The organism is Vibrio frigidus, from assembly GCF_042465995.1.
Classification (GTDB): Bacteria; Pseudomonadota; Gammaproteobacteria; order Enterobacterales; family Vibrionaceae; genus Vibrio.
In genome coordinates this window covers 57672-173014 of the sequence record NZ_JBCDMC010000002.1, presented here as the reverse complement: position 1 = coordinate 173014, position 115343 = coordinate 57672, and the positions used below count along the sequence as shown (strand labels likewise).

The 115343-nt window shown below is 40.5% G+C and carries 108 protein-coding genes, 1 other RNA gene and 4 pseudogenes (2 of these 113 cut by a window edge); 69 read left to right on the top strand and 44 right to left on the bottom strand.

The window, feature by feature from the left end; all coding sequences use genetic code 11:
- Window positions 1-133, top strand: partial view of an Lrp/AsnC family transcriptional regulator gene (locus AACW90_RS04260; protein WP_390231312.1) — the final stretch only. Its footprint begins 326 nt before the window's first position; the window shows 133 of its 459 coding nt (coding positions 327-459); its start codon lies beyond the left edge, outside the window; the stop codon is at window positions 131-133.
- An 85-nt stretch (window positions 134-218) separates the two neighbouring features.
- On the opposite strand, the gene AACW90_RS04255 is transcribed toward AACW90_RS04260, so the two are convergent.
- Both AACW90_RS04255 and tesB read right to left on the bottom strand, forming a co-directional pair.
- Window positions 219-1511: an L-cysteine desulfidase family protein gene (locus AACW90_RS04255; RefSeq protein ID WP_390231309.1), complete on the bottom strand. Its 1293-nt coding sequence runs from the start codon at window positions 1509-1511 to the stop codon at window positions 219-221.
- 233 nt (window positions 1512-1744) lie between these two features.
- Entirely contained in the window at window positions 1745-2605 is an 861-nt protein-coding gene (gene tesB, locus AACW90_RS04250) for an acyl-CoA thioesterase II (RefSeq protein ID WP_390231306.1), read from the bottom strand.
- Between the two features lie 101 nt (window positions 2606-2706).
- Between tesB and AACW90_RS04245 the strand changes: the two genes are divergently transcribed.
- Window positions 2707-3138: a YbaY family lipoprotein gene (locus tag AACW90_RS04245; RefSeq protein ID WP_390231304.1), complete on the top strand. Its 432-nt coding sequence runs from the start codon at window positions 2707-2709 to the stop codon at window positions 3136-3138.
- A gap of 28 nt (window positions 3139-3166) precedes the next feature.
- Here the strand turns inward: AACW90_RS04245 and AACW90_RS04240 are convergent, their stop codons facing one another.
- Window positions 3167-3469 (bottom strand): MGMT family protein, encoded by a 303-nt coding sequence (locus tag AACW90_RS04240; protein ID WP_390231301.1) that lies wholly within the window; start codon window positions 3467-3469, stop codon window positions 3167-3169.
- Between the two features lie 39 nt (window positions 3470-3508).
- Here AACW90_RS04240 and AACW90_RS04235 point away from each other — a divergent pair, with 39 nt between their 5' ends.
- Together AACW90_RS04235 and ffs are read left to right on the top strand one after the other, a co-directional pair.
- Window positions 3509-4102: an HAD family hydrolase gene (locus AACW90_RS04235; RefSeq protein ID WP_390231298.1), complete on the top strand. Its 594-nt coding sequence runs from the start codon at window positions 3509-3511 to the stop codon at window positions 4100-4102.
- 154 nt (window positions 4103-4256) lie between these two features.
- Window positions 4257-4353, top strand: an RNA gene (ffs, locus tag AACW90_RS04230) — signal recognition particle sRNA small type.
- 60 nt (window positions 4354-4413) lie between these two features.
- On the opposite strand, the pseudogene AACW90_RS04225 reads toward ffs, so the two are convergent.
- The 4 genes and pseudogenes from AACW90_RS04225 to AACW90_RS04210 all read right to left on the bottom strand — a co-directional run bounded on the left by AACW90_RS04225 (window position 4414) and on the right by AACW90_RS04210 (window position 7362).
- A pseudogene (locus AACW90_RS04225) lies at window positions 4414-5083 on the bottom strand (transposase).
- A 71-nt stretch (window positions 5084-5154) separates the two neighbouring features.
- On the bottom strand, window positions 5155-6099 hold the full coding sequence (locus AACW90_RS04220) for a LysR family transcriptional regulator (protein WP_390231295.1): 945 nt from the start codon (window positions 6097-6099) through the stop codon (window positions 5155-5157).
- 163 nt (window positions 6100-6262) lie between these two features.
- Window positions 6263-6493: a hypothetical protein gene (locus tag AACW90_RS04215; RefSeq protein WP_390231292.1), complete on the bottom strand. Its 231-nt coding sequence runs from the start codon at window positions 6491-6493 to the stop codon at window positions 6263-6265.
- A gap of 11 nt (window positions 6494-6504) precedes the next feature.
- On the bottom strand, window positions 6505-7362 hold the full coding sequence (locus AACW90_RS04210; protein ID WP_390231289.1) for an SMP-30/gluconolactonase/LRE family protein: 858 nt from the start codon (window positions 7360-7362) through the stop codon (window positions 6505-6507).
- 236 nt (window positions 7363-7598) lie between these two features.
- Between AACW90_RS04210 and AACW90_RS04205 the strand changes: the two genes are divergently transcribed.
- The gene (locus AACW90_RS04205; RefSeq protein ID WP_390231286.1) at window positions 7599-8579 is read left to right on the top strand and encodes an alpha/beta fold hydrolase; all 981 of its coding nucleotides are present in this window, start codon (window positions 7599-7601) and stop codon (window positions 8577-8579) included.
- A gap of 18 nt (window positions 8580-8597) precedes the next feature.
- Window positions 8598-9257, top strand: coding sequence for a nitroreductase family protein (locus tag AACW90_RS04200; RefSeq protein ID WP_390231283.1), 660 nt, complete (start codon window positions 8598-8600; stop codon window positions 9255-9257).
- Window positions 9258-9504: 247 nt separating this feature from the next.
- On the opposite strand, the gene AACW90_RS04195 is transcribed toward AACW90_RS04200, so the two are convergent.
- A complete protein-coding gene (locus AACW90_RS04195) occupies window positions 9505-10422 on the bottom strand; it encodes a LysR family transcriptional regulator (RefSeq protein WP_390231280.1) in 918 nt (305 codons plus the stop codon).
- Between the two features lie 117 nt (window positions 10423-10539).
- On the opposite strand from AACW90_RS04195, the gene AACW90_RS04190 reads away from it, so the two are divergent.
- From AACW90_RS04190 to AACW90_RS04180, 3 genes are read left to right on the top strand one after another with little or no spacing between them, the layout of a single operon-like run.
- Window positions 10540-11481 carry an NADP-dependent oxidoreductase gene (locus AACW90_RS04190; RefSeq protein ID WP_390231277.1) on the top strand — a complete coding sequence of 314 codons (942 nt, stop codon included), beginning with the start codon at window positions 10540-10542 and terminating at the stop codon, window positions 11479-11481.
- 53 nt (window positions 11482-11534) lie between these two features.
- Window positions 11535-12161 carry a putative quinol monooxygenase gene (locus tag AACW90_RS04185; RefSeq protein WP_390231274.1) on the top strand — a complete coding sequence of 209 codons (627 nt, stop codon included), beginning with the start codon at window positions 11535-11537 and terminating at the stop codon, window positions 12159-12161.
- Between the two features lie 12 nt (window positions 12162-12173).
- The gene (locus tag AACW90_RS04180; RefSeq protein ID WP_390231271.1) at window positions 12174-12485 is read left to right on the top strand and encodes a DUF1330 domain-containing protein; all 312 of its coding nucleotides are present in this window, start codon (window positions 12174-12176) and stop codon (window positions 12483-12485) included.
- Window positions 12486-12895: 410 nt separating this feature from the next.
- On the opposite strand, the gene AACW90_RS04175 is transcribed toward AACW90_RS04180, so the two are convergent.
- The 3 genes from AACW90_RS04175 to AACW90_RS04165 form a co-directional block, all read right to left on the bottom strand.
- Window positions 12896-14518, bottom strand: a complete 1623-nt coding sequence (locus tag AACW90_RS04175) for a BCCT family transporter (protein ID WP_390231268.1) — start codon at window positions 14516-14518, stop codon at window positions 12896-12898.
- A 68-nt stretch (window positions 14519-14586) separates the two neighbouring features.
- Complete coding sequence (locus tag AACW90_RS04170) at window positions 14587-15711, bottom strand: mandelate racemase/muconate lactonizing enzyme family protein (RefSeq protein WP_390231265.1); 1125 nt, start codon at window positions 15709-15711, stop codon at window positions 14587-14589.
- Between the two features lie 9 nt (window positions 15712-15720).
- The gene (locus AACW90_RS04165) at window positions 15721-17076 is read right to left on the bottom strand and encodes an FAD-dependent oxidoreductase (protein WP_390231262.1); all 1356 of its coding nucleotides are present in this window, start codon (window positions 17074-17076) and stop codon (window positions 15721-15723) included.
- Between the two features lie 137 nt (window positions 17077-17213).
- Between AACW90_RS04165 and AACW90_RS04160 the strand changes: the two genes are divergently transcribed.
- Together AACW90_RS04160 and AACW90_RS04155 are read left to right on the top strand one after the other, a co-directional pair.
- Window positions 17214-17873, top strand: coding sequence for a GntR family transcriptional regulator (locus AACW90_RS04160; protein ID WP_390231260.1), 660 nt, complete (start codon window positions 17214-17216; stop codon window positions 17871-17873).
- Between the two features lie 29 nt (window positions 17874-17902).
- A pseudogene (locus AACW90_RS04155) lies at window positions 17903-18446 on the top strand (tyrosine-type recombinase/integrase).
- A 236-nt stretch (window positions 18447-18682) separates the two neighbouring features.
- On the opposite strand, the gene AACW90_RS04150 reads toward AACW90_RS04155, so the two are convergent.
- Window positions 18683-19555, bottom strand: a complete 873-nt coding sequence (locus AACW90_RS04150) for a LysR family transcriptional regulator (protein WP_390231257.1) — start codon at window positions 19553-19555, stop codon at window positions 18683-18685.
- Window positions 19556-19662: 107 nt separating this feature from the next.
- Here AACW90_RS04150 and AACW90_RS04145 point away from each other — a divergent pair, with 107 nt between their 5' ends.
- The 8 genes from AACW90_RS04145 to AACW90_RS04110 all read left to right on the top strand — a co-directional run bounded on the left by AACW90_RS04145 (window position 19663) and on the right by AACW90_RS04110 (window position 27104).
- Window positions 19663-20109 (top strand): YciI family protein, encoded by a 447-nt coding sequence (locus tag AACW90_RS04145; RefSeq protein WP_390231254.1) that lies wholly within the window; start codon window positions 19663-19665, stop codon window positions 20107-20109.
- Window positions 20110-20120: 11 nt separating this feature from the next.
- Window positions 20121-20549 (top strand): DoxX family protein, encoded by a 429-nt coding sequence (locus AACW90_RS04140; RefSeq protein WP_390231251.1) that lies wholly within the window; start codon window positions 20121-20123, stop codon window positions 20547-20549.
- Between the two features lie 120 nt (window positions 20550-20669).
- Entirely contained in the window at window positions 20670-21734 is a 1065-nt protein-coding gene (locus AACW90_RS04135) for an MBL fold metallo-hydrolase (protein ID WP_390231248.1), read from the top strand.
- Between the two features lie 118 nt (window positions 21735-21852).
- A complete protein-coding gene (locus AACW90_RS04130) occupies window positions 21853-22824 on the top strand; it encodes a hypothetical protein (RefSeq protein WP_390231245.1) in 972 nt (323 codons plus the stop codon).
- A gap of 32 nt (window positions 22825-22856) precedes the next feature.
- Entirely contained in the window at window positions 22857-23516 is a 660-nt protein-coding gene (locus AACW90_RS04125) for a nitroreductase family protein (RefSeq protein WP_390231242.1), read from the top strand.
- A 94-nt stretch (window positions 23517-23610) separates the two neighbouring features.
- Window positions 23611-23916: a DUF3861 domain-containing protein gene (locus AACW90_RS04120; protein ID WP_390231239.1), complete on the top strand. Its 306-nt coding sequence runs from the start codon at window positions 23611-23613 to the stop codon at window positions 23914-23916.
- 38 nt (window positions 23917-23954) lie between these two features.
- A complete protein-coding gene (locus tag AACW90_RS04115) occupies window positions 23955-24722 on the top strand; it encodes a glutathione S-transferase family protein (RefSeq protein WP_390231236.1) in 768 nt (255 codons plus the stop codon).
- Window positions 24723-25208: 486 nt separating this feature from the next.
- Window positions 25209-27104, top strand: coding sequence for a methyl-accepting chemotaxis protein (locus AACW90_RS04110; protein ID WP_390231233.1), 1896 nt, complete (start codon window positions 25209-25211; stop codon window positions 27102-27104).
- A 318-nt stretch (window positions 27105-27422) separates the two neighbouring features.
- On the opposite strand, the pseudogene AACW90_RS04105 reads toward AACW90_RS04110, so the two are convergent.
- From AACW90_RS04105 to AACW90_RS04085, 5 genes and pseudogenes are all read right to left on the bottom strand, one after another.
- Window positions 27423-27716 (bottom strand): annotated as a pseudogene (locus AACW90_RS04105) (group II intron reverse transcriptase/maturase); the annotation flags it as partial.
- A gap of 21 nt (window positions 27717-27737) precedes the next feature.
- Window positions 27738-29249: a CoA-acylating methylmalonate-semialdehyde dehydrogenase gene (locus AACW90_RS04100; protein ID WP_390231229.1), complete on the bottom strand. Its 1512-nt coding sequence runs from the start codon at window positions 29247-29249 to the stop codon at window positions 27738-27740.
- Between the two features lie 134 nt (window positions 29250-29383).
- Complete coding sequence (locus AACW90_RS04095) at window positions 29384-30214, bottom strand: phosphatidylinositol-specific phospholipase C domain-containing protein (RefSeq protein ID WP_390231226.1); 831 nt, start codon at window positions 30212-30214, stop codon at window positions 29384-29386.
- Window positions 30215-30392: 178 nt separating this feature from the next.
- Window positions 30393-31781, bottom strand: coding sequence for an MFS transporter (locus AACW90_RS04090; RefSeq protein ID WP_390231223.1), 1389 nt, complete (start codon window positions 31779-31781; stop codon window positions 30393-30395).
- Between the two features lie 102 nt (window positions 31782-31883).
- Window positions 31884-32687 (bottom strand): inositol monophosphatase family protein, encoded by an 804-nt coding sequence (locus AACW90_RS04085; protein ID WP_390231220.1) that lies wholly within the window; start codon window positions 32685-32687, stop codon window positions 31884-31886.
- A 265-nt stretch (window positions 32688-32952) separates the two neighbouring features.
- Between AACW90_RS04085 and AACW90_RS04080 the strand changes: the two genes are divergently transcribed.
- A complete protein-coding gene (locus tag AACW90_RS04080; RefSeq protein WP_390231217.1) occupies window positions 32953-33777 on the top strand; it encodes a MurR/RpiR family transcriptional regulator in 825 nt (274 codons plus the stop codon).
- A gap of 87 nt (window positions 33778-33864) precedes the next feature.
- Here AACW90_RS04080 and AACW90_RS04075 read toward each other — a convergent pair whose 3' ends face one another.
- Entirely contained in the window at window positions 33865-35043 is a 1179-nt protein-coding gene (locus AACW90_RS04075) for an iron-containing alcohol dehydrogenase (RefSeq protein ID WP_390231214.1), read from the bottom strand.
- 400 nt (window positions 35044-35443) lie between these two features.
- Between AACW90_RS04075 and AACW90_RS04070 the strand changes: the two genes are divergently transcribed.
- The 7 genes and pseudogenes from AACW90_RS04070 to AACW90_RS04040 all read left to right on the top strand — a co-directional run.
- Window positions 35444-36772, top strand: a complete 1329-nt coding sequence (locus AACW90_RS04070; RefSeq protein ID WP_390231210.1) for a GntP family permease — start codon at window positions 35444-35446, stop codon at window positions 36770-36772.
- Between the two features lie 151 nt (window positions 36773-36923).
- Window positions 36924-38828: a bifunctional 5-dehydro-2-deoxygluconokinase/5-dehydro-2-deoxyphosphogluconate aldolase gene (locus AACW90_RS04065; protein WP_502226689.1), complete on the top strand. Its 1905-nt coding sequence runs from the start codon at window positions 36924-36926 to the stop codon at window positions 38826-38828.
- 21 nt (window positions 38829-38849) lie between these two features.
- Window positions 38850-39740: a myo-inosose-2 dehydratase gene (gene iolE / locus AACW90_RS04060; RefSeq protein WP_390231204.1), complete on the top strand. Its 891-nt coding sequence runs from the start codon at window positions 38850-38852 to the stop codon at window positions 39738-39740.
- Window positions 39741-39842: 102 nt separating this feature from the next.
- Complete coding sequence (gene iolD, locus AACW90_RS04055; RefSeq protein ID WP_390231201.1) at window positions 39843-41777, top strand: 3D-(3,5/4)-trihydroxycyclohexane-1,2-dione acylhydrolase (decyclizing); 1935 nt, start codon at window positions 39843-39845, stop codon at window positions 41775-41777.
- Between the two features lie 173 nt (window positions 41778-41950).
- Window positions 41951-42778 carry a 5-deoxy-glucuronate isomerase gene (iolB, locus tag AACW90_RS04050; RefSeq protein ID WP_390231198.1) on the top strand — a complete coding sequence of 276 codons (828 nt, stop codon included), beginning with the start codon at window positions 41951-41953 and terminating at the stop codon, window positions 42776-42778.
- Window positions 42779-42814: 36 nt separating this feature from the next.
- Window positions 42815-43801, top strand: a complete 987-nt coding sequence (iolG, locus tag AACW90_RS04045) for an inositol 2-dehydrogenase (protein ID WP_390231195.1) — start codon at window positions 42815-42817, stop codon at window positions 43799-43801.
- A 334-nt stretch (window positions 43802-44135) separates the two neighbouring features.
- Window positions 44136-44344, top strand: a pseudogene (locus AACW90_RS04040) (transposase); the annotation flags it as partial.
- A gap of 363 nt (window positions 44345-44707) precedes the next feature.
- Here AACW90_RS04040 and AACW90_RS04035 read toward each other — a convergent pair.
- Window positions 44708-45619, bottom strand: a complete 912-nt coding sequence (locus AACW90_RS04035) for a damage-control phosphatase ARMT1 family protein (protein WP_390231192.1) — start codon at window positions 45617-45619, stop codon at window positions 44708-44710.
- 461 nt (window positions 45620-46080) lie between these two features.
- Between AACW90_RS04035 and modD the strand changes: the two genes are divergently transcribed.
- The 9 genes from modD to AACW90_RS03990 all read left to right on the top strand — a co-directional run bounded on the left by modD (window position 46081) and on the right by AACW90_RS03990 (window position 56079).
- Entirely contained in the window at window positions 46081-46944 is an 864-nt protein-coding gene (gene modD / locus AACW90_RS04030) for a ModD protein (RefSeq protein ID WP_390231189.1), read from the top strand.
- 129 nt (window positions 46945-47073) lie between these two features.
- Window positions 47074-47469, top strand: a complete 396-nt coding sequence (locus AACW90_RS04025) for a VOC family protein (protein WP_390231186.1) — start codon at window positions 47074-47076, stop codon at window positions 47467-47469.
- 329 nt (window positions 47470-47798) lie between these two features.
- A complete protein-coding gene (locus AACW90_RS04020; protein ID WP_390232056.1) occupies window positions 47799-47966 on the top strand; it encodes a LysR substrate-binding domain-containing protein in 168 nt (55 codons plus the stop codon).
- Window positions 47967-48275: 309 nt separating this feature from the next.
- Window positions 48276-50402, top strand: coding sequence for a transcriptional regulator NosR (gene nosR / locus AACW90_RS04015; protein WP_390231183.1), 2127 nt, complete (start codon window positions 48276-48278; stop codon window positions 50400-50402).
- Window positions 50403-50490: 88 nt separating this feature from the next.
- Entirely contained in the window at window positions 50491-52398 is a 1908-nt protein-coding gene (gene nosZ, locus AACW90_RS04010; protein ID WP_390231180.1) for a TAT-dependent nitrous-oxide reductase, read from the top strand.
- A gap of 103 nt (window positions 52399-52501) precedes the next feature.
- Complete coding sequence (locus AACW90_RS04005) at window positions 52502-53833, top strand: nitrous oxide reductase family maturation protein NosD (RefSeq protein ID WP_390231177.1); 1332 nt, start codon at window positions 52502-52504, stop codon at window positions 53831-53833.
- Window positions 53830-54759: an ABC transporter ATP-binding protein gene (locus AACW90_RS04000; protein ID WP_390231174.1), complete on the top strand. Its 930-nt coding sequence runs from the start codon at window positions 53830-53832 to the stop codon at window positions 54757-54759. Before AACW90_RS04005 ends, AACW90_RS04000 begins: the two co-directional genes overlap by 4 nt.
- Window positions 54756-55574, top strand: coding sequence for an ABC transporter permease (locus tag AACW90_RS03995; protein WP_390231171.1), 819 nt, complete (start codon window positions 54756-54758; stop codon window positions 55572-55574). The genes AACW90_RS04000 and AACW90_RS03995 overlap by 4 nt, the downstream gene beginning before the upstream one ends.
- A gap of 10 nt (window positions 55575-55584) precedes the next feature.
- The gene (locus AACW90_RS03990) at window positions 55585-56079 is read left to right on the top strand and encodes a nitrous oxide reductase accessory protein NosL (RefSeq protein ID WP_390231168.1); all 495 of its coding nucleotides are present in this window, start codon (window positions 55585-55587) and stop codon (window positions 56077-56079) included.
- Between the two features lie 93 nt (window positions 56080-56172).
- Here AACW90_RS03990 and dcuC read toward each other — a convergent pair whose 3' ends face one another.
- A complete protein-coding gene (gene dcuC, locus AACW90_RS03985; protein WP_390231165.1) occupies window positions 56173-57543 on the bottom strand; it encodes an anaerobic C4-dicarboxylate transporter DcuC in 1371 nt (456 codons plus the stop codon).
- 1022 nt (window positions 57544-58565) lie between these two features.
- Here dcuC and AACW90_RS03980 point away from each other — a divergent pair.
- Complete coding sequence (locus tag AACW90_RS03980; RefSeq protein WP_390231162.1) at window positions 58566-60143, top strand: BCCT family transporter; 1578 nt, start codon at window positions 58566-58568, stop codon at window positions 60141-60143.
- 71 nt (window positions 60144-60214) lie between these two features.
- On the opposite strand, the gene AACW90_RS03975 is transcribed toward AACW90_RS03980, so the two are convergent.
- Together AACW90_RS03975 and AACW90_RS03970 are read right to left on the bottom strand one after the other, a co-directional pair.
- On the bottom strand, window positions 60215-60931 hold the full coding sequence (locus AACW90_RS03975) for a 3'-5' exonuclease (protein WP_390231159.1): 717 nt from the start codon (window positions 60929-60931) through the stop codon (window positions 60215-60217).
- Window positions 60932-60934: 3 nt separating this feature from the next.
- Window positions 60935-62818, bottom strand: coding sequence for a DUF294 nucleotidyltransferase-like domain-containing protein (locus AACW90_RS03970; protein WP_390231156.1), 1884 nt, complete (start codon window positions 62816-62818; stop codon window positions 60935-60937).
- Between the two features lie 112 nt (window positions 62819-62930).
- Between AACW90_RS03970 and AACW90_RS03965 the strand changes: the two genes are divergently transcribed.
- A complete protein-coding gene (locus tag AACW90_RS03965) occupies window positions 62931-63173 on the top strand; it encodes a GNAT family protein (RefSeq protein ID WP_390231153.1) in 243 nt (80 codons plus the stop codon).
- A 294-nt stretch (window positions 63174-63467) separates the two neighbouring features.
- Window positions 63468-65438, top strand: coding sequence for a methyl-accepting chemotaxis protein (locus AACW90_RS03960; protein WP_390231150.1), 1971 nt, complete (start codon window positions 63468-63470; stop codon window positions 65436-65438).
- Window positions 65439-65754: 316 nt separating this feature from the next.
- On the opposite strand, the gene AACW90_RS03955 is transcribed toward AACW90_RS03960, so the two are convergent.
- Window positions 65755-66717, bottom strand: coding sequence for a transposase (locus AACW90_RS03955; protein WP_390231147.1), 963 nt, complete (start codon window positions 66715-66717; stop codon window positions 65755-65757).
- Window positions 66718-67025: 308 nt separating this feature from the next.
- Between AACW90_RS03955 and AACW90_RS03950 the strand changes: the two genes are divergently transcribed.
- From AACW90_RS03950 to AACW90_RS03935, 4 genes are all read left to right on the top strand, one after another.
- Entirely contained in the window at window positions 67026-68669 is a 1644-nt protein-coding gene (locus AACW90_RS03950) for a phosphoethanolamine transferase (protein ID WP_390231144.1), read from the top strand.
- A 166-nt stretch (window positions 68670-68835) separates the two neighbouring features.
- On the top strand, window positions 68836-69201 hold the full coding sequence (locus tag AACW90_RS03945; RefSeq protein ID WP_390231141.1) for a diacylglycerol kinase: 366 nt from the start codon (window positions 68836-68838) through the stop codon (window positions 69199-69201).
- A gap of 282 nt (window positions 69202-69483) precedes the next feature.
- Window positions 69484-70293: a substrate-binding periplasmic protein gene (locus tag AACW90_RS03940; RefSeq protein ID WP_390231138.1), complete on the top strand. Its 810-nt coding sequence runs from the start codon at window positions 69484-69486 to the stop codon at window positions 70291-70293.
- A 244-nt stretch (window positions 70294-70537) separates the two neighbouring features.
- Window positions 70538-71185, top strand: coding sequence for a hypothetical protein (locus AACW90_RS03935; RefSeq protein WP_390231135.1), 648 nt, complete (start codon window positions 70538-70540; stop codon window positions 71183-71185).
- A gap of 48 nt (window positions 71186-71233) precedes the next feature.
- Here AACW90_RS03935 and AACW90_RS03930 read toward each other — a convergent pair whose 3' ends face one another.
- Window positions 71234-71677 carry a GNAT family N-acetyltransferase gene (locus AACW90_RS03930; RefSeq protein ID WP_390231133.1) on the bottom strand — a complete coding sequence of 148 codons (444 nt, stop codon included), beginning with the start codon at window positions 71675-71677 and terminating at the stop codon, window positions 71234-71236.
- 162 nt (window positions 71678-71839) lie between these two features.
- Window positions 71840-72880 carry a hypothetical protein gene (locus AACW90_RS03925; protein WP_390231130.1) on the bottom strand — a complete coding sequence of 347 codons (1041 nt, stop codon included), beginning with the start codon at window positions 72878-72880 and terminating at the stop codon, window positions 71840-71842.
- Window positions 72881-73320: 440 nt separating this feature from the next.
- On the opposite strand from AACW90_RS03925, the gene AACW90_RS03920 reads away from it, so the two are divergent.
- The 9 genes from AACW90_RS03920 to AACW90_RS03880 all read left to right on the top strand — a co-directional run bounded on the left by AACW90_RS03920 (window position 73321) and on the right by AACW90_RS03880 (window position 85053).
- Entirely contained in the window at window positions 73321-73893 is a 573-nt protein-coding gene (locus tag AACW90_RS03920) for a hypothetical protein (protein ID WP_390231127.1), read from the top strand.
- Window positions 73894-73969: 76 nt separating this feature from the next.
- Window positions 73970-74557, top strand: coding sequence for a hypothetical protein (locus AACW90_RS03915; RefSeq protein WP_390231124.1), 588 nt, complete (start codon window positions 73970-73972; stop codon window positions 74555-74557).
- The gene (locus AACW90_RS03910) at window positions 74554-77331 is read left to right on the top strand and encodes a TcfC E-set like domain-containing protein (RefSeq protein WP_390231121.1); all 2778 of its coding nucleotides are present in this window, start codon (window positions 74554-74556) and stop codon (window positions 77329-77331) included. Before AACW90_RS03915 ends, AACW90_RS03910 begins: the two co-directional genes overlap by 4 nt.
- 20 nt (window positions 77332-77351) lie before the next feature.
- The gene (locus tag AACW90_RS03905) at window positions 77352-78062 is read left to right on the top strand and encodes a hypothetical protein (protein ID WP_390231118.1); all 711 of its coding nucleotides are present in this window, start codon (window positions 77352-77354) and stop codon (window positions 78060-78062) included.
- A 49-nt stretch (window positions 78063-78111) separates the two neighbouring features.
- Window positions 78112-79209 carry a hypothetical protein gene (locus AACW90_RS03900; RefSeq protein WP_390231115.1) on the top strand — a complete coding sequence of 366 codons (1098 nt, stop codon included), beginning with the start codon at window positions 78112-78114 and terminating at the stop codon, window positions 79207-79209.
- Window position 79210: 1 nt separating this feature from the next.
- Window positions 79211-80080: an outer membrane beta-barrel protein gene (locus tag AACW90_RS03895; RefSeq protein WP_390231112.1), complete on the top strand. Its 870-nt coding sequence runs from the start codon at window positions 79211-79213 to the stop codon at window positions 80078-80080.
- 717 nt (window positions 80081-80797) lie between these two features.
- Window positions 80798-81661 (top strand): protease HtpX, encoded by an 864-nt coding sequence (htpX, locus tag AACW90_RS03890; RefSeq protein ID WP_275134237.1) that lies wholly within the window; start codon window positions 80798-80800, stop codon window positions 81659-81661.
- Between the two features lie 177 nt (window positions 81662-81838).
- Window positions 81839-82870, top strand: coding sequence for a GGDEF domain-containing protein (locus AACW90_RS03885; protein ID WP_390231109.1), 1032 nt, complete (start codon window positions 81839-81841; stop codon window positions 82868-82870).
- Window positions 82871-83088: 218 nt separating this feature from the next.
- On the top strand, window positions 83089-85053 hold the full coding sequence (locus AACW90_RS03880; protein WP_390231106.1) for a GGDEF domain-containing protein: 1965 nt from the start codon (window positions 83089-83091) through the stop codon (window positions 85051-85053).
- Window positions 85054-85152: 99 nt separating this feature from the next.
- On the opposite strand, the gene AACW90_RS03875 is transcribed toward AACW90_RS03880, so the two are convergent.
- The gene (locus AACW90_RS03875; RefSeq protein ID WP_390231103.1) at window positions 85153-86121 is read right to left on the bottom strand and encodes a LysR family transcriptional regulator; all 969 of its coding nucleotides are present in this window, start codon (window positions 86119-86121) and stop codon (window positions 85153-85155) included.
- A 171-nt stretch (window positions 86122-86292) separates the two neighbouring features.
- On the opposite strand from AACW90_RS03875, the gene AACW90_RS03870 reads away from it, so the two are divergent.
- Window positions 86293-87246, top strand: a complete 954-nt coding sequence (locus AACW90_RS03870) for a universal stress protein (RefSeq protein ID WP_390231100.1) — start codon at window positions 86293-86295, stop codon at window positions 87244-87246.
- A 14-nt stretch (window positions 87247-87260) separates the two neighbouring features.
- Entirely contained in the window at window positions 87261-87704 is a 444-nt protein-coding gene (locus tag AACW90_RS03865) for a phosphate-starvation-inducible PsiE family protein (protein WP_390231097.1), read from the top strand.
- Window positions 87705-87922: 218 nt separating this feature from the next.
- On the opposite strand, the gene AACW90_RS03860 is transcribed toward AACW90_RS03865, so the two are convergent.
- A complete protein-coding gene (locus AACW90_RS03860) occupies window positions 87923-88342 on the bottom strand; it encodes a VOC family protein (protein ID WP_390231094.1) in 420 nt (139 codons plus the stop codon).
- Window positions 88343-88791: 449 nt separating this feature from the next.
- Here AACW90_RS03860 and AACW90_RS03855 point away from each other — a divergent pair, with 449 nt between their 5' ends.
- Window positions 88792-89274 carry a YbaK/EbsC family protein gene (locus AACW90_RS03855; RefSeq protein WP_390231091.1) on the top strand — a complete coding sequence of 161 codons (483 nt, stop codon included), beginning with the start codon at window positions 88792-88794 and terminating at the stop codon, window positions 89272-89274.
- A gap of 31 nt (window positions 89275-89305) precedes the next feature.
- Here AACW90_RS03855 and AACW90_RS03850 read toward each other — a convergent pair whose 3' ends face one another.
- On the bottom strand, window positions 89306-89818 hold the full coding sequence (locus AACW90_RS03850) for a GNAT family N-acetyltransferase (RefSeq protein WP_390231088.1): 513 nt from the start codon (window positions 89816-89818) through the stop codon (window positions 89306-89308).
- 283 nt (window positions 89819-90101) lie between these two features.
- On the opposite strand from AACW90_RS03850, the gene AACW90_RS03845 reads away from it, so the two are divergent.
- The gene (locus AACW90_RS03845) at window positions 90102-91100 is read left to right on the top strand and encodes a succinylglutamate desuccinylase/aspartoacylase family protein (protein WP_390231085.1); all 999 of its coding nucleotides are present in this window, start codon (window positions 90102-90104) and stop codon (window positions 91098-91100) included.
- 73 nt (window positions 91101-91173) lie between these two features.
- On the opposite strand, the gene AACW90_RS03840 is transcribed toward AACW90_RS03845, so the two are convergent.
- Both AACW90_RS03840 and AACW90_RS03835 read right to left on the bottom strand, forming a co-directional pair.
- The gene (locus tag AACW90_RS03840; RefSeq protein WP_390231082.1) at window positions 91174-91854 is read right to left on the bottom strand and encodes a hypothetical protein; all 681 of its coding nucleotides are present in this window, start codon (window positions 91852-91854) and stop codon (window positions 91174-91176) included.
- Window positions 91855-91956: 102 nt separating this feature from the next.
- Complete coding sequence (locus tag AACW90_RS03835) at window positions 91957-92283, bottom strand: hypothetical protein (protein ID WP_390231079.1); 327 nt, start codon at window positions 92281-92283, stop codon at window positions 91957-91959.
- A gap of 261 nt (window positions 92284-92544) precedes the next feature.
- Here AACW90_RS03835 and AACW90_RS03830 point away from each other — a divergent pair, with 261 nt between their 5' ends.
- The 3 genes from AACW90_RS03830 (at window position 92545) to AACW90_RS03820 (ending at window position 95562) form a co-directional block, all read left to right on the top strand.
- Window positions 92545-93435 (top strand): DMT family transporter, encoded by an 891-nt coding sequence (locus AACW90_RS03830; RefSeq protein WP_390231076.1) that lies wholly within the window; start codon window positions 92545-92547, stop codon window positions 93433-93435.
- Window positions 93436-93670: 235 nt separating this feature from the next.
- Window positions 93671-94042, top strand: coding sequence for a hypothetical protein (locus AACW90_RS03825; RefSeq protein WP_195703768.1), 372 nt, complete (start codon window positions 93671-93673; stop codon window positions 94040-94042).
- 269 nt (window positions 94043-94311) lie between these two features.
- Complete coding sequence (locus AACW90_RS03820) at window positions 94312-95562, top strand: DEAD/DEAH box helicase (RefSeq protein WP_390231073.1); 1251 nt, start codon at window positions 94312-94314, stop codon at window positions 95560-95562.
- 139 nt (window positions 95563-95701) lie between these two features.
- Here the strand turns inward: AACW90_RS03820 and AACW90_RS03815 are convergent, their stop codons facing one another.
- From AACW90_RS03815 to AACW90_RS03800, 4 genes are all read right to left on the bottom strand, one after another.
- Window positions 95702-96019: an AzlD domain-containing protein gene (locus AACW90_RS03815; protein ID WP_390232053.1), complete on the bottom strand. Its 318-nt coding sequence runs from the start codon at window positions 96017-96019 to the stop codon at window positions 95702-95704.
- Complete coding sequence (locus AACW90_RS03810; RefSeq protein ID WP_390231070.1) at window positions 96019-96759, bottom strand: AzlC family ABC transporter permease; 741 nt, start codon at window positions 96757-96759, stop codon at window positions 96019-96021. Before AACW90_RS03810 ends, AACW90_RS03815 begins: the two co-directional genes overlap by 1 nt.
- 70 nt (window positions 96760-96829) lie before the next feature.
- Window positions 96830-97663, bottom strand: coding sequence for an AraC family transcriptional regulator (locus AACW90_RS03805; RefSeq protein ID WP_390231067.1), 834 nt, complete (start codon window positions 97661-97663; stop codon window positions 96830-96832).
- A 148-nt stretch (window positions 97664-97811) separates the two neighbouring features.
- The gene (locus AACW90_RS03800; protein WP_390231065.1) at window positions 97812-98726 is read right to left on the bottom strand and encodes a LysR family transcriptional regulator; all 915 of its coding nucleotides are present in this window, start codon (window positions 98724-98726) and stop codon (window positions 97812-97814) included.
- 150 nt (window positions 98727-98876) lie between these two features.
- Here AACW90_RS03800 and AACW90_RS03795 point away from each other — a divergent pair, with 150 nt between their 5' ends.
- The gene (locus AACW90_RS03795; RefSeq protein ID WP_390231062.1) at window positions 98877-99320 is read left to right on the top strand and encodes a DoxX family protein; all 444 of its coding nucleotides are present in this window, start codon (window positions 98877-98879) and stop codon (window positions 99318-99320) included.
- Window positions 99321-99346: 26 nt separating this feature from the next.
- Window positions 99347-100042, top strand: a complete 696-nt coding sequence (locus AACW90_RS03790) for a pirin family protein (RefSeq protein WP_390231059.1) — start codon at window positions 99347-99349, stop codon at window positions 100040-100042.
- Window positions 100043-100253: 211 nt separating this feature from the next.
- Here AACW90_RS03790 and AACW90_RS03785 read toward each other — a convergent pair whose 3' ends face one another.
- Window positions 100254-100703 (bottom strand): EF-hand domain-containing protein, encoded by a 450-nt coding sequence (locus AACW90_RS03785; RefSeq protein ID WP_390231056.1) that lies wholly within the window; start codon window positions 100701-100703, stop codon window positions 100254-100256.
- A gap of 415 nt (window positions 100704-101118) precedes the next feature.
- Here AACW90_RS03785 and AACW90_RS03780 point away from each other — a divergent pair, with 415 nt between their 5' ends.
- Window positions 101119-101316: a hypothetical protein gene (locus AACW90_RS03780; RefSeq protein WP_390231053.1), complete on the top strand. Its 198-nt coding sequence runs from the start codon at window positions 101119-101121 to the stop codon at window positions 101314-101316.
- Window positions 101317-101328: 12 nt separating this feature from the next.
- The gene (locus AACW90_RS03775) at window positions 101329-101712 is read left to right on the top strand and encodes a VOC family protein (RefSeq protein ID WP_390231050.1); all 384 of its coding nucleotides are present in this window, start codon (window positions 101329-101331) and stop codon (window positions 101710-101712) included.
- Here the strand turns inward: AACW90_RS03775 and AACW90_RS03770 are convergent.
- The gene (locus AACW90_RS03770) at window positions 101709-102479 is read right to left on the bottom strand and encodes a helix-turn-helix domain-containing protein (RefSeq protein WP_390231047.1); all 771 of its coding nucleotides are present in this window, start codon (window positions 102477-102479) and stop codon (window positions 101709-101711) included. The two genes, AACW90_RS03775 and AACW90_RS03770, sit on opposite strands and share 4 nt — an antisense overlap.
- Before the next feature lie 79 nt (window positions 102480-102558).
- A complete protein-coding gene (locus AACW90_RS03765) occupies window positions 102559-104160 on the bottom strand; it encodes a methyl-accepting chemotaxis protein (RefSeq protein ID WP_390231044.1) in 1602 nt (533 codons plus the stop codon).
- A gap of 563 nt (window positions 104161-104723) precedes the next feature.
- Here AACW90_RS03765 and AACW90_RS03760 point away from each other — a divergent pair.
- Entirely contained in the window at window positions 104724-106376 is a 1653-nt protein-coding gene (locus tag AACW90_RS03760; RefSeq protein ID WP_390231041.1) for an EAL domain-containing protein, read from the top strand.
- Window positions 106377-106534: 158 nt separating this feature from the next.
- Here AACW90_RS03760 and AACW90_RS03755 read toward each other — a convergent pair whose 3' ends face one another.
- The 3 genes from AACW90_RS03755 to AACW90_RS03745 form a co-directional block, all read right to left on the bottom strand.
- Window positions 106535-107926 carry an SLC13 family permease gene (locus AACW90_RS03755; protein ID WP_390231038.1) on the bottom strand — a complete coding sequence of 464 codons (1392 nt, stop codon included), beginning with the start codon at window positions 107924-107926 and terminating at the stop codon, window positions 106535-106537.
- 254 nt (window positions 107927-108180) lie between these two features.
- Window positions 108181-108579 (bottom strand): GFA family protein, encoded by a 399-nt coding sequence (locus tag AACW90_RS03750; RefSeq protein ID WP_390232050.1) that lies wholly within the window; start codon window positions 108577-108579, stop codon window positions 108181-108183.
- A 202-nt stretch (window positions 108580-108781) separates the two neighbouring features.
- Window positions 108782-109654 carry a dimethylarginine dimethylaminohydrolase family protein gene (locus AACW90_RS03745; RefSeq protein WP_390231035.1) on the bottom strand — a complete coding sequence of 291 codons (873 nt, stop codon included), beginning with the start codon at window positions 109652-109654 and terminating at the stop codon, window positions 108782-108784.
- Window positions 109655-109763: 109 nt separating this feature from the next.
- On the opposite strand from AACW90_RS03745, the gene AACW90_RS03740 reads away from it, so the two are divergent.
- From AACW90_RS03740 to AACW90_RS03720, 5 genes are all read left to right on the top strand, one after another.
- Window positions 109764-110555 carry an ABC transporter ATP-binding protein gene (locus AACW90_RS03740; protein ID WP_390231032.1) on the top strand — a complete coding sequence of 264 codons (792 nt, stop codon included), beginning with the start codon at window positions 109764-109766 and terminating at the stop codon, window positions 110553-110555.
- Between the two features lie 42 nt (window positions 110556-110597).
- Window positions 110598-111371: a transporter substrate-binding domain-containing protein gene (locus tag AACW90_RS03735; RefSeq protein WP_390231029.1), complete on the top strand. Its 774-nt coding sequence runs from the start codon at window positions 110598-110600 to the stop codon at window positions 111369-111371.
- A 30-nt stretch (window positions 111372-111401) separates the two neighbouring features.
- The gene (locus tag AACW90_RS03730; protein WP_390231026.1) at window positions 111402-112127 is read left to right on the top strand and encodes an ABC transporter permease; all 726 of its coding nucleotides are present in this window, start codon (window positions 111402-111404) and stop codon (window positions 112125-112127) included.
- Entirely contained in the window at window positions 112120-112887 is a 768-nt protein-coding gene (locus AACW90_RS03725) for an ABC transporter permease subunit (protein WP_390231022.1), read from the top strand. Before AACW90_RS03730 ends, AACW90_RS03725 begins: the two co-directional genes overlap by 8 nt.
- A 109-nt stretch (window positions 112888-112996) precedes the next feature.
- A complete protein-coding gene (locus AACW90_RS03720) occupies window positions 112997-113644 on the top strand; it encodes a TetR/AcrR family transcriptional regulator (RefSeq protein WP_390231019.1) in 648 nt (215 codons plus the stop codon).
- Between the two features lie 12 nt (window positions 113645-113656).
- On the opposite strand, the gene rsmS is transcribed toward AACW90_RS03720, so the two are convergent.
- The 4 genes in view from rsmS to dinG are tightly spaced (at most 45 nt apart) and all read right to left on the bottom strand, a layout consistent with a single transcriptional unit that may run on beyond the window.
- The gene (gene rsmS / locus AACW90_RS03715; protein ID WP_390231016.1) at window positions 113657-113836 is read right to left on the bottom strand and encodes a pleiotropic regulatory protein RsmS; all 180 of its coding nucleotides are present in this window, start codon (window positions 113834-113836) and stop codon (window positions 113657-113659) included.
- Window positions 113833-114384 carry a primosomal replication protein PriC gene (gene priC, locus AACW90_RS03710; protein WP_390231013.1) on the bottom strand — a complete coding sequence of 184 codons (552 nt, stop codon included), beginning with the start codon at window positions 114382-114384 and terminating at the stop codon, window positions 113833-113835. The genes rsmS and priC overlap by 4 nt, the downstream gene beginning before the upstream one ends.
- 40 nt (window positions 114385-114424) lie before the next feature.
- Window positions 114425-115204 (bottom strand): sulfite exporter TauE/SafE family protein, encoded by a 780-nt coding sequence (locus AACW90_RS03705; protein WP_195703736.1) that lies wholly within the window; start codon window positions 115202-115204, stop codon window positions 114425-114427.
- 45 nt (window positions 115205-115249) lie between these two features.
- A protein-coding gene (dinG, locus tag AACW90_RS03700) for an ATP-dependent DNA helicase DinG (RefSeq protein WP_390231009.1) crosses the window boundary here: on the bottom strand, window positions 115250-115343 show its 3' end. The gene runs 1979 nt beyond the window's last position; only the last 94 of its 2073 coding nucleotides appear in the window; the start codon falls outside the window, past its right edge — the gene reads right to left on this strand; the stop codon is at window positions 115250-115252.

Here is a 115343-nt window from a genome sequence, read left to right as displayed (position 1 = left end):
AGTGCAAGTGGAAGATATGAAGTGTTTCGACCTTTTTTATAAAAGAATGGTTAACAGCGTAGAAGGCATTTCTAATGTGACATCCACTTTTGCAATGGAGCCATTAAAGTACACAACGGCGTTACCGCTTTAATCAAACGTCGTTAATGATTAACAACTACGAATAAGTGCTCACCCGTTGTTAGGGGAGCACATCTACCGATACGAATTGAGAATGACTATTTGTTGACCATAATATCTAAGATCTGCACGTCGGTTTGTTTCATCGAGCCATTAACGAGCGCGGACAGATTGCGAATAGTGTCATCAACGTCGTCTGCGACAATACCTTCATTTTGAGTGACTCGAACACCATCAATCGCCATCAGAGCCGCTTTTACCGCTGCACCAGCAGAAGAGGAAACCTTCATTGCGCAACCGGGTTTTGCTCCATCGCAAATCATGCCGGAGATATCGCCAATCATGTTGGAAATAGCGTAGCTAATCTGCCTAAAATCACCGCCTAACAACCACGTCATACCCGAGACAGAACCCATTCCGGCGGTGGTTGTAGAGCATAATGCTGAGAGCTTGTCTTGGTGGCTTTTGATATAGATAGCCATAAGGCTAGCAAGCATCAGAGCTCTAATACTCGCTTCTCTATCCACTTTGAGAAACTGTGCGGTGACCAATACCGGCATGGTTGCCGCAATCCCTTGGTTTCCTGAACCTGAATTACTCATTGCAGGTAACATAGCACCATCCATTCTCGCGTCTGCAGCGGAAGAAGTACGCGTTAATACTTCAGTTAATAAGCCACCCGACAACAAGCCGCGATCAACGTTACGTTGAAACGTTGCTCCAATTTGTAACCCGTAATCGTTAGCAAGTCCTTCTACGGAAAGCTTATCGTTGAGTTGTCCTGCTGCTTCTATGAATTCAATATCGCTTAGGGGCGCATGGATCGCGTAATCAAAAATGTCTTGCGCGTTTGCATCTTGGAAGGGATTAATGAGGCCTTGATGAGACTGCTCATGATCGATGTTCAATGCTGGAACATAGATAGCGATCCCGTTCTCTTCAATAGATACTACGTTAGTGTGTCCATCGGCGATGGTTACCGATACGGTTTTTTCTCCATCAAACACACTGACTTTTGAATAAAGGACATTGGTTACATCAGCCACACCAACGTGTACGCAATCGTTATCAATCAATGCTTTCGCTTTTTCGACATCAACTTGAGTGATATTTTTAAGCACTTCGAGTCCCGCATTCGGATCTCCGGCAATTGCGCCGACAGCGGCGGCAATGGATAGACCAACCATACCGGTTCCCGGAACGCCCACGCCCATGCCATTTTTCATGAGATTAGGAGAAACAAACGCTGAGATGTTCCGAGGTTGACCAGAGAGTTTCTCCATGGCGATAGAAGCGGCTAGTGCAATGGCAACAGGCTCCGTGCAACCAAGGGCCGGAACAACTTCTTTTTTGACTGTCTCTGTAAATTGATTCCAAAGGTGTCTTTTCATCTGATTCTCACTCACTATTTGGCTTGTTGTTTTTATAGAGTAAGAATAAGCTTTTTATCGGGGAATTATTTTTCTTTATTGCTTCAAAAGTCGTCACAATAGAGTATTTTTTTCTCCTTTTATAGGCGAAAGAGAGAATAAATAACGACGGGTGCATGGTTGAGAGGAAAAGAGCACTCGCGAGTATCGTCGCGAATGCTTGTGTTTATCAATGTACTTATCTTCAATTCAAATTATTTGGTAAATCTCATGACACCTTCTTGAATCGCGGATGCGACCAGGTGACCTTGTTGGTTGTATATTTCACCGCGAACGAGTCCACGAGCGTTGCTTGCGGTCGGGCTTTCAATAGAGAAAAGCAGCCACTCGTCCATCTTAAAAGGTCGATGAAACCACATGGAATGGTCAATCGTCGCCACCTGAAAGTTGGGTGTCATCAATGTGGTCTTGTGAGGGTGCATGGCAGTAACAAGAAAGCCCCAGTCGGAAGCATACGCAAGAAGGTACTGATGAATGAGTTGATCATCTGGCACACTGCCGTTGGCCTTTATCCATAGATACTGTTTGGGTTCGGCCTTAACAGGTTTTAGCGGATTAATCACCGTCACGGGGCGAACCTCGATAGGCTTTTCCCCACAGAAAATTTGCTTGATTTTTTCTGGTAGAAAATCGGCAATCTGATTGGCAAGCTCTGTTTCTGACACGAAATTTTCTGGACCGGGTATATCAGGCATGCTGTTTTGGTGTTCGAATCCCTCTGCATCGCCATGATAAGAAGCGGTTAGATAAAAAATCGGACGGCCATTCTGTATCGCCTTTACACGTCTAGTGCTTAAGCTTTTTCCGTCCCGTAGATTTTCTACGTCATAGATAATTGGTTTATCGGGATTGCCGGGCAAAAGAAAGTAGCTATGAAAGGAGTGTACCTTTCGATCATTTGCCACTGTATACCGTGCAGCTGATAGAGCCTGACCGATGACCTGTCCCCCGTATACCTGCGGTAAGCCTAAGTTTTCGCTTTGGCCTCTGAATAATTCATTTTCTAATTGTTCTAACTGCAAAAGTTCTAACAGCTCGTTGAGAGGCTTACTCATATCATCTCCGTCATTGTTTTGTTAATTATATGCGATTAACAGGATTTTATTTTAGGTTATTCTTATACTTGCTAGCAAGTAGCTAACTATAAAGAGGCTTTATGAAAAAGACACTAATTTTGGTTTTATCAATAGTAATGGGTTTTATGCTGGTGGGTTGTGAGTCGACGAAACAAGCGCCGGAACAAAAAGAAGTCATGATGGAATCAATCAAAGGCAATATCAGCTACCGACAAAGAGTGGCATTGCCACCGAATGCAGTGGTGACTGTGACATTGGAAGATGTGTCCTTAATGGATGTCGCAGCAAAAAAACTGGCTCAGCAAATATTTACCACCGATGGAACTCAAGTCCCATTTGATTTTGAATTGAGCTATGACGCGAATAAGATTGAAGTCAAACATAGGTATAGCGTTCGAGCAACGATACATGTAAATGACACTTTGCGGTTCACTACGGATACCGCATACCAAGTCATTACCGATGAGTCTCAAACCAAACAGGTAGACTTGAATTTGGTTGCGGTTCGCTAATCGTTACTGGTTCATATTCAGTGGCAGCTTAGAGCTGCCACTTATACGTTTTAAGGCTAACCCTACCCAATTCACTCACTTGCACACCATCTTTTTCAAGATGTTCTTTCTGCCTCGCAAAACTGTCACCTTTTAATGATATTTTACCTGCGCTGTTGATTACTCTAAACCAAGGTAGCGTTGAGCCTTTCGGTAGGTTCGAAAGTGCTTTACCAACATGTCGAGCGTAACCGGGGTAACCCGCCATTTTTGCAATTTCACCATAGGTCGAGACCTTCCCTGATGGGATTTGGTGAATGACAACAAAGATTTGTGCTAGAAATTGATCCATACTGATACAGTTTTATCTTATACGGTGAATAGGTGTTCTATGTTTGAAGTCATTCTATTTGATTTAGGAAGAGTTGTCGTTGGTTTAGGTGATTCGCCGATACCTAGGTGTTGGTTGAAAGCTGAAAATACGATGCCAATCGAGACATGGTTTATCTCCGAATTTGGTCAACAATTCGAAAAAGGGCAGATATCCGCTGTCGAGTTTACGACCCAGTTTAAACAGCAATTCGAATTAGATCAGAGTATTGAAGAGATCATGGAGGCTTTTACTGCATGGCCAACGGGTATATTTCCAAGTATGCCTCAGACGCTAACCAAATTACGGGGTCGTTACCATCTTGCGGTGTTAAGTAATACCAATGAACTGCATTTCCCAAGATTGATTGAAGAGTTTGGTATAGCAGAGTATTTCGATACTATTTTTGTCTCTCACCACATGTACAAAGCCAAGCCAGAACGGGCGGCCTTTGAGCATGTGCTTGATGTGTTAGAAGTTGCCCCTAATAAAGTCCTTTTTTTGGATGATAACCGACAAAATATAGAGGCGGCCGCATCTTTAGGGATTATCAGTGTGCAAGTTTGTGGTGAAGAACAAGTGATTCAAGCGCTTAAAGACAAAGGTGCGCTGTAAAATAGCCATGTAAGAGGTCTGGATGAGCAATAAATAGCCACTTAATCAACAAAGGCTAAAATTACGAAACAGATGACTTGCAATGCAATTATAGATAGCCGATAATCCTTCGCACTCGCTAGTCACCGTACTAACGAAACAGAATCTATGGAGGCCCTGGTCCTCCCGCAACAATACCTTGTTTAATTGGTCAGATCCGGAAGGAAGCAGCCAGGGCGAGTGACTTGTGTGCCGGGATGTGGCTGGGGCTTCCACCCATCTTGTTGTCGCTGAAACCATATCGTGTCCAAAAAAAACCATAACCTGTCCTTTTAAAAGTCATAAAGTGTCCTAAGCTTTATTTGCGATTTTTTTTGTTCAGAGTTAATTGGGCTTAAATACCCAAAAGCACTGTGCCTTCTCGTTCGATTATAATCAACCTCAATGTATTCGAAGACCGCTTGACGCATAGCATCTGCTGTAAAATCCTGAGCAAGTAAGTTCGGAGCAACTCGCATTTTATGGTTGCTGTCCGTTGTGCATTGAAATTTGCGTGTCGTTCTTGTCTACGCAAACTGTCTTTATGGCGATGATTGACCCAATAATAAGACCCACTTCGGGAAACCAAGAATACCTTGGCTATGCGATAAATACTAAATTCCAGCATGTTCTCTAGCATAAATCCGTAGCAATTTACTTTAGATTTTTCGTGATGTAGGTGGCTGTGGGTTCAAGCACTCAATGTACCCCCTTTTTTTCGATATCTAGCTCTTCAGCTTGTTCGGCTAGTCGCCGTTTAAGTTTAGCTACTTCAACGGCGAGATCTTTTTCTTTTTGACTAGAACTGGTGTCTTTTGTCGCCGCTTTACGCCAACCATAGATTTGAGATTCAGGTAGTGAGAGCAGCTTAGCGGTGGCAGCTTCACCTACTTTCTCTGCTCGCTTCAGAGCTTCGGCTTTAAATTGAGGGGAATAGAGAATACGTTTCTTTTTATTTGTCATGTTTCACCTCGTTAGTGATTGTACTCACTTAACGCGGTGTCCAAAACTACTGGTTTAGATCACATTTATAGCTACTTATACATAGACGAGTAATCGTCAACATAGTTCTCCCAAACGGGCGGAGTACCAATCACTTCTTGCACCGTTTCGATAAACTTTTTAATCAGTGGAGTCTGATTTCTATGAGGGTAGACGGCATGGAGTGATCCAAAGCCGTCAGGGAACCGATAATGTTGCAGGATAGGAACCAGATTAAGCTCTTTTATATTTGATTTCAGTATTGCAAGATCCGCGACCGAATACCCCAGTCCAGCCTGTGTGGCACTTATGAGGGAATCTACGTTGTTTGCTTTAAATCGCCCATTAATACTGTATTTTTCTGTTTTGCTTTCCCTTGGGGCGAACATCTCCAGTTTATCGAAGGTAAAGGAGCCATTGGAGTAGGTGATTGCAGGTAAGGAAACAAGCTCCTTGAGCGTCTGAGGAGCTCCATGCTCTTTAATAAACTCTGGAGAGGCAAGAATGACCAGCTTAGTTGAGGCAAGCTTCTTTGCTACGTTCGTCGAGTCTTTAGGGGAATCCAGCCGAAAAGCGATATCAAACTTTTCTCCGACGATATCCGTTAACCGATCATCCAGCGAAAGCTCAATATAGGTTTTTGGATATTTTCTCATAAAAAGATTGATCGCTTTCTGAAGATAGAGATTTCCGAAAGAAACATAACTGGTTATCCGTAACAGACCTCTGGGCTCCGTGTGAAATGAAGCGGCTAAACGCTGAGTTTTACTTATTTCACTTCTTACCACTTTAGCTTGCTCTAAAATCTCTCGCCCTGCATCGGTCAAAGATAAAGATCGTGTCGTTCGGTTTAGTAACCTGACGCCTAATGTATCTTCCAGTACTTTGAACTGCTTAGTGACTACTGCGCGATCCATGTGCCTGAGCTCGGCTGCTTTAGCAAAAGAACCCTGATAAACAATATCCAGAAATAAGTCGAGTCGAGTAGCGATATCCATAAATTTTCCAATAGGCAAACAAAAAATGCATCAGAGTTTAGATTCTAATGCATTTTATTCATCGGTTTAAAATAAAACTTCTTATTCTTTTTGTTTAGCAATAAAGCGTTGTAGTGCCTCGTGTGCTTCTTCCGTCACCACTATACGATCAAATGCAAACTGGTCATTTTTCAATATTGAGTTCATTCAAGGTTATTTGTGACACCTCATTACGAGGCAGTTTATTGATACGCAGTATAAGGATGCCTTTTTCTCTGGTAACAATAATATTCTTGAACTTTGTACTAGAGCTTTCTCCTGGCTGTGACTGAGCCAATACAGAACCATTGGTTAATGTTGCTGCTGCGCCCACAGCGGTAGCTACAGTTACTTTTAATACATCACGTCTTCTCATATTTAACCCGCTCAGTCATTAATGATCTTATAAGAAGCAACTTTGCCCTTGAACAAAAACGGAATAAACAAGGTGTCCGTACTATCATCAACACTAATATCCGCAGCACTGATATCTACTGTGCCTAACAGTGTACGTTCTTTATCTGTAATCTGATAAATCTCACCCGCAGGGAAATGGCTGATAACCAGTGTACCATTTAACTCTGTCACACCATCCAAACCACCAAGTCGATAACTGGAACTGATGATCTGTAAGGATTTATCAGCGATATTTATTTTGTATACTGACCCATACTCATCAGGTTTAAACTGCTGTGCCAGTTTACTTGCTAGATTGGCCGCGATCAGTGTATCACCTTGTGCGAGCAAGCCGTTTGGATGAGGAAGGTTATTATCTTCCAGCCAGACGACTAACTCATCGTCAACAATGGTGTAGATTTTCCCAGCAGCAATGTCGCCTACAAATACCTGCCCTTTATCGCTAACGGTCAGGTCATTAAGCATGATAGCGTCAGTTGCTTTTAAACTTTTTATTATATTTCCGCTTTCTACGTCAATGATATGCACCTGAGTTCCATCTACGACATAAAGATTATTTTTAAACATTCCCATACCTGTTGGCATGCCTAATCCATCAACCCACTTCAACTTTTCGATATCCCCGTTTTTGGATAACTTACTGATAAAGCCCGTCTCCTGACCATTGACATTCGAAACGTATAGCCATTGATGCTCGGGGGAGACGTAGACTGATTCTGGCTGTGAAAAGGCGGTTTGCTCCCATTGCGCGACTAATGAGGCTGCTTGAGCTGTATTAGCTAACAGTAGAGAAAGTCCGATAAAAGCAGATGAAATTGCTGAGCGCATGTTTTAACTCCGTAAATGAGTAGATATTAAGCCGGATATGGCCGGTTTATGGGCATTATCGCGTAGGCAGGTACATTGAAATAGAGAGATATTTTCAATTTACTATTGATTAATAAGAATCAATGAGCTTGTATTTTGCTGATAAGATGCAGTATATGGTTTTATTGTCAATAAAACTCTGTTTCCACCTAATGTACTGGGGAGCCTGATAGTAATGACTCAATCTGGAGAAAAGTATGTCTATAGAAGCATTGAAAAAAATCATTGCCGCTGAAGGAGTGCAGCCAATATTTTACAAAGTGAACCCTGATCCCATATTAAATAACGCTGATATGACGAACACAAAACAGCGTCCATTTGTGGTAAATAAAGAAGAATACCCATTTAAGAGCCATTGGTATGAACGTGATGGTGTCTCTATGCACTACGTAGACGAAGGTGAAGGCATTCCTATTATCCTGACTCACGGTAACCCTGACTGGTCTTTCCTGAACAGAAACATTATCAAAGATTTGTCTAAAGACGCTCGAGTTATTGCATATGACCTGCCTGGTTTTGGTTTTTCTGACACACCTCCTGACTTTAGCTTTACACCTCAGGAACATTCTGAATGGATTGAATCACTTATTTTCGACCATCTAAAGTTAGATAAGTTTATTCTGGTTGTTCAGGACTGGGGCGGACCAACCGGGTTAAATGTGGCAACTAACCATCCTGAGAATATCTTGGGTGTGGTTATTTCGAATACCTGGGCCTGGAAAGTGGATGGCGGTATTGAAACATTCTCTATGCTCTTCAGAACACCAGAAATGGAACAACGGGTGCTTGACGAAAATTTTTTTGTTGCCAACCTTATGCTGGCAAATATCAACGAGAAGTCACGGAATAACAAAGCAGTTATCGACGCTTATACAATGGCCTTCCCGACCCCTGAATCCAGAATAGGAACTGCAATTTTCCCTCAACAGATTACTTTGGTATCTGAATGGTTAGGAGATATTGAGAGTAGATTACACAGGCTGGCAGAAAAACCAGTTGAGTTTATTTTTGGTGAGAAAGACTTTAATCATGGAACACCTAAGGCGATAGCAAAATGGCGTTCTCACTTCCCTAAAGCGAATGTACAACTTGTACCCGATGCGAGCCATTTTGTACAAGAGGACAGCCCTGAAAGGTTTGGCTTCGCGCTTAGACAAATTCTTAAAAAAATCAGTTAATAGAAAAAAGGGACACCAGTGACTCACCCAATCATTCAAGATTTAAATAATCGTTATACAACAAAGAAGTATGATCCAAGTGAACGTATTTCAGAAAAAAACATAGAGATAATCAAGGAGGCTATTCGCCTGACGGCTTCGTCTATCAACTCGCAGCCCTGGAAGTTTGTGCTAATTAAGAGTGATGAGGCAAAAAACCGCTTGGATGAAACATTTGCAAACAAGTATCAACCAAATCGTCCTCATTCAAAAGAGGCGTCACATGTAATTCTCTTTGCCCACAATCCGAATTATCAAAAAGAAAACTACAAAAAAATACTGGACATCAATGTAGAGCTGGGTCGTTTAAACGAAGAAAAATATGAAGCCACGCTGAGCGGAGCTTTCCACTTTGCTGACCTTCACAGAGATGAAAATGGCTCTAATGAAAACTGGACAAGGGCACAGGTTTATATCGCATTAGGGAATGCCTTACATGTCTTAGCACGATTAGGTATTGATTCTACACCGATGGAAGGCATTGATTCTAAGTTGGTCGGTGAAGCCTTTACTGATGAGTTGGATGGTTATATTTGTGATGTTGCACTGGCGATGGGTTATCACTCTGTTCGTGAAGATTACAATTACGGCCTACCCAAGTCACGTTTGCGAATGGAAGAGGTTTTCACAGTAGTATAGGCAACTGACAGTCACATCTTTCTTTATTGTTCAGATTGTAGAAACAACATGCTGAGTGTAGTGGATGAGTGATTTAGGCCACCAGTTAAGAGCTTTTGCAATACCCTAGATAATCCGATAAATGCTAATTTAGAAAATACCCTGACACGGAATTGTTCAACTCTGAGTCAGCGAGATCTGCGCTGGCTCATTTGCATTTTAATGAGCCTCAGAAAATAGTCATGGTGTGCTCTAGATAAGAGCCAAATTACATTAGTAAATCCTCGTATCTCACTTTATTGGTATCTATGACTTTTTTTTCAATAAAGTCTAAAAATACCTTAACTCTAGCGGGTAAGATTCTGCCAGGTGGCCGTACAGCCCAAATTTTTGTGTCATTCAAAAGCTTATAATCAGGAAGGATTTGAACCACTCGGCCAGATTTTAACGAAGGTCCTGCATGCCAGTAGGAAGCCATACCAATCCCCATACCAGATTCCACCAGATCACTGATCGCATCCCCCAAGTTTAAGGAAATTGGATTTGCTACAGATACCTTTTGTACTTTCCCCTCTGCACTCATAAACGCCCAATCTACAGCGTGACCTAAGGGTAAGCATCGATGCTTAAGCAAATCTTCAGGGCTTTCAGGCACGCCATATTTTTCAATATAGTTTGGTGAAGCAACTAGTGCAATTGGATTATCAGCCAAGCGCCTCGCTAACAGGTTACTTGAAGATAAGTTACCTATACGAAAGGCTAAGTCGTAACCATGCTCGATCAAATCCTCGGTTTTGTCGTTAAAGTCAATTTCCAACTCAAGGTTAGGATACAACTCTAGTAACTCAGGGATAAAGGGAACAATGTAGTGGCGACCATATGAAGCTGATACAGCCACCTTTAATCGACCTTGAACATTGCTTTCAGCACCTTTGAAGACATTTGCCACTTCTTCAACATCGTCAACAATACGTCTTGCATGAGGTAAAAACATTTCACCATCATGAGTCAATGTGATGGTTCTTGTTGAACGATGGAACAGTTTTACGCCCAGCTCAGCTTCTAATTGCTGAATTCTTTGACTGGCATTAGTCGTTGAAAGTCCAAATTCTTCGCCAGCACGTCCAATTTTTCCTATTTCTACAACCCGTAAGTATAACGCTAAGGTTTTCAGATCAAAATTCACTTAATTCGCCTTTCTGTTAGTCCCAAATTTAAGGATAGTCTTTCCCTAATTCGCTAGATGATACCAAATAATGGCACATATATAATCGTTTACGAGTTCACCAATGGAGACCAACCAATGAAAGCAATTATTACTTACCATGCAGGCGGTATTGAAAACCTACAGTTGCACGATGTAGAAAAGCCAACAATTAGAGACAATGAGGTACTAGTAGAAACTCGAGCCATCAGCATTAACCCTGCAGATACCAAAGTGAAGTATGCAGAAGAAGCGTTACTTGATTTGTATGGCGAAGAGCGTCCAATCATCTTGGGGTGGGACATTGCGGGCACAGTAATTGAATCCGGTGCAAACGTCACTAATTTCAAAGTTGGCGATAACGTATTTGGCATGGTGAACTTCCCGGGAGATGGTAAAGCGTATGCAGAGTATGTTGCCTCTCCAGAATCACACCTCGCATTAATGCCTGAAGGCGTTAATTTTATCGATGCAGCAGCAACCACACTTGCAGCCATGACGGCCTATCAGGCATTAAACGGTCGGGTAAGCCAAGGTGATAAAGTTCTTATTCATGCTGGATCTGGCGGCGTGGGTCACTTTGCCGTTCAGATGGCTAAACAAATGGGCGCTTTTGTTTATTCGACAAGTTCGGTTCGAAATAAAAAATTTGTGATGTCGCTTGGTGCAGATGAGCACATTGATTATCGTGAGCAAGACTTTGAAAAAGTACTTCATGACATTGATTTAGCTTTTGACACAGTGAGTCCAGAAAATGCAGAAAAATCACTACAAGTGCTGCGTTCTGGTGGTCAACTCGTTTCAATTACGATTCGAGAACCTTCAGATAGTATGCAAAAAACTGCGTTTGAATCAAATTTAGTGATTACTCCGCTTCTTGTTCAATCTAACGGTGAAGATGCCTCAAAGGTTGCTGAAATGCTCGCTAACGACTCGATAAAACCGCACGTATCGCAAATTTTTGAGTTTAAAGATTTAGCTCAGGCGCACACCGCTGTCGAAACTGGCAGAACCGTTGGTAAAGTTATTGTAACGGTTTAGTTTTCGTATAACTCATTGAAGTTAAAATTAAAAACCGAATAGGGTGTAAAACCATGATCAATCAAATTGTAAAGTTCACAGTAAAGCCTGATCACAAAGACGAATTTCAACATGCGCTATTGGAGAACCAACTGGCAAGTAGCCAGGAAGCTGGCAATGTGGAGATGCGAGTCTATGTTGATAACCAAGATGCCAATCTGTTTTTTGCCTACGACCGTTGGGTAGATCAAGAGGCTTTGGATTCACACTTACAACAGTCACACACTCAAAAACTCATCAAATTAACAGAAACTGCTTTGGTTGAGCCTGTGATGGTTTTGAACCTTGGTGAAACAGCCCCTGCCCCTGTTGCACTAAAACAAGCAGATAAAGATGATGAGGAATTTAATATTTTTTTCATTTTCAAACTAGAAACGGAGCACCGTGAAGCGCTAATCGCTCAGTTCGAGGAACATATACAACACACTCGTACCGAGGCAGGTAATTTGTTGTTTGATTTGTTCACCGTTAATGGCAGTAATGACACATTAGCCGTGTACGAACACTGGAGAAAAGAATCGGATGTTTGGGATATTCACTTTAATCAACCTTACTCAAAAGTGACTGGGGCGTTGATGGAGAGAGCCGTGGTGGGTGATATGAACCAGTACATGAACTTTGTTACTCAAATAGCAGGCTGATTGGAGACGATAATGACGGTTTATTATGTGGTTAATTATGATATTGCGGATGAAGAACTGTATGCTCAATACAATCCGGGTTTAAATCATGTCACTGCCAACACTGTTGCAAAGCATGGTGGTGAGATTTTAGTTGCGACAAATGAAGATCAAACACTGTCTGGTCGATGCTTACAAATGAAAGTGATCATTCAGTTCCCAAGTCGAGAAGCGGCATTAGCGTGGGATAATGACATTGAATATCGGGATGCAAAGCTCATACGTATTGCTGCCACTACCAATATAGATTGCTACATTGTAGACAAATTGGTTGTTCCGTCTTAACTCCAAAAATCTTATTCAGATGTTGGTAGTGAAAGGCGTAGCGGATGAGTGAAATTGATCGTTATTTTGTAGGTGATTCGAATACTTTGTAGCTGCAAAGGTTATTCGAGTCATCTTGGTTCTCTTGGTTTCTTAACAAGCTTTTGTCCACAACCGAGCTACATGTAGAAATAGTTAAAATAGCTATCCTTTTAATATTGTTTAGATTTAGGAGTGCGCCCTTTTGGCGCGTTCCTATTTATCCAAGACATCAGTAGGACCACTGTGGCTCCATAGATATGCGATGCCCAACTGACATGGGGTTGGCATATTGGATAGTAAATATGTTTTTTTGCCCAAAATGGAAAAGCCAAAGCTGCATAGAAGGTATTATGAAACTTTGGCTCTTAACCTTGCTGCCGGTATCCGGTTTAGTTAGTTGTAGCTACTACTGGTAGCTCTTCACAGTCAACCTCTGGGATAATATCAGCAGCTGAAGTATCGGTTAATCTATGCATCGCTTTAATTTCCGATGCAGTAAGATGACCGTAATCTTCACGCATGTATTTGAATGTCTTAAATAACATGTAACTTACTAATACAAGTAACGGAGCAGCAAAAATCAATATCGCTGACTGCATTGAGCCAACTGGTGCATTTACAATAATAAATACCGCTGGAATCGCAATAATCACTAGACACCAAAAGATTTTTAACAGTCTTGCTGGGTTTTTATCTTTATCCAGTACACGTTGAGTTTGGCAAGCAACTGTAAATACAGAGCCGTCCAAAGTTGTTACCAACAACAAGAAAGTGGATATAATAAACACGACCAGAAGTAGAGAAGAGAAGGGCAAAGTGTTAAGAGCTTCTACGATAGACTGGCTTGCTTGACCATCAGATACCATCTGGCTGATGTCTACCTTCTTGTCAATTTGGGTTTTCATCATGAACGAACCAACAATCGAGAACAGAATAGTTGTGCCCACAGTACCACCGCCTACCATACAAACAATCACTTCACGCAGCGTACGACCTTTCGATACTTTAGTAATAAAGATACACATCAAAGGGATAAAGATCATCCAGTATGCCCAAAAGTAAGCAGTCCAGTTCTGCGGAAACTTATCTTGATTGATAGCATCAGTGTACAAGCTCATGTGGATGAAGTTAGATGCCCACATACTGATTGAGGTACTGGTGTTTTCTAGAATAAACATCGTTGGTCCAAAGACCAGAATGTAAAGAATCAGCGCAATCAGGAAATAGGTACCAGAGCTTGAGATGTTTTTCATGCCTTTTTCTATACCAACAAACGAGCTAACGATAAGAAGTGCAGCTACAATCCCTAGCATACCAAGCTTTAGTGCTAGATTATCTTGCAAACCGGTTAGCTGAGCAAAAGCAGCAGACACTATAGGAACGCCCAGAGCCAATACAATGATAAGACCGAATACCAGCGCAATAGGGTAAGTGATGTCAATAACACGACCAACAACTTTACCTACGGTGTCGTTTTTGATCATGCTTTGAACGATTTCACTGATCTTTAGCGATGGATTTTTACGTACATAGTACGAATACATGATCGGCACAGCACTGATAGCATAAAGCGCCCAAGCGGTAATGCCCCAATGGTGCAGAGAGTAAGTCACAGCCCACTCATGTGCTAGCACTGAGCCAGCTTCAATAGCAAACGGTGGTGTCTTAATATAATAAGACCACTCCAGAAAGGCCCAGTATACGGTACCTGAACCAACACCGGCTAATGCCATCATGGTGATGTAGGAGAAATTGGAATACTCGGGTTTCCCGTCGCCCATACGAATATTACCGTATTTACTGGACACTAGATAAACAGAGATGATTACCATTGCAAAACCAAACCATAAGATTGGTGTCCCAAGGTTATATGCGACCATGGTAAAAATATTACCAGCAATGGCGATAGCCCGCTCAGTATCAGTTAAAAAGAACACAGACAGCGCACTTATTAATATCAAAGAAATTAATATCGTAGTGCGGTCAAAATTACCTATATTACTATTTTCCATAAAGGACTCCTTTGCACTCCCGCTATAAAAATACGCAGGAGTGACAATTTCATATCAATATTATTTGATTATTCAAATACATAATGAGCAATTGATGCTTCTTTTACGATTTCCCAATCCATCTCCACACCAAGTCCATTGCCTTCTGGTGCGTGAACAAAGCCGTCTTTATCTGTACGGATTTGAGTATTGGAACCTAACTCAAAGCTCTCATAGGGATAGAATTGCTCGAAGAATTTGCAATTGTAGTGTGCTAGTGCCACATGTAGATTTGCTGCCTGAGTAATGGTGTATCCCATACTCTGTATTTCCAGGTTTTTGGAATGTCCTTCAGCAATAGCAAAGCATTTGTTTAGTTGAGTTATGCCACCGCAAACAGTCGCATCTTGTCGAACATCTGACCAAAAACCATTGCCTAAAGCATAAGTTACTTCTTGTAGTGTCAGTAAGCAGTTGCCATGACTGGAAATTTCTAAGTCGGTCTTGTCAACTAAGCGTTGGTATGTTTTGTAGTCGTAGTCGGAGACTGGGGCTTCAAGCCACTCCCAATCATAACTTTCCATTAGTTTGGCCATTTTCATGGCTTCTGCTGGAGTGTAGAAGGTTGCTGTATCCAACATAAAGCGCATATCCGTATCGCCGTATCGTTCTTGAATAGCGTTTACCAAAGCAACATCTTTTTTGAAAACACAGTAACAATGTAACTTTATAGCGGTGAAACCTTGTTCAATACAGTTTTCTACATACGGAAAATACTCTTCAACGGTGTCAAACATTGGTGAAGAAGCGTAAGAGCGCATTTTGCTGCGAGCACCACCAAGTAGCATATAAAGAGGCATGTTTGCTTTCTTTGCTTTAATATCCCAGGCAGCGATATCAATTGGTGATTTAGCTGGTAGCCCACCCCAAGAACAGCGTGCGCCTAACCATGCACTCAGCTCTTCAGTCATTAGCGGGTTTTTGCCAATTAAACCAGGAACAATAGTTCTCATTGCTTCTATTATGCATCGGTCAAAATCATTTTCTGTATAACTGATTGTTGCGCCAACACCTTCGGTTCCATCTTCAGTAATGATGCGAACAATATTATTGGTATAAAGTAAGGGCTCTTGGTTATCTGCCCATGGAATCGGTGGAGCGTCGCGATCAGCAACTGCATAAAGCTCTATTCGTTTAATCTTTGTATCTTTCATAATTTCTCCTTACAACGCACTACCATTTTCTTTCATGATAATGCCAATTTCTTCGCCGTTTAAATCTCGGATTCGTTTCTGTTCGTTGAGTGCTTTTACTACGGCCACTCCAGCCGCGTGTCCATACTCAAAACATTGCGCGGTAACTCTTGCGGATGCTAATGCTTCGTGTTCAGCACTTAAGCAGCGCCCGGCGACAATGATGTTTTCACCTACAATGGGAACGAGTGTGTTGAATGGCACATCGTAGTAATCATCAAGTAACCAATGCAGCTTAGGTTTAGTTCCTGAATGAAGTTCGATTGGCCATGGTGTTCGACAAATACTGTCAGAGCGTTTACGACAATTAATTACATCGTCGTTAGTGAGTGTTTCGACACCAACAATGGAACGAGTTTGGCGAATACCAACTTCAACACCAGTATCAACAACAAAAGCATCTTCACATCCAGGTACAAAGTTCTTGAGGAATTTGGTATAGCTACGTACTTGTCGACGACCAAATATTTCAGCCTCAGTAAAATCTGCTGGGTCGATAACGTTTAATACGCGTCCATCTTGTCCCGCTAAGCGAGTAGCATTGACCATTAATTCATTGGGTCTTGTTGTAGGGAAAATCCAAATTTTATGGCGGGGAAGGTCATATTCGTCGGATTGGTTAGCAGATAAGATTTTATCTGTAACCTTTGGTGGACAGATGGTGTCATTCCCGTAGTAGTCTAGATATTTCTCAATATCAATGCCACCTATGCGGAAAAACATGGTCGGATTTTGAATTTTACCTTCATCGCCAAAGTAATAATCCATACCAGCGCGAGCAATAAGAGCTGCATCACCAGATGCATCAACGATCATTTTTGCCATGATGACACTTTGACCTGCGTTAGATTCAATAACGACACCTTTAAAGGTATCGCCATCCATGATGACGCCAATTACGGCTGTATGGAAAAGAGGCGTTACTCCAGCTTCTTCAAGCATATCGTCTGCAACTTCTCTCCAAATCAAAGGATCGTGGGTGACCGTATAGGTTTTGCCATAGATTTGCGGACCAGTTACACCACCTTTTATTCTTAGCGATTTACGGAATTTTTCCGTAAATCCAAAGACTACTTGTTCGGGTAAGGCTTTACGATTATCTGTTGCTTTATACATACCGCAGATAGTCCCTGATAAACCTGCTACGGCAGCACCCCCACAAAAACCGTATTTCTCAATCATCCACGTAGATTTGCCTGATTGACCAGCGGTTACAGCAGCGGCTACGCCTGCTGCTCCACCGCCTATGACTAATACTTCAATGGAAGCAAGCACAGGGAGGTCTGGTTGTTCTTCAAATCTCTGAACAATTTTCCAATCTTTCATGAAAACCTCTTTGATAGACTATTGGTGTGTTACTGATATATCAGTGGTATTTCTTAAATTTACTCTGAATTTATTTATGGTACAATATTGATATCTTAATTCGTGAGTTCGCTCACTAAATCATTAGTCAGGTATATATGATAAAAATGAATGATAATCAGATTAATAAAACGGACATGGCATATAACGAATTGGAAAGGATGATTATTTTCCGAGAATTAGAACCGGGAAGTATGGTGAGTGAGAAGCAATTAGCTGAAAGTTTGGAGTTAGGAAGAACACCAGTGAGAGAGGCGTTGCAACGGCTCTCATATGAAAGAATGGTAGAGATACATGCCAGACGTGGTATTCAGGTTCCACTTATATCTATAGAAAGCCAACTTAAAATTTTAGAAGTTCGTCGAGATATTGAAGCGCTATGTGTTAAGTACGCATCCTCTAGAGCGTCGGTAGATGAAAAACAAGAAATGCAAGAATTAGCATCGGCGTTAGAAGTATGTGCTGAGAATGGTGATGAGTTAGAGTATTCAATACTTCTAAAAAAAATTCATAAAGTGTTGGTTAAAGCAGCTCAAAATGAGTATTTGCAGTTAGCTATGGCTCCATTGCAAGGGCTTTCTCGTCGTTTTTGGTTTGCTTTTAAAAATGACACCTCTGACCTTAAACAGGCGTCTTCTTTACATTCCAACGTACTTCGTGCCGTTTGCCATACAGATTCAGAAGAAGCTGTTGCGGCATCGTATCGATTAAACGACTACCTCACTGACGTAGCTTACCGCAGCATTAAATCAAGATAGTCGATAGGGTTCTAACTCATCCACATTGAATTTTCATTTGGCGGATCAGAACCAGACTAGAGACTGAAAATAGTTTGATGCAACTTGCGCTACTTATCTTAGCTATTGATAGCAAACTTAGATCGAGTGACTTGCTCTCGCTCAGGCTTTGCAATGTATCTTCGCAAGACAGAATATTTAACCGTGTTAAGCATATCCAGCGAAAAACAAACATTGAAGTTCAATTTGAAATAACGTCAAGAACTCAACAAGGTCTAATGAAATGAATTTAATTGCTTCGCTAAACGCCAACGATTTTCTTTTCCCAAGCCAAAGACGGAAGCAGCACAACCAATTAGCTATTCGCACTATCGATACCTAGTCAGAAAATGGGCATCAAACCTTGGGTTGGATCCTAATCTATATGGTACTCATTCGATGAGGTGAACCAAATCTACATTAGTCTATGCAAAAACGAAAAACATTCGAGCGGTGCGGCTTTTATTGGGACATACAAAGGTAGGTAATACAATCCACTATCTTGGTGTTGAATTAGAAGACGCATTGTTACTTTCAGAAGGTACTGATTGTTAGTCGAACGAAACCTCCAATTTTTGTACAGAATCGACATATCTAACCGACAAACGCTACCTGCATTGTTATACAGTTTCAAAGAAAGATATAAGTCGCTTCTGACCCATAGCAATTCAGCCTGGTTTTTGCCCTTAACGTATTAGGCTGTTCAAATTTCGGTAGGTTACAGTCACTCCAATGTCGTTAATGAACTTTGAATATCCAAGACAGTAAATCGACGAAATTTCTTTTCAAATTCATTGCAGCTGAATAGAGTCCCATAACTCCTGTGTAACAGGTCCTAATTTGGTCTGTTGTTTTCTGACAACGTGTACTCTGGGGTCTTCCTGCATTGAAAAGTTTTCTATTTTCAACGGAATTAAACGACCGTCCTGAAGTTCTTCAGTGACTAAATGTTCAGGGAGCTGTCCCCAACCCAATCCCGCCAGAATTACTTCCTTTTTGCTAAACAGGTTATTGACATCCCACCTACGTCCAGTACGCAGAACGTCATCGGATCGGTCGAGTTCATGGTGATGATCATTTTTCACAACTATCTGATTGTCGCTTCTCAATTGCTCTATAGAGCATTTATTAAAAGTAGAAAGTTTAAGTTTTTGACTGGTTACTATAAGCATTTTGATATCGTAAAGATAAGCGCTTTCCAGAGTAGGTTCAGTCCCTTCCAAGGGTGTTATTGCTATATCAGCATCTCCGGACTTCAGTTCTTCCAAAACGCGCCCCAAAGTATTAATCGAAAGGTTAATACGGGTCTGGGGGTACTTATCCGACAGGGCTTTTATGATGTCTAGTATTCTCGGAAGAGGGCAAAGAGCACTAACCACAATACTTAGTTCTGGCTCTACTCCCAAAGATAATTCTTTGGCCATTTCCTCGAACTGATCAAACTGAGCAATAACCTCAAGTGCTTTCCTGTAAAGAACCTTTCCTTCCGATGATAATTCCGGACGGTAAGAATTACGAGAAAAGAGTTGAATTTCCAGCTCTTCTTCCAACCCTTTTATGGCCTTACTGATGGCGGCTTGGCTTTTGTATACACGCTCTGCCGCTCGACTGAAAGTTCCAGTTTCAACTACGGCGATCAGTATTCTTAATTGTTCTCTTGTCATAATCAACACCATAACTAATGGTTATGGTGTTGTACAATTTATTTTCATTTTTTTTTCTTTCTTCGCGTCTTTATAATTCGTTCAGATAACAAAGTAAGGAGTAAAGAGTGAAAAAACTAACAACATGGCTTTGCCTGATCATTTCTATAGTAGTGGTAGGAACCGCTTCAGCCAACCCTTTTACAAGAGAACAAAGAGAGCGCATCGCTGACTTTCTTGCGATGGATCTTTACGTCTATGAGACCACACTTGTTGGTACTCAAGAAGAGTTCATAAATACAGTAAGTGACCACCTGAACTATCAGGTAATGCTTGAAGAGAAAGGCATTATGTTTGGTGCTGGCCCTATTGCTGAAGAAAGCGAAAAAGAGCACCCCACATCAGGCATGATCATCATCCGAGCAAAATCATTTGAAGAAGCTAAAGCAATTGCTGACGCTGACCCTTTCCACGCTCGTGGTGTAAGAGCATATAAACTGCGCAAATGGACACTAAACGAAGGCAGTTTTGATTTTTCAGTAAAAATCTCTGACCAGACAGTGGAAATTAAGTAAAGGTTTTAGTTATGAAAAAAATATTGCAGTTAATCACAAAACCTAACGAGCTTCAGTACCATGAGCTATTACTGAGGCTTTACATGGGTGCGGTTATGACATGGCACGGTCAGGGAAAGTTGTTTAACCTCGACGGCACAGCTATGTTCTTCAGCAAAATTGGAGTGGAACCTGCCTACCCAATGGCAGTAATAGCATCTCTTGGCGAAACACTTGGTGGTATCGCCGTTCTGCTGGGCTGCTTCACCCGTCTTGGAGCATTTGCAAACTGTATCTCACTGACAGTTGCTTTTGTTCTACTTGGATGGCCAAACGGATTCGATGTTCGCGTAGGCGGCTACGAGTATCAAGGAGCACTACTTGTAGCTTATATATTCATCCTGGTGAATGGTGCCGGAAAATACTCTGTAGACAAGCTTATCTATAGTAAAGCTCAATAATTCAGTGCTATCTATCTCAATATTTGGGAGCCCTAAGATATTAAGATAGATAGTTAATCAGCACTAAAATACTAAGCTATTTTAGTTAGTTAACTTTAATCAACAAGAAGATTAATTATTATGTTTAAAGGCATTCTATATTCAATACTATTAGTACTTTCTGCATCAGGTGCTGCTTATGCCGCTGATACGTATAATGCAGAAAAAGATTTTGACGTAGAAAAAGTAAAAGCTAAATATACTGACGTAAACTACGTTTACACTTCAATTCCAGAACGTGGTTATAACTACTATAAAGTTGCGAACAATGCTTACTATATTCACAATGAATTTGACAGCATGGTATTCTTCATTACCGATGTTGGTGTCGTAGTATACGACGCGCGTCCGGAACTGACTCCTTTCGTATTAGACCTGATTCCACGACTTACGGATAAGAAAATTACACATGTAATCTACTCTCACCACCACCGTGATCATGCTGAAGGTATGCATCTTTTCCTTAAATCTGATTTGCTTGCAAAAAATGTAAAAATCATTGCACAAAAAGAAACTGAAGAGTTCTTAAAAATCGCTCACGAAGACTTACCGGCAGAGAGAGCGGCTCTTCGTCCAATGCCTAATGTTGTTTGGGATGATGATTATATTCTTGAGACTGGTGGACTACGTCTCGAGTTTAAAAACTACAGCAGAAACTGGCACTCACATGATGACAGCGTAGTGTATGCACCGAAACAAAACATCTTGTTTGCTATCGATACATTCCATGCTAAATCTGCGCCTTGGATTCATTTTGGTGAAGCTACCGATCCAATGATGACCTGGAAGTTGCCACAAATCCTATTGAACGATTACCCTAACGCTGAGTTTATCATCACGGGTCACGAGAAAATTGTCGCGACACATGCTGATTTAGAACAGTACCGTGATCTTATTAAAGATATGCAAGACATCATGCATGGTGTTATGGAGTCTGAAGCATTCCACGCAACGATGAAAGAAGCTCATCGACGTTACAAGGACGGCTCTGAATGGTGGAACTACCGTGAAGGTATCGATTTGGCTGCAGACATGGCCGCTCAGAAATTTATTGAGCGTTGGGCCCCAAAAGTACGTAATGCGAGTCTGAATGCGGAAGAGAACTTTAAGATGATGTTTATGCAGTTTGCGATTCTGAACCCTTAATCGTACAAGCTCCCTAAATACTATACAAAGCTAACGACTTACAGTGCAGAGCGATAAACATTGTTTAGCACTGTTTTCAACCATAAGCCATCATCTACAGATCAGACAGTCTTAACGTATGAAAAAACTACTTTTTATCAGCTTTACTGTTGTTGCACAGCTCGGTTGTGCTGAGATAAAAACTACGGTCAATTGTGAAGACAATTTTTATAGTCAGATAGAGTCATTGGACGATGCCAGGGCATACATCGTCCAATTTCCAGAGAGAAAATATAAGAAACAATTACTAGAAAGAACATTCCCTCTTGTTTCTAAGGTTTCCTACCAGTACACCAAATCCAAGCGCTATCAATTGCGTCAGCAAGACTTTATCTACAATGACAAAGGGAAGCTTCTTATCCAGAGAGACTCTCTAGGTTTTGGTGAAACTTACACCTATCGCCTTAAATATAATAGTGACCGTCAATTGGTAAAGAAAACCACAATAAATAACACCAGCCTGCAGAATACTGTTACTTACGAATACAATAACAATGGTCAAAAAATAAAGGAATTGGACGAATACACGAATGGTGGCGAGAGTGAGCGTTTTTTAGAATATAGTGAAAATGGGCTGTTATTAGCCCATTACATTGATAAAAACAATGAGAAAATAGAAAGCTATACATACAGCTATGACACACATGGAAACAAACAATTCAGTAATAACATATCAAGAACTGGTGTAACCGGCACTCACAAAGGCCGGAGTTTGTATACATATAACAGCCAAAATAACATGACTGAAGAATCATTTTCCGGTGGGTACTTTGTAGACGGTAAGTTGAAAAATACAAACAATGGAACCCGTGAGTTCGTATATGATGCCCGCAACAACCTTATAGAAGAGAACTATGAATACGAAAGCACTTCCTTAGATAACAATGGAAGCTCATATTACCTAGCATCTACAACGGTCTACATCAGAGACAACAGCGGGCTGTTGCTAGAAGAACGACACATGAAAACGCTAAAAAAGAACACAGAGAAACAATTAGATAGAACATTGAAGTATCAGTATATCTACATTCAGCTGCAAGAAATCCTTTAATCATTCATCTGTTTCTAAACCGGAGAACCAAAATGACTCATCCAATTATTCAGGATCTTAACCGTCGCTATTCAACCAAGAAGTACGATGCAACCAAGACAATCTCGGCTGAGGATATAGCTGTGATCAAAGAAGCGCTGCACCTGTCAGCTTCCTCTGTTAATTCACAGCCATGGAAGTTTATCGTGATCGAAAGCGATGAGGCTAAACAGCGCTTGCATGATACTTTCGCAAATAAGTTCCAGAACAATCAGCAGCATGCTAAAGCAGCTTCACACTCTATTTTATTTGCTTACAACCCTCGCTTCGATAAAGAAGCTTACAAAAAGGTCGTCGATGCAGAAGTAACCTCAGGCCACCTTCCTGAAGCCATGTATGACGAGATGCTAAAAAAGGGTATGTATTTTGCTGAAATAACAGCGGACCAGAATGGCGTCAATGCTCAATGGACAAAAGCACAGACTTATCTGGCTCTGGGAAACGGGCTCCATACACTTGCCCGGTTGGGGATTGATTCTACCCCGATGGAAGGTGTGGATTCTGAAATGATTGGTGAAATATTTAAAGCAGAGTTGGACGGATATGTGTGTGAAACTGTACTTGCTCTTGGTTATCACCAACAAGGTAGTGACTTTAATTACGGCCTCCCTAAAGCACGATTACCATTAAACGAAGTAGTTATCACTCTGTAAATCTAGCGCAAAATATAGGTAATAAAATCAACCACAGAGAGTGTAGTTTATTTTGTTAATTTGATTCAATGAGATATCAAGAGCGGAGCTAACGATGAAATCACCACTTAAGAAAGGCAACGTTTATCGCGTAACGGTTGAAGATGCAGGTTCAGCCAATGGAGAAACCCTAAGAACACTGCAGTTTGAAGTAGAAGACCGCGAGGACATGTTCACTATTGTTGAAAATCTTAAGCGAGGTAGTGGACTAGATGAACAGGATGCAACTAAAGTGGGTGTTGCATTGCGGCTTCTTGGCCCAGTTATGATGCAGAACAGAAAACACCCTCTACTGACTGATTTTATGCCTCACTTCAAAGACTTTATGGTGAACCTGAAGAAAACCATGAAAGGCAATTAGTCGACATTTTCTTAAACTAACACCTGAGAGGCATAAATATGGGAATTATCAAATCAACTAATAAGAGTGTTGAGAGCTTTAAAGGGTTGCACCTTTACCATGCAAACATGTCCAATTGCGCAATGCGTGTCCGTATAGCTCTAGAAGAAAAAGGTCTAGACTGGGCAAGCCACCTGTTAAATCTGATGAAGGGTGAAAACCTGACTGACGAGTATTTCGGTATTAACCCTAATGGCGTTGTCCCGACGTTGGTTGATGACGGTGTTGTTATTATCGATTCCGCAGATATTATTGACTATCTTGATAAAAAATATTCGCCGGGTTCACTACGCCCTGATTCAAAGCAAGATGAACAACAAATGTATTTCTGGATGTATTTAGCCAGAGATAACCACCTTTCAATAAAAACCTACATGTATGGCAACCTAGGTCAACCGAGCGGCAAAATGAAAAAAACGCCCGAGCAGATGTCGGACTACCGTAAAAAACAAACCTATGACCTTGCCCTGCTTGAGTTCCATGAACGCTTTAACTCCAATGAAGGTTTTACTGAGGAAGATTTGGCTAACGCAACAAAAATTATCGATGATTGCTTCAAGAAAATGGATGACCGTCTGAAAGACAATGACTGGTTGGCAGGCGATAGTTTCTCTCTGGCAGATATTACCTGGGTTCCTCAATTGGTAATTCTTAAAGCAGCTAAGTACCCATTTGAAAACTATCCGAACCTAGACAAATGGAAAAATGCCATTATTCAGCGCCCAAGCTTTAAACAAGGCGTTATTACCTGGCTGCCGGAAAGGTGATCTACACCATCAATATTGGACACCAAGTTAAGTGACTTTCCATACCTTGTAGGGTTTTCTCCGCTTATGTGAGTCAGTACATATAACCGGAGAGAGCCTCTGTAGTTATTCATAAATTTCTAATTTAGGAAAGGCGTTAGCAAACTTTTGTCCGGAAACGTTACAATTGGCACTTTGTAACTCACAAATGTCTCATTGTTTGCTAGCAACACTGTCGGCTAATATATTTCGTTTGAACTTTGCCTAAAGTTCTTAATACCTGCTTAAAAAATTCTCGTGTTCAGGAATGGACTAAGAATAGTTGTTGCTCCAAACTCGGAATACGCTTGACACTTTTGAATGAAATCGACTTTCCATAATAAAACATACAAAATAACAATAAATATGATCCATTAACATCATAAAATTGTATTTTTGTGTTGTTTTATGTATAAAACATGCCAACAAACTCATAATTTAAAATAATCCAGTTGTTAGGTAATAAAAATGACAAACCAACATTCTTTTTCGCTTCGAATGAAACTATTTGCACTATTAACGATTAGCGCCCTATTGGTAGGTGGTGTTGTAACTAGTTTGAGTTACACCAAAATCAATCAGATATCCAAGGAAAGCAGCTTAGACAAGCTGATTAACAGTAACAGAGAGATCACTTCTTCAGTTGATGCTTATGCAAAATCGACCAAATCATCTCTGAATTTTGCTGCCAAAGTATATGATGAAAATGCAACCTATCCAGAACAGGGACATTTTCTCACTGACCTGAAAACCAGTACCAATTCATTGATTTCTTATGCAGCTATCATGGACAAAGGTATCTCCCATATAACAGGAAGGTTGATACCCTTGTCCGAGTTAGATATTACAACGCGAGAGTGGTATCAGTGTGTGATGAGTACGGGCAAGTTCTGTATTACCACACCCTACAAGTCTATTGATGGAGATATGGTTATTGCTTGGGCGGAGCCTATTAAGCGTAATGGCCAGATTGTCGGCATGATGAACCTAAATAAGGCGATGAATGATCTCTCCGAATTGGTTATCAGTTCAATCCAGAACGGCGTATACCAAACATTCGCATTTCGAAAAGACGGCTTTATCATAGGTAGTACTAATAAGGACAATGTAGGAAAAAACATTATTGAACTTACTGGTAATTCTGCAATTAATTATCAATCTCAGCTTGATAGGATTGTTTTACAAGATGGATTCTATAAATACTTGACCTTTTCTGAAGAAGCCGAACTCTATATTAACGTTCAGGTGTCAGAAGCCTATATTCAAAAAGCTGCACAGAGTGCATCCATTACTTCAGTTATAGCGGCAGTGATAGTAATAGTACTCACTCTCGCATTTGCAAGCATTTTCCTGAGAAGGGCTCTTGGCATTCCTCTAGAACAAATGACAAAAGTAGCCCAGAGTATTGCGTCTGGAAATTTGAACAATAATATTAATCTTGGAAAATACAAGAATGATGAAATTGGGACTTTGGCTCGTTCATTTTTCTACATGCAGGCGTCATTAAGCGAAACCGTAAATCTACTCAATAATTCCGCGGGTGAATTGGAAAGTGCATCTGGCTTAGTTGTTGGCGCATCTCAACAGAACTCAACGAGCATGCAAAATCAACAGGCGGAACTTTCTGCGTTGGTTGCATCTATGGAACAGATGCAGGCTAGTGTAAACGAGATTGCTCAAAGTGCGGCAGATACTCAGGCAGTGACTCAGGTAGCAACTGAAGTATCGCAGCAGTCGTATACATTGGTAGAACAAACCATCAACTCGATTCGTTCGGTTGAGTCAGAAAATGAAAGCATTAAGTCTAAGATCGAAGCGTTAAAAGAGGATAGTGCAAAAATAAGTACCATTCTGGATGTTATTGTTGGGATCTCCCAACAAACGAACCTGTTGGCTCTGAATGCTGCGATTGAAGCAGCAAGAGCAGGAGAGCATGGTCGTGGTTTTGCTGTTGTAGCAGACGAAGTAAGAAACCTAGCTCAAAAAACTCAGATATCATCTGAGGAGATAAATTCTATGATCAAGACGATTCAGGAACGGAGTGACGACCTCACCAACGCAATTGAAGGAAGTGCAGATAGTATCAGTCAAGCTGTTGAAATTTCCGGTCAGGTAGGCAAGTCGATAGATCAGGTTAACAATTCGATTCAGGATACTTTTAAGATGAATGCACAGATCGCAAGCGCTGCAGAGGAGCAGAGTATTGTTACTCGTGAGTTAAATAACAATATTGCCGTTATCAATGATTCTTCTATGGCAGTTACCAGTGAATCTGTCCAAACAGTAGAAACGGTCTCTACGCTGAATGATATCACGCTAAAACTTACCGACTTAACCAAACGCTTTAACATGAGCGCTTCATGAATCAATGAGTTTTTTAGTATGAGAAGTTTCATAACTGTAGCAATTGGGTATCAGGTTTTTTCTGCTCTTTGATGCTCTTCCAAAATCACCATATTTGGAATTGTATATTGTCATTCCGACCGCCGTTAAGAAACGGAGGTTGTTGCGTTTTACAATACTTGTATTAATTCATCAATAGTTAATTTAGAGAAGGCACTGACACATTTGTGTAGGGTGGACGACACTTGTTGCCAAGTGCCGTCGCCCTAAGAACCCTGCGTGCAACTTTCACTGCCTAGGCTCAAGCCTCCCCAAAGGTATCGTTTGAAACCCAGCAACTTATAAAGTAGTGAGAGTAGGCTGATTCCAAGAGTTGTGTGCCTGTCTATTCGATTTTCTCCTAGCCAAGTATTCTTGGTATTGAGGATCGAATGGGTTAGCCGCACATCGAATTTTTACATGTCTCTCAATTGGCACTTTGGCTATTTGGAAGAGATTGAACTGGCAATCCATATCCATGATCTTCTGCCAACCGTGAAATTGTCATTGGCCTTTTCGGTTGATGAAGTATTTTAGGGCGATCAAAGTTTTTGATTTTGTTGGGTGACGCTTTTTAACCCAATGCCATAACGTTAATAAATATTAACAGGAAGTTTAATCCATTGTCGGCATTACAAACGAGCTCTCATGATGCTCAAGTCGGACACTTGCAGGCCAGCGGCTGGTCACTGTCTTCATTCGTGTATAGAAACGAACTCCATCATTGCCGTGGACGTTCAAAGGACCAAATACCGAGCGCTTCCAGCCACCAAAGCTATGAAATGCCATTGGCACTGGAATCGGTACATTAATACCAACCATACCGACTAGTACATCTTCGCTGAACTGTCGTGCTGTTTCACCATCGCGGGTAAATATAGCCGTGCCGTTACCGTATTCATGGCTATTAATCAGATCAAGACCGCTCTGATAGTCATGTACCCGAACTACCGACAGTACTGGGCCAAAAATTTCGTTTTGATAGATTGTCATTTCTGGTGATACATTATCGAACAACGTCGGACCAACAAAAAAACCTTCCAAGTGGTCAGGAACAGCCAAATTCCTACCGTCTACCAGCAAGGTTGCCCCTTGTTCAACACCTGAAGTAATATAATCGCAGATCTTTCCTTTATGGAGAGCCGAAATAACTGGGCCCATATCGTTTTCTGGGCCTTCGACAATTCCCGGACCAACTTTCATTTTTTTAATACGTTTGGCCAATCTTTCAATCAGCTTATTAGCAGTTTCGTCACCGACCGCAACTACCACGGACAGCGCCATGCAACGCTCACCAGCAGCTCCAAAGGCTGCACCCATGATGGCATTCGCCGCCATGTCTAAATCTGCATCTGGCATCAAAATACAGTGGTTCTTTGCTCCACCCAGCGCTTGACAGCGCTTGCCATGCGCAGAGGCTGTAGAGTAGATATACTCAGCGATTGGTGTTGAACCAACAAAACTGACTGCCTGTACACGGGGATCGGTCAATAGTACATCTACCGCTTCTTTATCGCCGTTAACGACGTTGAATACACCATCAGGTAGACCCGCTTCCTTCAATAATTTCGCTAACTCTAAAGCTAAAGAAGGATCTTTCTCTGATGGCTTTAATATAAACGTGTTTCCTGTTGCCAATGAAATTGGAAACATCCACATTGGAACCATTGCCGGAAAATTAAATGGAGTAATGCCAACACAAACGCCTAGAGGCTGCATGAGCGAATGGCTATCAACACCGGAACCAACATTAGCTGAATTCTCGCCTTTTTGCAGGTGAGGAATACCACAAGCAAATTCAACCACTTCTAAGCCGCGAGTCACTTCACCAACAGCATCCGAATACACTTTGCCATGCTCGTTAGAAATAATACGCGCTAATCTATCCATATTCTGTTCAAGTAAGGCTTTAAATTTAAACATAATACGAGCACGTTTTAGAGGGGATGTTTTGGCCCATGCAGGAAAAGCAGTATCTGCCACAGTAACGGCTTCAGTAGTATTTTGAGCAGAACTAAGCGATACCTGACGGATTTGTTGGCCTGTCGCGGGATTATAAATCGGCGCGAAACGTTTGCTGTTATTTTCGCTAATCTGGCCATGAATAAAATTATAAATTGTTTCCATTTTTTTCTCCAAGATGAGGTAATAAAAATTTAAGACATTATCAAGTCCTTGCCGATACCGTAAAAATTTTGTTGTAAAAAAACATAAGCCATAGCTAGTTAAGCGACTAGTTTTGGCTTAGGAAGAATTACTGTTTATGTGAATTTATTTGAATCGATTGTTTTAGCAGTGACGCTATCATAGACAAAATCATATATAAGAATACCTACTCCTGAGTTATCGTTAATTTGTTGTAATCTACCTTCAATAATAGAGTTAATTACATCAGCATAACCAACAGGGTTGCCAATATGACCATTTGTGCAGCTGACATGATTCAATATCAATTTTTTATTATGATAGGTAGTTGGCGGTAATAAATTTTCGATATCTTTTATTTTATTTTTTACTTTTGGGCCGTCCCAATTATCTTGAAGTATGATGTCATCATTTTCATGCCAATTATAAGCCCAGCGCTCACCGTCAATAGTAGAAATATGTAATGAAGGGTCACTGCTATCGATAACAATGATTTTACCTCTAGTTTCTCCAACGCACGGCCATTCAGATACATTGGTATCGCTTATTTTTGGTATGTATATTTTTCCTAAATAATCAATAATAAATTCTTGGATTATTACTTTGTACTGGTCGAAATCATTTTTATTTTCATTGGCATTTTGAAGGCGAATGATAATAAATTCGGAGGGGTATTTTTCTAAAAATTGTACTAACTCGTCAAACATAGTTTTTGCTGTGATTTCACTTATCCATTCACGATGAGCAGCCACTAAATTACGGGTTATTCTAAAATCAAAAAAACGAACTCCAATGTCTAATTGTTCTTTAAGAGATAAACTTTGTGTTTTGTAGTATATATCATCACACATCGAAGTCATTGTATCATGGCTTCCTGGTATACATATTTCAGTGATAGATCTATCATCGTTGATATTTTTCAACCAATTGGATGTTTTGCTATTCATAATGAGTGCGCTCTAAGTATAACTTTATATAAGTTATGATGGAGTCCTAGTTACAAATTAATCATTATTAAAATGGTCAATTTTCTATTTATAAATTGATGGAACAGTAGGCAGCCGTCGTATATTCAGCTATACAAAATTCGAATAATTTCTGGTAGCCTACTTTTTATCATGGGTATTATACTTCTTCAGCTAATACAGGAGTACAATCGTTATCTTTCTTATTGTTCTGAGAAACTAAGAACGAGGAAAGCATGGCAGAAATTGCGGTCAATATTGCTAAACCAATGAAGACCTGACCAATAACAGCAGTTGGTGTTAATAATTCACGAATGACTTCACCTGCTGCATTTACTTCAGGACTAAGAATAATACTACCTAGTATTAGTGGTGCTAATAAAGCAGGTAGATAACCAATAGTAATCGCTAATGACATTGCCGCACTTCTATTTTTCTTGCTGATACCGGCTTCACCAATAGGAGCATAGTAAACACCACGGATCATAAAGCAGCAAGCTGAAGCACATAGCATTAACACCATAATCATGTTTTGCGCGAAAGGAGCTACGATGTCTGTTGGTACATTACCCGGAACAAATTCCGTAATAGATGCTGGGTTTGAATAAAAGATGAAAGCAATGGCTAGTAGAATCATTGACAAAATGCATGACATAAACCGCATAAAGTGAGATGTAGATTTAAAGACTAACGTCACGAGTACACCTGATAACAAAGGCAGCATGCGCAGGGCAATAACAAGTGATGCGAACACGGCGGCAACTGATGCAGAAGTTCCGTAGCTAGCTTGTAAGAATCTGGCGAAATATGTTCCTGCGGCAATAAAAGTGCCATAAATACAAAAAACATTCAAACCAGTAATCCAAACAACAGGATACTTCGCAACTTTAGCTATACCAGCAATGGCTTCTTTAGCTGAGCTAGTAGTATCGTCATCATCTTTTACTGTATCAGTTTTAGAAACGGCAAAGAAAATTAGAATTACTGTGCTAAAAATGATGGCTGATGATACAAACATCATGTTCTGACTACTTACTTCGTAATGAACGAGTGCCGCCCAAACTAAGCTCAAAAGAAATGCTAGGACACCACGACCGAACTCAAACATTCCAAATGCAACACCTTGATGTTCTTCAGTTGTAGATATACTCACAGCTTTAAAGTTAGCTGGTTTAAACAATACTTCACTTAATAACAACATAAAGAAGAAGCAACCCAATAAAATAGGCATACTTAGACCCGGAGAATTGATTGCAATAAACAAAGAAATACAGCCAACTCCGGTTGTGGTAAGTAGCATAATATTACGTACTTTGAAGCGATCACCAATCCAGCCTAATCCGACAGTACCTAGTAAGATAACTAAGCCCTGCATTGAATATAGTTGACCAGCTTCTGCATCAGTGATACCCATTGAAACAGGGAACCCTAATGGTAATGAGTTACGAAGATCCCAAAATGCATACAATAATTGAGCATTAATCGTAACAAACAATAATGGAATAAAAGTATGGAGTGAGAATCCAAACTTATTTAGAAATTTAGTCATTATCTTTCCTTAAGTATATAAATAATAATATCAAATATTAAATATCAAATATTTAATATTTAATATTAGCAATTTCAAATCATAGACGTTTTTACGGCACTATTAATCAATAGGGTTAAATATGAAACCTTTTAATTCATCATAGATACCTAAACTAGATGTAAGGACATAGTTTCCCTTCATCATCCAGTCAGGATTTGATTTATAATTGTTGGTTACGCCTCCAGCTTCTTTAATAAGCAACAAACCTGCTAGGCAGTCCCATGAATTTAAATGAGGCTCGTAATAACCGATTAGTTTTCCTGCGGCTACATGCGCAAGCATCAATGCCGCAGAGCCGTTACGATAAAACATTCCTCCTGCTTGTAATAGGTCATCTAAGAAAGGAATAATCTTTTCTGATGGCATTCTGGTTGAAATTCCTACACCAAATAATCCCTCGTTAAGTGAATTCGCTGGATTGACGATGATTCTTGTTTCATTTAAATAAGACCCACAGCCTGACATTGTATGAAATAATTCATCATGTACAGGATCGTAAACGACACCAATTTGAGTCTTTTTTTGTTCATCAAGAAGTGCGATGGATACGCACCATGAAGGTAAGCCAAAAATAAATGCGCTAGTACCATCAATTGGGTCAACAACCCAGGTGTAATTAGAGTTATCTCCAGACATTCCTGATTCTTCACCAAAAATAGTGTCTTGAGAATAATGGATATTAATTTCTTTACGAATGAAATCTTCTGTAGTTCGATCAGCTACAGTTACGAGGTCTTGCCCGTCATCATTCTTTTTTTCAATCTTAAGTTGTTCTCTATTCTCAAAGTAGTCAAGCGCAAGTTTTCCCGCTTGTTTTGCCACCTCTTTGATAAAAATGTATCTATTAGTAGTTAAGTTATCCATTTCAAGCCTTAAAGTAGAATTTATGTTCCATAATATATCCAAATAAAAACAAACATTTTGTGATCAGTTTCAAAACATAAGATATATAGTGAAATTTGGGTTACAAAACTGCAATATCTATGAAGTTTTTACTTGTTTTATGCCTTTTTTTGGAATGAATATACTGAAATTGATTTTGACTTGAAATTTACCAACTAATAACTACACTAATACTGCGAGAAAATGTACACTATTTGTTATCAAAAATTATTAATAAGAGGATGTTATGCCGGTCGCAAATAATTTAATTGAATTGCAAGATCAAATTCGAACCAGATACGACGAATTAAGTAAACGCTTACAAGAAGTGGCAAGTTATATTATTGAGAACCCAAATAGTGTTGCTTTTGATACTGTCGCAATTATTGCAGAAAAGGCTGATGTTCCTCCCTCCACGTTAATACGCTTTGCTAATGCATTCGACTTCAGTGGTTTCAATGATATGAAGCAAATTTTTCGTAAAAATATGGTTGAAGAGACGACTAATTATACAGATAGAGTACGTCTGTTCGAAGAACTGGAGGGCGAAGAACCATCATTAGAACGACCTGTCGATATCCTTCAAGAATTTGCGCATGTAAATAGCAAAGCATTAAGTTACCTTGCTGCGCAAGTTCCAACCGAAGACCTCGAAAAAGCTGTCAACTTACTGAGCAATGCAGAAAATATTTACGTAATTGGTATGCATAGATCTTTTAGTGCTGCATCATATTTTCATTATGCCTTATTGCATCTGAGTAGGCGCGCTTATTTAATTGATGGGTTGGGCGGTTTACACAAAGAGCAATTGAGTGTTGTTGGCCCAAAAGATGTGGTGATCACAATTAGTTTTTCACCTTACTCGAAAGATACCATTATGTTGAATGAGTTAGTGTCAAAGGCTGGCGTTAATAATATTGTAATTACAGATAGTCAACTTAGCCCATTGGCAAAATTCAATGATGTATTGTTTGTGGTAAAAGAAGCTGAATTAGCCGGATTTCGTTCACAGGCCGCTTTGCATTGTTTAATTCAGACACTGATTGTTTCACTTGCCTTTAAACAAAAATAAGCAATTTCTTGCAGATTGAAAAGCATAAAAATTGAATTAATAAAACGATTTTTATGCTTTAATTCTGCTTTACTTATGTAGTCATAATCAATTAAATGAGTATTTACCTAACCAAACGTTCTTATATAGATTAATAATGGCATCTTTGTTCGGCACACGCGGATTATTGTTAGGGGAACCAGAAGCGATTGCCTGTTCTGCCATTACTGGCAACAATTCAAAGAACGTATCTGAATTTATACCATATTGCTCCAGACTTGGAACCTCTAAGTCTATATTTAATAATCGAAGCTCTGCAATCAGTTTGTTACAAGCTATGTCATTGCTATCTTGAATACGAGATATGCCCATCGCCCTCGCGCAGTCAGCATAACGAGCTTTTTCGCTTACAACAGAAAACTCAGTAATTACAGGCAGAAGCATCGCATTAGATAATCCATGTGGAACATGGAAAAATGCGCCAATTGGACGACTCATACCATGAACTAGTGCTACTGATGCATTTGAAAATGCAATCCCTGCCAATGTTGAGCCTAACATTATAGCTGCACGGCCATCTTCATCTTTAGGGTTTCTGTAGACTTTACGTAAATTTGGTGCAATCAACTTCATTGCGGCCAGTGCTTGAATATCACTAAAAGCGTTAGCTTTTGTGCTTACGTAGGATTCGATAGCATGGGTTAGTGCATCCAAACCGGAATCGGCTGTTATTCTAGAAGGTAGAGATAATGTTAGATTGTAATCAATTATTGCCGTACTAGGCATAAACCCATCGCCAGACAACAACATTTTTTCATCGCTTGCATCATCTGTAATGATAGTAAAACGAGTTACTTCAGAGCCAGTCCCTGCCGTTGTAGGAATGGCAATAATTGGCAATCCTTTTTCTGTCACATTGCGTGGAAATTTATAGTCACGAATTTCGCCACCGAATTTACCAACAATAGCGATAGCTTTAGCACTATCAATTGGACTACCCCCACCAACCGCTATGATGCAATCAAAATCTCCATCTTGAACAATGGTAACTCCAGCAGTAATTGAACTTGCTGTAGGCTCTGTAACTGTGTCAGAAAAAACGGCAGACTGATAATTTTCCCCTAACAAGATTTCGTTAATTTTTTCAATATACCCCAAACTAACCATTACTTTGTCTGTAATAATTAATGGCTTAGAAACATTAAGTGTTTTCATTGTTTCGGCTACTTTTTTAATGGAATCTTTACCGACATGCATGATTCTAGGCAAGATTATTTTGGTGCTCATTGTTGTACTCCTGATGCTGTCTTTTGTGAAATAAACATTTCAAGATGGTACAATATTGAAATTAAAAATCAAACGTTAAATCAACATTTTCTACATTCCTTCTATACGTTAACGACGTCATGTTATTTTGTAATAGCTATAGATATTCAAAATACAATAAAAATCATAACCTTAGTTTATTAATTCACTCTCTTAGCTTTTTTTGAGCTTGGTATGCTTTTTTTTAAAAAAAAGTTTAAATTTTCTTCTAATTTAGTGAAATAAATGTTTCAATAAGAAGCAAGTATTGAATGAAAGTTTTCTATTGAGGCGCTAACATTCTTATATTTTAACATTAATAAATTTGGAGTTACTCGTGTATTTAGGGATTTTTGGAATATTACTATCATTGGTAATGTTGATGTATCTTGCATATAAAGGCATGTCGGTTATTTGGCTTGCACCTATATTGGCTTTGGTGGCAGCTGTGTTTTCCGTCGGCACACCTTTAATGGCTAGCTTTACGGAAGTGTTTATGACTAGCGCGGCGAATTATGTAAAATTATATTTTCCTGCATTTTTGCTTGGTGCAATTTTTGGCAAAGTCATGGATGCATCAGGTGCAGCAAAATGCATTGCTGAAGTTATAACAAAAAAAATAGGAGCCACGAATTCGATACTAGCAGTTGTACTTGCAGTTTCGGTATTAACGTATGGCGGTGTGTCTATGTTTGTCGTTGTGTTCGCCGTGTATCCTATCGCCGCAGATATTTTTAGACGAAACGATGTACCAAAACGATTAATTCCGGGGTCAATTGCATTGGGTTCGTTTACGTACACGATGACGGCGTTACCTGGCTCACCTCAAATCCAAAACACCATTGCGATGCCTTTTTTCGGTACTACAGCTTATGCAGCTCCAATTCTAGGCATTATTGCTTCCTTAGTAATGTTTGGATTGGGAATGATATGGCTAAAGCGTCGTGAATCAATAGCAAAAGCAAATGGTGAAGGTTATGGCGTTCATTTAGAAACAAAAGATGACTCAACTGAAGCCGCTACTCCTCCCGTAATATTGTCGTTTATACCGATTGTAATCGTATTAACACTAAACTTCTTAATCGTGACATTTTACTACCCTAATGTTGATACAAACTATCTCTCAGAATACGGCGTAACTCTATCTAAAGTAAACGGTATGTGGAGCCTTATAATTGCATTAACTACAGCAATAGTTGCAGCGATTGCAATGTTTCACCGGTATATGCCTAGCGTTAAAGAAGTCATAAATCAAGGTAGTGCTGATTCCATCATTCCAATTATGAACACGGCGGCGGCGGTAGGTTTTGGCAACGTGATTAAATCATTAGCGGCCTTTGCAGTGGTTAAAGAATTGATATTAGCCATCCCCGGTACGCCTCTATTGTCATTTGCATTATCAACAAGCCTACTTGCTGGTATTACAGGTTCAGCATCGGGAGGTCTAAGCATAGCGCTTGATGCTCTAGGTCAAACATACATTCAGCAAGCATCCGAACTTGGCATTAGTTTGGAAGTACTGCACCGCATTGCATCTATTGCGTGTGGAGGACTTGATTCTTTGCCACATAACGGCGCGGTTATCACCTTACTGGCTATCTGTGGCATGACTCATCGTGATTCTTATAAAGACATTTTTGTCTGTACGTTAGCCATCCCAGTTGTAGCAACAGGCGTAACTTTGATTTTCGCTATTATGGGTGTCGTCTAAAAAGGCAGCCAAATCATTCAGATAAGGCTGTAGAAATCCAAAAGTTTTAGGTTGATCACTATATGGAACACTTATTTTAAATATCTTTATAATAAAATGAACGTTTCGTTTAAACTGTTTTTTGAAATAAATAATTATGAGAGGTTTTGAAGTGGAGAATACAAAAGTTTTAGATTTGATCTGTATGGGCCGCCTTGCTGTTGACCTGTACGGTCAACAAATCGGTTCACGTCTCGAAGATATGGGGTCTTTCAATAAATACCTTGGAGGCTCTTCAGGCAATGTGGCCTATGGTACGGCGGTTCAAGGATTAAAGTCGTCTATGCTTGCGCGCGTCGGCGACGAACATATGGGGCGCTTTCTACAAGAGGAACTAGAAAGCGTTGGTTGTGATACAAGTAACATAATTAAAGACAGCGAACGTCTTACTGCTTTGGTTATTTTAGGTATCAAAGACGAGGACACATTCCCGCTTATTTTTTATCGTGATAATTGTGCTGATATGGCAATTACAAAAGATGATTTTACAGAAGAATATATTGCATCTGCTCGTTGTTTGGCCATTACGGGCACGCATCTGTCAAATCCAAAAACTCGTGAAGCCGTCTTAACCGCATTGAAATATGCACGTAGAAACGGCGTAAAAACCGCGCTTGATATCGATTATCGTCCTGTCCTTTGGGGATTAACTTCTTTAGGAGATGGCGAAACACGATTTGTTGAATCAGCCAAAGTAACCGAAGAGCTTCAAGAAGTACTTGGGTTGTTTGATGTCATTGTTGGCACAGAAGAAGAATTTCATATTTCTGGTGGTTCAACCGATACAATCGAAGCTCTAAAGAACGTAAGAAAGATTTCGGATGCGGAATTCGTTTGTAAACGCGGTCCATTAGGTTGTTCAGTGTTTACAGGTGATATTCCAGAAGATCTGGATGACGGAATTACAATCAAAGGTGTTCGAGTAGAAGTGCTTAACGTATTAGGTGCTGGTGATGCGTTTATGTCAGGCTTATTGCGTGGTTACTTGAGCGGTGAAGGTTGGGAAAAAGCTTGTGCATATGCTAATGCTTGCGGTGCTCTTGTTGTTTCGCGTCATGGTTGTGCGCCAGCGATGCCAACTAAGGCAGAACTAGATAATTATTTGACTCGCTCTGAAGATGTCCCTCGCCCTGATTTAGATGAAGAGCTCAATCATCTGCACCGCGTAACAACTCGAAAAACTGAGTGGAAAGAGCTGTGTGTAATGGCATTTGATCACAGAATTCAGTTTGTAGAAATGGCGCGCGAAGTTAATGCGGATATAAGCCGTATTAAGCTTCTGAAGAAACTTATATTGCAAGCTAGTCGTGAAGTAGAGCAAGAAGCTGAACTCCAAGGAAAATCAGGGCTTCTTTGCGATAGTACATTTGGTCAAGATGTACTAAACGAAATAACCGGAAATGGTTGGTGGATTGCACGTCCTGTCGAACTTCCGGGTTCTCGTCCTTTAGAGCTAGAGCATGGCAATATTGGCTCACAACTCATCAAATGGCCTTTGGAGCACATTGTTAAGTGCCTTGTGTTCTTTAACCCTGAAGATGATTACAAAATTCGTCTAGAGCAAGAGCGTCGAATTAAAGAAATTTATCAAGCCTGTTGTAAATCAGGACATGAGTTACTTTTAGAAGTTATTTTACCTGCGGGTGCTAAAAAAGAAGACGACCTCTATATTCGAGCAATGAAGCGTTTCTATAACCTAGATGTGAAACCGGATTGGTGGAAATTACCTCCATTGGCAAGTGAATCATGGGATCAAGTTTCCGATGTAATTGAAAAGCGCGACTCATATTGCCGTGGTGTTGTAATTCTAGGTCTAGATGCTTCCCAAGAAGAGCTAAAAGCTGGATTTGCTGCAACAGCGGGACATGATGTTGTTAAAGGCTTTGCTGTTGGTAGAACTCTATTTGGTGAGCCGTCTCGTAATTGGCTGGCTAACAAAACTGACGATAAAACGTTAATCAAAGATATTAAATCTAACTATCACAATCTTATCACTTTATGGCGTCAACGCGGATAATAGTGAATATAGGAAATATATATGACAATTCAACTTGGTATTAATCCCCTTACTTGGACTAACGATGATTTACCATCTTTAGGGGCCGAAACATCTTTAGAAACATGCTTAACAGAAGGTCGTCAAGCAGGATTCGTAGGTTTTGAGCTTGGCAATAAGTTCCCAAGAGAAGCTAGCGTTTTAGGTCCAATTTTAAACGCTCATGATGTAAAACTTGTGTCTGGTTGGTATTCTTTGGAGCTTCTTACTCGTTCTGTTGACGAAGAAATTGAAGCAGTTCAGCCGCATCTAACTTTACTTCGTGAACTAGGTGCAAAAGTGATGGTTGTCTGCGAAGTAACTGATTGTATTCATGGTGCGCAAGATACCCCGGTTCATCTTCGTCCAGAATTTCCAAAGGATCGTTGGGAAGAATACGGCAAAAAAATAACAGAGTTTGCTAAATATACTCAAAGCCAAGGTGTGCAAATCGCATATCACCATCATATGGGTACAGTGATTGAAACTGCAGAAGATATCGATAATCTGATGTCTAAAACAGGCTCTGAAGTAGGCCTATTACTTGATACAGGGCATTTGACGTTTTCTGGTGCAGATCCTGTTGCTGTCGCCACTCGTTGGTCTAAACGAATTAATCACGTTCACTGTAAAGATATTCGCAATGATGTTCTTGCTGATGTCAAAAATAGAAAAATGAGCTTTCTAAACTCTGTTCTTGACGGTGTTTATACCGTACCGGGTGATGGTTGCGTTAATTACTCTGAAATTTTTAAGGTTCTAAAGCAAGCAAATTACGATGGTTGGTTGGTAGTAGAAGCAGAGCAAGATCCTTCAATTGCTAATCCATTAACCTATGCAACGCTAGGGTATAAGAACCTAGAGAAACTTGCTAAAGATGCGAATTTGATTTAATACGCGCTCGATAGTGTAAGCGCTAAGCTTCAAGCTGGCGCTTTTTAACAATAAAATTAATTCTTTTTTTTTTAATTTCCAGTTTTTGGAGTGATAGTAGTTATGAAAACCATACGAATGACAACTGCACAAGCACTAGTAAAATTTATGAATCAACAATACGTTGAATTCGATGGTAACCAAGATAAATTCATACATGGTGTATTCACAATTTTTGGACATGGCAATGTTGTAGGTTTGGGTCAAGCATTAGAAGAAGATGCGGGAAGTCTTATTGTACATCAAGGATGTAATGAGCAAGGCATGGCTAATATCGCAATTGGCTTCGCTAAGCAAAATAAACGTAAAAAAATATATGCTGTAACGTCCTCAGTTGGTCCCGGAGCTGCAAATATGGTAACAGCAGCAGCAACAGCAACAGCAAACCGTATTCCAGTTTTATTTTTGCCAGGTGATGTATTTGCAAGTCGCCAACCAGATCCAGTTTTACAACAGGTAGAGCAATTTCACGATAGTTCTATTAGTACCAACGATTGTTTTAAACCTGTTTCTCGTTATTGGGACCGAGTAAGCCGGCCTGAACAGTTAATGAGTGCGATGATTAATGCAATGAGAGTGCTTACTGACCCTGCTGACACTGGCGCAGTAACTATCTGTTTGCCTCAAGATGTCCAAGGTGAAGTTTATAATTTCCCTGACTACTTTTTTCAAAAACGAGTTCATCGAATAGAGCGACGTCCACCAACGTCAGAAATGATTCAAGATGCTGTTAAATTAATTGAGAAAAAGAAAAAGCCAATTTTGGTTTGTGGTGGTGGCGTTCGTTATTCCGAAGCGCATGATGTATTTCAAAAATTTGCAGAAAAATTCAACATTCCATTTGGTGAAACTCAAGCGGGTAAAAGCGCAATCGTCGCTGAACATGAATTGAATCTTGGTGGTATGGGAACAACCGGATGTTTGGCCGCTAACTTGGTCGCTAAAGAAGCGGATCTAGTTATTGGCGTGGGTACTCGTTTCACTGACTTTACAACCGCTTCAAAATCTCTATTCCAAAATCCTGAAGTCGAGTTTTTAACTATCAATGTGGCTGAATTTGACGCTTACAAATTGGATGCAATTTCAGTTGTAGCAGACGCCAAAGTTGCACTTACATCTATTGAAGCTGAATTAGATCAACAATGCTATTTAAGCCAATATAAAGACGAAATAGACGATGCAAGAACAGCATGGAAAGAGGAGTTAAATCGTTTGTTCAATGTTAAGTTTTCTAGTGATTTTGTCCCAGAAGTAGATGGTGATTTTGAAAACAGTCTATCGGAATATCGAGAAGCGTTTAATACAGAATTGACTCAAACGCGAGTTCTCGGGATCTTAGATCAAGAACTAGAAGATAACGCTATTATTGTTGGTGCGGCGGGATCACTTCCGGGTGATTTACAGCGTGTTTGGCAACCAAAACAACCAGATACCTATCACATGGAATATGGTTATTCTTGCATGGGATATGAAATTGCAGCGTCAATTGGTGCGAAAATAGCCAAGCCAGATCAACCAGTTTATACAATGGTTGGTGATGGTTCTTACATGATGCTTCATTCTGAGCTACAAACGGCCATTCAAGAAGGAATAAAAATCAATGTTATGTTGTTTGATAATGCCGCATTTGGATGCATTAACAACCTTCAGATGAGCCAGGGAATGGATAGCTACGGGACAGAAAATCGATACAGGGATGGAAAAACAGGTCAGATGACTGGCAAGTTAGTACTTGTTGATTTTGCTAAGAATGCAGAAAGTTACGGTTGTAAAAGTTATATTGTTCGAACCGAATCTGAATTGATTTTTGCTATTGAAGATGCAAAAAAACAAACAGTATCAACTTTAATCGATATTAAAGTGCTTCCGAAAACTATGACGCATGGTTATGAGGCATGGTGGCGTTGTGGCACGGCCCAAACAGCAAAGAAACAAGCTATTGTGGATGCCGCAGAAGATATTAAAAAGGTTTTAAGTACTAAAGCTCGTCAGTACTAACTTAACATGTAAGCCCTCTTTCTTGGGGGTTACATGAACTTCCTCACACATTCAATAAAATAAAAATTTCATTCATTAGTGAGTTTGAAATTAAATTTTCATTATGTTATTTTGTTCTGGTGATTTGATTCTTCAAAGTGTCTGAATACTGGACAAAATTCTAAGGTTATTATATGTCTAAACTGTTATCAAAATATAAATTTAAAGACCATTCTACTCCAACACAAGATATCACTCCAGAATCAGCGGAATGGGCCTATGTTGGTTTCAAAGCATATGAAATGAACGCCAAACAAACATTGAAAATTGAAGCGTCCAAGTCAGAAACATGTGTAGTTATTATTTCCGGTAAAGCAACAATTAAAACTGACTCAGAGCTATTTGAAAACATTGGCGAACGTATGTGTCCGTTTGAGCGTATAAAGCCTTATGCTGTTTATATTGCCAATGATGAGGCGTATACAATTAGGGCTGAAACAGAATTAGAAATAGCAATCTGTACTGCTCCGGGCAAAGGCAATCACAAAACGCGCCTCATCGCTCCAGATAACATTGATGCTGAACAACGTGGTACTGGAGCTAATCAACGATACGTACACAATATTTTACCGGATTATAAAGAAGCTGACAGCTTACTTGTTGTAGAAGTTTACACAGATGAAGGTTGCACCAGCTCTTATCCAAGTCATAAACATGACCAAGCAACTAATACCGAAACGTATTTAGAAGAAACCTATTACCATCGTCTTAACCCAGCACAAGGATTTTGTTTACAGCGTGTTTATACCGATGACCGAAAGCTTGATGAAACGATGGCCGTATATAACAAAGATGTAGTGAAAGTCCCTAAAGGCTATCACCCAGTAGCGACAATTGCAGGATACGATAACTATTATTTGAATGTTATGGCAGGTCCAGATCGCAGATGGCTATTTAAATGGGAAGCTGATCATGAATGGATAAATTCAACGGAATATGCTGAAAAGCATTCAGATAAATAAACTCAGATTTTTTAACAATTAAAAGAGAACATAATTATGTTTAATATTGCTTTATTTGGTGCAGGTCGCATCGGGAAAGTTCATGCAGTTAATATCAATAGCCACGAAGAAACAAATCTATATTCAGTAATTGACCCTTATTTAGAAGGTGCGAAAGCTATTGCCGAAGCTTATGACGCTAAAGTTCAAACAATCGAAGAAGCAATGAAAGATCCTAATGTTCATGGTGTTTGCATTGGCTCTGCTACAGATACACATGCAGAGTTAACTATTTTGGCTGCACAAAATGACAAAGCAATCTTTTGTGAAAAACCAATCGACTTGTCACTAGAGCGTGTGCGCGAATGTCTTGCGGTAGTTAATGAATGTAAAGTACCAATGCTAGTTGGGTTTAATCGTCGTTTTGATCCTCAGTTCCGTAAAGTTAGAGATCAACTTAGTGCTGGTGTTATTGGTAAAGCAGAATCATTGCTTATTACCTCAAGAGATCCGTCACCACCACCAGCAGAATACAGCGAGGTATCCGGCGGTATGTTCCGTGACATGACAGTTCATGATCTGGATATGGCTCGTTTCATCATTGGTGAAAAGCCTGTTTCAATCTATGCTAACGGTAGCTGTGTTGTTGACCCTGCAATCGGTGAAGCTGGTGATATAGATACGGCTGTTATCATAATTGAATTTGAATCAGGCGCAACAGCTACGATTATCAATAGTCGTCGTTCAGGTTACGGTTACGACCAACGTATGGAACTTCACGGTGAGAAAGGTTTACTAAAAGTTAACAACATGCTTGAGAACCTAGTAGAGAACTGGGGTAAAAATGGTTGTACTAGTGAGAAACCACATCCATTTTTCCTAGAGCGCTACGAAGCTGCTTACGTCGCTGAATGGAGTCACTTTGCTGATGTCCTTGCTGGCCGCTGTGAAGTTAGCTGTGGTGGCTATGACGGCGAATACGCACTAGTACTTGCAGAAGCTGCATTGAAGTCTCTGAAAACAGGAACAAAAATTGCGTTATAGTATAATATTTTATTAGTATTAATAAAACAGCAATTACCATATGGTATTTGCTGTTTTATTGTTGTTCTTTTAATAATGTCGTTTAAATCAGAGATTTTGTTTGGTAAAGGTATGTTTTATGGAAAAATGTTATTGATGGTAGTTTCATTAATTATTTCTTGCGTTCTAATTATAAATAATCATATAGGGTGTCTTGATAAAGATCATCTTTAAATAAAAAATAAGGGGTAGAAGAGGGGAATCAATCGAAAGTTTCTACCATTAGACATCTTTTTCCTAATATTTAACACAATAATGACTATATTAATTATGTTAGAATTACGTCGAAAGCAACTGGGATGAAAAGTACCTAAAAATTAGTCGGTCTTGGAAGGCTTACTGGCATAATCTGAATACTCTATTTAATTACCCTCAGTATATTAGAAAAGCAAGATATACAATGAATGCGCTAGAATCTTTAAACAGCGTAATTAAAAAGGCGATGAGGAAATGTAAGCTATTCCCACAGATGAATCAGTAAGAAAAGTGGTCTATCTAGCGCTTGTGAAATCTTATCAGTAGCACTGAAAATAAACCTGTTACCGAAAAGATCCGATATGAACATGCCATTGCACCGTAAAGATTAATAACGTTATGTCGGTATTTTTATACGACATGAAAGTATACTCATGTATTTCCCCAATTGGTTCATAGCGCAGTATCTAAAATGACGGTGTCCGTTTATAACTCGAAATACTGGGAGGAATTACACCAATTTAGCGACGGAATAATTTAATAAGACTACTCAAGCTTTGAAAACAGGCTTCTATAGCGACTATGTTGACTGCTTTTCTTTCAGCAAACCTTTTGATTGCCGTTTTTCTCTGTTTCATTGGGCTACACTGCACAGAAAACCTAACTAGTTTTTTAACTAATACCCTCAACTATAGCATCTATTTTTTGACCAACTTTATCCCTTAATTCTGAGGTGGTTGTCACTATCCAATCACCAACGTTATAGCCATAGGCTTCAGCGATCACGATACATTTTATTTGAGTTAGGAAGTAGACTTGCCTATCGGTCGTGTTGAGAGATTCAAAGTTTGCTTGTCCTTTTGCTATAACGATATCCGCAGCATTAAAGTGTGAGAGAAATGATGGTGAACATTGATGCAATAACGTTCCTGGTGCATCAGTACCATTATCGATGACATCGGCAAGCTTATCTATTCCAGCTTCAACGGCATCAACTGCAATGGCATCGTTAATAACTGGGGACGCTTTTACGGCGTAGGTGACATCAAGGTGTGGCGGTAATTGTTCGATAAGAAAACGATCAAATATGGTTTCACCAACATTATCAGCCAGAATCAGAACACGCTTAGCCTTATGCAGCTCCAGCCTCAATTGTTCAACGGTATCCGAATCGATAGGGTGGCTTAACGCTTTGTCGAAAGACGCATTTATCTTGTGATCATCCCATACAGACATCAAAGCAAAATCGAGAATATTGCCTGCTATAGCAAAACGCACAGCGACCTCAAAAGGATTATCGCTCTGCTTAAGATGTTTAATTACATCTGGAACGAGTGTTAGGGCAACTCGAGTTGAATTCTTTTTAATTTGCAGATAGGGGTCATCACTGCCTACCACTTGACGTAAAATTCGATGAATATGTTGCCCCATTTCCGGAGGAGAGAGGTCAAGATTGAAGTCAGCCAAACTGCCCGCAATACGTTTAAGTGCCTGACCAATTAGCTGCTCGTCTTTGCTTATTTGACGGCCGGCTTCTAAAGCTTGACGCATAAAGCATGGGATACAATCCAGACTACTTCTCATTTTTTTCTCCAGTGTGACTTTTCCAACTCTTCTCTCTCACAGGTATAGACATCATTGATAACCATTTCGTCATCGTTCATCCCGATAGTAAAATTGAAATTTATTGGATAGTAGTCCTATTTACAGAATAAATAAAGAGCAATAAATATTGAAAAATAAAGCTTTTGATAATTTTGGTGTAGTATTTTAAAATAAAATCGCGTCATAAGTAATTGATAAATATTAGTTATTGTCATATGATAATAACCAGTTATTGATTATTAATAATTTTTAATGTCTAATTCGTTAATATAAAAACAATCAGTATTATTGTGGGTTTAATTATAATTGACTGTTTTATATGATAATTATTGCTTCCATAGTTTTTGTTCGTCCCTTTTGTGATTTAAACTAGGATCATTGTATTAACATTTAATTTTTTAGTAGTGAAAATTTATAATTATTTATAGGTGGTAGGATTAATGATTTATTTTTCTGATGCTGAACTGGATGCGTTTTTACTTGAAGATGTGTATCGGGGGGATATAACCACTCGCTCATTAGGTATAGGTAATGTACCAAGCAAAATTGTATTTAACCGAAAAACCTCGGGAAGGGTGGCTGGCGTGTACGTTGCTCAGGCACTCTTAGTTAAGTTAGGTCTCGATGTGACGCTTTTTGTTGACGATGGTAACGATGTAAAAGCGGGTACAACGCTCATCGAAGCAAAGGGAAGCGGCGAGCGTATTCAACAGGCATGGAAGGTCGTTCAGGTGATTCTTGAATGGTGCTGTGGTGTGGCACAATATACGGCAGAAATGGTGGCGAGTGTAAAATCTATAAACCAGAATGCAATAGTAGCGTGTACCAGAAAATCAATTCCAGGTACGCGTAAATTAGCCACAGTGGCCGTACTTGCTGGGGGCGGACGCATTCACCGAGCCGGGTTAAGTGAATCAGTACTTGTCTTTACTAACCACAGAAATTTATTGGAAAACCCAGAGGACTGGGCGTTTCAGGTTTCAAACATTAGACGAAATAATCCCGAGGTTAAAGTGACCATTGAAGCAGATAATCTAGAGATGGTGCGAGCACAAGTTCTCGCAAAACCAGATATCATTCAATTGGACAAATTTTCTATCCACGACGTACTGGCTGCGCAAGAAATAGTTAAGGAGTCAGCTAATCCTATTCAACTTTCAATCGCGGGTGGGGTAAATAAGTTGAATGCTGCTGAGTTTGCTAAGACTGGCGTGTCGCTATTCATTACCTCTGCACCTTATTATGCTGGGCCGGATGATATTAAGGTGTTTATTACCCCTGAATTGATAAAGCCGATATCATAACGGCGAAAAAGACGGCTTTCCGCGTACCAACCTAATGTGAGTTAGTGTGAAGAACGTATTACTTCTAGACATCGACAGATGAAAATTCTAAATTGAATCAGTAATTTCAAAGCAACTAAAAGGAAGCGTATGTTTAGTCATATGATGATCGGTACAAACGATGTAGCTCGTTCAAAAAAATTCTACGATGCCATAATGAAAGTTCTTGGTTATAGCGAAGGTATAATGGATGAAAAAGGGCGCTGTATGTATCTTAGCCCATCAGGTGTGCTTGGATTAACTAAACCAATTGATGGAGAAGAAGCAAGTCATGGGAACGGTATGACAATAGGTTTCTTAGCGGACAGTCCTGAGGTCGTCAATAAATGGCATCGTATTGGTATAGAAAATGGGGGAGCTGCAATAGAAGAGCCACCGGGTGTCCGCAGTACAGGGGTGCGTAGATTATATTTAGCTTACTTACGTGACCCTGATGGAAATAAAATTTGCACTACACATTTCCTGCCGAATGAAAGTGCAGCCTAACAGATAATGATAAATGTCGCGTAGTCGACATTTTATCTGGAAACTAACAAGAACTGATGGGACATACATTTTTGGGAAAAAACATGACCAACCATCTTGGTCATTTTTTTTGTGTGTAGATTACGAAGCGAATAGATTATCGTTTTACGACTTTTAAAGGTGCATGTCCTCGTAAATAACAAAAACTTTGAACGTCATGTATGACATCTAAATCAAGATAACGAACTACAGTCTGCAGAAGTTAACTGCCGACTAACCGTTAATGAGGCTACCGCTTTAATGCAAGCGGCCGAACAGGGGCAGGGGTCGCATTGCAACCCACTTATCTAGTGAATCCGTTGATAGAGCGAGAGGCATTAGTACAAGTATTACCGAATTGGACGCCGCAAGAGATGGATATTTTTGTCCTGTATCCGTCCCGCAAACATCTTTCACCAACGGCACGGGCACTGATTGACTTTTTAAGTGACTATTTTCAATATCATAAGTGGGAGTAAACATTGGTGGCGGGCTTGCCGTATTGCCCAAGACTTAAAATGGGGTGATGTTTATTGATATAAATCATTATTAGTGCAAATTGTCGAATTCGATGACGGTAACATTGAGGTCTTTCACATCAATTGAATAGAAATTATCTTTCTAACGTGGGTAGCTCCTACTATGAGTGCTGCTATCTTGCCCTTTACATGTTATCCACACTATCATTACAAGTATCACAACTGTGTAACATGGCATTCGTGAACTATGACTATGAGAAAATGTATGAACAATGATCAACCCGCGTTGATTTTGCCCGGAGCAAAAGAATGAGAAACGCTTTCACTACGTTAATGTCTTCCTTTGGTTTACTATCCGTTCTATTCAATGTGCTTTTTTCGTCTTCCGCACATGCGCTTTTTGTGAGTCCTGCAAAAGATCCCATTCCACTTATACAAGAAGCTTTGCCTCAGTTTACTTCCATCTCGGAGAAAGAAGGCGAGTTGCTACTGCGCACCATCAATAATGGTGACGAGGTGCTCGGTTATGCATTCGAAACCAATGATATCGCTCGGATACCAGCCTATTCAGGTGAACCTGTCAATATGTTGGTTATCATCAACCCTAAAGGTCAATATCTAGCCTCTAAAGTACTTGAGCATCATGAACCGATCATTCTGGCGGGCATACCCGAGAAAAAACTGTGGGATTTTAGCGACCAATATGTGGGGTTGTCAGTAAAGGACCGTATTAAAGTCGGGGGTAAACCAAACCAAAATTATATCCCTATTGATGGGCTGTCTGGTGCAACAGTGACGGTAATGGTAATGAACGCTGCAATAACCAAGGCAGCAACAAAAGCCGCAGAATCGTTAGGGATCATTAAAGCATCGAAGGGAATTATCCAACCTAAGTCAACGATCAAGCAGGATGTATACAGCCAAAAAAATTGGTTGGATCTCACGGGTGACGGCTCGATAAGAAAGCTATTTTTGGATAATAAGTCGGTGCAGCAGGCCTTTGAGGGCACATTGGGTGCAGACGTTGATACGGTTCCGGACAGCAAAAAAGATGAGATGTTCGCCGAACTCTATTATGCAATAGCTGACATTCCGACTATTGGCAAAAACTTGTTCGGAGAATCCGAATATCAGTGGTTAATGAAAGACTTAAAAAAAGGTGAGCACCTTATCGCCGTATTCGGTAACGGGTACTCTTACAAAGGTTCTGGCTATGTTAGGGGCGGGATCTTTGATCGAATTCAGATTCAGCAAAACGATGACGAAATTTCTTTTCGCGATTTAGATCATACCCGTATTACCGACATGTATAGTGAAGGTTCTCCTCGATTCAGAGAGATGTCGGTCTTTAGGGTTCAAGCCCATTATGACTTTGACCCCGGTGCAAGTTGGCAAGTAGCACTGTTAGTTCGCAGGCAAACGGGGCCCATAGACAGTGTATTCACCAGCTTTAAAGGCAATTATGATACGTTAGAGCAGTATGTAGATACGCCACCGGCAATCATACCACCACCTGAATTGACCTTGACACAACAAGTGTGGCAAGAGAAACAAGTGACCGTTGTGTTGCTTTCTATCTTGATAGTGGTGCTAATTCTTATCCTATTCTTTCAAGATATACTGGTTCGGCATCCCACATTTATGCATCGCTTACGTCACGGTTTTCTCGCGATTACCGTGGTGTTTATTGGTTGGCAGTGGGGCGGTCAGTTATCCGTAGTGAATGTCTTTACCTTTCTTCACGCTTTCTTAAAAGATTTTTCTTGGGATTTGTTTTTACTTGACCCAGTGATTTTCATTTTGTGGTCGGCCGCTGCGGTCACCATCTTGCTGTGGGGAAGAGCCGTATATTGCGGTTGGCTGTGTCCGTTTGGTGCATTGCAAGAGCTGATCAATCAGTTTGCTCGGTACGTTAAGATTCCGCAGGTTGAACTTCCGTGGGCCGTGCATGAGCGATTATGGGCGATAAAGTACTTGATTTTACTTGGTTTATTTGCCTTGTCTCTGGATTCTATCGCGCTGGCGGAACAGTTCGCTGAGATAGAGCCTTTTAAAACCACCTTTTTGCTGAAATTCGATAGAGAGTGGCCGTTTGTGTTATGGGCCGTGCTTATTCTATTCGTCAATTTGTTTAATCGTAAAACCTTCTGCCGTTATTTGTGTCCACTTGGTGCGGCGTTGTCGGTGTCAAACAGTGTACGTTTATTCGATTGGCTTAAACGCCGTCCTGATTGTGGAACACCATGTCATATCTGTGCTAAAGAGTGTGAAATTCAAGCCATTCAGCCTGATGGTGTGATAAATATGCGTGAATGCCACTACTGTTTGGACTGTCAAATTACCTATTCAAACGACCAAAAATGTCCGCCATTGAAAAAAATGGCTTACAAAAAAAGGAAACGTAGTTCCTCTGAGATATTAGTAAAAGAGATATAACAATAATAGAAACCACATCCACAAACTGTCGTTGTGGTTCGTGATATTTAAGCGTTAATACCTTACATGAAAAGAATGGAGACTTACCATGAGTGAAGATAAAATCGGTCAGGTTAATGATAATGCCCCCGTTGATGGCTCCCCTGTTGATACTGAACGCCGTAAATTTTTTGGTAAAAGTGCCGCGATTGGACTAGGCGTCGCGGCCGCCCCTATGACGGCGGCTATGTTTGCTTCAATGGCGAAGGCACAGGCTGCCGATATAAAAAATAGTGCAGTGGTGCATCCTGGCGATTTAGACGAGTATTACGGTTTCTGGAGTGGTGGCCACTCTGGGGAAGTACGTATACTCGGTATCCCTTCAATGAGAGAACTGATGCGAATTCCTGTGTTCAACACAGACAGCGCAACAGGCTGGGGATTAACAAATGAAAGTCGACGTATCAAAGGCGACAGTGCTAACGTTCTGGTCGGTGATTCTCATCACCCACATATGAGCATGACGGATGGGCGTTACAACGGGAAATATGTCTTTATTAATGACAAAGCCAACTCTCGTGTTGCACGTATTCGTTGTAATGTAATGAAGTGCGATAAAATGCTTACCGTACCTAACGTACAAGCCATTCACGGGCTGCGCGTACAGAAAGCGCCTTATACAAAGTATGTTATTTGTAATAGTGAATTTGAGATTCCAATGAATAATGATGGCAAAGCCACATTGGAAGATACCAGCACTTACCGATCTTTGTTTAATGTCATTGATGCAGAAGAAATGGTTGTCGCATTTCAGGTTATGGTAGACGGTAACTTGGATAATACTGACGCCGACTTTGACGGTAAATATTTTGCTTCTACCTGCTACAACACCGAAATGGGTATGAACCTAAATGACATGATTTCAGCAGAGCGCGATCATGTTGTGGTGTTTAGTTTAGAACGCTGTGAAGCTGCATTGAAAGCGGGTGAGTTTAAAACGTACAACGGTAATGATGTGCCTGTTCTTGATGGCCGCAAAGGGTCAAAATTAACGCGCTATATACCGGTTCCGAAATCGCCTCATGGATTGAATACCTCATCGGACGGCAAATATTTTGTTGCCAATGGTAAACTATCGCCAACGGTCTCGATTATTGCTATCTCTAAATTAGACGACTTATTTAGCGACAAGATAAAACCGAGAGACACAATTGTTGCCGAACCTGAACTTGGATTGGGTCCACTTCATACGGCATTTGATAATCGAGGAAACGCCTATACAACGTTATTCCTTGATAGTCAGATAGCAAAATGGAACGTAGAAGATGCCATCAAAGCCCATAACGGCGAAAAGGTAAATTACGTTCGCCAGAAGCTTGATGTTCATTATCAACCCGGTCATAACCACACATCCATGGGCGAGACGAGAGATGCGGACGGTAAATGGCTTGTATCGCTTTGTAAATTCTCGAAAGATAGATTTTTACCCGTCGGTCCCTTGCATCCAGAGAATGACCAGTTAATCGATATTTCTGGCGATGAAATGAAGCTGGTTCATGACGGCCCAACCTATGCAGAACCGCATGACTGTATCATCGTACATCGTAGTAAGGTGAAGCCCGATAAACTATGGACTAGAGAAGACCCAATGTTCGCAGAGACATTGGAAATCGCGAAGAAAGATGGCGTGAATGTACTTGGTGAAAGCAAGGTGGTTCGCGACGGTAATAAGGTTCGTGTTTACATGATTTCGGTTGCTCCGATATTTGGACTGAACGAGTTTAAAGTGAAACTCGGAGACGAAGTCACGGTCATCATAACCAATCTTGATATGGTCGAAGACGTAAGCCATGGCTTCTGTATGACCAATCACGGTGTTCAAATGGAGATCAGCCCTCAGGCAACCGCCTCTATTACATTTATAGCTGATAAACCAGGCGTTCATTGGTATTACTGTAACTGGTTCTGCCATGCACTTCATATGGAGATGCGTGGACGCATGCTCGTTGAAGCGTAATACGTTTCTCAGTTATTGAGTAACGAACTGATGTTGGGCTCCTTCATTGTTATTTGAGGGAGTCCGAACAGTGACCTATTTTAATCTGTGTAGGATTCGTCGATTGAAAAAAAGAACGTGCTTCATTGCGATATGGCTTAGTTTATTTAGTGGCAGTCTTTGGGCAAGCCTAATTACCGTAAACCATTCCGATAATTTACAAGAAAAACTTGATTCAACACAAGATGGGGACACGGTACTTATTCAGTCTGGTATTTATTCTGGCCGCTTCAATGTGACTAAAGGTATTACAATAAGAGGACAGGAAGGGGCGATCATAGATGCGAATGGGTTGGGTAATGCACTTACATTGCATACCTCGAATATCAAAATAGAAAATCTTACCATCATCAATTGGGGCCGTGATCTAACGGAACAAAATGCGGCTATCTATCTTGATACCAAGCAAGAAAATATCACGATTAGTAACAACCGCTTAAAAGGCGATGGATTCGGAATCTGGTTGCAAAAATCCAGTCGCATATTGATAGAGAACAACAAAATTGAGGGGAACCCCGAGTTACGTTCAGCAGACCGAGGAAATGGTGTTCAACTTTCAGGTGTAAAACTTGCCAAAGTTATTGGTAACGAGGTGAGCGGTACACGGGATGGTCTATACATCATTGCCAGTCAAGATAGCGAGCTTCGAGACAATGTTATGCATGATTTACGTTATGGCATACATTATATGTACTCTTATAGTAATCGAGTCATTACAAATACGGCTTACAACACTCGAGCCGGATACGCCTTAATGAGCTCAAAACATCTGATTGTGCAAGGTAACCGCAGCCGTAATAGTGAAGATTACGGTATGTTAGTGAACTTCATTACCTATTCCGATATCAGTTTCAACGAGATTGACAATGTCTGGACTCGACCGGAAAATAAAGTGATGGGGCGAGAAGGCAAAGGGCTATTCATATATAACTCAGCCTATAACACCATTAGCTACAATCGAATTGAGACGGCCGAAATTGGTATTCATTTAACCGCGGGTTCCGAGAATGGCAAGATTTTCGGCAATAGCTTTATAAATAACCCGGTGCAAGTGAAGTACGCTTCTAATCGCCAACAAGAGTGGAGCCAGAATGGTGTTGGAAACTTTTGGAGCAATTACCTTGGCTGGGATCTAGACAATAATATGATAGGGGATACACCGTTCGAACCTAATGATGGTATAGATAAAATGGTTTGGAAATACCCAGAGGCGAAGGTATTGTTGGATAGCCCTTCTGTGCTTATGCTTAGGTGGATTCAAAAACAGTTCCCAGTATTAAAACCAGCGGGTGTCCGAGACTCATATCCATTGATGTCCCCAATGAACATTAGCGAGCAAGCAAAACAACATAGCGAAATCAAGAAACCGACGGATGGAATAGGAAATAACTCATGAGCTATCCAGTTGTAACGCTAAAGAGCGTCAGCAAACATTACAAACACCTTCGGGCATTGGATGGTATTAACTTAACGCTAAATAGCGGTGAGATATTGGGTCTGTTTGGCCATAATGGTGCCGGTAAAACCACCATGATGAAACTGATTTTAGGCGTCATCGCAGCCAGTGATGGACAGATAAAAGTATGTGGCGTCGACCCCAAAAGCAAACAGGCTTGGAATAGCCGAAAAGAGATAGGCTATCTACCAGAGAATGTCAGTTTCTATGAACAATTGACTGGGCATGAGGTCCTGACCTATTTCTCACGTTTAAAATCTGTACCAAAAGGGCAGGTTAGTCCGCTTCTCGAAAAAGTAGGATTATCAAACGCGATGCATCGGCAGGTAAAAACCTATTCAAAAGGGATGAGACAACGCCTAGGTTTAGCGCAGGCATTTTTGGGTAAGCCAACACTGCTACTATTGGATGAACCGACGGTTGGGCTTGACCCTATTGCCACTCAAGAATTCTATTTGAGTGTTGACCAACTTAGAAATGAGGGCGCAAGTATTATTTTGTGTTCGCATGTATTGCCAGGCGTCGAGCAGCATATCGATCGCGCCATGATACTGTCCAACGGGAAGTCGATCGCGATAGGTACATTAGATGAATTAAGGCAGCAAGCGAACTTACCCGTGGTCATAAAAACTCAAGGGATCAATGGTGCGTTAGGACAGAATGAAAATCTAAGCCAATTTATTGTGGACGCAACGCAATTACACATACCGCAAGAACTCAAAGTAAACGTGCTAAAACAACTATTAGATTACGACGCACTCGATGATATACAGGTTGAGAATGCGAACCTAGAACAGATATATCAATATTATCTGCGATTGGCGGCGGCGGACGAAAATACTCATAATAATAAGGGGGTAATATGAGCCCAGTAACTGCCGTGGCATTAAAAGAATTTCAGGATAGTTTGCGAAATCGGTGGTTTGTATCAATCACATTCATCTTTTCATTGCTTTCAATCGGTCTGAGCTATTATGGAAGTGTGGCATCGGGTCATATTGGTTCACCATCGTTGTCTACGACAATTGCGAGCCTTTCAAGTCTATCCGTTTTTATCATTCCTTTGATCGCTTTACTGCTATGTTACGACAGTTTTGTTGGCGAACATGAGTCAGGAACATTGTTGTTGTTAATGACTTATCCAATTAGCCATGGACAGCTATTATTAGGAAAGTTCTTAGGGCAAGGCAGTATTATTACTCTCGCCACCATTTTGGGCTTCGGCAGTGCGGCTGTATTGCTAAGCGTCACGACTGATATGCAAGACGTGGGTCGTTCATTCAGTCTCTTTATTGTTACGTCCAGTCTGCTAGGTCTTTGTTTTGTTGCGTTAGCTTATATCATCAGCGTATCGGTTTCTGAGAAGTCTAAAGCCGCAGGTATTGCATTGATCATATGGTTGTTTTTTGTTCTTTTTTTCGATCTCGTATTGCTGGGACTGTTGGTGGGTTCTAGTGAAGTGATAACCCAACACGGCTTGGTTCAGTTGATGATGTTTAACCCTGCTGACTTGTTTCGATTAATCAATTTGTCGTCACTGAGCAGCAACGATGTTAATGGCGTACTTGCAGTGGCAATCAATAGCAGTTTCTCTACCAGTAGGTTACTCAGCGCAATGGTGGCATGGGTAGTTATTCCTTTGGGTATTACATTAATTATTTTTAGACAAAAAAATTTATAAGAGGCATGAAATGATGAAAGCAAAAACGACAAAATGGACTCTATTACTTGCCCTGTGTATTGGACTGATTGGCTGCGGCGAGACCTCTCAAGAAAAAATGTTAAAACAAGCCGTCGCGATAGAAAACAGTGATGAGTGTCATCTTTGTGGCATGATCATTTCTAATTATCCGGGACCTAAAGGCGAGGCGTATCAAACGGATCGCGATGATGTAATGAAATTCTGCTCAACGCGAGATCTCTTTGCGTATTTGTTACAGCCTGAGAATGAAAGACAGGTTAAACAAGTTTTTGTGCATGATATGAGCCAGACACCATGGCAGAAACCAAACGATGAGTATTTTATCGATGCTAAAACAGCGTGGTTTGTTATCGGGTCTAGCCAAAAGGGTGCGATGGGTAAAACGCTTGGCAGTTTTAGCAAACAAGAGGATGCCAAAGCGTTTAGTGCAGAATTTGGTGGTGAGCTTTATCAGTTTAAAGACATTACGATTGATATTATTTAAAACGTTGTAGTTGAAATTAGGCCAATAAAAAATGCTAGTCAGTTATCTGACTAGCATTTTTATTATTAACAATTCACTTTTCGTTAATCTAGATTAACTGGCCATCATAGGTACAAGGACAACCGTTCCTATAATCACGGTGATTAGACCTGCAAACACGGGTACCGACGTTCTTTTTACTACTTCAAATGGGCTGATCTTACCCATACCCGATGTCGCGACAATAACGCCAGAAACCGGTGAAATAGTACGACCTAAATTCGATGCCTGAAGCATTGGAATAATCAGGAAGGCTGGGTTTAGACCCAGTTTATCGGCTAATGCTGGTGCGAGTTCAACGAACGCATAAAACGGTGCGTTACCAGAACCAGTTGCGACTGCCGCAGCAACGGTCAATATAGTTAATAGAAGCATCAGAGCAACACCGCCTGCGCCTGCTTGGTCAGCTAGGTGAAGAAGGTTATCAATCGCACCGATAGACATTAGGCCTTGAGCAAATACACCCGCCGCAACCAATAGCATGACGACACCTTTGAAAGCATCCGCCATACCTTCATAGCAAGAATCCATATCTTCTAGCGTTTCTCTACCTTTAAATCCTTTGGTTATGTAATCGACCATAGCACCTATAAAAATAGACAAAACAACAATGGTATAAATGTCTAGGCTCAATCCTTCAATCGTTCTGCCGTTAAACAAAAATACACCGAAGATAGGAAGGAATGGAAGCGCCGCGTAATACGCTGGTGCTTTAACTTCCATAGTAGAGATATCTACTTTTTCCATTGGTGTGTTTTCTTTTTTGTCTAAATACTTGTTCCAAAAATAGGCAGCAGCAGACATGACAACAATGGCGCAAAGTGATACTGGCAGTACTGTTTGAACAGCAAAGACATCCAATGCCATGCCGGCTTTTTCAGCGGCAACCACAACATCACCAGACGTCGGAGATAGAATGATGGCAGCAGGAGAAGCACAAACGGCGACAGCAGCTGGACGGGAGATACCCATTGCCGTCATCATCGGGAATAACGTTGCCATTAAGAGCACACCAAGACCTGTTGCTGAACTTACAGCAAGAGACATTAAGCAGGCAACAATGTAGGCAGCAACTAAAAGAATGTAAGGTGATTTAATGACAGCTAAAGGTTTTGAAAATTGTTTTACTACCACATTATTTGCACCAATATGGGTCATATAAGCCGCAAAACCACAAAGCAACATGATTTGCATGCCTAAACCACCACCACGATGCTTCAGCATAAACTTAATGAATTCTAGCGAATCTGTGAAATAATTACCTGTTGAAGCGATTTTGGCCGGTAAAACCGTATGGCCAAGTAACCCTGTTAAAATCAGGAGTAACAAACCTGCTGTAAGCAGTATTCCTGCTGGTCTGTAACCTTTTACAATGAAGTAACCCACTCCAATTGTTATTACCAATCCAATGATTAGTTCTAGCATTTCTACCTCTGCATAAATTAAGAAAAAGTCTTTTCGAGGCGAAATTAAAGCACTTAGGCATTAAATTCCGTGATCTATATTAAGTATTTTTGCATCTTTCTGCTCAATTTCACCTTACGCGATGGCGGCCACATTTTCAGCTGCTTTTTTTTAAATAACTGGAACATAATAAGGTGACTCTTTCACGAAAAAAATGAAATGTAAACACAATATTGCAACTATTAAGCAACATTTTAACCCTGTAAATATAAGGGGTAATTTTTCGATTTTATTCGTTTGAAAGAAGTATAAGATGGATATTTCGTATTATATCCATCTTATGAGTGTCTTTTATCAAGGGGGTGGGAGTGTTAACGGATGTATTAAATTTTCGTTTTTGACAACTCAATACGCAGTGTTTTGGGATGATTTAGGACTCAAGGGGATACACACCTTTGAGGGGGGGATATTTAAGGGGATATTTAAGAGACAGGCAGGGGATATTTAAGAGACAGGCATATTTAGATGAATTATTGCGTTACGTCAGAACGCTTCGCCTTTCTTCTGAATGAAACGATAAATGCGATAGATTTGATATGAAATTTAAGATGTGTGTCCCGTTAGTTTGGTTTGAAGGTGTGTGTCCCAGTAATTTTCCCAGTAATTTTCCAGAGATCATGAACAATCTCTAAGTATTCATCTTGATTATTAGTTTTTTGCATGTTTAGTTAATGCGGCTAACAGTTTATAGTGTAAGTCTTTGTTTAATTAAGATTAAATGGATATTTTATAAAATAATCATTAGTGATGTAGTCAATGGACTTGATGAGTGCTGTGTAAGGTTAGATAGGGCATAGAGCGATGAGCAAAAAATCGCTTATTTAGCTACACGAAGAGACGGAGAACTGAAGAAAAATCAAGAACATTTACATGGTAACTCGCGTTAGAATTAATCTGTTTAGGTAACAATTTTAGAAAGTACGGTTCGAATGAAGTACAATAGACCTTCACAATCAAATGGAAATTTTTCTAAATGAGGACCAATGGATACCAAAAAAGATAAATACAGTATTAATAATACCGACTACACGGTCGGACAAGATAATATTCAGAAGTGGGGTTTTGACGTACATAATCCTGTTTTTGGGATCAGCGCTTCCTTAATCGGCCTCTTTTTAATTGCAATTTTGCTGGTTGAACCGGAAACATCAAAGTCTGTATTGGACGGATTAAAGTGGCAAATAATTGGTGCTTTTGATGGCCTATTTATGTGGTCAGCCAATATTTTCGTTGTTTTTTGTTTGGCAATGATAGTTTCGCCATATGGAAAAATCCGTATAGGCGGAGACGAAGCAAAAACCGATTATACGATGATGTCATGGATAGCAATGTTATTTGCGGCAGGTATGGGTATCGGTCTAATGTTCTGGGGAGTTGCAGAACCGGTTGCTTACTTTACCGGATGGTACGAAACGCCACTCAATGTTGCTGCTAACACACCAGAAGCGGCCAAGCTTGCGCTTGGTGCAACCATGTTCCATTGGGGACTTCACCCGTGGGCCATTTACGGTGTTGTCTCTCTTTCGCTCGCGTTCTTTGCTTACAATAAAGGCTTACCGCTCTCTATGCGTTCAGTCTTTTATCCCATTCTAGGCGACCGTACTTGGGGCTGGCCGGGACATATCGTTGACATTTTAGCCGTACTCGCCACTCTATTTGGTCTTGCTACATCACTTGGACTCGGTGCTCAACAAGCCGCCAGTGGATTTCACCATGTGTTCGGTATTGATAATGACTTAACGTTGCAAGTTATCATTATCTTCGTCGTGACGTTACTAGCGGTTGTTTCAGTGGTTCGTGGTATTGATGGTGGAGTAAAAATCATCAGTAATATCAATATGCTTCTCGCGCTAGCGTTATTGGTGTTTGTTGCCATGTTGACTGCTGCAGTATCTATGGGAACCATACCTACAACTGTCATGGGGTATATTGAAAATATTATTCCGTTAAGTAATCCAGTTGGTCGTGAAGATCAAGCTTGGATGCATGGCTGGACTGTTTTCTATTGGGCATGGTGGATCTCATGGTCACCTTTTGTCGGTATGTTCATTGCTCGTATCTCACGTGGCCGTACTATACGTGAATTCGTAACGGCAGTATTGATTGTTCCAACGGTAGTTACGACGCTTTGGATGTCGGTATTTGGTGGTGTGGCTATAAATCAAGTTACTAATAATATTGGTACGTTAGGCGAAAAAGGGTTAACAGAAGTACCGCTTGCCATGTTCCAGATGTTTGACGCATTGCCAATGGGCAGTATTCTGTCTATGTTGGCCGTGGTATTAGTGTTGGTCTTCTTTGTGACGTCATCCGATTCCGGTTCACTGGTTATTGATAGCATCACATCAGGTGGCAAAGTGGATGCACCCGTTCCTCAACGCGTATTTTGGGCGTTGATTGAAGGTGCTATTGCCGCGGCTCTTGTTTGGGTAGGTGGTACTGAAGCCATTCAAGCCTTGCAAGCCGGCGCTATTTCGACCGCCTTGCCATTCACCATTATTTTGTTGGTGATGTGTGTAAGTTTGCTTATGGGCTTACGGACCGAGAAACGTCCTTATTAATTGTCTGAATTGATAGATAAAACTAGAAGCCGAGTGATAATTATTCACTCGGCTTTTTTATTGGTAAATTGTCATAACCACAACTTGTTAATCGGTGTATCAGGGCTAAAATGGTAATGAATTTGCGCTTGCAATAGCTCAGCAGTCGCTATGGCATCGGTTAAGGCATCGTGCGGAGGGTAGGTGGGTAGGTTATAACGTGTTCGGCTATTGGCAAGTCGAATCGAAATTGGACGAGTATTTTTAAACCAATCCATGATTTTTTTAGGTTGAGTTTTTTGAATGTCTGCTTCAATTTGCATAGTATCAATAACTGGAAAAACAATACCTTCATTAATCAAACCGCGAAGTGCCGCGTCAAAAAAGTCACGTTCTATTCTGCGATAATGTACCACCACAACCTTTCCAGCTAGCTCATCCAATAACTGTTCCAAAATACGTAACAAATCAGGTGCACCTTTCAAATCGGAATGGGTAATGCCATGAATTATTATCGAATCTTCTTGGAGTTTGTCTGCTGGTGTGACAAACCAGTGTTTCGCTGATCTACAAGCAATTCGTTGCAGGGTAAAAGGGACCAAACCAATACTGATAATGCTATTTTGATTGGCGTCTAAACCCGTAGTTTCGAAATCTAAAGCAACGAATTCAATATCCTTAAGCTGGGTGTCACCATGGTAAGTGCTGGCATTATAAAAATTGGTTAGCCGGTTATCTTTACTCTCCGACGATTTTATATGTAAAAAAGCCTTCCAGTTTAGGATCTCTTGGTAATTGAGATTTTGCATTGGTTACCCCTTCATGCTATTCGCACTGTAGCGGAACTTTAAAAAGTTTTGTGCACTGCTTAAAACTAAAAAGGCATCTTTTAGATTACGTCTTTCAAAATCGGACATATTTTCAGGCTCAATATTGTTATCGGGCTCTTGTTCAGCCTTAATGTCTAACGCTTGGTGGCGAATACGAACCAAGGAGATGAATTCCATTGCATGCTGCAGATCTTTACCTTTTGATGGAGGCAAGATCCCCGCTTCAATGATGTCTTCTAATCGATCAAATGAATTCTGTGATTGGGACCCGATAGCAAGAGCATGTACACGGATCAGGTCAGCTAAAGGTGCTGTACCTCGTCTTTTTAAATTAATGGAGTTGTTGTGACGGCCATCTTTTTCCATCACAAAGTCTTTAAAGAAGCCTAGCGGAGGTGTGCGGTTTATTGCATTTCTCGCAAGGCAGGCCAAGAAACGGTTATTCTTTTTCGCTTTTCTAAGGATAAACGCGTTTAGCTGCTCAGCCCATTTTGGTCTACCATACACACCATAGAGATCGAAAAAGATGGAGCAATTAAGCAGCGTTTTTGGGTTTGGATTCTCAATCCAACTAGAAAAACACTCTTCCCACTGAGATTGTGTTTTTCGATACTCAGGATTCGTTGCCATAATGTCACCCGTGCAATAGGTATAACCGCACGCGGCCAAACCATCACAAACATAGGTGGCTAGCTCTTTAAAGTAGTCACCATGCAGGGACTCTTGGTACTCATTATCGAGAATAATGGCATTATCTTGGTCGGTAACAATAAGCTGTTCATCACGTGCCATAGAGCCTAAAGCTACAAAGCAGTAAGGTACGGGCGGTGGCCCCAGTTTCTCTTCGGCCAGTTCAAGAAAACGTTGTTTAAAACTTCTACCAATTTCCGACATGGCTCGCCCTACCATGTGTGAGTTGGCATCTTCATTGACCATACGGACAAAACAATCTTTGAGTTGGCTAGATAGCACAATCAGATCTTCGATGCTGTTTTGTTGGAAAATACTGCTGACAATCAACAGACTGTTTTGAGATTCGTAGCGAATGATGTCGGTGACTTCAATAACACCAATCGGTTGTTTGTTTTTTAGAATGGGCAGGTGGTGAACGTTGTAACGAAGCACGAGTAACATGGCTTCAAAAATATAGGCGTTGTGATCCAATGAAATAAGTTCTGTAGACATCACTTCAACCACTTGGGTGTCGACATCTAACCCTTGCGCGATAACTTTTGCGCAGAGATCGCGTTCGGTAATAATACCAACAAAGCTGTCACCACCTTCATCTGCGAGGTTTGGGTCATTGATGAGTGCTGCTGAAACATTCTCTTCTGACATTATTTTAGCGACGTTTCGAATGGTCGTCGTGGTAGGTAACATCACTGGTTCGCCACTAAGTAAGGTCTTTACCTTTGACGTAGTCAGTGAATTGGCATCATCACTATTATCTTCAACCGCTTGCCGTAATCGAATACTACCTTCTACTTCAACAAAATCTGCAAAGGTGTCAAAGCGTTCGCAGAATTCTTCAAATATTTTTTCTGGGATACAGTATAAAAGGGTGTCTTTCAGCGACTTGGCTGGGAAACGCACTTTCTTATTCGTTAACAGCCCCATTTGCCCAAATAAGCCACCCTGATCAAGACGGTTATAAAGCTCACCAGTACGACGATATACCTCTACTACGCCACTACGAATCATGTAGAGATCGTGTATTTTATCACCAAATTCAATGATCATACTGTCCGCTCGGTAGTATGAGATCTCTACGCTATTTGCCACTTCGATTAACGCTTCTTCAGGCAGTTGATCAAAAGGTGGGTATTGGCAGATGAAATTTCGAATTTCCAGTAGTTCGACTTCCATGATTTGCTCGATATTAATGGTGATTAAAATATATGTTCAACAGTATATGGTATCTACTAGATATATGCAGCTAGCCGATATCAATCCACCCGATGATTAACGCTAGAGATGGATGAAAATTTATATATTACACAATCTTAAGTTTGCTCCTAAAGGTGTGTGTCCCGGCTGGAGTGCTCATGGTAAGCAAATAATGAGTCATGGGAGAAGGCAAAGGACTAGTCTGACGCTTTCTGTTTACAAAGAGAATGAGCCAAGTTTCATTTTTTATCGGTCTCAAGGGTTTATTGTAATAAGTGAGCAAATTGATGAGCATACTGGACATCAAGAATTCACTATGACCGCAGACAGATAACAAGGTTTTTTAAGCGGAGTATTAACTTAGACTTCATCCTATTTAAGAGGCTCATCGCATTAATTCAAGATAGATGTTGTTAATTGTGAATAAGTAAGCAAAAGAGGTATTCATCAAGTTTTTTTCCTAAATAAATCGCTAGTATAAACAAACATAACAGCAGCATATATTACGCTGCGGTACTATTAGTTTGGGTATCAGTCTTTGCAGAGGAAAACTTACGTACAAAGCGCATAAATGAGAAGTCGTTAAGTACTAACATTCATTCTGTTTATTAAGTAGAGGAATAGCTCAGTGTTAATTCGTCATAAGTTACTTGCAGGAAGTATCTCTTTATTAATCGCGGCATTGTTGGTGTTGTTTGTTATCATCCAATACTTTGTAACGCCCGTTATTCGTCAGCAATCTATTTTAAACGCAGAACTTAAAGCTCAAAGCACAGGAGAAATTGTTGCTAAAGAACTCGCTAAAACTGCGGTATTGACCAAAAACTTAGCATCATTGGCAGAAATTTTACCTTTAGAAACATCTCAATTTATCAGTCAATTAGAGCCATTGATTGCAAGTGGAACGGGTGTCGCAGGCGGTGGTATCTGGCCTGAGCCTAATAAATTAATCGCAGGTGAAGACAAATCCTCACTCTTTTGGGCGAAATCTAGTCCGGGTCGTTTTGAGTTATTAGATGATTATAACGCGCCATCTAGCAGCCCTTATCAACAAGAAAGTTGGTATCAAGATGCGAAAGGAACTGAACCTGGTGAATGTGTTTGGTCGGCGGTATATACCGATACAGTCTCAAATACTCAAATGGTCACCTGTTCAGTTGAAATAGAAAGAGAAGGCAGTTTCTGGGGAGTGGCGACGATCGATGTTGAACTTGCTGGGTTAGATGGTCTTCTTATGGAAGAGAATAAATCGAGTGGTTCTTTTGGGTTTATTGTTGATCAGTCTGAACAGTTGGTTTCAATCCCAATGCTACGATCTGAAAACTTATCGATGCAAACATTGCAAGATGTAGCGCAAAGTGACGCTTCTTTAAAGCCGTTTGTTACTGCTCTGAACCGTAACGATGATAAACCAATTGAGCTTGGCGAAGGGGTAATTGCTGATGACTCCTCAATTCTGGTCACCTATACCCTACCTGAACAAGGTTGGCGTTCTGGTATCATTCTACCTGCCAGTGTGGCAATGCAATCTGTCTACACTCTCACCAAAGCTCTGTATGCTTCTTTTGTATCTCTAATTATTGTCTTTGTGGCTATTTTACTGTTGGCTGGAAATCGATTGCTTAACCAAATCAAGTCCACGACAGCACAGGTTAGAATGTTGTCCGAAGGTAATATGGACAATAAATTGGATGTGAAGAGTAAGGATGAAATGGGTCAACTCTGCTCTGCTATTAATGATTACGGTGACAATTTGGTTGATATCTTATCCAAGGTTCAAAATGAGGCAGAAAAAGTCAAAGATAATGCAGAATCTATAAATCAATTGAGTATGTCTGCAACGAAAAGAGCCAGTTTATTAATGGATGAAAACCATACTTTGGCTACCGCGATAAATGAAATGTCTGCCACGGCAACGGATGTATCCCAAAATGTTGTGTCTGTTGCCAATATTACGGAAAATTCAGCCGAGTTAGTCAATGGCGGATTCGAGTTAATTGAAAGTAGCGGTGAGTCTATCAATCAATTATTCACCAATCTAAGTGATGCATCGAAAACGATAGAGCAATTATCACAGGATTCCCAAGAGGTCGGTTCCGTTCTTGATGTGATTATGAATATCTCTGAACAGACGAATCTGTTGGCGTTGAATGCCGCGATTGAGGCTGCACGTGCAGGTGAATATGGCAGAGGGTTTGCGGTCGTCGCTGATGAAGTAAGGACGTTGGCGAGTCGGACACAAAAATCCACGGTTGAAATTGAAACCATGATTAAGAAGCTACAAGGCGCTGCCAAAGACGGTGTCGGTGTAATTGATAGTTGTAGGGAGTTGTCTCAAACGGTTAATGAACGTTCTAACAATACTCGGACTCAGTATGAAAGTATTGTTACTGCTTTCAATGACATTAGAGACAGAGCCACGAGCATTGCTGCTGCGACAGAAGAACAAGCGAAGGTGACCGAGAGTGTCGATGAATTAGCAGAACGTATTCGCCATATATCGAATAAAAATGCGGAAGATGCGGAAGTGTTTAACTCTGTAAGCCAAGAGTCAATGGACCAAGCACAACGTCTATATGCGATAAGTCAAAAAGGGTAATAGTTGTGTCAGCCTCAACGGACGCATTGAAGCGTTCGTTGAGGCTGACTTTTAGTTTATGTTGCTTTTTAATCGGGACACACACCTAACAACAAATCGATGAATGGTGGTTTTTAATTGCTTTTTTGCTTTTTAATCGGGACACACACCTCAACAAAAAATCGATGAATGAGGTTCTTGAGGCGACGCTGCAAACTTTCTACATGAAATATGGTCGAATGTTCGGCAAATATTGATGGTAAGTGGATTGAAATGCATAAGAGGTGGCTAACAAAAGCAAGTCGAGAATATTGAGGTGATAAGTTAGGTCGAAAATTTAATTATCCAACCGAAAAAGATGAATCCTTGCCTTTTTCATATGTAACTTTGCGGTTTCTGCGTGGCAATGACATCCAACGGCGGTTACGCCGTATCGTTCTAATTGCGTGCAGGCTTTAAGCCAGGTAGTCTGCGCTATATCAAGCCTTTGTAATATAGGCAGGAGTGACGCCTTTAACGTTGCCTTATTTTCTCGATACTGTCGTGCTGTCCAATCAACTAACTCAATATAATCCACCAATCGGAAAGGAATGCCGTGAATGATCTTATTGGTTGAGTTACCGACGAAAGGGAACAGGAAGTGGGCTTTCTCTTTTTGCTCTTTTAATGCCTGTAACCTGATTCTTATTGACGTGAATTCTGAGGTTTCAGGTGTCTCTGATGTACCAGCTCTTAGTAGGTTAAGGTCGACATAAGCCATGGCTGCCAAGAGTGCTTGCTCATCCAATAAAGCTTGGCTTTTAAAACGACATTCCCAAAAATGCCCTTTGCAGTTGTCCTCTTGATTCGCTTTCAAGGCAATATCGAAATTGAGTTCTTTCATAAACCAACTTAAATCCCATAAACGATTTCGCCATGATTCGATAATCTTTAGGCACTCCTTTTCTTCTGCTCTAGTTGTTATTTGGTGGGAAAGCCAACGTTGAATCAATGCGGGCATCTTATGACTGAGTTGCCAGCGCTCAATTACTTGATTAGAAGACAACCCGAGAGCCTCATCACGATTCATATGCAGTACCAAATGATAATGGTTGCTCATAATGGCGTAAGCGCAGATATCAATGCAGTAAAGTTGAGACAGAGCTTCAATTTTATGTTCAATCCAAGAGCGACGATGTTCATAGCTCTGCTGAGTATACGGGTCGACACCACATAAAAAACTACGTCGAACACAGCGAGAAACACAATGGTAATAGGGTGTCAATTCAATGGAGACCAATTGTTTTCGGGCGGTAGTCATGAGGCAATCCGTATGTAATGAAAATTGATACGGATAAGATAACGTTTAAAGGAAATGAAGCTATCTCAATTGACATAATTTGAGATTGATTAAGTATAAATGCATTCTTTAACTAAGCCTTTATGGCGTGTGTCCTCTTATCCTTGCGCGTGCCATGTCTTTGTATTTAATCAAATGTTTCAACTTGAGCTTTTTAAAATAGAGTAACAATGTATCCTTTAGGTGAACCAAGCTTACACATTTTATTCACACTGCCTCTTTTATCTTAGCATTCTGATTTTTATAAAAGACGTGCTGTTGTAATTCTCATGACAAGTTTCAAAACTATTACTAAGACACCAATTTCGATCAGTAGTGATTATTTTATTACTATTATGTCATTATACTTTGGATTTGTTCTCAATATCCCCGTGGTAACAAAACTGGTTCAACTAGCTTCCGAACATGGAAATCCAACCTTCGCGTATTTTAGCCCTTTGCTGCTGAGTGCTACATTTGTGCTCATTTTTTCAATATTTAATATTCCTTATTTTCGAAAGCCATTTTTTGTTTTTTTAACAATAACATCAGCTATGGCAAGCTATGCGACCTATAAATATGGCGTAATGTTTGATTATAGCATGATAGAAAATGTTTTTGAGACGAACAGTGGTGAGCTATTCTCATATGTAAACTGGATATCTTGTTTATACGTGTTAATTCTTGGAATTATACCATCAGTTTTAATCGCGCGAACCTCCTTCAAAAGTAATAAATCATTAAAAAGAAATATTATTAATAAATTAACCATAATTATTTCGGCATTGTTCATTATTACGATTATTTTCATCATGTCGTACAAAAATTATGCATCGGTCGGGCGAAATAACGCTTACTTAAATAGAATGATCACACCTAGTCACATATATTACTCAGCGAAATATATAAAAAACACTTTTTTTACTACCCCACTTGAATACAAAATAATTGGTGAAGATGCGAAAATAATCCCAGCTCAAAATGGGAAAGCATCATTGATTGTTCTTGTAGTTGGCGAAACGGCCCGTTCTTCAAATATTAGCTACAATGGATATTCAAGAAATACAAATCCATACACAGAAAATCTAGGCATTATTTCGTTTAAAGATACTTCATCATGCGGTACTGCAACCGCACATTCGTTACCCTGCATGTTCTCTAACCTAAATAGAAGCAATTACCGTAAAGAAAGGGCGAATGCACAAGATAATGCCTTAGATATTATCAAACGATCTGGAACATCTGTGGTGTGGGTAGAAAACGATGGAGGTGATAAATCAGTGGCAAAGCACTTGGATAAAAGAGAGATAACCCCGAATGACTACCCAGATTATTGTTCAGAGGGCGTCTGTACTGATGAGGTAATGTTAGAAGAGTTTGACAGAAATATGAGAAAAAAACAGATGAAAAATAAGCTTATGGCGTTCCATATTATAGGAAGTCACGGGCCAACATATTGGAAACGATACCCTAAAAATCAAGAATTATTCACGCCAGCGTGCAATCAAAGTGATATCGAAAACTGTTCAGACGAAGAGATAATTAATGTTTACGACAATACTATCGCGCATACAGATTACATCATCGCCAAGCTAATTGGGAAGTTAGAAAAATACCGAGACCAATATAATGTTGCGTTGATGTATATTTCGGATCACGGTGAGTCATTAGGAGAAAACGGCCTTTATCTCCACGGAACACCTTACTCATTAGCGCCTAATGAACAAACTCACGTACCTTGGTTTTTATGGATGGATAGTGCTTTTGAAAAAGCCTATAAAATCAATCGTCAGTGTCTGAAGAGTAAAGGGGAAAATGAACATGTATCACAAGACAATTTGTTTCATTCATTAATTGATTTTGCATCCGTAGGCACATCAAGCATTAATAAAGATATGAGCATTTTTTCTAGCTGTCGAACATCGGACGGATGATTAGTTTGCTAAGTTAGTTGGTCTAAGGGGACAAGCGTTTCGGAAGAGTTTTGATGTCTATAGAGGTGCAGATCTTATTTTGTAGGTTATCTGCACATTTTATTCACATTTTAAGACGTATTATAGTGGTTATGTAGACATTCTATTGCAATCGAGATACTTAACAGTGAAACCTGGAAATACAGGCTTAAAACGTCTAGTTTTAGCTTATTATTATTCAATGAAAGGTCTGAAAGCTGCGTGGAAAAATGAAGCGGCCTTCAGACAAGAAATTATCGTTTTTATTATCGCCTGTCCCCTCGCGTTGGTTCTCCCTATATCTCTATACGAGAAACTTGCACTTGTTGCTCCTTTGGTACTGCTGCTTATCGTGGAGTTGTTAAACTCAGCGATAGAGGCTGTAGTCGATAGGATAGGCTCAGAGCATCATGATTTGTCAGGAAGAGCAAAAGATATGGGATCTGCTGCTGTCTTGTTTAGTTTGATTTTAGCTTTTTTTACTTGGGCTTGCGTGCTGTATTCGAATTTTTAATGCAGCGAATAATTCGCTAAAACGCATCTGTTGGGGTGTCTATTCATGGTGAGTATCGGGACCACATTGATTGGTATTCTGATGCTGTCCTAAATGAAATGTTGTTTCCCGTAATATATTCGTACTCAATAGCTCTATTATGAAGCCTGCATAAATAATTTGATGAAACTAGTTGTTTATCAAATGGTTATCAATGTGTTGTTTTGTTAGCTATCTAATTGACTATTGGGCGAATCGGAATAATACTTTAACGATGAAATATGACGTTGAAGGATATACGCAGTGTTTTCCCGATGGAGTTTCCGATTAACGTTTGAGATCAGACATGTTTTTATTGCGGTTATCGCTTTACTAATCACATCCAACGCATTTTCAGCGTCTAGGGCTTTAAACGCAGTCACGCTTGAATATCCGCCTTATGAATTTTCAGTAGATGGAAAGGCACAGGGCATAGCCGTAGAAATTATTGAAGAAGCGGTTCGAAGAACGAATGGGAATAGTATCAATTTTACTTTTTTACCATGGAAGAGGGCGGTTTACTCGGTAAAATCAGGACAAGGGGATATTCTTTTTAATGCAGGAAAAAATGAAGAACGACAGCAGTGGGGGAGGTATGGTGAAAACGTTCTTATATTGCAAAAGTACGTATTATTCAAAAAAAGAAATGCAAAAATACAAGTGAACCCCCATTTTAATAATGTAAAAAATTACTCTATAGCGGTTAGGCTCGGCTATTTATATGGGAGTGGTAACTTTAAGGATGCCCTTAATGAGAATAAGTTTTCGAGGGTAAGTGATTCAAAGTCCACGAAACAAAGTGTCGATATGCTTTTAGGTGATCGAATTGATTTGTTTGTTGGCGATTACCTACCAGTTATGCATTATCTAAAGAGCAATGGGCTCGAGGAAAATATCGATATTGTTAAGCGTTCTGATATAAATACTGATAATTTGGTCGTCCTTGTTTGGCCAACGTATATGCTTTTCAACAAGGATAACGTGAGTGAAAGCTATATTGAACAAGTGAATCAAGCGATGACACAAATGAAATCAGATGGATTTATCGATGCGGTATTTGAGCGTTATAAATAAAATAAAGGCTCGAAACGTCAGAAAAATAGAATTCATGAGTTCTCATTGAGAATCCCCCTATTCTTGTTAAACCGTTTCGTAAGTATTGATGCAAAACCGGTAGTTGACTACGATTCATGGCAGTAATTAATACATTGCAGCGACCGAATATAAGGTGGAACAATAAGAGTTAAAGGGTGTCAGCTTAGTGTTATACTTGGGCTAACGAAATTGACAATAAATCATTAAAACACAAGGATATATTATGGTGAAAAAAATAATATTTGTGATTTTAATTGTTATTACGTTAGTCATTGTTGCTGGAATAGTTCGCTTTAATTTCACTAATGATGATATCTATGTCGTGGAAGCGGATGGGCAAGTTGTCCCCTTTGAAACAAGTAACGATACCAACGTAATGTTGACGTTATTTAATTTTAAAACCGACAATTACTGGCAGGTACAGTTACCTGATTCAGACGCCGAAGTGAGGTTAACGGATATAAAGGAATATGATGGTTTCCACCTTGCTATTGGGGAATATCAAGATGGAGAAGAATATGGTCTAGTCGGTGTAGACTACTATAAAATCACCACTTTAAATCTTAAAGGCGTCGACGAGGAAATGGTGTTTTCTGCTCCATTTTCAGTGTCAAATCAAGGATCTGGAGTTTTCTGGTATTTAGGCCTGTTCAAACTAAATATGAATACGGCCGAGGTGAGACAAATGGATGCATTCTTTCTCGGAGACAGAATAAAAATAACTGAATTGAAACCAGATGAGCCTTTCGATATTACTTCCAGTCTTCTTATAACCTACTTTAAACATAGTCAAACGCAAAGCATGGCAGATAAACCCAATGTAAGGGTAGGTCAACGATTGAAGGTATCGATGGAAGGCTTCTCAGAATGACTCTACAGCTTTCGGGTGTATGACCTTCCTCTCTTATTTTTAACAATCTCACTCGAAATCTGAAGGTGCGAGTTGGATTCTCATTTCGATTAACTGATGATCTCCAACCATTTCAACATCCCGTACATATGTAAAACCAAACTTTTCGTAATAACGTCTTAAGTATTCATGAGCATGTATCTCAATTGAAACACATCCACATTGATCAGCGTACGATATTAAAGCGCTGACGACTTTAGAAGCAACGCCTGAACCACGGTACTGTTCGATGACGGCAACCCTTGCCAATACTGCGTGGCCGACGTCGTCTACAGACAGACGGGCAGTTGCAACCAATGAGTCATCATCTGTTACTAGCGCATGATTGGAAATATTATCTAGGCCATCATGATCAAGTTCTTGAGGGATATCTTGTTCCATAATAAAAACTTGATGCCGAATAGAATGCGCTTTTGAGATGATGTCTGGCGTATTTCCGATGGTTAATTCCATTCTGTTTATCTTCCTTTGTACACATAAATAGCAGGTAACATATGCTAGTGGGAAAGTGATTATTGCGCTCGGATAGTTTATGCTGGCTGAACCAACTGATAATATATTGACGCAAAACGTGGTTAACCGATACCCATGATTACACGGTACGAATTTTCAGAATCATGTGCGCCTCGATGACTTATCTTCTAATAATTGTCTTAACGGTAATGGAAGAAAGCGTCGTGATTTTTCAGTAATAACATTTTCATGTTTTTGCCAAAGAACCCCTAGATATATAATGCTCAACCCAATAGCGGTTAAAGCCATAGGAAACAGCCAACTGTCTTCAAAAACATCTTGTGCAAGATGCCCAAGATAAATACAACTACCTATCGCACCAAAAACAACAAAGACTCTGCGAACAAGCACTACGCCAACCTCAACCATCAAAATATTGATGCACAAATAGATGAATTTCGATAACTCATTATCCGAATTCTGCAATGAAAGCCCTCCCCAGAATGCTATTACGCCACAAAGGTAAATCCAAAATGCATAATCAGCTTTTCCTCGCGATCGCAGATCTATCCATAATGCGAGGAATATCATTAATAATCCGAAATAAAGTGAGACTAATTCTCTCATCTCCCATGATGTATCAGAACCAAAGTACATAACAGCCAAGTCCATCGACATAAACCAAAGAGTGATAGCAATAGGCATATTTAAAAATGGGTATTTATATTTCCAAATGACGATAGCACCAACACATAATGTCCCCAGTTCTAGGTATAGCCAATGCCATTTAATGTATCGGTAATAATTGTTGTAAACGCTGTCATCAGGCCAGATCCCCAGCCATTGTTGAAGTCCGTAAATGGTTAACGGGGTTAAGCAAACGACGAAAGTAGCGCATATACCCGCAGGGATATGAAGATTCTTATTAGACAAGTTCTGCGTCATCTTTATGCCTAGAGCCGAATAAAGAAGCGATATCGCAACGATGCCTATGCCCCCGAAAGACTCCCAGCCTAGATTCATAAATAAGGTCATGGCACCAATAGCAATGAACCCACCCAAATAATAAAGCACGTGAGTGAAAATGAACTGAGGAGAATCAGAAGCGTGCTCTTGTAAGAACTCAAACAATTCATTTGCTTGGTCAGGTGAGATAATTTTTTGTTCTACTGCTTCGCTGAGTTTTTTCTTTGTAATGTTCATCACTACCTTCAATGGCCATAAACAATCATTGTTAGAACAGCCAGTGAGTTAAAAGAATATAAGGTCAAATTAACCATATTAGAAATCCGAGTCAAATTAAGAGAAGAAACAGCAGTATTGTCCGCATTGTCATCACATCTTTATCAGCAACATCTTTATGATTTTTATCAGGACAGGCACTTCACCCATCTGGGCACTTCACCCATCTGCATTCCATAAGGCGCCTGTCCTTCAAGGAGAAGTTCAATAGAGTGTCTGTCCCTTAGGGAAAAAGGCGACTTTTCTGAACCCTATTTTGACAAGTTAGCAAACAGGAAAAATATTCAAACCGCGGTGCTATTCATTAAATATCTATAAAACGCGAAACTCTTGGCAGGTTAGGTACTTCGGTACGGGTAACCTTCAATGTTTCTAATTAAAGTAATTTAAAGGATATAAAAATGAAAAAAGTTATTTCAGTTTTGAGCTTGGCTCTAATGACCTCTTTTGCAGCCAACGCAGCAACAGGTGATACATCTGAAGCGACGGCCCAATGGCAGGGTGTTATCCCTGGTGTTTCTATTCCAGATGGTACGTTCATCATAACCGGTAAAGATGGCGAGCGTAACATTCCTGTCGGTTCGCTTATGCGTGATGACGAAGGTAATTTGGTTGGTAACCTTATCGATCTAGAAGGTCACGTTTATACACATGCTGTTACTACGCCGGGAAGTGAAGCTGACGCGATCGTCGGTGCTTTACAACCTGCAACGTGGGCCGTGGATGATGTGAAGTTCTATGCTGCTGGCGTCGAGATACAAGGTATCGCATGGAATATTTATGACAACCAAGATCTTATGGCAAGCATCACCGGTGCTGGTGTTCTTACTTCTGGTACCGCGGCTGCTTTAACAGTTGCTGACAGTGCAATCGAGTTGAAAATAAAGTCTGACACAGCATCACATGCAGAAATAGACCAATACGCAGGTAGTGAAGCCACTATCGCTGTAACGGTTTTGGCTACCTCAGCATAAGTTTCAGCTATGTAAAGGTGGTATAGCCGGTTTAAGGCTGACCACCTTATTTCTTGACGAACGGTAGAGATCATAGATGAATAATGCAGTCACAAAATTATTGATTCTGGTTGCGCTCCCTTTAAGTGTTCATGCGATAGAGCATACGGCGACACTGACGATTGAAACTGAAGTTGATAAATCAAAAATGTACAATTTTGACCTTGTCACGTTCAGGTTGCTCCCTGAATCTGTCACCTTAATGTACGACCCTAATAAACAAACCTTTGCGGATAGAGAGTTTGAACTGGAGATCGAAACCGACATCCCCGTTGGCGATACCGATGCCTCCTCTTCTTCTGGTTACCAACTTACGTTGGAAGAAAACATATCGGCTTGCTATATCGATACGCTCAGTGCCGACCCCGCAAAGCTTGCTCCTGGCTACGAAGAGCTGGCCACTGTTCATTTAGATGGACTCATTGGAAACGCAACCAGTGCGACGGGTGCATTTACATTGGGTACACCGAAAACCATCACAGATTTTAACGATAAAACGGGTGCGACCAAAAACTCTAACCATAACGTAATGCTAACGTTTGCACCTGTTCCCGCGTCGGGGAGTGATAATGACGTCCGGTTTTGTCAGGGAGCATTCACGATTAGCTTTAGGTTAAATATATGAAAAATTTATTCGCTTCTGCCTTACTTTTCGGAATGACCTTATTGAATTCATCCACTCTTTTTGCCAACACGGCAGAGCGCTTTCCTGAAGGGTTTGGGGCGTTTTATGAATTTACGAATGAAGAGGTGTCTTTTCGTGATATCAACGAAAATTTTGCCATGTTGCCACTTAGGGTCAACTACAACACCATTAAATTGACCGATTCAGTACAACAAAAACAACAGGTATATCAGGCGCTGGTAAACTCTCAACTAACCCCAAGTGCATTAGAAGGCATCATGGCGGACCTCGCCCTAGGCATAAACACAGATTTTGCCTGTAGTAAGCCCGATATTTTAGATTGCTTGGTTATGCCAGAAACCTATCAATTTATTTTTGATTACGATAACAAGCTGCTTCTACTCTTTGTTAACCCAGATTTATTGAACGATAACAGCCAATTTAAACAACTTTTAACGTATCAACGCTCAGAAGATAAGAACGCCGCGTTGATCAATCATTTCTCAATCTATAGCAGCAAAAGTAATAATCAAGACGTGAACGTCAGAATTGATGACGAACTAGTGGTTGGGCTGCCCTACGGCTACGTCCATGCTGATGCGCAATATGATGTTAATGAGAGTGACCTTGATGTTTATAAAATGGCCTATTATTTGGACTATCAAAATTATCAAATGCGAGTGGGCCAATTTAGAAGCTATGATTCGCTCAACGCGACAGATTTTTTACGCAATAACAGCTCAATAAATAATGTTAGAGAACGTGTTATTGAAGTGGCTTCTTCCAACAAACTCCTTTTGGGTAAGAAAAACCAACAGAAGAGCCTTGCCTATTTTGCGCCAACGTCCGGCCGAATAGTGGTTCGTAATACAACCAATAACAGAATTATATTTAGTGGCAATACGAAGCAAGGGCAACAACAACTCGGTTACGCTGAACTGCCCTATGGAATATACGATGTTGTAGTCGAAATTACGTCGGGCAATTCTGTGGTGTCTCGCGAAAGGTTCACGGTGTTTAATCAATCGAATGATACCTTATCAAACGGTGAATTTGATTTTTCTTTGGCCGCAGGCTCCCTCGAGGGGTCATCGATCTACGATAATGAAGACAAGCAAGAAGAGGTTGGTTTTGCTAGAGGTTTGGCCGCTTCAAAGGTAAATGATTATGCCACCGTTGGTTTGGGTATAACGGGAAGCGAATTAGGCGGTATCGCCTTGTTGGGCACATCCTTATTGTTGCCATTTGATAGTCAATTTGAGCTGGCGTATAACCACGCAACAACAGGTGAGCAATACCTAAATTCAACCTTGCAGTTTACCAGCTTCTCTGTGTCATACCAGAAGCTAATTGGTAGCGACCAACATAACCTCGCCTCTACATTATTTGGTTATGGTGATTATGAACGTTTATATGTGGGCACGAGCTTTCCAATTGCAGACGCTTCTTATGGTCGGTTAAGTGGTTCTTACAGTAACAATAACAATGTTACTTATAATAGTGATTATGAAAATGTGAATGTCACGGCGGGTTTATCGACCCAATTAAATAATCACATCAGATTAGACTTCAATGTCGGTTATACCGATGATTTAAAAGATAATTCACGCGCATTTGAAGATAAACTGAGCGCATCAGTTTCTGTAAATATCGATCTTGACCCAGAACAAGGCTTATCTTATAACTCGATGGTCACAGGCGACAATGATGGGGTTAACAACTTCCGAAATACGCTGACAGCGAATCGATTGATAGAAACCGATAACTTTAATGCCTATGGTCAGGTCGGTAATAATTATAGCCGCACAAGTCGTGGTAATAATTCGACAACAGATGCCTCTATCTCAGGTCAATACGACAACAAAAGGGTGAGTGGCAGCGCCTATACCAGTTATGATTCTGATGACAACTACGGCGTGTCTGCTGACTTAAGTAGCACTCAAGTCGTGACCAACAATAAGGTCTACTTTACATCAGAAAAATCACAATCCTATGGTTTAGTCGATATCGCGACCAACTCCAGCTCGGTGAATAATAGTGATGACCTAAAAGCGCATTTAACCGTTCGACGAACAAATAGCGGCGGCGTCAAAAAGAACTACATCCATAACACCAAAGAGTTAATACGTCTGACACCATACGACAATTATCAAATGGATCTTAATACTGATATCGCCGACCTGTATAACACGGGCGACAAATATGTGGTGGGTTATGCGCACCCGGGAAGCGTCGTAAAAGTAAATGCAACCGTAGGCAAAGCAAAAAGAATTGTTGCAGGGTTTATGGATATATTTAATCAACCTGTTTCGTCGCTAAGCTGTCAAGGCGAAGGGTGTATTGAAATGAATAGCGTGGTTGATGGTGTCTATAACTTAACCGTCATAGACGAACTGCCTTATACCCTTAAATCGGATGAACAGCTTATCTGTCAGTTGAATGTAATCAACAATGATAAGGTGAACTATGGCAATAATTATTGTTTTCCAGATCTAAAAATTGGTCAGAAAAAAGAGCTTGAAGACAGTAACGGCGACAAAAAAATCGTACAACACTTAGGTGTTTTCCATCCAGATACCGATGTTTTAAATGTTATTGATGATTTACAAGACTCACATGTGAAGGTTTATTTAGCTGAGGGGCAGTATTTATCATCGGTATATATCGTTTATAGCGACGAAACGTTAATAACGATGCGACAAAATCGCACGATTGATTCGTTACTACAATATGCTGCTAATACAAAACCCGTTGATGTCAGTTTAAATAAATAATTTAGAATTTTGAGGTAAGAATGAAAAAAATAGCACTATTGGTTGGTTTACTGAGCGTTTTTTCTAGCGCGTCACAAGCCGTTTTTCTCGATACCATGTTTATTGTTTCAGATAAAAAAGGTAATGGTTCGTATGTTCTTACCAATGATAAAGAGACGAATTATTATATTGAAACCAGCATTAGAGAAATAATAACAGACGAAAAAGGGGAGTATTCAAAAATAGAGTACTCCAGAGGCAACTTAGATAGATGGGCAATAGCACTAAGCAATAATAAGCTTATTTTGGAACCCGGCAGGTCGAAAAGCTTAGGGGTGAAAGCCATTTGCGGCAGTGCCTGTGATTTGAACGAAGATAAAACCTTTGAGATTGCGATTATACCGAAGCCTTATGTTCCGGATGATGAAACCTATAAACAAAAAATGAATGTATTTATAGGTTATGCCCCCATATTTATTATTCCAGCCAAAGACGCTGTTTTAGAATATGACATTGAAACCGATGGGGAAAACATCACCATTTTTAATAAAAGCAATACGATGGTTCGTGTCGTGGTGGATAATTGCCAAAATAAATCTAAAAGAACATGCAGAAGCGTATATACCGTTATTAAAGGTCGCTTGAAAAACTTTCCATTGCCAGTGGATGCATTTGGACAAGATTTAAATGTGACAGTTGTTAACCATGACGAAAAATCAAAAGAAAAACTGACCGTTAAATATAAAGGATGAATTTAAAATGCAGTCATGCTTGAGTTCACGGGATTTTATAAGAAAGTGGATGCTTCTTTGCTTCGTATTTTTTTCTGTTAATGCTAGTGCGGTAACGATTACTGCAGAGTACAAGCGTGACCAGATTATTTGGGATACTGGCATGGCATATAATAGTTCGCTTCTTACCTCTTCCATATCCGAGATATACGCGAATTTAGCGCCAACAGAACGCTGGATCCCTGGGGCCGCACCACAAGAGGCTACGATTAAGCTTAAAGGTAACGATGCATCAGGCACTACAATCAATGTGCCTATTCATATATCAGGGTTTGAATATAACTGGAGTGGGGCCAACTTCACGGCAAAAAACAATGATTCTTCAATTACGATGAAGAATCATTGTAAAAACACGACAGTCTCGGGCAATACGATTGCGGTGTATTCCGCTTCACCGAATTCTGGTCAATGCATAGGTAGCAAGCACCTTCAACACAACTCTGTTGGGCAAACACCTTTTTTCTTTGTTAAACCTATCTTTAGTTTAAAAGACGAATCGGCCTTAAAAACGGCGTTAAAAGCCGCGTCTAGCGTTGGTAATTTCATCGGGTCAACGAATGTTACGTTTCGTTATTACTATTATCGCGGCGACATTCTTACTTACCGCGTGCTGACCATGCCAATCTCGCTACAGTTTAATATTACTAAGATAGATTTTATCGATAACGTTGATATCAGAAATATCGGGCCATTTTTACCATCAAATGGTTTGAATGGTGTGATAGAACCTTTGTATGACAAATCAACCCAAACGGTGAAGGGCAAGCCGACGGAGTTTGAGGTGACCGTTACAGGGAATTTTGTTAAGGGTATCAATATGACCTTTAGGCCAGAGGGCGGAGGTTATTATCTTAAACATGAAGACTATGCGACCAACAGTGCAACCATTAAATACGATATCAAATGTGATCAATATTGTTCAAAGCAAGAGATCGTAACGGATGGTACAACCATCAATGTGAGCAACGTACCTGTGCCGAAACAACAAACCGATGACCAAATTGTATACAAAATACTGGTTGGTTATGACAAGGCTCAGCAGTTTGATGACGTTCATACTGGTCGTTATTCTGGCTCTTTTATCATCGAATTTGGGTTAGGTATTTAATATGAAGCAAACAAAAATAGCATTATTTCTGGTAGCCGCTGTTTCCGTTTCTACACTTCAATTTGCACGGGCAAATGAGAACGTTGAACAATATTCAGAGGACTACTTTTATGTGGCACCCAAAGCACTCTTTTTAAGTGATTTAGACGACGAAAAGGAGACATTTGCGTATGGTATTGATGCCGGTTACCAATGGAACCCGTATCTTCGAACTGAATTAGGTGTGGCAAATCTGCGTTCAGTATTGTCGAACAGCAACGATGATCTTATTGGCTATAGCGCTTCAATAGTTGGCGTGCTGCCATTATCTAAATATGCAAACATAAACCTAGGTGTGGGTCCGATGGCTTATTGGAGCGATGATAAAAACGATACCGTTGCGATGGCAAAACTGAATATTGAGTATGGCATCACAGAGGCGTTAGACTTAGTTCTAGGATACCGTTACTTTCATAAACTAACGGACAATAGCCTTTATGCTTATGAACTTGGTTTAAAATACAATTTTGGGCAAAGCGAAACGTATATTGCTGAGCCTGTCGTTGAGGTAGAGCCAGAACCCGTTGTCGTTGTTGAACCGTTACCAGAACCAACGCCTTTAATAGACCCGATCCAAGTGCTGGTTGACTGTGAATACGATGTGGTGGTTGAAGAATATACGGTTAGGAAAAATGATTATCTAACCAAAATTGCTAAAATGTATGATATGCAGTACAAGAAGTTGAAAGAATTGAATCCAAAATACTTTGGTGATCGAGACCCAGATCTTATTTTCCCGGGTGAAATTGTCGAACTGGATGTTCTACAGAAAAGGGTTACTAAGCGCGAAAGCTGCGATGGTGAATATATCTATCTTAAAGAACGGCACTAGTCACTTTCAACATCGCTTTTCATTCTAATAGCTCCGCGTATCCTCATATTCCCGTGCAAACGGGAATCTTGGTGAGTTTAGATCCCCATTTCCATGGGGATGACGTCGGTTTTCGTGAAAACAGGTTAATTTTCGTCAGGATGACAGGTTTAAATAACCTTAACCGGACAGCCCTCCACGAAAGTGGGGACAGGATGTGTTATTACCCATTCAATAATTCCGCTTTATAGGAATGACGGTTATTTGCGTCATTCACCTTCTTCAATCAGTTTATTAAGCCAATGTCATTGAATCTCAGTGCAGTCACCGACTTCAGGTAATAGATCTTATCTGCTAGGCTTTTTGTGGGCGTTATCCTGTTGATAGCTTACCGTTGACAATTTGTTTCAATTTCTCGCTTAACCTTGTAATCAAAATCAATGACTATATGTCAGTAACCTGAATTCTGGATAATTAAAGCCACTTAGTCTCGCCCTTTTAGCGCCTAACGTCTTTAAAATCAACGCAATAGACCTCTATTGGCTTATGATTTTGCCTAGTTATGCACCTAAAATTACGGTACTAAGTACCTTGATAATATAATGTCTTGAAATTATTGACACTTTAGGCTTTCTTATCCAGAGTTCAGGTTAAGTAATCGCGTCACACTCCTTGTTACGGGTTTGCCGCTATAATAAAAGGTCAATTGACCAATAAGTGTTTTATCGGAGAAAGTAAATGAAACGAGTCATGTTGTTTTTGGCAACCAACTTAGCGGTAATTTTGGTGTTAAGTATTGTCTTAAATATTGTGTATGCGACAACAGGTGTGCAACCGGGTAGTTTGAGTGGCCTATTGGTTATGGCTGCGATATTTGGATTTGGTGGTTCTCTTATTTCACTGCTGATGTCAAAACGTATCGCGTTACGCTCTGTTGGCGGGCAAGTGATAGAGAGCCCAAGAAATGAAACAGAACATTGGTTACTAACCACAGTAGAAAGGCAAGCAAAGCAAGCGGGTATCGGCATGCCAACGGTGGCCATCTATGATGCGCCAGACATCAATGCGTTTGCCACAGGTGCTAAACGTAATGATTCGTTAGTTGCCGTATCGAGTGGTTTGTTGCAAAACATGACTCGCGATGAAGCCGAAGCGGTACTGGCTCACGAGATCAGCCATATCTCAAATGGCGATATGGTCACTATGACACTGATGCAAGGTGTGGTGAATACGTTTGTTATTTTCCTTTCAAGGTTCGTGGCTAACCTTGTTTCGTCTGGGAATAGAGAGGAAGGGCAGGGGACAAATATGATGTTGTATTTTGCCGTTTCTTTTTTCTTAGAGATGGTATTAGGTTTTCTCGCCAGTTTTATCACCATGTGGTATAGCCGTCGCCGAGAGTTTTATGCCGATGCAGGCGCTGCAAACTTAGTGGGTAAGCAGAAGATGATTGCGGCTCTGGAAAGGTTAAAGGTGAGCCACGAACCACAGTTAGAGGGATCGATGATGGCGTTTGGTATCAATGGTAAACGTACTATGATGCAGCTTCTGATGAGTCATCCGCCGCTTGATAAGCGTATTGAAGCGTTAAGAAACAGTTAGTGTTATGAAATAGATAAAAAGTATGGGGGAATGCAGCATCATTTCCTCATTCCCGAAAATGGGAATATCCGCTATTTTTCTGAAATAGCAGCGAACATATAGGAAAATAGTGAATAAAATCTGTATATTAGAGACAATAAGAAATAATAAAAATAACAAAAGTGACTTGGTTAACAGATGACGAAACAGGACTTTCAAAAAGCAGCAGAAACACTCAGAGCGGCGGTACCTTTGATGATTAAAAATCAGACACCTACAACCCCGCAAAACTATGAGCTGTGGTATACGTATATCGAGCAAACTCAACCTCAGTTAAATAGTGAGTTAGACGGAATTGTAGCAGAATATGGTTTATGTCTGCCAAGTCACAATAAAGCGCTTTACCAGACTTACTGCACTGGGAAAACAGAATCAGATATACGTAAATTAAAAGGAAACCTCGAAAGTCTCGTCAACGAGGTATCGCTTTCAATGCGAGACACGCTTGCGGATACCACGTCATTTGAAAAATCGATAGAAGAAAATTTCTCAGATTTAGAAAAAATAGAAAAAGGTGCAAATTCCTTTGAAGACTTGCTTTCATTAGTTCGTGATTTTGCAAAAAATTCGGAGAAGGTGAAAAACACCACAAGCTATTTCAATAAACAAATGAGTACGGCGAGTACGGAAATTGCTAACCTCAAGGAGGAGCTAGAAAGGGTACAGAATGATGCGCTTTACGATAGTTTGTCAGGATTATTGAACCGAGGCGCTTTTGATAAAGCTATATCGGCTTATTGTATATCTGAACATTCGCATCCTTTGTGTTTAATACTTTTAGATATAGATAACTTTAAACGTTTAAATGATGATTATGGTCATGTATTTGGTGATATAACAATCAAGGCTATCGCTCAAAGGCTACAAGCCAGCTGTCGAGATGGATTTTCAGCTTATCGATACGGTGGTGAAGAGTTCGCCTTACTCATGTCAGGTACGTCCCTTAATGTTGCCAGTCAGTTTGCAGAAATTGTGCGCAAATCGATAGAGAAAATTTCTGTCAAAAATAAACGAACAGGTAAACAAATTGGGAATATATCGGCTTCTTTTGGTGTCGCTCAATTCGTGAAAGGTGAAACCCCTATATCAATAATCGATAGAGCAGATCAGCAACTGTATGAAGCAAAGCGTTTGGGGAAAAATAAAGTAATGCCTATTTCTATTGGCTAAGTAATTCAGTTCAATGGTTTTTCGTTAATGGCTCATTATTAACGTCACGTCACAATGAGTGACGGTTCTTTAGGGTGTTATAATCTAACAGCCTTCACGCCTTTGAATATTTGTCGGTAAGTGCTTATATATTTGAGTCGCTATTAGGTGTACTGTTGTATATCAACACTAAAACTATAAATATTCATACCGTCATGATAAAAACTGTATTATTTGTAATGACTTTTTTGTGGTTGGCAACAATAAGCCATGTTGTCTACGCAAATGACGACTCTCCAGCTAGAACCTATAACATTGCAATTGAAGCGGATGATATTACAACGCGTATATTGTTCGATTCGGCAGCACGTAGTTTTGACCTCAATATAAGATACGTCACGTATTCCAGCTTTGATGCCATTTTGAAGGCTATTGAGGTTGGAGATGCCGACTTTGCCGCGAATGTGACTTTTACGAAAGAAAGATCGGAGCACTTTGATATATCACCACCGACGAATATTGAGTATACCTATCTTTTCAGTAACACGGGGGCTCACCTAAATGAAATTAACGTTGTTGGGGTTCCCGAAGGCACCATTTATGGTGAGCTAATTCTCGAATATTACCCTGAGATTAAGCAGATCCCTTATCTAGGTCATGATGCCGCCGTTGACCTTTTGTCTACCAATACGGTCGATGGTGTCGTTGACGCCATTAATCAGTTAAAGCCAATGCTTATGAAGGGCTTTCAAGCGGAAATATTGAATGATCAAATTCCTATAAAGCCTGTATCTATTGTGGCTCCTATGGGAATGCATACACAATTACTTCAAAAGATTCAGGAACACGCCTACAGCGAGGCGGTACAAAGAGTATTAAGCTCAGCGATTAAAGAGTACCAGTTTACTATTCGCCGACAATCTCTTCGTATGGCAGTAAGACAAAGCACGTTAGATCTGCAAAAGAGATACAAAGTTAAGTCAGAAAATTTAGATGAGTATACCGTTTATAATAAAAACGGTGCCATTGAGGGTATCAGCGTCGATGTTGTTTACCAAGCATGTGCAATATTGGAGATAAAGTGTGAAATTGTAAGTAAAGCAGATGAAACATGGGAGAGTATGTACTCTGATTTACTACAGAAGAAAATTGATATTCTTGCACAAGTTATTATTTCCCCACAGCGCGAAAATCATATGTACTTTAGCGATCCGTACTATTTTCCAGAAGTTGTTCTGTTAAAGCGAGAAGGCTATAAAGATAATGTTTATGGTAATATTTCAGAGCTGATTACTGAACGAGTTGGCGTTATAACGAAAGACTTTTACGATACTCTGCTAACTCGCATGCTACCGAATAAAGTATTGTATAGATATGAGAACCAAGATAGACAAATTAAAGCTCTGCTAGACCGAGATGTTGACTATATTGTATTAAGTCGAGCCAATTACAATCACTTGTTAATAAAATCAGGTACAGTGTTACCTTTCGCAGAAGATACATTAATTGGTAATTTTTATTCATCTAAAGTAGCCGTTGCATTTGCTAGAAATGAAATGGGTAGGCAACTGTCACCTCTCTTTTCTCGGGCAATTCAAATGCTCGACCTACATCAAATCGTGAACAAATATAATGTTATTCCCGATTGGCGTGCAAACCTGTTCGCTGAGAAAAAATTTAATAGCTACCGATTATGGCTCTTACTTTTACTTCTTCTTTTGGTTGGCACTATTGCCTATTTTCTTCATGTTCAGTCAATAACAGACAACTTAACGAGATTGAAGAACCGTCGAGCCTTGTATCGAAAATTTGCACGAGGTATACCTGCACAACATACCGTTATCTATTTAGATGTAAACCGGTTTAAGTTGATTAATGATACCTTTGGGCATGAAATAGGTGACCGAGTACTCAAACTATTAGCAGAAAAAATTAATACCCATTGGAAAGGTAATGCCTATCGTATTGGTGGTGATGAGTTTATTTTAGTGTGTGGAGAAAAGTTTGGTGAAAATAGAGATAAGTTGTTTAAATCTATATCTAATTTCGAAGAATTTTTGTTCACTGACACACAAAATAATCTTAGTTTGACGGTCACTGCGGCCGTTGGCATATCATGGCGTAGAAAACAAAATATGTCCCTAGAGAGCGTATTACATCATACTGATGCTGAGATGTATAAAGCGAAACACAGTACTCGATAGTTTGGCAACTGAGATAAAAATCAAGGCAAAAATACACCTCTATCCAGCGATCATTTGATCTACGCCTTCAGTTTTATTAGACATATTTATTACACTCGCTCAAGTCGTACTATTATGTAAGTTGTGAAATGAAGATATTTCTTGCTTAATTGAGCTATTTTTCAATATTTTTTTATAATCAATAAGGTGCGCCATGAATGCTTGGCTGAGCGGACTTTGCCTCTTTGAACTCGGAAATACAAGATTCCATTGAGTTTCTATAGGGAAGGTGTCGACAGACAATATTGCTATATTTTCGGGATTTTCTTGAGTTAAAGCATACTCAGAAAGAATGGAAAGCCCCATACCGGCCATAACGCAGTGCTTAATTGCTTCATTGCTCTCCATAACAAATTTTGGTTTTATATTTATATCATGCTGAGCAAGGTGTTTTTCTATCGCTTGGCGAGTACCTGAACCTTGTTCTCGTAAGATCCAAGAGAAACCAATGAGTGACTGTAATGTGATACGCCCCTTAAGCGCAAGAGGGTGGTTTTTACTAGCAATGGCGTAGAGATTATTCGGGAAAAGAGGAACAATATCGCCTTTCATATCACCATCTATATGACTGAATAAGTATAAATCATCACGACCGTTCTTGTATCTTTCTTTTATTTTGTCACGATTTTCAACTTTTAAAGCAATGTCCACCATAGGGTGCTGATCTAAAAAACTCCCTATTAAATGTGGGACAAAATACTCACAAGATGTTACGGCGGCTACCTTTAAAGTTCCTGATTTTAGTTGTGATAAATTGGCAATTTCTATTTCGAGATCATCTACATTTTGTATTATCTGCATGCAATATCGAGCTGTCATATGACCAGCTTCAGTGAACGCCAATTTTTTCCCTTGCAAGTGATAGAGTTCGACACCTAGAAGTTCAGAAAACTGTTTAAGCTGTATTGATACGGTTGGTTGAGTAAGATTCAATAATTTGGCGGCTCCTGAAACTGAACGCAGCTCATAGACGGTAAGAAAGACACGAAAACAGCGAAAACTAGACAACCGGTTTTTTAGTAACTGCATTTACTTCCCCTTCACTTTATACCCAAGATATAACAACGTCATAAGCGTAGTTTAGTTTTAAGTATAGATAATTATCTATAGTTATTATTGTAATTATTAATTTTTATTAATACTTGGAGTGAAGTATTGTTTTTGTGAAGCAAAATTATTCACCGACTCATTGGAGGCAACATGTTATTTAAAAACTTATTAGTCCCTGTAGCTCCGGAACAAACGATAACTTCATCTCTCAACAATATATTTAATATGGCGGACAAATCCGAATCAAAAATTACGTTATTGACGGTAATCGAGGACATGAATGAGTTGAAAGAAATCAGTCAATACTCTGTGAGAACATTGGATATTATTGATAAGGTTACCAAAACATATCATTCACAATTAAGGTCGCTTGTTAGTGAATTGAGAGGTAGATATCAGAATATCGATTTTAATATCCAAGTAAGAATAGGGATCCCATTCATAGAGATAATTCAGTGTGCAAGAGAGGATAATTCGGATTATATAGTTATTGACAGTCACAGAAGTAATAAGACCCAGGCTTGTCAAAGGGGAAGTACAACGCTTCACTTAATGCGAAAGTCTGAAATTCCGATTTGGTCTACAACAAATGAGTTACATTCGTCTAAAAAAATACTAGCAGCCGTTGATCTTGAAGAACAAGCCAGCGCAGAGTTATGCAAGAAAATTTTTAATGCAGCATACGATTTATGTAAAGCAACAAGTTCGGAATTAATTTTGTGCCACATATGGGAATTAGAGTCTGAAGGTTTTCTACGAAAATGGAGTGGCTACAATGACACGGATATCGCTCATCTTACAGATCAAATGCGGGCTGAGCGTTTAAGAAAACTGAATGCTCTCGTAGAAAACCTTATAGAAGAAGATAGTGATTCTGTGAAAGTTAATATTGATTTAATACAAGGACATGCAAAAGAACTACTGCCACAACTTATTGTACAGAAGTCAATTGATGTCACTTTCTTAGGGTCTATGTCTCGAACCGGTATCGCTGGTTACTTAATGGGAAATAAAGCTGAATATTGGTTAAATGAATTGGATGCAACCGTTGTTACTCTAAAACCGGATGAATTTCTTTCTCCCATTGTGTCCGCGAAACAGTAAAAGGAGTTGAGAACATGAAAATTGACAACAATGACAAGTTATCAAGCCGTCTCCAAGTGGTTATTCACTGGTCTGTAAGAGCACTGTCTATTCTCATGGTATTTGTAATTATTATGGGGGTAGTTGATGTTTCATGGATTCTATACAAAAAACTGACATCGCCTCCATTCTTAATTCTAACAATATCAGACATGCTTGCCACTTTTGGCGCGTTCATGGCGGTATTAATCGCGATAGAAATTTTCATAAATATCACGGTTTATCTTAGAGATCATGTCATTCATGTCAAAATAGTTATGGCGACAGCATTGATGGCAATTGCAAGGAAGGTGATCATCATTGATATTGAGTCAATGAGTGCAAATTATCTTTTTGCAATCGCATCGGTCGTATTATCAATGAGCGTAGGTTATTGGTTGATTCATAAATTACCACGGAAAAGTCATATGGAGGATTAAGTTGGAACTAAAGTGCAATAAGCCACCTGATTTAAAGGTGGCTTTGAAATACCGTATGTCGATGTGTTTGATTATATCGAAATATTCTACAATCGAATAAAGTGTCATTCTTGGTTTTCTGGCCATACATATAAGTACTATTTGTAACAAATTCTTAGTAAGGATTCGCGTGTTTACTGAATGGGATATGGCCGTTTGTTTACGTACCTCAAACTGAATCAACTGGAGCGGTTACGTAGCTTAGGGTCATCGCTTAGATATTCCACGAACTCGACTTCAAATCCTGCTGGGTCAACGAAATAGATATTTTTACGATATGGTTCCTTTGCACCAGATTTTGCTATTGAAAAGCCAGCTTGACCAAGCCTCTCTATTACTCCGTCAATGCTATGGGTCACATAAGCGAAATGAGCTAGACCGACTTGATGCCCAGATAAATTACGATTTTTCCCCTCCCCATGATCACTTAACGCGATATATTGATATTCGTCGCCAAAGTGCAACCAGTTACGTGGTTTGCCGTGCCAGTCTCCTTTCCCTTCATCACGAACATACCAGTGAGGAAATGCAGCTTGGTAAAATTTCAACATTTCTGGAATGTCATTCACCACTAAATTAACATGTTCTAATTGAATCATTTATCTCTCCTTAAGTTTGTTCGTAAGCAACATTGTGTATGCTAATACCTCAACCTAAGTTTAAGTAAAGCGTTTATGCTCACTAAATTGAGGTGAGTGAAATGAATGCGTATGAAAGGGCCAAATAAAACTCGTTGGTTTATCTGTGAGAATCCATTACCGCTTTCCAATGATTATCTGATTCGCGCGTTCAATTTCCTCGTGTGGGATGCCTATCTTATAAGTAAAACTTATTGCTAATTATTTTTATTAGATATATTTATTACGTCAATGAATCTAATCTGTAAGTATTCACGTGTCTGATTCTATAGGGTATCAATGGGTGCCGTAGGAACGACATTGATGTTTTCAAACTCAAAAGCAATAAAATGGATAGGTGTAATCTTTACTATGATTATATTTATTGTTGTCACTACTCAAACTAAACTAATTTGGAGCCAATATTTATAATGGACCGTTTGGAATCTATTTATCAGTTCAATAAGCAGTTATTTGAAGAAAACAATATTGCCTTTAAACAGTGGCAACACGAACCCATCCATGATTTTGCCACCGATGAAAAAGTAGCTAAAGAACTAGGTCTTACCGGAACCATGAGCAAAAGCTTATTTTTGAAACTCAAAGGTGGCGGTTTTGCTTTATTACTAACAGAAAAAGATAAAAGGTTGGATAGACACGCTGTTAAAGCGGTTCTGGGAAAACGTGTCTCTATCTGTAGCCCAGAAGAGATGACAGAAGAAATTGGTTGTCTACCTGGTGCTGTGTGCCCCATTGGGCTTCCCGAACATGTTCAAATAGTAGTGGACCAAGAGATGATAAATAAAACTGAGATTCTCTATACACCCGGTTATCCAGATAGAACGATTGGCTTCTCCGGGAACGACCTCCCTAGATTGTTAGACCAACTGCCTAACGTAGTTTACCTAATTTAAGCGAAGGGGTATGACCTTGCTAAACCGTTAGTCATTTTTGGTTACCGTATTCGTAAAGATTGTTTTGTGAATCATATAATTCCACCGTCCCTGTCAAGTTGAAGCCGATGCGTCTCAATAAATGGTTAGAGTTAACGTTGTCGGGAAGCGTCACCGCTAGAACGGTATTAAGAGAATGAGCGACCATTTCTTCTGTTAAAACAGATTCAGCTGCTTCACTTGCGTAACCTTTGCCACAAAATTCAGGTAAAAAAGCATAACCTAAGTCTGGAAAAACGAGCGATTCTCTTTTCAATAAACCGCACATGCCAATTGGTGTATTTGTGCCTTTTAGTTGCACCAGATTTAGACCAAAACCATGTGTTTGATAACTTGATAAAGGCCCGGTAGTAAGGTAATTCATAGCGTCAGCATGGGTTCGAATGTTTTTGTCAGCGATGTACCTAATGAACGATTCTTCATTTAGCAATCGAACGATAAAATCGGTATCGTCCAAATTGAACTGCCTGATAATCATTCTCTCTGTTTTGCATACAATTGCCATTGCATATCCTCTGTTGCAAAAAATGGTTATTCTCCGAGTAGATACTTAGGTTAACAAGGAGAAAAGGGTTTAACAATTAGAGTGGCGCACCTATTAAATCTGTGAATGGTTTCCTTACAAGGCGATGTTCTGATTTAACTTTCAGATCAACGAATAATCATCAAGCTATGTTCGTTTAATTCCGTCGCCACGGTCCAGTAAAGTGGTGATGTTAGTAGGGGAAGCGTAGCGGTAATAATTGAGTTAACATGGCGCACTGCACTTTTTGACTATGGAGAGGTTAATGATCGGTTCACTGAACGAATGTATTGTTCCTATGTACCCTACAATTCAAGCGTTAAATGTGGATGCGCTTGCGGCGGGTGAGCATAAATTTTGGTTTGCTGTGGCTACCGATGCCATTGGTCACCCACAAACTCTAGCTGTTAGGGTATTCAAAGGCAAAGAACCGGGTAAACGGATAATGATTACTGCTGGTGTTCATGGAGACGAGCAAAACGGTATCCTAACTGCACAGCAGCTCGCGAGAGCTCTGGTTGATTTAGACCTTATCGGTACGGTGACTATAGTGCCGACAGTGAATTTGACGGGTATTGTTCGCCATAGTCGTGACTTCCATTCTGCCGCGCCAGATAGCTCATCTACCAATCTAAATCGTGTGTTTCCGGGTAGCCCAACGGGTGATGATGCCAGTCGTTATGCGAATAGTCTTTGGGAAAATCTACTTAAGCCCAATGCGGATTTAGCTATCGATCTCCATTCTCAAACAAGTGGTTCTGCTTACCCACTTTATGCCTTTGCGGACTACCGACTAGAAGATTCTATTCGCATGGCAAGGCTTATCAATCCGGATGTCATTCTTAATGACCCGGGTGATCCGGGTATTCTTGAAACGGTCTACAATCAGGCTGGTATTCCATCCATCACCATTGAAGTTGGTATCGGCCGGTATACCGATCTGGAGATGATAGATCGGGCGACCAACGGTGTATTAAATATTCTTAAATCGTATGAGATTATTCCGGGGGAAGTTGAGTTCAACGAAACGTTGTGTGTTGAGGGCAAAGAGATTATTAGCGTGCGCGCAAAGCAAGGTGGTTTTGTTATTTGTCATGTCGAACTGATGGATATGGTTATAGAAGGACAGGTTTTGGCCATACAATACAACAGCTTTGGTGATGAAGTAGAGACCTATACGGCACCTGTCGAAGGGACGGTTATTAGCCATAATGTCGAGTCTGTCCGAGCCCCAGGTTCATTGGTGGTGAGGTTGATACGCTAAGCTAGTCTATCGTCTAATCGTCGCCATAGCCGAAAGGTTCACTACTTGTTCTGTTATAGCTAAACGCAGGGTATTACAGGGCAGGCTTATGCAAAAAGAGAATGTTATCAATACTGATGGCGATGCGACCATAAAACGTTTGTCGATTTTCAGTCCGAGCCATTATCAATTCAGTTTGTAACTCGTTAAGAAAGCTTGGTAATACGGTAAACGGCTCGCATAGGTAGCTGCTCTCATCGGACAGCCTGTACTTCCCTGACACCTTGGTGGCTAAATTTAGCTTGCCCTTGGTTATCAAGTATTTTCTAAGTGCATGCAAAAAAACGGAATGTGTTACCTCGAACCTTTCCTTTTTGCCTGTCCAATGGTGTAGAGTGACGACCGGACGTGAACCACTTTCATCCCCTGATTCTTCATCATTGATGTCAGGAGCTTCATCGTCCTTGAATAATATGTCATAGTATCCGGATTCACCTACGCACCCTTGATTTGAAAGAGTGTACTTAAACAAATGCTCTGCTGAGAAACCAATGTTTTCTAGTACGTCAGTACAAGCATCGAGCGCTGTTTTGCCATCGACCATGCAAGCATGTTTAAAAACGCCTTGTCTATCTGCAAATTTTAACCAATGTTTCATTGCATCAATTTGCGGTAGCAGTGAAGAATGTCTGGCGAATTGGTATAGCTCTGCTTCGATATCGTTCAATAATTCCAGCGCTTCTAGGTTCACAGAATTACAAGCGAGTGTTTTCATGCACAGGCCTCATCATAATGGCTATATGTGGATAAACATTACCGAAAGTATCCTGCCGATATTGTGACTAATTTGGGATTTTGGTTGTAGCTAAGCAAAAAATTAATACTTCACTTTCGGAGGTGGATAGTCAGAAGTCAACATCTCATGTTCGGAGTTAGAATGATTGTCAGCTAAACCCATAGAACCGACAATATAAAGAGCACTAGAAACCGCTTCTAACGTTTCATTCTGCTTTCTCTTCGGAACATCTCCAACTGCAGGTACAGTTTTTGGTTCAGTGATTGATTTACAAACGATACTTTCACAAACTATGTTTCGGTGCTCTAGTAAAACATCATCTGGAGTATTATAAATGCTGGCGGAAAAGCCAACAGGGCTATGCAAAGTTGCAGATAATAAAGCGAATACCGACATCCATTTGTACATCCGTTATTCCCAATAGTATATTCATATAATGCATGAATGGTATAGGAACAAAACTCGTATGAACAGTGTTTTTTATTATCAAATAACATTTTCATGTTGATATGACACTAATTAAACCAATGATTTAATTAGTGCAATGCGAAGTATTGGGTTTTAAAATACGACAATTGATATCCATCTTCCCTCGTTGGTGTAATATTAGGTCTACCTATTCGCGGCGTGCGAAAACACAACAACAAATCACTCAGTTAAGAGCCAACTATGCCCAACACCATATCGCCAAAAATGATAATTCTTGCGACTACCGCTGCTGTTTGTATGGGCACTATCGGTGTGATCTCGCGATTATCTGAACTGGATGCCGCTACCGTCACTTTCTTTCGGCTGTTTATTGGTGGCGCTCTTTTACTATTGTTAATGGTGATAACGGGTCAAAGCCGTCAGTTGCGCATCAAGCCTCATCCTTTAATGTTGGTGAACGGTGTGATGATCGCTGGTTTTATGACGTTTTTCGTCGCGTCTTTGAATTACACAACGATGCTAATCGCAGTCATGGCGCTATATTTGGCACCCGTTGTTGCAACCGTCATCGCACACTTTGTTCTTAAAGAAAGACTCAATCGGTATTCATCATCATCCGTCGCCATCGTTTTATTCGGTTTTATTCTCGTTATGTACCAACCAACAGATGTTGCGACATCGCAGACATCTTGGTTAGGTTTGGCTTTGGCATTGGCGGGAATGGCTTGTTATGCCAGTTTTATTTTGATTAATAGGGTCATTCCAACGCACTACCACGAATTTACTAAATGTAGCTGGCAGTTCTTAGTCGGTGCGCTTTGTGTTGTGCCTTTGCTTTTGAATTCAGAATTGTCATTATCTACAGCCCAATGGGGTTGGATGTTGCTGGCGGGTATATTTCCGGGTTTTCTGGGGATTGTTTTAGCGATCTACACCATTAAACGCATGCCTGCTGCAACCTTCAGTACCATCTCTTATATCGAACCTATTTCAGCCGTGATGCTCGGATGGATTGTCTTTGAAGAATCGCTTTCACCGGTACAAATGCTAGGATGCGGAATCATTATTTTGGCAAGTATTGCGCAGGGTATAAAACCGCGTCGTCGCAAAGTCATTACCGTCAATAATTGAAGAGAAAATGAGAATGAGGGGCCGTCTATTGAATGGTTGCAGTGAAACATAAAACAGTATAATTCCTTTAGACTAGGCGCTTCAATTCGCTCTGAAATTTGAAACTTGTTAGGTTGATTACATAACGGGTACTGATGTACTACCTCAAATAATTGCTAAAGTTGATGCCGAAACATGAGCTAGGGGGTAAACTTGATCCAGAAGTTAAATCCTAGTTAGAGCAAGAGAATCAATAATGACGCATGAAACGAAAACAATGGAAGTGCCTGTCGCTATCGCGGATAGAGTACAGGCTTTGATTGACGGATATATAGCAAAAGAAAAGTTCAATGCTGAATGTAAGGTGGTCGTCGATAATTTACTCGCCATGGATAAACTTAGCTGCGAGATGGCTGTTTATAGTTTGTCTCAAACTGAGTTGCTCGATACGCTGAGATTTGCGTATGAGTTATCCGGTACAAACAGTAAATTCGTCAAAAATATCATCACTCAATGCAGAGATAATCCGAAGAAGATCTTATCTGATTCTCAGAGAGCGTCAGCAAAGAGTATGTTATTTGACTTGATCAATGAGCCTTCGGTCGTTTCTGCCATGAAGGAAAGTTAGGACAAGCAAGGCTAGCGGGGGACATGCACCTTAAAACTCGATCATTCTAAAAATCGATGCTACTAAGGCGTTCTCCCACCTAGTACCTTGAATCATCACCATTTAATGGTGAACAATATACCACTTCAACCGTTCATTCCGGAGGTGCATGTCTCTTCGTTTTTACTTAAAAACCTGTCCCTTGGACGTCCGCGAAATTTACTAACTTAACGCGCCATAAATAAGTTAAAATAATCAGCTATTATCCTAGTCTTGAGCTTTTTATATTAATGACCACTGTCACAACGTCAGCCAACTTTACAGAACTTGGCCTTATTCAACCTTTGTTAGCTCGTTTAACTGAGCTGGAATATCAGCAGCCAACGCCTATTCAAGCGCAAGCTATCCCAAGTGTATTGGCAGGGCGTGACTTGATTGCAGGGGCGAATACCGGTTCAGGTAAAACGGCCACCTTTGCTCTTCCGCTATTGCAGCACATATACGATGGAAAACCATTAAGTAGTAAAAGCAGTAAAGGTAACCATGTTACTGGGCTGATTTTGGTGCCGACTCGTGAACTGGCCAAGCAGGTTGCTGACAGCATAAAATCCTATGCGGTGCATTTTAACGGTGCGATTAAAACGGTTGCTGTTTTTGGTGGTGTGTCCGCGAATACTCAAATGCTGGCATTACGTGGTGGCACGGACATTTTGGTGGCCACGCCAGGGCGATTACTTGATTTGATTTCAAGCAATGCTATCAAGCTTGATAGAGTGAAGACTCTCGTGCTTGATGAAGCCGATCGAATGCTGAGTCTAGGCTTCACTGATGAGCTTACTGAGTTATTGGCATTGTTGCCAAAGAAAAAGCAAACGTTACTGTTCTCCGCGACTTTTCCTGAACAAGTACAGACGTTAACTCAAGCGATACTCGATGACCCTGTTGAATTACAATTGCAAAGTTCCGATGCCAGCACCTTAGTGCAGCGTGTGTTTTCCGTGAACAAAGGGGAGAAAACAGCGGTATTAGCGCATTTGATTAATCATCATCAATGGCGACAAGCGCTTATTTTTGTTAATGCCAAACACAGTTGTAATCATTTAGCTGAAAAACTCTCTAAACGTGGTATTACCGCAGAAGTGTTTCATGGCGATAAAGGTCAGGGAGCTCGCAGTCGCGTGCTTGAGGCATTTAAAGCGGGCGAGATTGAAGTATTAATTGCAACGGATATTGCTGCTCGTGGCTTAGACATCGATAAACTGCCTGTGGTGATCAATTTTGATTTACCTCGGAGCCCATCAGATTACATGCACCGTATTGGTAGAAGTGGCCGTGCTGGTGAAGTGGGCTTAGCATTATCGCTTATCGACTATGAAGATTATCATCATTTCAAAGTAATCGAAAAGAAGAACAAGATCAGACTTGAACGTGAACAAGTCGTGGGTTTTGAGGTCGATGACGTTGTCAGTGAGGAATTCCTAGCGGCAAATAAACCGATGGCGAAGCCTGAAGGCAGCGGTAAGAAAAAAAGGCACAAATAACCTTTTCAAAAATCTAAACTAACGGGGACATACACCTTTATACCTGAAGTGTCTGTCCCTTATATCTTTATATCTTTGCTTAGATCTTTCTTCTATCTTATCTCTCACACTCTTAATATTTTGGGCCTTCATTTTTTAACTAATTAAAAACAACAAGTTTACAGATCATAAATACGCCCATGCTGATCACTATCGTTAATAGAACGTTATTTGTTTTCCAGATAAGCAGACCTGTTACGACCGCGCCTATCAAATACGCATTATTCAATCTAAATGAGAATTCACCTTCCGGGAAAAACACTATCGGCGCCCACAGTGCCGTTAGAACCACAGGCCCAGAATAATTCAACAGCCTTTGAGCATGGTTGCTCATCTTTAGGGGAATTCTAGGTTCGAGAAACAAGTAACGGCTTAAAAAAACAATCGCGGTCATTGATAGTATGGACAGCATAATCATCATTGATGCCTTTTAGTTAAGTTCTCTAGGTATTGATTTCTTTTTAATAAGATCTCACACAAGTAACCACTCACTATTCCACTTACTGACGCAATCATTAGCCCTCCTTCAATCTGATTAAGTAGCAAGAATACAGACACAATCAAAGAGACGACGACGGAAATGAAGACTGGTATCGACTTAATTTGTGGAACCACCAGAGCAATAAAGGTGGCCGCTACAGCAAAATCCAATCCGACTTCATTTAAGGATGGGATCTGGCTGCCAGCAACGATGCCGACAAAGCTAGCAATGTTCCAAATAATATAGAATGAACCGCCGGCTCCCAAGGCGTACCAGCGATTAAACTCTTTATCTGATTGGCTGCTACAGATTGCGAATAATTCGTCGGTTAACCAGAATCCAAGCAACAAACGCCATCGACCAGACAATGTACTGAATTTTCTTCGCATGGATACACTGTACAAAAAATGACGGGAAGTGATTAAAAAGGTGGTGAGCAGCAAAGTGCTAAGTCCGACTTCTTCTTTGAACATACCGACGGCGACTAACTGAGCTGAGCCTGCAAATAATACCGCAGACATAGCTTGTGCTTCTAGGCCTGACAAACCTGCATCTATCGCATAGGATCCAGCCAAAAAACCCCAAGGAAGAACCGCGATACTTAGTGGAAGCATCGTTATTACTCCCTGCCAACATAATGTGCTTTTTCTCTCTGTTTGGATTTTACTCTGTTTCATTTATTCGTTTCCTCTACCAGCATTCTTTAAATCTAGCGATCTAAAAGCGGTAGAGATTGTACAAACTTGCTCAGAGCATTTTTAAGTACTGGCCAGGGGTGTATCCGTTAGCGTTCTTGAAATGACGATGAAAATGGCTTTGATCGTGAAAGCCACATTCCTGTGCTGTATCTGAAATGGTGTGGCCTTTTTTGAGCAGTTTTCTTGCTAAACGGAGGCGAGATTGGATTTGATAAGCATGGGGTGGGAGCCCAAATTCTTTCTGAAAAGAACGAACCAAATGATAAGGGCTTAAAGACGAAAGTTTGGCGAGTTCACTCAATGAAACATCCGCTTGAGGGAGATCATCCAAGAACTCCTTCACCAATAGTAACTGTTTTTGTGTTTTGACTTCGGTACTAAGGGCGAGCTTAGATTTAGCATGCTTACCCATTAATTTCACCAAGGTGCTGTAGATAAGAGATTCTCTAAGCAAACGGTTATTTGAACTATCTAACGTGTTGAAAACCAGTCGGAGTTGGCTAGCCAGATCTGGATCGGAAACGACGGCCTTAGGAAAATAGGGAGCGCCATAGCTAGGTAAATAAAGCTCTTTGGTTATCTGTTCTAGCTGTTGCGGAAGTGGGTACATCGCACGATACGCCCAACCACCTTCTGAAGCAGAGTGACCACTGTGTACCTCATCAGCATTGACCAGAATAATCGTATTTTTCGGCGCAATATGATGCCCACCAGTGCGGTAAAATCGTTGTGCGCCAGTTTCAATAAGTCCGATGGTATAGCCTTCATGACTATGACGAGAAAAATTCTGTTTTTCATATTTGGCATCAAGAATCTCAAGGCCACCAAGCTCTTCAGTGATCTTATAATCAGCACGTTCTTTGCTGGATTTATTCTTCGCCATAGCATCTCTTTTCGGTTTACTAACAATAATACTGTACTAACTTAGCTTACCGCATAATCCTCGTTTAGTTTTGTACAATATTGCGGTTATTGATTGACTATGTCTGCAATGGACGTGTGCATAATGTCCCTTTATTTATGGTTATGTTTTACAATGCCTTTGGTGATCCGCTAAGCTCCCAATCTATTAGACAAAGCTTTTCGACAAACCATCCAAAGGCTTTCCCTTCTTGGTTTTTATGCCAAGCTACATAGACATCTTGAGAAGGCCTTGGGATAGCGCATTCTTTTGCAATTAATTGGCCACTCTTCAAATAAGGTTTCGCCATATGCTTAGGAAGAAAGCCAATGCCCAAGCCTTTGACTTGTGCTTTTAGTTTGGACTCCATCGAATTCACTCTGATGACTTGTTTGCTATTAAATAGGCCACTGTCACGTACAGGAAGAAGTTGGGATGTATCAGAAACGACCACTGCGGGATATTGACTCAGAATATCCGCTTCTAGAACTCCCTCTACTTCTGCCAGAGGGTGGTCAGGCGCAATAGCAAAAACAAAAGAAATCTTACCTATTTTGTGTGTTTGAAACATCCCCTTGGGTAACTCACCTGTTGCGCCAATGATGATATCTGCCCGTCGACTATGAAGTGCATCCCAACCACCGCCTAGCACTTCAACACCCAAAGAAACATCGACGTTATGTTCAAGTTGATTGAATTCACCTATTAAATCGTATAGAGAACTTTCAGGAATGACCGTATCTCGAGCAATTCTAATATCACTCTCCCAGCCGGATTCTAGCTGTTGTACCGAGTCTAAAAGTCGATTGGTTGCAAGAAGTATTTCGCGTCCATGCGCCAAAACAAGACGACCCGCAGGGGTGAGTTGTGCTCTTTGTTTCGATCTATCGAATAGAGCTACTCCCATACTGTCTTCAAGTTTCTTTATCGTATAAGTTAAAGCAGAAGGTACTTTGTATAATGATTCTGCTGCAGAAGAAAAACTTCCTTTTTTATCAATGGCATCCAATGCTCTTAGTGCATCTATTGTGATTGAGTTGTGCATGAAATCCTCTTGTTCAAAATTTTTGAATATGGCCTTCAAATCATTCCGATTTTTTCTTCAATCTAACACACCTAAACTTAGATTCAACGCTTGAGGTGTAAAACAAAAAACGCATTTCAACATTGATTGAACATTTTTGAGGAGAACATAATGAAAGTATTAATACAAACACTTACATCATCTAAAGCAGGATATGGCGCACTGGCACTTCGAATTCCAGTCGGCATCATTTTTATGGCCCATGGCGCACAAAAACTGTTCGGTTGGTTTGGCGGTTATGGCCTTGAAGGCACAGGGCAGTGGATGGCTTCAATTGGCTTTGGCGCCGGCGTATTGATGGCATTTTTAGCAGGTAGTGCAGAGTTCTTTGGAGGGCTGTTTCTCTTGCTAGGGTTATTAACTCGGCCCGCCGCTGCGGCACTTGCATTTACGATGGTCGTCGCCATTTCCGCTGTTCATTTAGAAAACGGCCTATTTTTGTCAAACAACGGTTATGAATTTGGTTTGGCTCTTTTGGCAGCAAGCGTATCACTCGCATTTTCTGGCGCTGGAAAAGTCGCTCTAGATACAAGCATCGCTAAGAAATTGGCTTGATTTAACATTGATAAGAGGAAATGAATATGATCACAGTACGCAACGCTCAAGATCGTGGACACGCTAATTTAGGTTGGTTGGAGAGTAAACATACTTTCTCATTTGGTCATTACCACGACCCGAAGCATATGGGTTTCTCTGCCCTTAGAGTTATCAATGATGACATTGTTAAGCCCGGTGCCGGTTTCGAGACTCACGGTCATCGCGACATGGAAATTGTCAGCTATGTTTTAGAAGGCACTATCGAGCACAAAGACAGTGAGGGAAATGTTCAGGTTTTACCTGCTGGTGAGTTTCAATTAATGTCAGCAGGACGAGGTATCTATCACAGTGAGTACAATGCGTCGCAAAATGAAAACTTAAAATTTCTACAGATCTGGATTCAACCGAACACGTTTGGAAAAACGCCAGGTTACCAGCAAAAGAATTTCGGTAAAGAGAACGGCCTAACTTTGATTGCTAACCCTGACGGGAAAGATGGTGCGTTAAGCATTAAGCAAGATGCGTCCCTGTACCAATTGATACTGGACGCAGGTCAAAGTATTGATTTTGACATTGAAGATGGACGCAATGTCTACCTCCACCAAATAAAGGGTAAGCTTCAGATCGACAGTACCGTTATTGAAGCGGGATCCGGTGCAAAGGTCGAACAGCAAGGCAAAGTACGATTTATGAATGGCCAACAAGAACAGGTGACAGCATTACTTTTCGACCTACCTTAGTGATGACATTCGTTGTTTTTCATAGCCGCGAGGACTGAAAATTAACATTGAAACCATTCGGTTGGTCTACTCGACACAACTCTTGCCGCGGCAGGAGTTGGTTCTGATTCACGTACGAGCGCTGACAAACCGAGAGTGAGTGTAGACATTTCTTAATGTAACAGCCGATACACTTCCATTTTAATAATGATCGTTGTTTATTCATGGGAACCTACTTTTTCTTACTGCTACCACCGTCATTGTTACTTTTCCCGCCGCTGCTATTACTTTTGTCGTTTCCTTTTTTATTTCGATTGTTGCTGTTAGTTTTTTCTTTACCCTTCCTTTCTCCACTTCCATTTCCTGGGTTGGAGTACTTACTGTGTGCCGCGAGTTCAGCTTCTGTAATATAGCCGTCTTTATTCTTATCAAAGGATGCGAAAGCGCTTATCTTGTTCTTCTGAACAGCCGAATCATTTGTGTTGGAGGCACCGTCGTCCGGTTTTTTTCCTCGGAAACGATTAAGTTCATCTTCGTCAATCACGCCATCACTATTGGTATCGACAGTGGTAAACGACGGAAGTTGGTGGCTTCCTTTCTGATCGTTTTCCTCTTCGCTGGCAATGCTATTGAAGGATAATGTGGTGGTGAATAATATAAACCCGAGCATGTATTTGTTCATGATGTCAATCCGATCCATGGTATAAAAAGGCGATACTACAAGCATAGCAATTAATTGAAAATAAACTCAAAAAGCCATATAAGAAGGTGAATTAAAGAAAAGAAAGGCGCTGTTAAATGTGAAGTATCCGGTGAACTAATAACAACGTTTTAATGTTGCGGAAGGTAATTCGTTGAAAAATCGTTTGTACTCACCAGAGAAACGACCGAGTTCAAAGCACCCCCAATTGAGCGCTATGTTAGAGACGTTATGGTAATTGTTTGATCCGGCGATCAACTATTGTCGAACACCCTCGAAATTCTTGGAAGAGAATAAGGGATCAGAATGATTACGATAGCTGAAAAACAAATGATAGTCGGTATAAGGTTGCAATGATCTTGTCTGTAATTTAGTTAGAAATTCGCTTTGAGGTGCCATGTCAAACCATGCGGGTACCGCGATGGGCATATACGTGATCCCTTTTTGTGAAGGTTTTTGCCCAGCCCAAGGTATAGGGATGGTAACGAAGGTAGAAGAAGTGGCAATAAAGTTCAAGACAAAACTTATCTCTGTCGCTTATATCCAATACGACCACACTTATCCATTCTACTCTTGCTATGCATTCGCATATTAAGAGGGAAATAAAATGAAATTTAAGTACACCATACTTTATGTTGAAGACGTAACGAAAACGCTTGGATTCTATGAGAAAGCATTCGGTTTTAAGCGCTCATTCCTCCATGAAGGAGGTGATTATGGAGAATTAGATACTGGAGGTACGACGTTATCATTCTCTTCCCTGAAGCTAATGAACCAACTAGGTAAAGGGGCTGTTGCTCCTAATACTTTGACACCGAGTTTTGAGATAGCTTTTGAAACAGAAAATGTCGCCAACGTGTTGGAGGTAGCAATCAATGCTGGTGCTCGATTGGTACAGAAAGTAGAAGAAATGCCATGGGGACAAACCACTGCATATATAACTGATATAAATGGTTTTTTAGTTGAAATATGCAGCCCAATTCGTAACTAATACGCTTGCCAGAACAGTTGAGAGGTCAGGTCGTGCCGTTTGAGTAACTCTGAAGGATTAACACCAAACCAATGTTTGATCTCTCTGCACATATGTGACTGATCGGTATATTGGTATTGATAAGCTACTTCTGTAAAAATACCACCGTCAACCAACGTTTTTGCACTCTGTCTGGCTCTTGCTAGACGTAGCCAAAATGACGGACTATGCGGGGTGTTACGTGAGATCACTCGTTGTAATGTTCTGGAACTAACGCCCAATTGATTGGCACAGTGTTGGATACTGGTGCCATGTTGCTTAATACAATTTAATACCTCAGAGATATTTTCATTGGTATGTGTTGCATTTTCTATTTGGTCGGTTAGTTTACTTATTGAATGAAGAGATGACCGCAACCCCGACTTATCTAATTGTTTAACTTCACAACCTGGCTTAAGACGAAACCCCATCATTTCTGTCTCTGGTTCCATTTCGACGTTGATAGTTTGGAGATAAAGAGGAGAGAGGTAAATCTGAGGGGGACGGTTTTTTTTCAAGCTAAAAATTACATCCTGACAACCATCGGGTATCACATAGACATTCTTATGTTTGGTTACTTTAGAGTGCCAAAAATCAATGATGTTTTCACTGGCCATAATTTTGTTGATATCTATTGATATGGTGATGCTAAGAATAATTACATATCCTGAAGCCTTCTCCCAGCCCTTTTTCCCGTTAGCGACGTAAGGCTCAAGAAAACTGACAAATAGAGATACCAAGACTGACATTGAAGTAAAAAATATAAGTCTTGGTGTGTGACTGATAGTCAGTGCATTCTGAATATTGAAGAGCGTTTGTTATTCAATACTAGATCGTAAAACGTATTGTATCATCGCGTAAAACTTGGCCGACTTGCGATAAGTGTTCTGCAAGCTCCTGATTATTTAGTGCATTATTTCGAGTTTTACTCGACGTATCCGCGACATGTACGATTCGCTCGTTCATATCGTTAGCAACGTCACTTTCTTCTTTTGTTGCGGTTGCAATATGGGTGTTCATCTCATTGATCGCGACAACGGCTTCAACAATTCTTTTTAACGCAACGTCCGCTTCATTCATATGTTTAACACCAGCGGTTGCTTTTTCTTGGCTAATGTTGATGGCTTTAACCGATTGTCTTGCTTGGCTCTGTAGGTTCTCTACCATCGTTTTGATTTCGTTGGTTGAATTCGCGGTTCTAGCCGCCAACCCTCGAACTTCGTCGGCTACGACAGCAAATCCTCTTCCAGATTCTCCGGCACGTGCGGCTTCTATCGCCGCATTTAGTGCCAGTAAATTGGTCTGTTCTGCAATTTCATTGATGACATCAAGAACCTTACTGATCTGTAAACTGTTCATGTTAAGGGTATTAACGACATCTCCTACAGATTGAACATGTTGATTAAGCTCATCAATAGTCGAGGCGGCTTCTTTGACCGTAATTCTGCCTTTATTGGCTTCCAGTTCAGCGTTGTTTGTATAATCGGAGGCGTTTGCACTGCTCACTGCCACTTCTTGTATGGTCGCGGTGATTTCATTCATAGCAGTGGAAATCAGTTCTATTTCTTGATACTGCTTATCCATGCCGATGGCGTTCTCCGTTGCGGCTTTATTGAGCTGTAAACTGGATACACTAAGTTGCTCACTAGAATGAACGACTTTGCCCAAAATCGAAGAGAAGTCTTTAAGAACATCGTTATAGTCTCTGTAAAGCATGCCAATTTCGTCTTGGCTATCATCAGCAGGTAAATAAACCGTTAAGTTACCCTTAGAAAGCATTTTTAATGCTTCTCTTAAAGGCAATAAAGGCTTCATTAAGAATCGATTTACGTACAGATAAAAACAACCAGATAACAAAAGTAACGAAAAAATAAGTGCCATTGATATCTGCATGTTATTTCGTACATTAACGTTGCTGGCGACCTCCATCATTTGTACGGCTTTATTCATCTCTTGGAGAATGACTGGAGAGCGTTGAAAAATATGATTAATTATTTCCGCTTTATTCTCTTCAGATAATGAAGAAGAACGGTCGATCAAAACTTGGATGTCTTGTTGGTAAACGTGCCATAGTTGTTCAACTTTTTTGAGTTGACGTTCAATACCTTTCGTTGCAGGAACAGAAATGTCCTGTTCCTTGTTCCCGTTCATTAACCACTGCATCGATGTGTCGAACTGCTTGATGGTTTTTTTTACAGTTTTGATATCACCTAAGCTAGATTGAATAAGCAGTGCTTCTTTAGCCACTCGCTGAGAGAGCATTCGTTGCCTACCTGCCACGTTTATCGTAGAGGCATCAGCTTGCATACCATAATAAATGATAGCCATCGCGATAAAACCAGAGAAAACCAATACCGAAATTAGCAATAAGAGTTGTGACTGAATGCTTTTAAATCCAACCAATTGTAATATTTTTCTTATCTTGTTCATGTCTTAAAATGCACACCCAAATTTAGTAGCAACCGATTAACATTAAATACTTGTCGTTAACAACAAGTATTGTGAAGACGATTAGAAAATAGCGAGAAGTCATTAACTAGAGTTCGAGCGCCAAATCAATAGTTAAGAATCATACGCGCAGACAATATAAAATGCGCTAACTATTTGTAAAATCGAACATTACCGATTTAATTAATCAATAAATCGAGACACGAAAAGTTGAGTTTCAATATGGGCTGAGCTCTAAATGAAAGAGTAATAAGTATCGCAACAGTGATGAAAATGAAGTAAATTTTCATCTAAAAATAATTTTAATGGCCTCTGCATTATGAGCTTAAAGAGACGTTTCTTATGAAGCCGGTTGATACCTTGATTTGATACATCTACTCGTGTGATTTATATGACAAATATCTATATTTTTAAAATGTGATATACGCTTGAGTTATTATTAATTGCATGATTAATTATAACTCTATATGTTTAATGTGAGCTCTTCGTTCAGAAAAGTTTGTCGTGATATAGTTTATTTTCAAAATGAGAGATTGATTAAGTCTATGGAGAATATCGCGGGGAATTCGCTAGATTCAGTGTTTTTTTGCATCGATATTGATGGGCATATCTGTTTTGGCGAAAATCTCTCTAGCTATAGATACACCCTGCATTATAACGAGTGGTTATCCCAGATTCACCATGAGGACGTAGAGCATGTTGAAAATGTTATCTTTCAATTATTTACATCTGAAATCCCTTCAGCAGCTATAACGTTTCGTCGGCAAGGCATCGATGGGGTGTACTTGGAACTAACCTGTCAATGTGAAATCGTCGTACATCAAGGGAAATTTCGTATTGAGGGGGTACAAGAAGCATACTACGCAAAATTTGATCAGGATAAGCACATTTGTCATCAGCATTGGGTGGCCTCGCGTTATCACTTTTTTCATTATAAAAAATTGCTAGATGACATGAATCGGCTTGGTGATAATCAAACACCCTGTACTCTATTTTATTTCAATATCAACAAACTTAAAACATTGGTAAGTCAGTACGGTTACGACGTTTTAGATAGGATCTATAGCTGTATTTATAACGCTCTTAACGCTTTATCGATATACCCTATATGTCGATATCAATCCATTCTAGGCAATTTTGTTTCTATTGTTGGTCATTCTTTCAATAGCAATGAATTAGAAGACATCTGTGACAAAATATTCTCTCACTCTAAAGATCTTGCAAATCTAAATCCAATGTTTGATTTGTGTGATATGTGTATCGGTATAATGACGCTTCCGCCGCGTCAACCTGAGTCGCCTAGGGATATATTAAGGCATCTTGCAAGAACGAGTGAGTACGCCTTGAAAGGAAATGAGTGCAAATGGGCCATTCATGATGAAAACAAGCATTCAAAACTGGCTAGGCATTTCTTTGTTGAAAAAGAACTGCGTGGCGCAATAAAAAATAATGAACTAACCGTTAAGTTTCAACCCATCATCAATGTGGAAACCAATAAACCTTGTAGCGTAGAAATATTATCCCGATGGGAAAATAGTGCGCTTGGGGAAATATATCCTGACGAGTTTATTCCTGTGGCTGAATCCCAGAATTTGATTGTACAGCTTGGCTGGCAGGTGTTTAATCAAGCATGTCAGTTCTTGAGTGGATTGCCGTGTGATTCTACAGTGAGTGTGAATGTGAATGTCTCGGTTCTTCAACTACAGAATATAAGTTTTGCTACGCAAGCGTTAAGTATCGCAATGGAACATCAGATTTCACCATCGCGAATTGTTATGGAAATAACTGAATCGCTATTCTTAGATACAAGCTCAATGGCCAGCGTGCAGTTGTTAGCGTTATCACAGCTTGGATTCAAGCTTTCTCTCGATGATTTCGGCTCTGGTTACAGCACCTTAAATAATTTATTCTCCTTACCAATCAATCAAATTAAACTCGATAAGGAAACGGTAAATAAAGCCATGCAAAACGAGGAGGCGATGAACTATGTTTGCTTTCTTATCGATATGTGCCGACGAAATGACGTTGAATTCCTAGTGGAAGGCATTGAAAATGCCGATATGAATACGTGTTATCGACAGAAAAATGTGCATTGTATGCAGGGCTTTTATTTCTCTAAACCGATGGATGGCAGAGAGACGGTTGAGTACTTAGGCCTTGCCAATAATAAACCTTCGAAAAACCGCGCAAAGCCGTAAAAAAATAAACATCTGAAGGCAAATAAAAGAAATACGATACTCACATTAATATCGATTGAAGCGGTTCGTTAATTATTATAATTGAAATACATCCGCATAGATTTTGTGTTGTGGTATGATTTTTTGAACGATATTGAACCCTTGCTAAATAGCCTTACTCAAACCCAGCCAAGCAGCCACCACCACACATAATCGAGCGGGAACAGAAAAACGATCGTTACCGCAGTAAGAGGTAACGTTACTTTAACTAGCTTACTTAGGGGTTCTTGGGAGAGTTGCATTGCAACTATCAAAGGGGCGACCTGATATGGGAATATCACGGTAGAAAAGCCTAATACTTGTGTCATCAATACCGCTGTAGTTGAAAATCCAGTCGCTTGAGAGAAGTCAGCCGCGAGAGGGGATAGGACGGCTGGCACGCCGGGAATCGTGGTGACCAAACCCGTAACAACAGAGGTTAGAGAAAGCGACATAAACCCAAGGAACGAACCAGAAGATGACGAAGGTAAAAGCTGGCTAAACGCCTCCCCCATGTAGTTTCCTATTCCAGATTCGTTTACTAACATACCTAATCCAAGGGCAGCAGAGACAAAAACTACGGTACCAAAGTCGACGGAACTGTTGAAAGATTTGGGGGGAATTACACCTACTTTTGGCAGGAGAAGAATAATCGCTGTCGCCAGACCAACCCATGCTGGGTTCACGCCATGTATTGAGTCTGTCACCCAAAATAGAAGCGTGATACCGAGTAATAAGCCGACTTTTTTCTGCGCTTTAATATCAGAGTTATCCTCTACACTTTGGTATGTTGGCGTGAGGTTGGATGAAATTTTATCAGGAAAAATTTTCAACACCAAAATGACGATGAGCAGAGATTTTAGAACCCCCAATACAGGAAAGTGAAGCAGTAAATAGTCGGTATAACTAAACTGAATGTCATAGAGAGTTTCACTAGCGCCTGCGAGTATCATATTGGGTATATTGGCAGGCAAAACAGCAAAGCTCGGCATGTTACAGGCGAGAGCCAAGGCAACGGCAATACCAATTCGTCCATTGCTTCCTTTATCTAAGCCGACTTGATCAGCAAGCGCCATGCCAATCGGAATCAACACGACCGCCCGCCCCACGGATGAAGGCATAATAAACCCAAGCAGTACCGCACTCATAACGAGCCCTGCAATCAACCTAGTATAGCTGCCGGTTAAATAAGGTGCGATTGTTGATGCGAGCCTCTTCCCTAGTCCGGTGGAGGAGATAGAAGCCCCAATGACAAATCCTGAGATGATTAGCCAGACAGCGGTTGAACCAAAACCAGAGAAGAGAAGTGTAGGTTCAATTAGCTTAAAAATGGTCGCCAGCGCAAAGAAAATAAGCCCAACAAGAAATGGCGGCACAATGCCAGTAGTCCAGAAAACGAGTGTGATCAACACAACAGCAGCGCTGTGCGAAAAATTTGCTGCTTGACCGGATATTGGAAAAATAGCCAGCAGAATTGCAATTGCTAGCGTTGTGGCGAGCACGCCGTTTCTCACATTGAATCCGAAATTCATGCCAGCAGCCTTATGCAGATACGATTAAGATAACTCTAATGTAATAATTGCCACATTGACAGGGTATCTTTGGAATCTTATTTCACGACAGGGGATAACATGAAAAATCAGACGCTAAAAACCACGTGTATTATTTTGGCTCAGAAGCAGCAATCAGTTTGTGACCACGTAACTAGTCTAAATGTTGTTCAAATTTTCGTATTGGCTTTGCGCCATGTTGACGTGCTTTTTTATAAACGGTCGCGATAGAGATATCAGCTAACTCGATCTGTTGGATGATTGACCCCGTCATTCGTCACTATCTCACCAAGTTCAAAAGGGTTAACACCTTCAAGGCAACCAGTATTAAAACCGTATTCCATTGGATTCGATCGTCGTTGGTGGTGTGTGTATATGCCACAATTAGAACAAAAGTAATGCTTCGCTGTCTTGGTATTAAACTGATAGAGCTTTAGGTGCTTTTCACCTTTGATGATTTTAATCCGATCTAATTGAACAGACGCAACGATGGCCCCTTTCCTGCGGCAAATAGAACAATCACAACGTCGTGGATTTTCGATGCCATTGGGTAAATGTAACTCCAGTTCGATACCACCACAGTGACAAGTTGCCTTGTGAAATTCTCTTATCTTTGTACTTCCCACGTACTTAATCATGTGCGCACTCTCCTAAAATAGAACACCTTTAACTCGTTATTTAAGTTAACACTCAGAAAACACCTAGACAATAGTGGTTGAAACATAAACTCTGCCTGCATAAATGACCAACAAATCGCTACAAAATGACCTCAAAATATGAGCACACCCTAATTAGGGTGATGCTCTAAGCGCTGTAATATCGCCTAACCTGGTCGAATTATCCTCGAAGAATAGGGTTCGTTAAACAGGTTGGTCCGCCTTCACATGCCATACATAGGGCGTCACCTTCAAATACAGTGACGTTCACTCCGCTCTCTTCCATGACCTTTTTTGTTTTTGGGAAGCCATCGATCATGATGCAGTGATCTGGAGAGGTAGGAAGTACATTTAAGTTAAGTCCAAATGAGGCTTCAAACTCATCGGCAGGCGCGATAACGAACTCGATATTGGACTCTTTTAGCAGTGTCCACAATGATGCAGGAATCAAAGGTGGATGAACAAGGTACTTGGTTTCAGTGAGTGGTGAAATGACGGACATAAGATGAAGACAAGCTTCTTCTCCCGTCCAATAGGGCATATCAAAGCTAAGTACTGTGATGTCATGTGGATTGAGCAACGCATTGAGTTGCCTTACCCCTTCTTTATTCGAACGAAAACCGAGCCCGACGATCAACGTATTTTCATTAAGCCAAATGGTGTCACCGCCTTCAACCATCGCGTCGCCAGTCAGTTCGCCCAGAATGGGAATGCCTGCTTGCTCGTAAGCTTTTCTGTGTACCTGAGGCTCTTCAGCTCGGAGTGGTTTACCCATTTTCAATGGTACGGCTCCCGCCTTGGTGATGATCGACGCATCACGAGTAAACATAGCGTCAGACAGGCCATCGCCTTGATCTTCAATCCATACGATCTCTGCGCCAGTTTGTTTGATTAATGTGGCAAACTGGTCGTATTCCTTGATCGCTTTTTCAGCGTTAAAAAAGTGATTGTAGTGCCATAATGCGGGGTCTGCTTCCAACAAGCTCTTAGCGGGACGGCGCATCAAAACGCGTGTCATTTTTTCAGCCATTAACTGACAACCATAATTAGCCATTTATCTTTCCTTAGTATAACGATTAATAAAAACAGATTGACATTTAGTCTATACGGATGCATAAAGTTATACAAGCGTATAGTTTTACGCAGTATTATAGGTGATATGGATGTCGATAAATGGATACAGGCGCAAAGGTCCTGTTATTGAAGTAAAGGATTTGCATAAATCGTTTAATCGTATTGAAGTGCTAAAAGGCATTGATTTACATGCGAATAAAGGCGAGGTCATTGCCCTGATAGGAGGAAGTGGATCTGGGAAATCGACCACATTGCGCTGCTTGAATTTACTTGAAACACCGCAATCAGTTGGATCCATGAGGCTACTTGGAGAAGAGGTGCTATTCAAACCGTCTAAAGGCGAATCATTAGATGTGTTGGATAAAAAACAACTCCGCTGGATACGAACCAAACTTGCAATGGTTTTCCAAAATTTCAACCTTTGGCCTCATATGACACTCGAACAAAACATCATGGAAGCCCCCGTATATGTGCTGGGACAGTCGAAGGCTCAGGCAAGGGATAAAGCACATGACTTACTGGAAAGAGTGGGGCTGTTAGAAAAACGAAACAGCTACCCGTCATTTCTGTCAGGAGGGCAACAACAGCGCGGCGCCATTGCTAGGGCACTGGCTGTTGACCCCGAGGTTTTGCTGTTTGATGAACCGACATCCGCTCTGGATCCTGAATTGGTAGGTGAAGTTTTATCCGTGATGGCAGGGCTTGCAGATGAAGGTCGTACTATGATCATCGTCACCCATGAAATGCAGTTTGCTGCCGATGTGGCTAATAGAATTATATTCCTCGACCAAGGAAAAATTGAGGAACAGGGCACACCTGACCAGATCTTTAAATCACCCCAATCACCTCGTTTACAACAGTTTATTAAAAATATTTATTAATAACTCACTCTACAATCACAACATTTCAAGGAAAGAAATATTATGAGTATCAAAAAAGTAATCATCTTATCGTGTGTTTCATTAGGCTTATCGGTGACTCAAGCAAACGCGGCACCAATTAAAGTCGGTATTGCAACCGAGGCGTACCCACCGTTTTCTGTGCCTAATGCAGAAGGGAATTACACTGGTTGGGAAATCGATATTGCAAACGCGGTGTGCGATCAGGCAGAACTAGAGTGTGAGATTGTTGCCTCTTCTTGGGACGGAATTATCCCTTCGTTGGTTGCTGAAAAAATAGATGTTGTTGCCGCTTCACTATCGATAACCGAGGAGAGAAGTAAAATCATTGATTTTTCGGATAAATATTATCAAACGGGTGCAAGTTTGGCGATTGCCGCGGGTAGTAAAATCCAATCGGCTCCTGAGAGTTTGGCCGGACATAAAATTGGTGTGCAATCGGGTTCAATTCACCAATCTTATGCTCTGAAGCACTTTAAGTCAGCCTCGATTAAAGAGTATCAAACTCAAGATGAAGCGAATCAAGACCTGTTTTCGGGAAGGATAGATGCCACCTTAGCGGACGCGTTAGTATTAGAAGATTTTTTGAAATCAAGTGAAGGTGCGCTTTGTTGTTCATCGGCCGGGCTCGTTGCTCATGATGAAGCACTGCTTGGCAAAGGAATTGGTTTTGGACTTAGAAAAGGCAACGATGATCTGAAAGCCTCGCTCAATGCGGCCATTGAAGCGATCAGAAAGAATGGCATCTACGATAGCATCACTCAAAAATACTTCGAATTTAACATCTATGGTGAATAGTTTGCCAGTTGATCTAATTTGGAGATGTAGATGGTAAATTATAAGAGCATGAGTTGGTATGAATTACTTGCTATACCTCCTCCCGGTTGGGGGGGGTATTTGTTGGATGGGTTATTGGTTTCTTTACAGGTCGCGAGCCTTGGTTATCTATTTGGACTGATTATTGGCATGTTCGCCGCTAATGCTAAACGCCGTGGTAATGTCCTTGTGGCTGATCTGGTGACCATCTATACCACCGTGATACGCGCCGTGCCGGAGCTTGTATTAATCTTATTGGTTTATTTTGCCCTACCGGATCTCATTAATCAGCTGCTTGCCGTTTTTGGCGTCGAAAAGATAGAGATCAATAAATTTTCCGCTGGTGTTCTGGTGATTACCATTGTACAAGGTGCCTATGCGACAGAAGTAATAAGAGGTGCGATGAATGCTATCCCTACAGGGCATATTGAAGCCGCGGAAAGTTTTGGCATGCACCCTTTTATTACCTTCTACCGGATAACGATCCCTGAAATGCTGCCGAATGCGTTGCCAGGCCTTTCTAATCTATGGTTGATTGCGACCAAAGACACGGCGTTATTAGCAGTGGTTGGGTTTACTGAGTTGACGTTGGCGGCTCGTCAGGCGGCCGGGGCCACTAAAAGTTATTTTCTATTTTTGTTCGCTGCTGGCGTGTTGTATCTCATTGTTACCTTGCTCTCTAATGTTCTATTTAACTACCTTGAAAAGCGACTTAATCGGGGGGTGAAATATGCTTAACATAATGGTCCCTCATCGTATCGTCCTTATTCTGCTCGGTTTAGTACTGGTTTTTGCGGCTATTTTTGGTCTGAACTGGCACTGGTTGACGAATTATAGTGCGGATATACTCAACGGCTTATGGAAAACCATTATGTTGTTGGTGAGTACTATCATATTCGGTTTTGTTTTCGCCGTTTTGCTAGGTCTAGCTCAGGTTTCCGGTCCTAAGCCATTGGCATGGTTCGCCCGAGGTTTTTGCACCATCATTCGTGGAACGCCTTTACTGCTTCAGTTATGGCTTTTGTATTATGGGTTGGGTTCTATCTTCCCTTATATCCCGGGAATTAGGCAGAGTTGGATGTGGCCGTACTTGACTGAGGTATGGCCATACGCATTTATCGTATTGACCGTCTCTTTTGCTGGCTATGAAGGGGAGGTAATGAGAGGGGCGCTTAAGGAAGTGCCAAAAGGTGAATTGGAAGCGGCTTATGCTATGGGGATGCATCCCTGTATGGTCTTTCGACGAATCTGGTTGCCACGAGCGATACAAAGGGTGCTACCGACATTAAACGGTGAGGTTATCTTGCAACTCAAAGCGACCCCACTAGTGGCGACGATATCGTTTGTTGATGTCTATGCGGTTTTCTCAAGGATCAGACAAGAGACTTTTATTGTGTACGAGCCTTTAATTCTATTAGCTCTGCTGTATTTGGTGATTGCTGGGATAATTACTTTAGGTTTTTGGTATTTAGATCGCCGCCATCCGAGCTATTCGTAATGGTTCTTGTGTTTTTATTTGATAACAATGTAGAAAATAACAATAAATAAGCGTACCTAGTCGTGTCATTGTTTATACTACGCCGAGAAATATTGAATGAGTTGATCCAATGATTGAGAAACGCCGAGTACCAAGAAAAGAGATGTCTATCAACCGTAAAACCGAGTTGGTTGATGCAACCCTTAGGGTTATAGCATCTGATGGCGTGAAGGCGGCGACAGTTCGCTCCATTGCAGAAGAAGCGAAAGTGACACAAGGACTGATTCGTTATCATTTTAAAAGCAAAGATGAGTTGATCATCGCGGCTTACGAAAAACATATGACCAATCTGATTGACGTGGCTGCTCGTGGGTCGAATGGCCATTACTCTTCCGCGAAAAAACGATTGGCGATGTTTGTACAAGCTTCGGTTAGACCGCCCATTATTGATGCGCAGGTGATAGCGATATGGGCTGGATTTTTTCAGCTTTTGTTTCATAACCAACCGATGCGCGAAAGCCACAAAAAAACCTACCACCTGCTACGGAACCATATCCAACAGCTGATAGCCGATGTATTTTCTGAAGAGTCCAGAGAGACAACGGACAAAGAATTGCGTCAGTTAAGCATTGCCTGTAATGCCGTTTTGGATGGTCTGTGGATAGAAGGCGGTATTATCCCTGATGAGTTCATGACTAACGAGCTCGTTGAAACCGCGATTCGGGGCTTTAGTGCACTGACAGGCGTTGAGCTAAGTCGCTATTTGGGTGTGGAATAACGTAGCATGGCTTTACGCCGGTGAATCTCCCATGGCTTCGACGCGTTTTTCTAGGTCTCGTTTGACTATGTTGATAGCCTGTAGCGCCACGGCAGGGTCGACCTCGTTACTTTCTAGCAGATAGATAAGATCCACTGCCAGTTTTATCTCTTCAGGAGCGGTGTCGATACCGTTGTTGGTAGTAATGGTCATGTAAAGTCCCTTAATTTAGCTATCTGATCTTCTATCTCTTTTCTAGATTGTTGGCAACGAATTAAACGATCTCTCGCCGTATTGAATACGATTTCGGCTGCGTGCTTATCTTCGGTTGCCGCTGTGTTGATTATATTCTTTTTTTCATCGACTAACGTTTGCAGACGATATTCCCACTCTTGATGTTGTATAAGGTTCTGTTGAAGTGCTTTGAGTGACAGACGCTGTGTTGACGCCTGTTCTGAGCGAAGAGTGGTGGAGATCTCTCGAGATATTGCACTTATCTGATCGAGCAGTTGTTCAGTCAAGTATTCAGCTTGCCTAGGGGTGAGTGCGTTCTCCTCATTAACACGTGATTCATTTTTGCCCTGTATCGTTTTGAACGTCGCTAGAGCCTCTTGTACACAAGGTGAGAGCAGCCGCGACCGACAGCGGAACAACTTGTCATCAAAAAGCGCTCTAGGTTGAACGCCGCGTTGGGCGTCCAGTTTCTTGGCTGTGTTTGCAAGATCATCTAAAACGGTTTTAATTCGATTGAACTCATTCATGCAATGTTATACCGAATCCTATAAATGGTGCTCAGTTACCTTATAAATCGGCAAACCACGCATCATAACCAAGTTTAATGGAGAGAATACTGACAACAGTAACAAACACGGGTCGAATAAACTTCGCACCGAAGCGGATGGCGGAGTGAGCGCCCACAAAAGCACCCGCCATCAGACAGACACCCATGGTTAGGCCTAAGACCCAATTAATGTGGCCCAAGAAAGCAAAGGTGACGAGCGATGTGAAGTTACTCGTAAAGTTCATTGCTTTTGAAAGACCGGAAGAGAGCAGTATATTCATACGATAGATCGCCATGCTGCTGACTATCCAAAATGCGCCGGTTCCGGGTCCTGCAACACCGTCATAAAACCCTAAAGTGAATCCTTGTATCCATTGGATTCGATTTAGTTTTTTACAAGGCTTTGGTAGTACGTTTTCGTTCGCCTCGGGTGTTTTATGCCAAATAGTATAGATAGCGGTAGCCAAAATTATCACGGGCAATGCTTTTTCCAGCCATTCAGTGCTCAACGCATCAACAACCAGTGTGCCGATAGTCGCGCCGATTAAGGTCGAATAAAAGGCGTGCTTCCATAACTCTGGAGTGAAAAGTCGCTTGCGATAAAAAGTGACAGCTGCGGTTGAAGAGGCAAAGGTTGCCGCAAGTTTATTGGTCCCTAAGGCAATGTGAGGTGGTAACCCAATTGAAAGCAAGGCCGGTACGGTTAACATGCCACCGCCACCCGCTACTGCATCAATAAATCCGGCAGCAAATGCAACCAAAGCCAAAATAACCAACATGGTTGGTTCCAACATTTCCATAAATTTTCCGGTACCTGACTTTAGTCAAATTGCTTTAAACAATTTTTATTCAATAGTTCGTTTAAATGGGGGTAAGGCGTTGAGCAGTAGTTTTCCGTATCGTTTACTCACCACTCTTCGATCAAGAATGATAACTCTA

Bases quoted from the DNA above. Each gene is read 5' to 3' on its own strand.
- AACW90_RS04255 (WP_390231309.1), bottom strand. From the start codon at position 1,511: ATGAAAAGACACCTTTGGAATCAATTTACAGAGACAGTCAAAAAAGAA.
- tesB (WP_390231306.1), bottom strand. From the start codon at position 2,605: ATGAGTAAGCCTCTCAACGAGCTGTTAGAACTTTTGCAGTTAGAACAA.
- AACW90_RS04245 (WP_390231304.1), top strand. From the start codon at position 2,707: ATGAAAAAGACACTAATTTTGGTTTTATCAATAGTAATGGGTTTTATG.
- AACW90_RS04240 (WP_390231301.1), bottom strand. From the start codon at position 3,469: ATGGATCAATTTCTAGCACAAATCTTTGTTGTCATTCACCAAATCCCA.
- AACW90_RS04235 (WP_390231298.1), top strand. From the start codon at position 3,509: ATGTTTGAAGTCATTCTATTTGATTTAGGAAGAGTTGTCGTTGGTTTA.
- AACW90_RS04220 (WP_390231295.1), bottom strand. From the start codon at position 6,099: ATGGATATCGCTACTCGACTCGACTTATTTCTGGATATTGTTTATCAG.
- AACW90_RS04215 (WP_390231292.1), bottom strand. From the start codon at position 6,493: ATGAGAAGACGTGATGTATTAAAAGTAACTGTAGCTACCGCTGTGGGC.
- AACW90_RS04210 (WP_390231289.1), bottom strand. From the start codon at position 7,362: ATGCGCTCAGCAATTTCATCTGCTTTTATCGGACTTTCTCTACTGTTA.
- AACW90_RS04205 (WP_390231286.1), top strand. From the start codon at position 7,599: ATGTCTATAGAAGCATTGAAAAAAATCATTGCCGCTGAAGGAGTGCAG.
- AACW90_RS04190 (WP_390231277.1), top strand. From the start codon at position 10,540: ATGAAAGCAATTATTACTTACCATGCAGGCGGTATTGAAAACCTACAG.
- AACW90_RS04185 (WP_390231274.1), top strand. From the start codon at position 11,535: ATGATCAATCAAATTGTAAAGTTCACAGTAAAGCCTGATCACAAAGAC.
- AACW90_RS04180 (WP_390231271.1), top strand. From the start codon at position 12,174: ATGACGGTTTATTATGTGGTTAATTATGATATTGCGGATGAAGAACTG.
- AACW90_RS04175 (WP_390231268.1), bottom strand. From the start codon at position 14,518: ATGGAAAATAGTAATATAGGTAATTTTGACCGCACTACGATATTAATT.
- AACW90_RS04170 (WP_390231265.1), bottom strand. From the start codon at position 15,711: ATGAAAGATACAAAGATTAAACGAATAGAGCTTTATGCAGTTGCTGAT.
- AACW90_RS04165 (WP_390231262.1), bottom strand. From the start codon at position 17,076: ATGAAAGATTGGAAAATTGTTCAGAGATTTGAAGAACAACCAGACCTC.
- AACW90_RS04160 (WP_390231260.1), top strand. From the start codon at position 17,214: ATGATAAAAATGAATGATAATCAGATTAATAAAACGGACATGGCATAT.
- AACW90_RS04150 (WP_390231257.1), bottom strand. From the start codon at position 19,555: ATGACAAGAGAACAATTAAGAATACTGATCGCCGTAGTTGAAACTGGA.
- AACW90_RS04140 (WP_390231251.1), top strand. From the start codon at position 20,121: ATGAAAAAAATATTGCAGTTAATCACAAAACCTAACGAGCTTCAGTAC.
- AACW90_RS04135 (WP_390231248.1), top strand. From the start codon at position 20,670: ATGTTTAAAGGCATTCTATATTCAATACTATTAGTACTTTCTGCATCA.
- AACW90_RS04130 (WP_390231245.1), top strand. From the start codon at position 21,853: ATGAAAAAACTACTTTTTATCAGCTTTACTGTTGTTGCACAGCTCGGT.
- AACW90_RS04125 (WP_390231242.1), top strand. From the start codon at position 22,857: ATGACTCATCCAATTATTCAGGATCTTAACCGTCGCTATTCAACCAAG.
- AACW90_RS04120 (WP_390231239.1), top strand. From the start codon at position 23,611: ATGAAATCACCACTTAAGAAAGGCAACGTTTATCGCGTAACGGTTGAA.
- AACW90_RS04115 (WP_390231236.1), top strand. From the start codon at position 23,955: ATGGGAATTATCAAATCAACTAATAAGAGTGTTGAGAGCTTTAAAGGG.
- AACW90_RS04110 (WP_390231233.1), top strand. From the start codon at position 25,209: ATGACAAACCAACATTCTTTTTCGCTTCGAATGAAACTATTTGCACTA.
- AACW90_RS04100 (WP_390231229.1), bottom strand. From the start codon at position 29,249: ATGGAAACAATTTATAATTTTATTCATGGCCAGATTAGCGAAAATAAC.
- AACW90_RS04095 (WP_390231226.1), bottom strand. From the start codon at position 30,214: ATGAATAGCAAAACATCCAATTGGTTGAAAAATATCAACGATGATAGA.
- AACW90_RS04090 (WP_390231223.1), bottom strand. From the start codon at position 31,781: ATGACTAAATTTCTAAATAAGTTTGGATTCTCACTCCATACTTTTATT.
- AACW90_RS04085 (WP_390231220.1), bottom strand. From the start codon at position 32,687: ATGGATAACTTAACTACTAATAGATACATTTTTATCAAAGAGGTGGCA.
- AACW90_RS04080 (WP_390231217.1), top strand. From the start codon at position 32,953: ATGCCGGTCGCAAATAATTTAATTGAATTGCAAGATCAAATTCGAACC.
- AACW90_RS04075 (WP_390231214.1), bottom strand. From the start codon at position 35,043: ATGAGCACCAAAATAATCTTGCCTAGAATCATGCATGTCGGTAAAGAT.
- AACW90_RS04070 (WP_390231210.1), top strand. From the start codon at position 35,444: ATGTATCTTGCATATAAAGGCATGTCGGTTATTTGGCTTGCACCTATA.
- iolE (WP_390231204.1), top strand. From the start codon at position 38,850: ATGACAATTCAACTTGGTATTAATCCCCTTACTTGGACTAACGATGAT.
- iolD (WP_390231201.1), top strand. From the start codon at position 39,843: ATGAAAACCATACGAATGACAACTGCACAAGCACTAGTAAAATTTATG.
- iolB (WP_390231198.1), top strand. From the start codon at position 41,951: ATGTCTAAACTGTTATCAAAATATAAATTTAAAGACCATTCTACTCCA.
- iolG (WP_390231195.1), top strand. From the start codon at position 42,815: ATGTTTAATATTGCTTTATTTGGTGCAGGTCGCATCGGGAAAGTTCAT.
- AACW90_RS04035 (WP_390231192.1), bottom strand. From the start codon at position 45,619: ATGAGAAGTAGTCTGGATTGTATCCCATGCTTTATGCGTCAAGCTTTA.
- modD (WP_390231189.1), top strand. From the start codon at position 46,081: ATGATTTATTTTTCTGATGCTGAACTGGATGCGTTTTTACTTGAAGAT.
- AACW90_RS04025 (WP_390231186.1), top strand. From the start codon at position 47,074: ATGTTTAGTCATATGATGATCGGTACAAACGATGTAGCTCGTTCAAAA.
- nosR (WP_390231183.1), top strand. From the start codon at position 48,276: ATGAGAAACGCTTTCACTACGTTAATGTCTTCCTTTGGTTTACTATCC.
- nosZ (WP_390231180.1), top strand. From the start codon at position 50,491: ATGAGTGAAGATAAAATCGGTCAGGTTAATGATAATGCCCCCGTTGAT.
- AACW90_RS04000 (WP_390231174.1), top strand. From the start codon at position 53,830: ATGAGCTATCCAGTTGTAACGCTAAAGAGCGTCAGCAAACATTACAAA.
- AACW90_RS03995 (WP_390231171.1), top strand. From the start codon at position 54,756: ATGAGCCCAGTAACTGCCGTGGCATTAAAAGAATTTCAGGATAGTTTG.
- AACW90_RS03990 (WP_390231168.1), top strand. From the start codon at position 55,585: ATGATGAAAGCAAAAACGACAAAATGGACTCTATTACTTGCCCTGTGT.
- dcuC (WP_390231165.1), bottom strand. From the start codon at position 57,543: ATGCTAGAACTAATCATTGGATTGGTAATAACAATTGGAGTGGGTTAC.
- AACW90_RS03980 (WP_390231162.1), top strand. From the start codon at position 58,566: ATGGATACCAAAAAAGATAAATACAGTATTAATAATACCGACTACACG.
- AACW90_RS03975 (WP_390231159.1), bottom strand. From the start codon at position 60,931: ATGCAAAATCTCAATTACCAAGAGATCCTAAACTGGAAGGCTTTTTTA.
- AACW90_RS03970 (WP_390231156.1), bottom strand. From the start codon at position 62,818: ATGGAAGTCGAACTACTGGAAATTCGAAATTTCATCTGCCAATACCCA.
- AACW90_RS03965 (WP_390231153.1), top strand. From the start codon at position 62,931: ATGAAAATTTATATATTACACAATCTTAAGTTTGCTCCTAAAGGTGTG.
- AACW90_RS03955 (WP_390231147.1), bottom strand. From the start codon at position 66,717: ATGACTACCGCCCGAAAACAATTGGTCTCCATTGAATTGACACCCTAT.
- AACW90_RS03950 (WP_390231144.1), top strand. From the start codon at position 67,026: ATGACAAGTTTCAAAACTATTACTAAGACACCAATTTCGATCAGTAGT.
- AACW90_RS03935 (WP_390231135.1), top strand. From the start codon at position 70,538: ATGGTGAAAAAAATAATATTTGTGATTTTAATTGTTATTACGTTAGTC.
- AACW90_RS03930 (WP_390231133.1), bottom strand. From the start codon at position 71,677: ATGGAATTAACCATCGGAAATACGCCAGACATCATCTCAAAAGCGCAT.
- AACW90_RS03925 (WP_390231130.1), bottom strand. From the start codon at position 72,880: ATGAACATTACAAAGAAAAAACTCAGCGAAGCAGTAGAACAAAAAATT.
- AACW90_RS03920 (WP_390231127.1), top strand. From the start codon at position 73,321: ATGAAAAAAGTTATTTCAGTTTTGAGCTTGGCTCTAATGACCTCTTTT.
- AACW90_RS03915 (WP_390231124.1), top strand. From the start codon at position 73,970: ATGAATAATGCAGTCACAAAATTATTGATTCTGGTTGCGCTCCCTTTA.
- AACW90_RS03910 (WP_390231121.1), top strand. From the start codon at position 74,554: ATGAAAAATTTATTCGCTTCTGCCTTACTTTTCGGAATGACCTTATTG.
- AACW90_RS03905 (WP_390231118.1), top strand. From the start codon at position 77,352: ATGAAAAAAATAGCACTATTGGTTGGTTTACTGAGCGTTTTTTCTAGC.
- AACW90_RS03900 (WP_390231115.1), top strand. From the start codon at position 78,112: ATGCTTCTTTGCTTCGTATTTTTTTCTGTTAATGCTAGTGCGGTAACG.
- AACW90_RS03895 (WP_390231112.1), top strand. From the start codon at position 79,211: ATGAAGCAAACAAAAATAGCATTATTTCTGGTAGCCGCTGTTTCCGTT.
- htpX (WP_275134237.1), top strand. From the start codon at position 80,798: ATGAAACGAGTCATGTTGTTTTTGGCAACCAACTTAGCGGTAATTTTG.
- AACW90_RS03885 (WP_390231109.1), top strand. From the start codon at position 81,839: ATGACGAAACAGGACTTTCAAAAAGCAGCAGAAACACTCAGAGCGGCG.
- AACW90_RS03880 (WP_390231106.1), top strand. From the start codon at position 83,089: ATGACTTTTTTGTGGTTGGCAACAATAAGCCATGTTGTCTACGCAAAT.
- AACW90_RS03875 (WP_390231103.1), bottom strand. From the start codon at position 86,121: ATGCAGTTACTAAAAAACCGGTTGTCTAGTTTTCGCTGTTTTCGTGTC.
- AACW90_RS03870 (WP_390231100.1), top strand. From the start codon at position 86,293: ATGTTATTTAAAAACTTATTAGTCCCTGTAGCTCCGGAACAAACGATA.
- AACW90_RS03865 (WP_390231097.1), top strand. From the start codon at position 87,261: ATGAAAATTGACAACAATGACAAGTTATCAAGCCGTCTCCAAGTGGTT.
- AACW90_RS03860 (WP_390231094.1), bottom strand. From the start codon at position 88,342: ATGATTCAATTAGAACATGTTAATTTAGTGGTGAATGACATTCCAGAA.
- AACW90_RS03855 (WP_390231091.1), top strand. From the start codon at position 88,792: ATGGACCGTTTGGAATCTATTTATCAGTTCAATAAGCAGTTATTTGAA.
- AACW90_RS03850 (WP_390231088.1), bottom strand. From the start codon at position 89,818: ATGGCAATTGTATGCAAAACAGAGAGAATGATTATCAGGCAGTTCAAT.
- AACW90_RS03845 (WP_390231085.1), top strand. From the start codon at position 90,102: ATGATCGGTTCACTGAACGAATGTATTGTTCCTATGTACCCTACAATT.
- AACW90_RS03840 (WP_390231082.1), bottom strand. From the start codon at position 91,854: ATGAAAACACTCGCTTGTAATTCTGTGAACCTAGAAGCGCTGGAATTA.
- AACW90_RS03835 (WP_390231079.1), bottom strand. From the start codon at position 92,283: ATGTACAAATGGATGTCGGTATTCGCTTTATTATCTGCAACTTTGCAT.
- AACW90_RS03830 (WP_390231076.1), top strand. From the start codon at position 92,545: ATGCCCAACACCATATCGCCAAAAATGATAATTCTTGCGACTACCGCT.
- AACW90_RS03825 (WP_195703768.1), top strand. From the start codon at position 93,671: ATGACGCATGAAACGAAAACAATGGAAGTGCCTGTCGCTATCGCGGAT.
- AACW90_RS03820 (WP_390231073.1), top strand. From the start codon at position 94,312: ATGACCACTGTCACAACGTCAGCCAACTTTACAGAACTTGGCCTTATT.
- AACW90_RS03815 (WP_390232053.1), bottom strand. From the start codon at position 96,019: ATGATTATGCTGTCCATACTATCAATGACCGCGATTGTTTTTTTAAGC.
- AACW90_RS03810 (WP_390231070.1), bottom strand. From the start codon at position 96,759: ATGAAACAGAGTAAAATCCAAACAGAGAGAAAAAGCACATTATGTTGG.
- AACW90_RS03805 (WP_390231067.1), bottom strand. From the start codon at position 97,663: ATGGCGAAGAATAAATCCAGCAAAGAACGTGCTGATTATAAGATCACT.
- AACW90_RS03800 (WP_390231065.1), bottom strand. From the start codon at position 98,726: ATGCACAACTCAATCACAATAGATGCACTAAGAGCATTGGATGCCATT.
- AACW90_RS03795 (WP_390231062.1), top strand. From the start codon at position 98,877: ATGAAAGTATTAATACAAACACTTACATCATCTAAAGCAGGATATGGC.
- AACW90_RS03790 (WP_390231059.1), top strand. From the start codon at position 99,347: ATGATCACAGTACGCAACGCTCAAGATCGTGGACACGCTAATTTAGGT.
- AACW90_RS03785 (WP_390231056.1), bottom strand. From the start codon at position 100,703: ATGAACAAATACATGCTCGGGTTTATATTATTCACCACCACATTATCC.
- AACW90_RS03780 (WP_390231053.1), top strand. From the start codon at position 101,119: ATGTCAAACCATGCGGGTACCGCGATGGGCATATACGTGATCCCTTTT.
- AACW90_RS03775 (WP_390231050.1), top strand. From the start codon at position 101,329: ATGAAATTTAAGTACACCATACTTTATGTTGAAGACGTAACGAAAACG.
- AACW90_RS03770 (WP_390231047.1), bottom strand. From the start codon at position 102,479: ATGTCAGTCTTGGTATCTCTATTTGTCAGTTTTCTTGAGCCTTACGTC.
- AACW90_RS03765 (WP_390231044.1), bottom strand. From the start codon at position 104,160: ATGAACAAGATAAGAAAAATATTACAATTGGTTGGATTTAAAAGCATT.
- AACW90_RS03760 (WP_390231041.1), top strand. From the start codon at position 104,724: ATGGAGAATATCGCGGGGAATTCGCTAGATTCAGTGTTTTTTTGCATC.
- AACW90_RS03755 (WP_390231038.1), bottom strand. From the start codon at position 107,926: ATGAATTTCGGATTCAATGTGAGAAACGGCGTGCTCGCCACAACGCTA.
- AACW90_RS03745 (WP_390231035.1), bottom strand. From the start codon at position 109,654: ATGGCTAATTATGGTTGTCAGTTAATGGCTGAAAAAATGACACGCGTT.
- AACW90_RS03740 (WP_390231032.1), top strand. From the start codon at position 109,764: ATGTCGATAAATGGATACAGGCGCAAAGGTCCTGTTATTGAAGTAAAG.
- AACW90_RS03735 (WP_390231029.1), top strand. From the start codon at position 110,598: ATGAGTATCAAAAAAGTAATCATCTTATCGTGTGTTTCATTAGGCTTA.
- AACW90_RS03730 (WP_390231026.1), top strand. From the start codon at position 111,402: ATGGTAAATTATAAGAGCATGAGTTGGTATGAATTACTTGCTATACCT.
- AACW90_RS03725 (WP_390231022.1), top strand. From the start codon at position 112,120: ATGCTTAACATAATGGTCCCTCATCGTATCGTCCTTATTCTGCTCGGT.
- AACW90_RS03720 (WP_390231019.1), top strand. From the start codon at position 112,997: ATGATTGAGAAACGCCGAGTACCAAGAAAAGAGATGTCTATCAACCGT.
- rsmS (WP_390231016.1), bottom strand. From the start codon at position 113,836: ATGACCATTACTACCAACAACGGTATCGACACCGCTCCTGAAGAGATA.
- priC (WP_390231013.1), bottom strand. From the start codon at position 114,384: ATGAATGAGTTCAATCGAATTAAAACCGTTTTAGATGATCTTGCAAAC.
- AACW90_RS03705 (WP_195703736.1), bottom strand. From the start codon at position 115,204: ATGGAAATGTTGGAACCAACCATGTTGGTTATTTTGGCTTTGGTTGCA.